At 36.0% G+C, this 115,343-nt stretch carries 114 protein-coding genes, 6 pseudogenes and 1 other annotated feature (1 of these 121 only partly in view); of the genes and pseudogenes, 82 read left to right on the forward strand and 38 right to left on the reverse strand.

Going from position 1 to position 115,343, the window contains the following annotated elements:
- Window positions 1-404 precede the first annotated feature (404 nt).
- The 3 genes from BWGOE10_RS05200 to BWGOE10_RS05210 all read left to right on the forward strand — a co-directional run bounded on the left by BWGOE10_RS05200 (window position 405) and on the right by BWGOE10_RS05210 (window position 2,656).
- On the forward strand, window positions 405-701 hold the full coding sequence (locus tag BWGOE10_RS05200; RefSeq protein ID WP_070141191.1) for a protoporphyrinogen oxidase: 297 nt from the start codon (window positions 405-407) through the stop codon (window positions 699-701).
- Between the two features lie 73 nt (window positions 702-774).
- Window positions 775-1,251, forward strand: coding sequence for a PH domain-containing protein (locus BWGOE10_RS05205; RefSeq protein ID WP_070141192.1), 477 nt, complete (start codon window positions 775-777; stop codon window positions 1,249-1,251).
- Entirely contained in the window at window positions 1,244-2,656 is a 1,413-nt protein-coding gene (locus BWGOE10_RS05210) for a PH domain-containing protein (protein ID WP_070141193.1), read from the forward strand. Before BWGOE10_RS05205 ends, BWGOE10_RS05210 begins: the two co-directional genes overlap by 8 nt.
- 105 nt (window positions 2,657-2,761) lie before the next feature.
- Here BWGOE10_RS05210 and hmoB read toward each other — a convergent pair whose 3' ends face one another.
- Window positions 2,762-3,259: a heme-degrading monooxygenase HmoB gene (gene hmoB / locus BWGOE10_RS05215; RefSeq protein ID WP_070141194.1), complete on the reverse strand. Its 498-nt coding sequence runs from the start codon at window positions 3,257-3,259 to the stop codon at window positions 2,762-2,764.
- Window positions 3,260-3,386: 127 nt separating this feature from the next.
- Between hmoB and BWGOE10_RS05220 the strand changes: the two genes are divergently transcribed.
- The 4 genes from BWGOE10_RS05220 to hemY all read left to right on the forward strand — a co-directional run bounded on the left by BWGOE10_RS05220 (window position 3,387) and on the right by hemY (window position 9,131).
- Window positions 3,387-5,504 carry a transglycosylase domain-containing protein gene (locus BWGOE10_RS05220; RefSeq protein ID WP_070141195.1) on the forward strand — a complete coding sequence of 706 codons (2,118 nt, stop codon included), beginning with the start codon at window positions 3,387-3,389 and terminating at the stop codon, window positions 5,502-5,504.
- A gap of 189 nt (window positions 5,505-5,693) precedes the next feature.
- Window positions 5,694-6,740: a uroporphyrinogen decarboxylase gene (hemE, locus tag BWGOE10_RS05225; protein ID WP_070141196.1), complete on the forward strand. Its 1,047-nt coding sequence runs from the start codon at window positions 5,694-5,696 to the stop codon at window positions 6,738-6,740.
- A 14-nt stretch (window positions 6,741-6,754) separates the two neighbouring features.
- Window positions 6,755-7,690: a ferrochelatase gene (gene hemH, locus BWGOE10_RS05230; RefSeq protein ID WP_070141197.1), complete on the forward strand. Its 936-nt coding sequence runs from the start codon at window positions 6,755-6,757 to the stop codon at window positions 7,688-7,690.
- A 19-nt stretch (window positions 7,691-7,709) separates the two neighbouring features.
- Entirely contained in the window at window positions 7,710-9,131 is a 1,422-nt protein-coding gene (gene hemY / locus BWGOE10_RS05235; RefSeq protein ID WP_070141198.1) for a protoporphyrinogen oxidase, read from the forward strand.
- Between the two features lie 64 nt (window positions 9,132-9,195).
- Here the strand turns inward: hemY and BWGOE10_RS05240 are convergent, their stop codons facing one another.
- The gene (locus BWGOE10_RS05240; RefSeq protein WP_070141199.1) at window positions 9,196-10,545 is read right to left on the reverse strand and encodes a DUF4026 domain-containing protein; all 1,350 of its coding nucleotides are present in this window, start codon (window positions 10,543-10,545) and stop codon (window positions 9,196-9,198) included.
- A gap of 244 nt (window positions 10,546-10,789) precedes the next feature.
- Here BWGOE10_RS05240 and BWGOE10_RS05245 point away from each other — a divergent pair, with 244 nt between their 5' ends.
- On the forward strand, window positions 10,790-13,156 hold the full coding sequence (locus tag BWGOE10_RS05245; protein WP_070141200.1) for a DUF6359 domain-containing protein: 2,367 nt from the start codon (window positions 10,790-10,792) through the stop codon (window positions 13,154-13,156).
- Between the two features lie 112 nt (window positions 13,157-13,268).
- Window positions 13,269-13,568, forward strand: a complete 300-nt coding sequence (locus BWGOE10_RS05250; protein WP_070141201.1) for a hypothetical protein — start codon at window positions 13,269-13,271, stop codon at window positions 13,566-13,568.
- A 48-nt stretch (window positions 13,569-13,616) separates the two neighbouring features.
- Here the strand turns inward: BWGOE10_RS05250 and BWGOE10_RS05255 are convergent, their stop codons facing one another.
- Window positions 13,617-14,462: a hypothetical protein gene (locus BWGOE10_RS05255; RefSeq protein WP_070141202.1), complete on the reverse strand. Its 846-nt coding sequence runs from the start codon at window positions 14,460-14,462 to the stop codon at window positions 13,617-13,619.
- Between the two features lie 231 nt (window positions 14,463-14,693).
- Between BWGOE10_RS05255 and BWGOE10_RS05260 the strand changes: the two genes are divergently transcribed.
- From BWGOE10_RS05260 to BWGOE10_RS05275, 4 genes are all read left to right on the forward strand, one after another.
- Window positions 14,694-15,095 (forward strand): BlaI/MecI/CopY family transcriptional regulator, encoded by a 402-nt coding sequence (locus BWGOE10_RS05260; RefSeq protein WP_000184503.1) that lies wholly within the window; start codon window positions 14,694-14,696, stop codon window positions 15,093-15,095.
- Between the two features lie 2 nt (window positions 15,096-15,097).
- Complete coding sequence (locus BWGOE10_RS05265; protein ID WP_070141203.1) at window positions 15,098-17,035, forward strand: M56 family metallopeptidase; 1,938 nt, start codon at window positions 15,098-15,100, stop codon at window positions 17,033-17,035.
- Window positions 17,036-17,309: 274 nt separating this feature from the next.
- The gene (locus BWGOE10_RS05270; RefSeq protein ID WP_070141204.1) at window positions 17,310-17,882 is read left to right on the forward strand and encodes a TetR/AcrR family transcriptional regulator; all 573 of its coding nucleotides are present in this window, start codon (window positions 17,310-17,312) and stop codon (window positions 17,880-17,882) included.
- 215 nt (window positions 17,883-18,097) lie between these two features.
- Window positions 18,098-21,196: a YhgE/Pip domain-containing protein gene (locus tag BWGOE10_RS05275; protein WP_070141205.1), complete on the forward strand. Its 3,099-nt coding sequence runs from the start codon at window positions 18,098-18,100 to the stop codon at window positions 21,194-21,196.
- Window positions 21,197-21,222: 26 nt separating this feature from the next.
- Here the strand turns inward: BWGOE10_RS05275 and BWGOE10_RS05280 are convergent, their stop codons facing one another.
- Window positions 21,223-21,654 carry a PH domain-containing protein gene (locus tag BWGOE10_RS05280; RefSeq protein WP_070141206.1) on the reverse strand — a complete coding sequence of 144 codons (432 nt, stop codon included), beginning with the start codon at window positions 21,652-21,654 and terminating at the stop codon, window positions 21,223-21,225.
- Window positions 21,655-21,759: 105 nt separating this feature from the next.
- Here BWGOE10_RS05280 and BWGOE10_RS05285 point away from each other — a divergent pair, with 105 nt between their 5' ends.
- Both BWGOE10_RS05285 and BWGOE10_RS05290 read left to right on the forward strand, forming a co-directional pair.
- The gene (locus BWGOE10_RS05285; protein WP_070141428.1) at window positions 21,760-21,975 is read left to right on the forward strand and encodes a hypothetical protein; all 216 of its coding nucleotides are present in this window, start codon (window positions 21,760-21,762) and stop codon (window positions 21,973-21,975) included.
- Between the two features lie 36 nt (window positions 21,976-22,011).
- Entirely contained in the window at window positions 22,012-22,317 is a 306-nt protein-coding gene (locus tag BWGOE10_RS05290; RefSeq protein ID WP_070141207.1) for a DUF2087 domain-containing protein, read from the forward strand.
- A 38-nt stretch (window positions 22,318-22,355) separates the two neighbouring features.
- Here BWGOE10_RS05290 and BWGOE10_RS05295 read toward each other — a convergent pair whose 3' ends face one another.
- Window positions 22,356-22,697: a PH domain-containing protein gene (locus tag BWGOE10_RS05295; RefSeq protein ID WP_070141208.1), complete on the reverse strand. Its 342-nt coding sequence runs from the start codon at window positions 22,695-22,697 to the stop codon at window positions 22,356-22,358.
- A gap of 149 nt (window positions 22,698-22,846) precedes the next feature.
- On the opposite strand from BWGOE10_RS05295, the gene BWGOE10_RS05300 reads away from it, so the two are divergent.
- Window positions 22,847-23,356 (forward strand): GNAT family N-acetyltransferase, encoded by a 510-nt coding sequence (locus BWGOE10_RS05300; protein WP_070141209.1) that lies wholly within the window; start codon window positions 22,847-22,849, stop codon window positions 23,354-23,356.
- Window positions 23,357-23,483: 127 nt separating this feature from the next.
- Here BWGOE10_RS05300 and BWGOE10_RS05305 read toward each other — a convergent pair whose 3' ends face one another.
- The gene (locus BWGOE10_RS05305) at window positions 23,484-24,008 is read right to left on the reverse strand and encodes a DinB family protein (protein WP_070141210.1); all 525 of its coding nucleotides are present in this window, start codon (window positions 24,006-24,008) and stop codon (window positions 23,484-23,486) included.
- A 92-nt stretch (window positions 24,009-24,100) separates the two neighbouring features.
- Window positions 24,101-25,042 carry a helix-turn-helix transcriptional regulator gene (locus tag BWGOE10_RS05310; RefSeq protein ID WP_070141211.1) on the reverse strand — a complete coding sequence of 314 codons (942 nt, stop codon included), beginning with the start codon at window positions 25,040-25,042 and terminating at the stop codon, window positions 24,101-24,103.
- Window positions 25,043-25,236: 194 nt separating this feature from the next.
- Between BWGOE10_RS05310 and BWGOE10_RS05315 the strand changes: the two genes are divergently transcribed.
- Window positions 25,237-26,250 (forward strand): LacI family DNA-binding transcriptional regulator, encoded by a 1,014-nt coding sequence (locus BWGOE10_RS05315; RefSeq protein ID WP_002087115.1) that lies wholly within the window; start codon window positions 25,237-25,239, stop codon window positions 26,248-26,250.
- A gap of 39 nt (window positions 26,251-26,289) precedes the next feature.
- Here BWGOE10_RS05315 and yhfH read toward each other — a convergent pair whose 3' ends face one another.
- Window positions 26,290-26,418, reverse strand: coding sequence for a protein YhfH (gene yhfH / locus BWGOE10_RS05320; protein WP_000567010.1), 129 nt, complete (start codon window positions 26,416-26,418; stop codon window positions 26,290-26,292).
- Between the two features lie 203 nt (window positions 26,419-26,621).
- Here yhfH and BWGOE10_RS05325 point away from each other — a divergent pair, with 203 nt between their 5' ends.
- The 11 genes from BWGOE10_RS05325 to BWGOE10_RS05375 all read left to right on the forward strand — a co-directional run bounded on the left by BWGOE10_RS05325 (window position 26,622) and on the right by BWGOE10_RS05375 (window position 37,311).
- Window positions 26,622-27,356, forward strand: a complete 735-nt coding sequence (locus BWGOE10_RS05325; RefSeq protein WP_070141212.1) for an MBL fold metallo-hydrolase — start codon at window positions 26,622-26,624, stop codon at window positions 27,354-27,356.
- A 9-nt stretch (window positions 27,357-27,365) separates the two neighbouring features.
- On the forward strand, window positions 27,366-28,355 hold the full coding sequence (locus BWGOE10_RS05330; protein WP_070141213.1) for a lipoate--protein ligase: 990 nt from the start codon (window positions 27,366-27,368) through the stop codon (window positions 28,353-28,355).
- A gap of 177 nt (window positions 28,356-28,532) precedes the next feature.
- Window positions 28,533-28,958: a hypothetical protein gene (locus tag BWGOE10_RS05335; protein WP_070141214.1), complete on the forward strand. Its 426-nt coding sequence runs from the start codon at window positions 28,533-28,535 to the stop codon at window positions 28,956-28,958.
- A 164-nt stretch (window positions 28,959-29,122) separates the two neighbouring features.
- On the forward strand, window positions 29,123-30,655 hold the full coding sequence (locus BWGOE10_RS05340) for a fatty acid--CoA ligase family protein (RefSeq protein ID WP_070141215.1): 1,533 nt from the start codon (window positions 29,123-29,125) through the stop codon (window positions 30,653-30,655).
- A 111-nt stretch (window positions 30,656-30,766) separates the two neighbouring features.
- Entirely contained in the window at window positions 30,767-31,018 is a 252-nt protein-coding gene (locus BWGOE10_RS05345) for a hypothetical protein (protein ID WP_070141216.1), read from the forward strand.
- An 83-nt stretch (window positions 31,019-31,101) separates the two neighbouring features.
- Window positions 31,102-32,133, forward strand: coding sequence for an S-layer homology domain-containing protein (locus tag BWGOE10_RS05350; protein WP_171903100.1), 1,032 nt, complete (start codon window positions 31,102-31,104; stop codon window positions 32,131-32,133).
- Window positions 32,134-32,366: 233 nt separating this feature from the next.
- On the forward strand, window positions 32,367-33,422 hold the full coding sequence (locus BWGOE10_RS05355; protein ID WP_070141218.1) for a sulfate ABC transporter substrate-binding protein: 1,056 nt from the start codon (window positions 32,367-32,369) through the stop codon (window positions 33,420-33,422).
- A gap of 34 nt (window positions 33,423-33,456) precedes the next feature.
- Window positions 33,457-34,287 carry a sulfate ABC transporter permease subunit CysT gene (gene cysT, locus BWGOE10_RS05360; RefSeq protein WP_070141219.1) on the forward strand — a complete coding sequence of 277 codons (831 nt, stop codon included), beginning with the start codon at window positions 33,457-33,459 and terminating at the stop codon, window positions 34,285-34,287.
- Between the two features lie 11 nt (window positions 34,288-34,298).
- Window positions 34,299-35,156, forward strand: coding sequence for a sulfate ABC transporter permease subunit CysW (cysW, locus tag BWGOE10_RS05365; RefSeq protein WP_070141220.1), 858 nt, complete (start codon window positions 34,299-34,301; stop codon window positions 35,154-35,156).
- A 12-nt stretch (window positions 35,157-35,168) separates the two neighbouring features.
- Window positions 35,169-36,242 carry a sulfate/molybdate ABC transporter ATP-binding protein gene (locus BWGOE10_RS05370; RefSeq protein WP_070141221.1) on the forward strand — a complete coding sequence of 358 codons (1,074 nt, stop codon included), beginning with the start codon at window positions 35,169-35,171 and terminating at the stop codon, window positions 36,240-36,242.
- Window positions 36,243-36,366: 124 nt separating this feature from the next.
- Complete coding sequence (locus BWGOE10_RS05375) at window positions 36,367-37,311, forward strand: Rpn family recombination-promoting nuclease/putative transposase (RefSeq protein WP_070141222.1); 945 nt, start codon at window positions 36,367-36,369, stop codon at window positions 37,309-37,311.
- A gap of 47 nt (window positions 37,312-37,358) precedes the next feature.
- On the opposite strand, the pseudogene BWGOE10_RS33255 reads toward BWGOE10_RS05375, so the two are convergent.
- A pseudogene (locus tag BWGOE10_RS33255) lies at window positions 37,359-37,609 on the reverse strand (TetR/AcrR family transcriptional regulator); the annotation flags it as partial.
- A 194-nt stretch (window positions 37,610-37,803) separates the two neighbouring features.
- Between BWGOE10_RS33255 and BWGOE10_RS05380 the strand changes: the two are divergent.
- Complete coding sequence (locus BWGOE10_RS05380; RefSeq protein ID WP_070141223.1) at window positions 37,804-38,910, forward strand: metallophosphoesterase; 1,107 nt, start codon at window positions 37,804-37,806, stop codon at window positions 38,908-38,910.
- A gap of 133 nt (window positions 38,911-39,043) precedes the next feature.
- Window positions 39,044-40,021: an HD domain-containing protein gene (locus BWGOE10_RS05385; protein WP_070141224.1), complete on the forward strand. Its 978-nt coding sequence runs from the start codon at window positions 39,044-39,046 to the stop codon at window positions 40,019-40,021.
- Between the two features lie 138 nt (window positions 40,022-40,159).
- Here BWGOE10_RS05385 and BWGOE10_RS05390 read toward each other — a convergent pair whose 3' ends face one another.
- Genes BWGOE10_RS05390 through BWGOE10_RS05400 form a run of 3 tightly spaced genes read right to left on the reverse strand, consistent with a single transcriptional unit; the run spans window position 40,160 to window position 42,927 of the window.
- Window positions 40,160-41,620: an ABC transporter ATP-binding protein gene (locus BWGOE10_RS05390; protein WP_070141225.1), complete on the reverse strand. Its 1,461-nt coding sequence runs from the start codon at window positions 41,618-41,620 to the stop codon at window positions 40,160-40,162.
- Window positions 41,621-41,631: 11 nt separating this feature from the next.
- Window positions 41,632-42,303 (reverse strand): energy-coupling factor transporter transmembrane component T, encoded by a 672-nt coding sequence (locus BWGOE10_RS05395; protein WP_081338081.1) that lies wholly within the window; start codon window positions 42,301-42,303, stop codon window positions 41,632-41,634.
- A 15-nt stretch (window positions 42,304-42,318) separates the two neighbouring features.
- A complete protein-coding gene (locus BWGOE10_RS05400) occupies window positions 42,319-42,927 on the reverse strand; it encodes an MptD family putative ECF transporter S component (RefSeq protein ID WP_070141226.1) in 609 nt (202 codons plus the stop codon).
- A gap of 106 nt (window positions 42,928-43,033) precedes the next feature.
- On the opposite strand from BWGOE10_RS05400, the gene BWGOE10_RS05405 reads away from it, so the two are divergent.
- On the forward strand, window positions 43,034-43,969 hold the full coding sequence (locus BWGOE10_RS05405) for a helix-turn-helix domain-containing protein (protein ID WP_236735953.1): 936 nt from the start codon (window positions 43,034-43,036) through the stop codon (window positions 43,967-43,969).
- Window positions 43,970-44,044: 75 nt separating this feature from the next.
- On the opposite strand, the gene BWGOE10_RS05410 is transcribed toward BWGOE10_RS05405, so the two are convergent.
- Window positions 44,045-45,169 carry an anti-sigma factor gene (locus BWGOE10_RS05410; RefSeq protein ID WP_070141227.1) on the reverse strand — a complete coding sequence of 375 codons (1,125 nt, stop codon included), beginning with the start codon at window positions 45,167-45,169 and terminating at the stop codon, window positions 44,045-44,047.
- Window positions 45,170-45,174: 5 nt separating this feature from the next.
- Window positions 45,175-45,660, reverse strand: a complete 486-nt coding sequence (locus BWGOE10_RS05415) for an RNA polymerase sigma factor (RefSeq protein ID WP_070141228.1) — start codon at window positions 45,658-45,660, stop codon at window positions 45,175-45,177.
- Between the two features lie 137 nt (window positions 45,661-45,797).
- Between BWGOE10_RS05415 and BWGOE10_RS05420 the strand changes: the two genes are divergently transcribed.
- Window positions 45,798-46,700, forward strand: a complete 903-nt coding sequence (locus BWGOE10_RS05420) for an AraC family transcriptional regulator (RefSeq protein WP_070141229.1) — start codon at window positions 45,798-45,800, stop codon at window positions 46,698-46,700.
- Between the two features lie 328 nt (window positions 46,701-47,028).
- Here BWGOE10_RS05420 and BWGOE10_RS05425 read toward each other — a convergent pair whose 3' ends face one another.
- Together BWGOE10_RS05425 and BWGOE10_RS05430 are read right to left on the reverse strand one after the other, a co-directional pair.
- Window positions 47,029-48,771: a sensor histidine kinase gene (locus tag BWGOE10_RS05425; RefSeq protein WP_070141230.1), complete on the reverse strand. Its 1,743-nt coding sequence runs from the start codon at window positions 48,769-48,771 to the stop codon at window positions 47,029-47,031.
- Window positions 48,772-48,780: 9 nt separating this feature from the next.
- Window positions 48,781-49,482, reverse strand: a complete 702-nt coding sequence (locus BWGOE10_RS05430) for a response regulator transcription factor (protein ID WP_070141231.1) — start codon at window positions 49,480-49,482, stop codon at window positions 48,781-48,783.
- Between the two features lie 140 nt (window positions 49,483-49,622).
- Here BWGOE10_RS05430 and BWGOE10_RS05435 point away from each other — a divergent pair, with 140 nt between their 5' ends.
- From BWGOE10_RS05435 to aceA, 11 genes and pseudogenes are all read left to right on the forward strand, one after another.
- On the forward strand, window positions 49,623-50,471 hold the full coding sequence (locus tag BWGOE10_RS05435; protein ID WP_070141232.1) for a CPBP family intramembrane glutamic endopeptidase: 849 nt from the start codon (window positions 49,623-49,625) through the stop codon (window positions 50,469-50,471).
- A gap of 1 nt (window position 50,472) precedes the next feature.
- Window positions 50,473-50,829, forward strand: coding sequence for a hypothetical protein (locus tag BWGOE10_RS05440; RefSeq protein ID WP_070141233.1), 357 nt, complete (start codon window positions 50,473-50,475; stop codon window positions 50,827-50,829).
- A 31-nt stretch (window positions 50,830-50,860) separates the two neighbouring features.
- Window positions 50,861-51,160, forward strand: a complete 300-nt coding sequence (locus BWGOE10_RS05445; RefSeq protein ID WP_002201425.1) for a DUF2101 family protein — start codon at window positions 50,861-50,863, stop codon at window positions 51,158-51,160.
- A gap of 15 nt (window positions 51,161-51,175) precedes the next feature.
- Window positions 51,176-51,364 (forward strand): hypothetical protein, encoded by a 189-nt coding sequence (locus BWGOE10_RS05450; RefSeq protein WP_070141234.1) that lies wholly within the window; start codon window positions 51,176-51,178, stop codon window positions 51,362-51,364.
- Window positions 51,365-51,497: 133 nt separating this feature from the next.
- Window positions 51,498-52,763, forward strand: a complete 1,266-nt coding sequence (locus tag BWGOE10_RS05455) for a M48 family metallopeptidase (RefSeq protein ID WP_070141235.1) — start codon at window positions 51,498-51,500, stop codon at window positions 52,761-52,763.
- A gap of 96 nt (window positions 52,764-52,859) precedes the next feature.
- Window positions 52,860-53,756: a DMT family transporter gene (locus tag BWGOE10_RS05460; RefSeq protein WP_070141236.1), complete on the forward strand. Its 897-nt coding sequence runs from the start codon at window positions 52,860-52,862 to the stop codon at window positions 53,754-53,756.
- An 82-nt stretch (window positions 53,757-53,838) separates the two neighbouring features.
- Window positions 53,839-54,510, forward strand: a pseudogene (locus BWGOE10_RS05465) (S-layer homology domain-containing protein).
- 387 nt (window positions 54,511-54,897) lie between these two features.
- Window positions 54,898-55,548, forward strand: a complete 651-nt coding sequence (locus tag BWGOE10_RS05470) for an S-layer homology domain-containing protein (RefSeq protein WP_070141237.1) — start codon at window positions 54,898-54,900, stop codon at window positions 55,546-55,548.
- Window positions 55,549-55,872: 324 nt separating this feature from the next.
- Window positions 55,873-56,538 (forward strand): S-layer homology domain-containing protein, encoded by a 666-nt coding sequence (locus BWGOE10_RS05475; protein ID WP_070141238.1) that lies wholly within the window; start codon window positions 55,873-55,875, stop codon window positions 56,536-56,538.
- 187 nt (window positions 56,539-56,725) lie between these two features.
- Window positions 56,726-58,315 carry a malate synthase A gene (gene aceB, locus BWGOE10_RS05480; RefSeq protein WP_070141239.1) on the forward strand — a complete coding sequence of 530 codons (1,590 nt, stop codon included), beginning with the start codon at window positions 56,726-56,728 and terminating at the stop codon, window positions 58,313-58,315.
- A 25-nt stretch (window positions 58,316-58,340) separates the two neighbouring features.
- Window positions 58,341-59,618 carry an isocitrate lyase gene (gene aceA / locus BWGOE10_RS05485; RefSeq protein WP_002149914.1) on the forward strand — a complete coding sequence of 426 codons (1,278 nt, stop codon included), beginning with the start codon at window positions 58,341-58,343 and terminating at the stop codon, window positions 59,616-59,618.
- Between the two features lie 136 nt (window positions 59,619-59,754).
- On the opposite strand, the gene BWGOE10_RS05490 is transcribed toward aceA, so the two are convergent.
- Entirely contained in the window at window positions 59,755-60,249 is a 495-nt protein-coding gene (locus BWGOE10_RS05490; protein WP_070141240.1) for a DUF6584 family protein, read from the reverse strand.
- Window positions 60,250-60,525: 276 nt separating this feature from the next.
- Here BWGOE10_RS05490 and cspA point away from each other — a divergent pair, with 276 nt between their 5' ends.
- The 3 genes from cspA (at window position 60,526) to BWGOE10_RS05500 (ending at window position 62,427) form a co-directional block, all read left to right on the forward strand.
- The gene (cspA, locus tag BWGOE10_RS05495; protein WP_000218989.1) at window positions 60,526-60,729 is read left to right on the forward strand and encodes an RNA chaperone/antiterminator CspA; all 204 of its coding nucleotides are present in this window, start codon (window positions 60,526-60,528) and stop codon (window positions 60,727-60,729) included.
- A gap of 202 nt (window positions 60,730-60,931) precedes the next feature.
- Window positions 60,932-61,108 (forward strand): hypothetical protein, encoded by a 177-nt coding sequence (locus BWGOE10_RS33260; RefSeq protein ID WP_236735954.1) that lies wholly within the window; start codon window positions 60,932-60,934, stop codon window positions 61,106-61,108.
- Between the two features lie 545 nt (window positions 61,109-61,653).
- The gene (locus BWGOE10_RS05500; RefSeq protein WP_070141241.1) at window positions 61,654-62,427 is read left to right on the forward strand and encodes an FkbM family methyltransferase; all 774 of its coding nucleotides are present in this window, start codon (window positions 61,654-61,656) and stop codon (window positions 62,425-62,427) included.
- 23 nt (window positions 62,428-62,450) lie between these two features.
- On the opposite strand, the pseudogene BWGOE10_RS05505 reads toward BWGOE10_RS05500, so the two are convergent.
- Window positions 62,451-62,609: pseudogene (locus BWGOE10_RS05505) on the reverse strand (helix-turn-helix domain-containing protein); the annotation flags it as partial.
- 210 nt (window positions 62,610-62,819) lie between these two features.
- Between BWGOE10_RS05505 and BWGOE10_RS05510 the strand changes: the two are divergent.
- From BWGOE10_RS05510 to BWGOE10_RS05550, 9 genes and pseudogenes are all read left to right on the forward strand, one after another.
- Window positions 62,820-63,400, forward strand: a pseudogene (locus BWGOE10_RS05510) (competence protein ComK).
- A 240-nt stretch (window positions 63,401-63,640) separates the two neighbouring features.
- On the forward strand, window positions 63,641-64,237 hold the full coding sequence (locus BWGOE10_RS05515; protein WP_070141243.1) for a DUF4306 domain-containing protein: 597 nt from the start codon (window positions 63,641-63,643) through the stop codon (window positions 64,235-64,237).
- Window positions 64,238-64,556: 319 nt separating this feature from the next.
- Window positions 64,557-65,150, forward strand: a complete 594-nt coding sequence (locus BWGOE10_RS05520) for a TVP38/TMEM64 family protein (protein WP_070141244.1) — start codon at window positions 64,557-64,559, stop codon at window positions 65,148-65,150.
- 56 nt (window positions 65,151-65,206) lie between these two features.
- Window positions 65,207-65,770, forward strand: a complete 564-nt coding sequence (lepB, locus tag BWGOE10_RS05525) for a signal peptidase I (RefSeq protein ID WP_070141245.1) — start codon at window positions 65,207-65,209, stop codon at window positions 65,768-65,770.
- Window positions 65,771-65,886: 116 nt separating this feature from the next.
- On the forward strand, window positions 65,887-69,402 hold the full coding sequence (addB, locus tag BWGOE10_RS05530; protein ID WP_070141246.1) for a helicase-exonuclease AddAB subunit AddB: 3,516 nt from the start codon (window positions 65,887-65,889) through the stop codon (window positions 69,400-69,402).
- Entirely contained in the window at window positions 69,399-73,124 is a 3,726-nt protein-coding gene (gene addA / locus BWGOE10_RS05535; RefSeq protein WP_070141247.1) for a helicase-exonuclease AddAB subunit AddA, read from the forward strand. Before addB ends, addA begins: the two co-directional genes overlap by 4 nt.
- A gap of 23 nt (window positions 73,125-73,147) precedes the next feature.
- The gene (locus BWGOE10_RS05540) at window positions 73,148-73,426 is read left to right on the forward strand and encodes an RNA polymerase alpha subunit C-terminal domain-containing protein (RefSeq protein ID WP_070141248.1); all 279 of its coding nucleotides are present in this window, start codon (window positions 73,148-73,150) and stop codon (window positions 73,424-73,426) included.
- Window positions 73,427-73,642: 216 nt separating this feature from the next.
- Window positions 73,643-74,351: pseudogene (locus tag BWGOE10_RS05545) on the forward strand (DNA alkylation repair protein).
- Window positions 74,352-74,620: 269 nt separating this feature from the next.
- Complete coding sequence (locus tag BWGOE10_RS05550; protein ID WP_002116956.1) at window positions 74,621-75,106, forward strand: hypothetical protein; 486 nt, start codon at window positions 74,621-74,623, stop codon at window positions 75,104-75,106.
- An 85-nt stretch (window positions 75,107-75,191) separates the two neighbouring features.
- Here the strand turns inward: BWGOE10_RS05550 and gerPF are convergent, their stop codons facing one another.
- The 7 genes from gerPF to BWGOE10_RS05585 all read right to left on the reverse strand — a co-directional run bounded on the left by gerPF (window position 75,192) and on the right by BWGOE10_RS05585 (window position 77,449).
- On the reverse strand, window positions 75,192-75,407 hold the full coding sequence (gerPF, locus tag BWGOE10_RS05555; protein WP_001141570.1) for a spore germination protein GerPF: 216 nt from the start codon (window positions 75,405-75,407) through the stop codon (window positions 75,192-75,194).
- Between the two features lie 42 nt (window positions 75,408-75,449).
- Window positions 75,450-75,836, reverse strand: a complete 387-nt coding sequence (locus BWGOE10_RS05560) for a spore germination protein GerPE (RefSeq protein WP_070141249.1) — start codon at window positions 75,834-75,836, stop codon at window positions 75,450-75,452.
- 14 nt (window positions 75,837-75,850) lie between these two features.
- A complete protein-coding gene (gene gerPD / locus BWGOE10_RS05565; protein ID WP_001052805.1) occupies window positions 75,851-76,045 on the reverse strand; it encodes a spore germination protein GerPD in 195 nt (64 codons plus the stop codon).
- A 6-nt stretch (window positions 76,046-76,051) separates the two neighbouring features.
- Window positions 76,052-76,666 (reverse strand): spore germination protein GerPC, encoded by a 615-nt coding sequence (locus tag BWGOE10_RS05570; protein WP_002158914.1) that lies wholly within the window; start codon window positions 76,664-76,666, stop codon window positions 76,052-76,054.
- A 64-nt stretch (window positions 76,667-76,730) separates the two neighbouring features.
- Window positions 76,731-76,937 carry a spore germination protein GerPB gene (gene gerPB / locus BWGOE10_RS05575; RefSeq protein WP_002158913.1) on the reverse strand — a complete coding sequence of 69 codons (207 nt, stop codon included), beginning with the start codon at window positions 76,935-76,937 and terminating at the stop codon, window positions 76,731-76,733.
- Between the two features lie 14 nt (window positions 76,938-76,951).
- A complete protein-coding gene (gerPA, locus tag BWGOE10_RS05580; protein ID WP_002158912.1) occupies window positions 76,952-77,173 on the reverse strand; it encodes a spore germination protein GerPA in 222 nt (73 codons plus the stop codon).
- A 96-nt stretch (window positions 77,174-77,269) separates the two neighbouring features.
- Window positions 77,270-77,449 carry an aspartyl-phosphate phosphatase Spo0E family protein gene (locus BWGOE10_RS05585; protein WP_002087032.1) on the reverse strand — a complete coding sequence of 60 codons (180 nt, stop codon included), beginning with the start codon at window positions 77,447-77,449 and terminating at the stop codon, window positions 77,270-77,272.
- Between the two features lie 243 nt (window positions 77,450-77,692).
- Between BWGOE10_RS05585 and BWGOE10_RS05590 the strand changes: the two genes are divergently transcribed.
- Window positions 77,693-78,595 (forward strand): fumarylacetoacetate hydrolase family protein, encoded by a 903-nt coding sequence (locus BWGOE10_RS05590; RefSeq protein WP_070141250.1) that lies wholly within the window; start codon window positions 77,693-77,695, stop codon window positions 78,593-78,595.
- Between the two features lie 34 nt (window positions 78,596-78,629).
- Here the strand turns inward: BWGOE10_RS05590 and BWGOE10_RS05595 are convergent, their stop codons facing one another.
- Complete coding sequence (locus tag BWGOE10_RS05595) at window positions 78,630-78,914, reverse strand: hypothetical protein (protein WP_070141251.1); 285 nt, start codon at window positions 78,912-78,914, stop codon at window positions 78,630-78,632.
- Between the two features lie 105 nt (window positions 78,915-79,019).
- Window positions 79,020-80,210: an ornithine aminotransferase gene (gene rocD, locus BWGOE10_RS05600; protein WP_002149886.1), complete on the reverse strand. Its 1,191-nt coding sequence runs from the start codon at window positions 80,208-80,210 to the stop codon at window positions 79,020-79,022.
- Between the two features lie 149 nt (window positions 80,211-80,359).
- Between rocD and BWGOE10_RS05605 the strand changes: the two genes are divergently transcribed.
- Window positions 80,360-80,722, forward strand: coding sequence for a YisL family protein (locus BWGOE10_RS05605; RefSeq protein ID WP_061656766.1), 363 nt, complete (start codon window positions 80,360-80,362; stop codon window positions 80,720-80,722).
- Between the two features lie 58 nt (window positions 80,723-80,780).
- Here the strand turns inward: BWGOE10_RS05605 and BWGOE10_RS05610 are convergent, their stop codons facing one another.
- Window positions 80,781-81,335: a DUF2777 domain-containing protein gene (locus BWGOE10_RS05610; protein WP_070141252.1), complete on the reverse strand. Its 555-nt coding sequence runs from the start codon at window positions 81,333-81,335 to the stop codon at window positions 80,781-80,783.
- 242 nt (window positions 81,336-81,577) lie between these two features.
- On the opposite strand from BWGOE10_RS05610, the gene asnB reads away from it, so the two are divergent.
- From asnB to BWGOE10_RS05630, 4 genes are all read left to right on the forward strand, one after another.
- Complete coding sequence (asnB, locus tag BWGOE10_RS05615; protein ID WP_070141253.1) at window positions 81,578-83,425, forward strand: asparagine synthase (glutamine-hydrolyzing); 1,848 nt, start codon at window positions 81,578-81,580, stop codon at window positions 83,423-83,425.
- Between the two features lie 191 nt (window positions 83,426-83,616).
- Window positions 83,617-84,576, forward strand: coding sequence for a ferrochelatase (gene hemH, locus BWGOE10_RS05620; RefSeq protein WP_070141254.1), 960 nt, complete (start codon window positions 83,617-83,619; stop codon window positions 84,574-84,576).
- A 57-nt stretch (window positions 84,577-84,633) separates the two neighbouring features.
- Window positions 84,634-86,103 carry a catalase KatB gene (katB, locus tag BWGOE10_RS05625; protein WP_070141255.1) on the forward strand — a complete coding sequence of 490 codons (1,470 nt, stop codon included), beginning with the start codon at window positions 84,634-84,636 and terminating at the stop codon, window positions 86,101-86,103.
- 116 nt (window positions 86,104-86,219) lie between these two features.
- Window positions 86,220-86,525 (forward strand): hypothetical protein, encoded by a 306-nt coding sequence (locus BWGOE10_RS05630; protein WP_070141256.1) that lies wholly within the window; start codon window positions 86,220-86,222, stop codon window positions 86,523-86,525.
- Between the two features lie 206 nt (window positions 86,526-86,731).
- Here BWGOE10_RS05630 and BWGOE10_RS05635 read toward each other — a convergent pair whose 3' ends face one another.
- Window positions 86,732-87,964, reverse strand: coding sequence for an ammonium transporter (locus BWGOE10_RS05635; protein WP_070141257.1), 1,233 nt, complete (start codon window positions 87,962-87,964; stop codon window positions 86,732-86,734).
- 157 nt (window positions 87,965-88,121) lie between these two features.
- Here BWGOE10_RS05635 and BWGOE10_RS05640 point away from each other — a divergent pair, with 157 nt between their 5' ends.
- The gene (locus tag BWGOE10_RS05640) at window positions 88,122-89,477 is read left to right on the forward strand and encodes an alpha-amylase family glycosyl hydrolase (RefSeq protein ID WP_070141258.1); all 1,356 of its coding nucleotides are present in this window, start codon (window positions 88,122-88,124) and stop codon (window positions 89,475-89,477) included.
- A gap of 49 nt (window positions 89,478-89,526) precedes the next feature.
- A complete protein-coding gene (locus BWGOE10_RS05645) occupies window positions 89,527-89,754 on the forward strand; it encodes a hypothetical protein (protein WP_070141431.1) in 228 nt (75 codons plus the stop codon).
- Window positions 89,755-89,823: 69 nt separating this feature from the next.
- On the opposite strand, the gene BWGOE10_RS05650 is transcribed toward BWGOE10_RS05645, so the two are convergent.
- Window positions 89,824-90,315, reverse strand: coding sequence for a YajQ family cyclic di-GMP-binding protein (locus BWGOE10_RS05650; protein ID WP_070141259.1), 492 nt, complete (start codon window positions 90,313-90,315; stop codon window positions 89,824-89,826).
- 284 nt (window positions 90,316-90,599) lie between these two features.
- Here BWGOE10_RS05650 and BWGOE10_RS05655 point away from each other — a divergent pair, with 284 nt between their 5' ends.
- From BWGOE10_RS05655 to BWGOE10_RS05695, 7 genes and pseudogenes are all read left to right on the forward strand, one after another.
- Window positions 90,600-91,454, forward strand: a complete 855-nt coding sequence (locus BWGOE10_RS05655) for a S1 RNA-binding domain-containing protein (protein WP_002011240.1) — start codon at window positions 90,600-90,602, stop codon at window positions 91,452-91,454.
- Window positions 91,455-92,359: 905 nt separating this feature from the next.
- Window positions 92,360-94,206, forward strand: a pseudogene (locus tag BWGOE10_RS33265) (RHS repeat domain-containing protein).
- A gap of 640 nt (window positions 94,207-94,846) precedes the next feature.
- Window positions 94,847-95,089: a hypothetical protein gene (locus BWGOE10_RS05675; RefSeq protein ID WP_070141263.1), complete on the forward strand. Its 243-nt coding sequence runs from the start codon at window positions 94,847-94,849 to the stop codon at window positions 95,087-95,089.
- A 170-nt stretch (window positions 95,090-95,259) separates the two neighbouring features.
- The gene (locus tag BWGOE10_RS05680) at window positions 95,260-95,703 is read left to right on the forward strand and encodes a hypothetical protein (RefSeq protein WP_070141264.1); all 444 of its coding nucleotides are present in this window, start codon (window positions 95,260-95,262) and stop codon (window positions 95,701-95,703) included.
- Between the two features lie 140 nt (window positions 95,704-95,843).
- A complete protein-coding gene (locus tag BWGOE10_RS05685) occupies window positions 95,844-96,329 on the forward strand; it encodes a hypothetical protein (RefSeq protein WP_070141265.1) in 486 nt (161 codons plus the stop codon).
- 86 nt (window positions 96,330-96,415) lie between these two features.
- Window positions 96,416-97,108, forward strand: a complete 693-nt coding sequence (locus BWGOE10_RS05690) for a hypothetical protein (RefSeq protein WP_070141266.1) — start codon at window positions 96,416-96,418, stop codon at window positions 97,106-97,108.
- Window positions 97,109-97,148: 40 nt separating this feature from the next.
- Entirely contained in the window at window positions 97,149-97,412 is a 264-nt protein-coding gene (locus BWGOE10_RS05695; protein WP_070141267.1) for a hypothetical protein, read from the forward strand.
- A gap of 41 nt (window positions 97,413-97,453) precedes the next feature.
- On the opposite strand, the gene prsA is transcribed toward BWGOE10_RS05695, so the two are convergent.
- Both prsA and BWGOE10_RS05705 read right to left on the reverse strand, forming a co-directional pair.
- Entirely contained in the window at window positions 97,454-98,311 is an 858-nt protein-coding gene (gene prsA, locus BWGOE10_RS05700) for a peptidylprolyl isomerase PrsA (RefSeq protein WP_070141268.1), read from the reverse strand.
- A gap of 130 nt (window positions 98,312-98,441) precedes the next feature.
- Complete coding sequence (locus BWGOE10_RS05705; RefSeq protein WP_001120851.1) at window positions 98,442-98,573, reverse strand: DUF3941 domain-containing protein; 132 nt, start codon at window positions 98,571-98,573, stop codon at window positions 98,442-98,444.
- 100 nt (window positions 98,574-98,673) lie between these two features.
- On the opposite strand from BWGOE10_RS05705, the gene BWGOE10_RS05710 reads away from it, so the two are divergent.
- Entirely contained in the window at window positions 98,674-99,531 is an 858-nt protein-coding gene (locus BWGOE10_RS05710; protein ID WP_070141269.1) for a YitT family protein, read from the forward strand.
- A 26-nt stretch (window positions 99,532-99,557) separates the two neighbouring features.
- Here the strand turns inward: BWGOE10_RS05710 and BWGOE10_RS05715 are convergent, their stop codons facing one another.
- From BWGOE10_RS05715 to BWGOE10_RS05725, 3 genes are all read right to left on the reverse strand, one after another.
- Window positions 99,558-99,755, reverse strand: coding sequence for a DUF3813 domain-containing protein (locus BWGOE10_RS05715; RefSeq protein WP_070141270.1), 198 nt, complete (start codon window positions 99,753-99,755; stop codon window positions 99,558-99,560).
- Window positions 99,756-99,896: a hypothetical protein gene (locus BWGOE10_RS05720; RefSeq protein ID WP_000516816.1), complete on the reverse strand. Its 141-nt coding sequence runs from the start codon at window positions 99,894-99,896 to the stop codon at window positions 99,756-99,758.
- Window positions 99,897-100,000: 104 nt separating this feature from the next.
- Window positions 100,001-100,810, reverse strand: coding sequence for a Cof-type HAD-IIB family hydrolase (locus tag BWGOE10_RS05725; RefSeq protein WP_070141271.1), 810 nt, complete (start codon window positions 100,808-100,810; stop codon window positions 100,001-100,003).
- A 491-nt stretch (window positions 100,811-101,301) separates the two neighbouring features.
- On the opposite strand from BWGOE10_RS05725, the gene BWGOE10_RS05730 reads away from it, so the two are divergent.
- Both BWGOE10_RS05730 and clpB read left to right on the forward strand, forming a co-directional pair.
- Window positions 101,302-101,481 (forward strand): YjzC family protein, encoded by a 180-nt coding sequence (locus tag BWGOE10_RS05730; protein WP_002117000.1) that lies wholly within the window; start codon window positions 101,302-101,304, stop codon window positions 101,479-101,481.
- 173 nt (window positions 101,482-101,654) lie between these two features.
- Complete coding sequence (gene clpB, locus BWGOE10_RS05735; RefSeq protein ID WP_070141272.1) at window positions 101,655-104,255, forward strand: ATP-dependent chaperone ClpB; 2,601 nt, start codon at window positions 101,655-101,657, stop codon at window positions 104,253-104,255.
- A 39-nt stretch (window positions 104,256-104,294) separates the two neighbouring features.
- On the opposite strand, the gene BWGOE10_RS05740 is transcribed toward clpB, so the two are convergent.
- Window positions 104,295-104,477, reverse strand: coding sequence for a YjzD family protein (locus tag BWGOE10_RS05740; RefSeq protein ID WP_001211113.1), 183 nt, complete (start codon window positions 104,475-104,477; stop codon window positions 104,295-104,297).
- Between the two features lie 156 nt (window positions 104,478-104,633).
- Here BWGOE10_RS05740 and BWGOE10_RS05745 point away from each other — a divergent pair, with 156 nt between their 5' ends.
- The 7 genes from BWGOE10_RS05745 to BWGOE10_RS05775 all read left to right on the forward strand — a co-directional run bounded on the left by BWGOE10_RS05745 (window position 104,634) and on the right by BWGOE10_RS05775 (window position 110,950).
- Window positions 104,634-105,368, forward strand: coding sequence for an alpha/beta hydrolase (locus tag BWGOE10_RS05745; RefSeq protein WP_070141273.1), 735 nt, complete (start codon window positions 104,634-104,636; stop codon window positions 105,366-105,368).
- A gap of 29 nt (window positions 105,369-105,397) precedes the next feature.
- Window positions 105,398-106,270, forward strand: coding sequence for an NAD-dependent epimerase/dehydratase family protein (locus tag BWGOE10_RS05750; protein ID WP_070141274.1), 873 nt, complete (start codon window positions 105,398-105,400; stop codon window positions 106,268-106,270).
- Window positions 106,271-106,334: 64 nt separating this feature from the next.
- Window positions 106,335-106,511: a ComZ family protein gene (locus BWGOE10_RS05755; protein WP_002011319.1), complete on the forward strand. Its 177-nt coding sequence runs from the start codon at window positions 106,335-106,337 to the stop codon at window positions 106,509-106,511.
- Between the two features lie 445 nt (window positions 106,512-106,956).
- The gene (gene fabH, locus BWGOE10_RS05760) at window positions 106,957-107,889 is read left to right on the forward strand and encodes a beta-ketoacyl-ACP synthase III (protein WP_001100550.1); all 933 of its coding nucleotides are present in this window, start codon (window positions 106,957-106,959) and stop codon (window positions 107,887-107,889) included.
- Window positions 107,890-107,920: 31 nt separating this feature from the next.
- Window positions 107,921-109,159, forward strand: a complete 1,239-nt coding sequence (gene fabF / locus BWGOE10_RS05765) for a beta-ketoacyl-ACP synthase II (protein ID WP_002011323.1) — start codon at window positions 107,921-107,923, stop codon at window positions 109,157-109,159.
- 112 nt (window positions 109,160-109,271) lie between these two features.
- Window positions 109,272-110,063 (forward strand): DUF2268 domain-containing protein, encoded by a 792-nt coding sequence (locus BWGOE10_RS05770; protein WP_070141275.1) that lies wholly within the window; start codon window positions 109,272-109,274, stop codon window positions 110,061-110,063.
- 140 nt (window positions 110,064-110,203) lie between these two features.
- Entirely contained in the window at window positions 110,204-110,950 is a 747-nt protein-coding gene (locus BWGOE10_RS05775; protein WP_070141276.1) for a YjbA family protein, read from the forward strand.
- A gap of 263 nt (window positions 110,951-111,213) precedes the next feature.
- Here the strand turns inward: BWGOE10_RS05775 and trpS are convergent, their stop codons facing one another.
- Together trpS and BWGOE10_RS05785 are read right to left on the reverse strand one after the other, a co-directional pair.
- Entirely contained in the window at window positions 111,214-112,203 is a 990-nt protein-coding gene (gene trpS / locus BWGOE10_RS05780; protein ID WP_070141277.1) for a tryptophan--tRNA ligase, read from the reverse strand.
- A gap of 74 nt (window positions 112,204-112,277) precedes the next feature.
- Window positions 112,278-112,495, reverse strand: a binding site (T-box leader).
- 105 nt (window positions 112,496-112,600) lie between these two features.
- A complete protein-coding gene (locus tag BWGOE10_RS05785) occupies window positions 112,601-112,981 on the reverse strand; it encodes a DUF3899 domain-containing protein (RefSeq protein ID WP_070141278.1) in 381 nt (126 codons plus the stop codon).
- A 319-nt stretch (window positions 112,982-113,300) separates the two neighbouring features.
- On the opposite strand from BWGOE10_RS05785, the gene BWGOE10_RS05790 reads away from it, so the two are divergent.
- Together BWGOE10_RS05790 and opp3b are read left to right on the forward strand one after the other, a co-directional pair.
- A complete protein-coding gene (locus BWGOE10_RS05790; protein ID WP_070141279.1) occupies window positions 113,301-114,935 on the forward strand; it encodes a peptide ABC transporter substrate-binding protein in 1,635 nt (544 codons plus the stop codon).
- A gap of 127 nt (window positions 114,936-115,062) precedes the next feature.
- On the forward strand, window positions 115,063-115,343 hold the start of the coding sequence (gene opp3b / locus BWGOE10_RS05795) for an oligopeptide ABC transporter permease (protein WP_000534165.1). The gene runs 649 nt beyond the window's last position; the window shows 281 of its 930 coding nt (coding positions 1-281); it begins with the start codon at window positions 115,063-115,065; its stop codon lies off the right edge, out of view.

Here is a 115,343-nt window from a genome sequence, read left to right on the forward strand (position 1 = left end):
ATGATAGCCCTCCTTTTTATGAAGAAAATATGTATACATCTTTATTTGTGTAATTCTATAACATGTTAGCATAAAGGGTTATTTTATTTTCTTAAACCACCTTCTATACGATCTATCTCTTTTCCTTTTTAAAAATGAATTATAGTAGGTATTCCAGTGATTTTAAATTTATCCCACCCTCGCGAATTTCATGTAGAATGGCATAAAAAAAGCATCTAGCAAAAGTACTAGATGCAAATAAAAAACACAAGGGAAGATAAATGTCTTCCCTTTTCCCGTAAGTAATTATATCAAAAAAATTATAAAAAACTAGCTTTATTTTTAATATAATGAATGTGTGAAGCTATGAAAGCAAAAGATCACACTATTTTCGTAGTGTTTTATTAAGAAAAGGAGTTGTGTCCATGATTAATTTCAAACCAGAAAATTTAAACCAACTACTAAAAGTGACGCTCATAAGTGCGAATAAATTTTATGACGCGATTAAAGATTATGAATTTACGGGAGAAGCCGTAGTATTCCGTATAGATTTTGAGTATGTAGATGTTGCGCTTATGGTTACGGATATGTTAGGAAGATCTGCTTCTAAATTTAACATTTTGCCATACGCTCGCCCTAATACGAATGAAATAGATTACATTCAGTTTCAAGTGTATTCCATTAATGAGGGGAATTTTAAAGAAGTACTTGATACGATGTGAAAACTATAATTTTATAAAACTGTATATAACAACTAATATATAATTAATAAATTCATATAATTGGAGTGATGGGATGCAGCCGTTAGAAAGGGAAATTCATTCTAATATGCTTAAAGTGTGGAGAATTCACGCTGTAATTGGAGCGGCAGTTATACTAGCAGTCGTAATTGTCTATTTCTTTTTTATGATCAATTTTAACTGGTGGGGCTGGTTGTTTGGATTGTTAGTAACAGGCGCTATTACATTTATCCCACTTGATTATTTTGTATTTCCAAATTTACGTCAGCGTTATTATAGTTACAGATTAAATGAAGAAGAGATTGAAATTCAAAAGGGAATGTTCGTTGTAAAGCGCGTACTTATTCCGATGATCCGCGTACAGCACGTAACGATTGAACAAGGGCCGATTATGAGAAAGTATAATTTAGCAGAATTACATATTTCAACAGCGGCAACTTCCCATAGTATTCCTGGTTTAACGAAAGAAGAAGCAGAACAATTGAAAAGACAAATTGGAGAACTTGCGAAAGTGAGTGATGAGGATGTATAAGAGGCAACATCCAATCACGATTTTATTAGGTATTAGAATTGTGGGTTTATTGCCTTTTATCCTCCTTGTAATATTTCGCTCTGATGAGAACGAGCCTTGGTATTTATTTTATTTTGTTTTGTTGTTTCTTTTATTCGTTATGGCTATTTTTTCAGCTGTAAAATGGTATTTCAAAGTGTACTGGGTTGAAAATAATATTTTACATATAAAACACGGTGTCTTTGTGAAAAAGGAAAGCTATTTAAATAAAGACCGTGTGCAAAACATTAGTACATCTTCTAATGTCATTTACCAACTGCTCGGACTTACGAAATTAAATATTGAAGTAGCGGGCGGCGGTAGTGAGCCGGAAGTGATGTTAGCTGGCATTAAAGAAGATGAGGCGAAGAAACTCATTACTTTATTGAATAAAAAAGAAAGTGTTGTAACTGAAGAGATACTTGAAGAGGAAAACGAGGCTGTTTACCAATTAACAGCGAAAGAAATTTTATTCGCATCTATTACATCTGGTAGATTCGGATTAGTATTTTCTGGACTACTTCTTATTTACTCGGAGTTTAATGAATTTCTTCCAAAATGGCTCATAAATAAAGTGGAAGCGTATGTGATGGATAACGGTGTATATGAATTAATCGTTATGGCCGCGATTTTAATGGCCATTTCGTGGGTTATTTCTACAATTGGATATGCGTTAAAATATGCGAACTTTAAAATAGAGCGAAACGGAAATGAAGTTCGCATCGTTCAAGGGTTATTTGATAAGAAAGAGTTTGTCTTAAAGCTTCACCGTATTCAAGCAATTACTGTGAAAGAAGGAATTCTCCGCCAGCCTTTCGGTTATTGTTCTGTCGAAGTAGAAGTCATTCAAAGTATAGAAGCGGCAGGGAATGAAGTGATGTTACATCCTTTTATGAAGAAAAAAGATGTACAGCAGTTACTTACATATTTGCAATTACCATATGAAATGGAAGAGAAAATGGTCCATTTACCGAAAACGGCATTGCGCCGTTACATCATAATGGGCTGGATTACAAGTGCTGTGTTCGCTGTGCCAATCGTTGGTGGGAGTATATATTTTAAACAACATATTGCATTGTTCACTCTTATACCGTTATTTATCGTATTTACAATATTCGCATACGCTCGTTATACAAGCGGCGGTTATATGATGAGAGAAAATCAATTAACGATGGTGTACCGTCGTCTTGCGAAATATACAGGAATTATGCGAAGAAGGCATGTTCAAGTAGTCGGATATAATCAGTCGTATTTTCAAAAGAAAGACGGGTTATGTACAGCTTCCGTATCGGTAGCGGGACATGGTTATGAAGTAAAACATATGCGAAAAGAAGATGCACTTCGCATATATAATTGGTACAAACAAAAAGGAAACACCAGCGTGTAGTGGTGTTTCCTTTTTGTTTGTTGTCATTTGTCGATAAGTCGATATATTCGAAAAATCGCTGATATAATTTCACGACCCACGTACCTAGAACCCAGTACCCAAAGCCTAAACTAAAACATCAAAAGTAGTCACGAAAGACGGACGAGAGAAAATGCTTTTTTGCTGTTCTGCATGTGGATGCGCCGGAGCTTGTCCCTCTGCTTGTGCAGGACGTTTTTTATGAGCGTTTTCGAATGAACGTGATTCTGTCCAGTCTTTAAAGTTTTGTTCTGTTTCCCACATCGTTAAGATGACATATGTATCGTTACTTAATGGGCGAAGAACACGGATTGCTTGGAAGCCAGGCTCATTTTCGATTAGGCCAGCGCGGTTTTTAAAACGGTTTTCAAATACAGGGCGACCTTCGTCTGTTACAGAAATGTTGTTACAAACGATGTAGCCAGGTTGTCCTTTGAATTCTCCAACAGCGTCTAACACGTCATATTGAAGTGTGGATTCTACAGATTCTTCAGTATTTTCTTTATAAAACATATCTTTTTCGTTATTTTTTGCAGTGAAATGTGCTTGTTCTAGAGGTGTTTCGTATGAAATAATAGCCTTCATTTTAATGCTCCCTTTATAGTTTGTCTCTATTATATCAACTCTTGTGAAAAACTTCGAAGATTATATACATAAAGATAGTCCTTTTTCAAATAATAAATGTACCATCATTTGGAAAGAAGGCCGATGTATGAAGAAAGCAAAGTGGACTTTATTAGGCGGGATAGCAACGTTTGTAGTAGCGATTGTACTCTATAAACTTATTGTATTAACTGGTGGCTATATGATGGATGAAAAGCAGCTTGTTTTCCACTCTTCATCACGTATCGTTGACCAGAAAGGAAAAGAAATTACGAAGTTATATGTAGAAAATAGAGAGCTCGTGCCGATCGAAGAAATCCCAAAGTATGTGCAGCAAGCATTTATTGCTGTGGAAGATTCTCGTTTTTATGAGCATCAAGGAATTGATTATCCATCTATATTTCGGGCGCTTTATAAAGACGCGTTAGCTGGAGAGAAGGTAGAAGGCGGTAGTACGATTACGCAGCAACTAGCTAAAAATGTCTTTTTAACTCGCGAAAAAACATTTACGCGTAAATTGAAAGAGGTCGCAATTTCTCTTCAATTAGAGCAAAAATATACGAAGCAGCAACTTCTTGAAATGTATATGAACCATATTTATTTCGGTCACGGGGCATATGGTATTCAAGCGGCAGCAAAGCTGTATTTTAATAAAAATGTAGAAGATTTAACAATAGAAGAAGGCGCTATGCTTGCTGGTCTTCCGAAAGCGCCAAATGGCTATTCTCCGTTTTTATATCCAGAAAAGAGTAAAGAGCGCCGTGATCTCGTACTGTCGCTTATGCATAAGCAAGGATATATGAGTGCAGAAGATAGTGTTCGTTATCAAGGGAAGACAATCGCTCTTTATAAAAATATAGATGAACGTGAACTTGCATATATGCCATATATCGATATGGTTGTTGATGAAGCGGCACGAATATATGGTTTGTCTCATCAAGAAGTACTGCGCGGAGGATATACATTTGTCGTACCGATGGATGAAAAAGTTCAAAAGGTAGCATATAACCAGTTTCAAGATGCGAGAAATTTCCCTGGTAAAGAAAACGGGGCCCAAGGTGCATTTTTATTAATGGATAATCAGACTGGCGGAATTAAAGCAGCGATTGGCGGAAGAGAGTATGTTCCGAGAGGGCTTAATCGGGTTTTTGCAAAAAGGCAGCCTGGTTCTGTTTTAAAGCCGCTTATCGTATATGGACCAGCACTCGAGACGAAGAAATATAATCCATATTCTTTATTAACGAATGAAAAAAGTTCGTTTGAAGGCTATGAACCTCGAAATTATAATCATGAGTATGCGAAAGAGATGACGATGTACGATGCGGTATTAGAATCAGCAAACGTGCCAGCTGTATCTTTATTAAATGAATTAGGAGTAGATGAGGGAAAGCAATATTTAGAGAAAGGGAATGTTCATATTGCGGACTCAGGTTTAAGCACAGCACTTGGCGGGCTAAAAAATGGTGTTTCTCCATTTGATCTTGTTAAAATGTACCGCTCTTTTTTAGCAAACGGGAATATTATCGAACCGCACGTTATCGATAAAGTGTTAAATAGGCACGGGGCAGTCATTGGAGAATCATCAAAAGCTGAAACGAAAGTCTTTTCAAAGCAAACGGCATGGTATATGACAAAGATGCTTGAAGGAGTTGTGAAAGAAGGTACGGCGAAAGCTGGTGTATATAATGGAGCTTTAGCTGGAAAAACAGGCACGACTTCACTGCCGAATGATGACCATGGTGCGCGTGATATGTGGTTTGTTGGATATACACCGAATTTAGTAGGGGCAGTTTGGATTGGCTATGACCGCACTGATAAAGAGCATCAATTACAAGATGGAAATGCATCTGCAACGATGCTATTTAAAAAGATTTTAACGAAAGCAAATATACAAGATAAAGCGAGTTTTCATAGGCCAAAAGGTGTTGAAACAATTGGACTGCCAATTCGTTTAGATAAGATTAAAAACGTGGAAGCAAAACTAGCTTTTAGTCCTTTCGGTTTATTTGCAATGAAACTAAGCTGGACGCCGCTTCCTGATGAGAGAATTATGTATCGAATTTATAAAGTTGAAAAAGGAATTCATACTCACGTTGGAACGGTAAAAGGAACAGGGAAATATGAGGAAAAGTTTATTAATATATTCTCAAAACCGAGTTTTTACGTTGTACCATATAACACACAAACGAACCGTGAAGGAGAAAAGTCAAAAGTAGCTAAACCGTAGTTTTTCTCTGTGTTATAATAAGAATGTTGTGAAAATAGTAAGCGGTTTTACGAATGTTTGTGTCAATTTAATGAACAACGTACATAATATTATGCATTTTGTTTTTACAAGCTGTATAGTAAAAAAAGATAAATATCGGAATAGAACGTATTTAAAGTAAAAGTATCGGTAAGGAAGGGAGCAAGGGTCTTGGTAAGAAATATAAATGAGACATTTTTAAAAGCATGTAGGGGGGAACGCACGGAGTATGTACCAGCATGGTATATGCGTCAAGCAGGTCGTTCACAGCCGGAATATAGAAAGATAAAAGAGAACTATTCTTTATTTGAAATTACACATAATCCAGAGTTGTGCGCTTACGTTACAAAGTTGCCAGTTGATCAATATAACGTAGACGCAGCAATTCTTTATAAAGATATTATGTCACCACTACCTGCAATTGGTGTTGATGTTGAAATTAAATCTGGTATTGGCCCAGTTATCGATAAGCCAATCCGTTCTTTACAAGACGTAGAAAAACTAGGGGAAATCAATCCAGAAGATGACGTACCTTACATATTAGATACAATTCGTTTATTAACGACAGAAATGTTAGATGTACCGTTAATCGGTTTTTCGGGAGCTCCATTTACGTTAGCGAGCTATATGATTGAAGGCGGTCCTTCTCGTAACTATCATAATACGAAGGCGTTCATGTATGCAGAGCCGAAAGCTTGGTTCGCTTTAATGGATAAGCTTGCAGATATGGTTATTACATATTTAAAAGCGCAAATTAACGCAGGAGTAAAAGCTGTTCAAATTTTCGATTCTTGGGTTGGAACAGTAAATGTAGCGGATTACCGCATATTTATTAAACCAGCGATGGAGCGTATTTTTGCAGAAGTTCGCACGATGGGTGTTCCAATGATTATGCACGGCGTTGGGGCTGGACACTTAGTGAATGAATGGCACGACTTGCCTCTTGATGTAGTAGGTTTAGATTGGCGCTTACCGATCGAAGAAGCACGCGCGCGCGGTGTTCATAAGGCGGTACAAGGAAATATGGACCCTTCATTCTTACTAGCACCTTGGCCTGTAATTGAAGAACATGTAAAAGGTATTTTAGACCAAGGGATGAAGCAGCCAGGTTACGTATTTAACTTAGGTCACGGCGTATTCCCAGAAGTAAATCCAGATACATTAAAACGTTTAACTACATTTATTCATGAATACTCTAAAGAGCAGTTAGCGAAGTAAAGGAGATTGGCTGTATGAAAAAGAAAATTGGTTTGCTTGTAATGGCATACGGAACGCCATATAAAGAAGAAGATATTGAACGTTACTATACACATATTCGCAGAGGAAGAAAGCCAAGTCCTGAAATGCTAGAAGATTTAACAGAGCGTTACCGTGCAATTGGTGGTATTTCTCCTTTAGCTACTATTACATTAGAGCAAGCTAAAAAGTTAGAGACGCGTTTAAATGAAATGCAAGATGAAGTAGAGTACCACATGTATCTTGGCTTAAAACATATTGAACCGTTCATTGAAGATGCGGTACAAGCTATGCATAAAGATGGAATAGAAGATGCAATTGCACTCGTTCTTGCTCCTCACTATTCTACTTTTAGTGTGAAGTCGTATGTAGGACGAGCGCAAGAAGAAGCAGAAAAACTTGGAAACTTAACAATTCACGGCATTGATAGCTGGTATAAAGAACCGAAATTTATTCAGTATTGGGTCGATGCAGTGAAAGGTATATATAACGGTATGTCAGAAGCAGAACGTGAAAAAGCAGTGTTAATCGTATCTGCACATAGCTTACCAGAAAAAATCATCGCACTCGGCGATCCATACCCGGATCAGTTAAACGAAACAGCTGACTATATTGCACGTGGTGCTGAAGTAGCAAATTATGCAGTGGGCTGGCAAAGTGCCGGAAATACACCAGATCCTTGGATCGGTCCAGATGTACAAGATTTAACGAGAGAACTAAATGAAAAGTACGGCTACAATTCATTCGTATATGCACCAGTTGGATTTGTTGCGGAACATTTAGAAGTTTTATATGACAATGACTTTGAGTGTAAAGTTGTAACTGATGAAATTGGCGCGAAATATTATCGTCCAGAGATGCCAAACGCATCATCTGCATTTATCGACTGTTTAGCAGATGTTGTATTAAAGAAAAAAGAATCTGTAATGTAAGTAGAAAGGGGGAGCTTACTTGAGGGGAAAAGTTGTGATCATCGGCGGTGGCATCACAGGATTAACAACAATGTATAACTTACAAAAAGAAATTCTTGAAAAAAACTTGCCGATAGATGCATTGCTTATAGAAGCGTCTGGTAAACTTGGCGGGAAAATTCAAACCGTTCGAAAAGATGGATTTACAATTGAACGTGGCCCTGATTCTTTCTTAGCGAGAAAAGAGAGCGCAACTAGATTAGCGAAAGAATTAGGACTTGGCGACGAACTTGTAAATAATGCGGCCGGTCAATCGTTCGTTCTCGTAAACAATCGGTTACACAAAATGCCGAGCGGATCGATGATGGGAATTCCAACTCAAATTACGCCGTTTCTATTTTCCGGATTGTTCTCCCCAATTGGTAAACTAAGAGCTGGCTTTGATCTGTTAATGCCTAGATCAAAGCCAGTATCTGACCAATCACTCGGGCAGTTTTTCAGACATCGCCTCGGAAATGAAGTGGTTGAAAACTTAATTGAGCCATTATTATCTGGTATTTATGCAGGGGATATTGATGAAATGAGTTTAATGTCAACATTCCCGCAAATTTATCAAATTGAACAGGAGCACCGTAGTATTTCACTCGGTATGCGTACGCTCGCTCCAAAGCAAGAGAAGGCTGAAATGAAAAAGGGAATCTTTAAAACTGTGAAAACCGGTTTAGAATCTATAGTAGAATCTCTTGAAGTGAAGATTCCTAATGATATGGTAATGAAGGGAACTCGTATTGAAAAGGTTGCAAAACTTGGTGATAGTTATACGATTACTCTTAGTAACGGAAAAGAAATGGAAGCAGATGCGATTGTAGTCGCAGCTCCGCATAAAGTATTGCCGTCTATGTTTGCGCAGTACAAGCAGTTTCGTTTCTTCCGTAACATGCCGTCTACATCAGTTGCAAACGTGGCACTTGCTTTCCCGAAGTCTGCAATTCAGCGTGATATTGATGGTACCGGATTTGTCGTATCAAGAAATAGTGATTACACGATTACAGCGTGTACGTGGACACATAAAAAATGGCCACATACAACGCCAGAAGGAAAAACGCTTCTTCGCTGTTACGTCGGACGCCCAGGTGATGAAGCGATTGTCGAACAAACGGACGAAGAAATTGTGCAGCTCGTATTAGAGGATTTACAAAAGACGATGGATATTACAGCGAATCCAGAGTTTACAATTGTAAGCCGCTGGAAAGAAGCGATGCCTCAATATACAGTAGGCCATAAAGAGCGAATGAAAAAGCTCACAACATTTATGGAGAAAGAATTACCAGGTGTGTACCTAGCTGGAAGTTCTTACGCTGGTTCTGGTCTTCCTGCGTGTATTAATCAAGGCGAATTAGCGGCAAAGCATGTATTATCTCATTTAGAGAAAGTAATGGAGACTGAATTAGTAGCACAGTAAAATATTTCAAACGAAAAGCCTTCAATTATATTGAAGGCGTTTTGTTTATTGGATAAAATACCTGTTAGCCAATAAACATATATAAGTTATTTGGTTTTATAGCTGCATCTCCAGCATATATAATCCACTCTGTTAAGTTTTCAAAATCTAAATGATAAGAATTACCTTCGTTCATGTCTACTATAAAATACGGTTCATTAATGAGTATTCCTTGAATCATATCTTCCGTAATGTCTTGCATTTCAAACCACATATGTTCACTTTTTCCCTCCTCGTAGGAGACACCAAACTTAGCGAGAAAACGATAATCTTCATTTGATTGTTCAATGTGAAAAATATTACTAAAATACCCGAAAGTATTTTTCGCATTGTAAGCCATACGATCCGTTTCACTATTTGTTTTATAGAACATGAGCCCTGTAGCTTCCTCGTGTTCTTTGAAAAAGCTTTCTATATATTCTCCTGTAGTATTAAATTTAAACAAGAGAACAGATGGAGATTGATGGTATTCATCTCGGTCATCCATCCCGCCTAAGAATTCGTTTTGTGCATCGATTGGCTGTAGCTTCACTTCCTCACCCTCAATTGAAGATAATTGATCCATACTCGTTTTATGTCCAATATAAGATAAACCTTTTTCCCATGGAACGGCTACTGTATGTATGGAACCTTGCTGACTATGTGCGATAACGATAGGCTCATTCATTGGAACTTGGCCATTTTCAACGGCATTATTAGCAAATGTTTGAAAAAGATCGCCAATGCCGTAGTAGGAAGAAATGCGATTTGGAATAATTAATTCTATCTCTGTCACACCAGCCCTTAAAAGGCCGTGTGTATGAAACCAATATTGTGTAGGCTCGCGTTCTTTATCGTCTTCATAAACAGAATGAATAACGTATAAGTCAGGAATGTCAGGCAATAATTCATTCTCAACGTGATATTCAATATAGTTTCTAGATATGACCTTCATAGCCGCACTAGAATCGATTACAAATAACAAGTCTGGTGCGAGGTGCCATAAAAACTGCAACTGCTGGAAAAAGCAGCTGAGTACATCACCTGCAAATAGTGTACGTGTGAAAATTTCAGTGCCGAAAGCCGCATCTTCAAAAGTACGATCTACGATTGTGGCATCTTGTCTATTGTACATTTTATATTCTTCTGGATCATCCGTTTCATCAATATGCAGTTCATAAGGTATGACCAATTCATCCATATGTAACTCAACAATAAGGCTTGTCTCATCACTATAAACAATTTTCAACTCATCAACTTTAGTAGAGATAGTTTCTAGCCGCTGTTTTAACTGATCAATTGTAATTCTAGTTGGTATAACAGCAATCATATCTGAAAAATGACGTTCTAATGTTCCATTCATAGCTGCGCGGTATGTTTCTGTTTGCACTTCCATCCAATCAACTCCCATTCAAATGAATCTATTTTACATGCCAATGAAATTTCGGTATTTTCTGTTTTTTCTCTCTCTAATATTATAAATCGCATTCATAGAAGGTGTAAAATTATTATTTTGTATTATATTTTGAAAGCTTGTAAATTAAATAAATTTTTTGTAAAACTTGTCGAAACATAGTTCTATATAGCGAATCATTTGATATGATAGAAATGCTGAGAAAATATGAAATAGGGAGAGGAAAATGGCTGTGAAGAAATTGTTAAGTGTCTTTTTATCATTATTGCTATTGCTTTCATTTACTGGAACTTTAGCGCAAGCAGAAGAAACTACTTCTATGTCAGTAGAAAAAGCAATTCAAGTATTCAAGCAGCAAGGGAAAACGAAGGGGATAGTGGAAGGATATATCGTTGGATATACGCAAAGTCCTTCTAAATACACGAAGGATCCGGCTAAGTTTGACGACACAAATGTGGCAATTGCCGATTCGCCAAACGAAACGAATCCGGACAAGATAATGCCTGTTCAATTGCCAAAAGGCGATGTGAGATCGACAGTAAATGTGAAAGATCACCCTGAAAATATCGGGAAGAAAGTTAGGTTGACTGGGACTCTTGAATTATATTTTAGTAGTCCAGGTTTAAAATCAGTAACAGCTCATAAGTTTCAAGGGGAAGAACAAAACCGCGTTAGCGATGTAGTGGCATCACCAAATGGCGGGGAAGTTGCAAAAGGAACAGCGATAACATTAACAACGAATACAGAAGGAGCAACAATCTACTATACGTTAGATGGCTCTAATCCTACAAATAAAAGCGTTCGTTATAACGGACAAATTGTAGTGAATGAAAATAGTGTAGTGAAAGCAATCGCAGAAAAAGAAGGGCTTACTTCTTCAGCAGTTTCGACATTTTCATTTATTATCGTAAAAAATGAACCAGTTCGTATTCATGATATTCAAGGGAAATCACATATTTCTCCTTACACTGGGAAGAAAGTAAACAATGTGGAAGGCGTTGTAACAGCGCTTGATAAAAATGGTTTTTATATAGAAGATAATCAACCGGATAATGCCCCAGCTACGTCAGAAGGTATTTACGTATACAAAAAAGATGCGAATGTAGCGGTAGGAGATCTTATTCAAGTTGATGGAGAAGTAGAAGAATATGTTGGACCTGGATATGCAGAACGATTTGAAACAGATTTAACGACGACGGAAATTAAGGCGAGTCGCATTGCTGTAATCGCAAAAGATCAACCTTTACCAGCACCGATTGTACTAGGGGAAAACGGTGTGAAAATCCCTGATCAAATTATTGATAATGACGCATTCGGCTTATTTGATCCAAATGAAGATGCAATCGATTTTTATGAAAGTGTAGAAGGTATGCGCGTTACGATGCCAACGCCAAAAATTATCGCTCCTCAGAAAAATGGTAACTTATATGTAACAGTAAAAAATGGTGGAGATAAAGTAGTAACAAAGTATGGTACACCTCTTTTAGATGAAAATCAATTAAATCCAGAGCGTCTTTCTGTAAAAGTACCTCGTGATTATGTTGCAAAGGTAGGAGATGCTTTCACTGGAGATATAACAGGGGTAGTAGGATATGATTACGGTTCGTACCGCATTTCACCAGTAACTGAATTACCATCTGTAGTAGACGGTGGATTTAAGCAAGTAGGGGCAAATATTCAGCCGCGTCTTGATAAGTTAACAGTTGCTACATATAACATTGAAAACTTCTCGGCGAATAAAAAAGAAACGACGGATGAAAAAGTAAAAGCGTTAGCGTATTCTATTAAATACAATTTGAAAATGCCAGATATTATCGGTGTAGAGGAAATGCAAGATAATAATGGATCAATTAATGATGGTACAACGGATGCTTCTTTAAGTGCAAAACGTATCATTGATGCAGTTCTAGAAATCCGTGGACCGAAGTATGAGTATGTAGAAATTGCGCCAAGCAACAATCAAGACGGGGGAGCACCAGGAGCGAATATTCGCGTCGGTTTCTTCTATAACCCATCGCGTGTGAAATTAGCAGTAGTACCGAAGTTACTTGATAAAAATGTTGTTCGTATTGGAGACGAAAATCCTTTATTTGAAAGTACACGTAAACCGTTAGCAGCAGAATTTACGTTCCAAGGACAAAACGTTGTTGTCGTTGCAAATCACTTAAACTCAAAACTAGGAGATGCAACGCCATTTGGAAAAGTGCAGCCGCTCGTATTAAAGAGTGAAGAAAAACGAGTTCAATTAGCACAAGAAGTGAATCATTTCGTACAAGGTATTCAGAAAAAGAATACGAATGCGCCAGTTGTTGTGTTAGGTGATATGAATGATTTCGAATTCTCTAAACCACTGGAGGCACTAGAGGGAACGATATTAAAAGATATGTTAAACACAGTGCCGAAAGAGAACCGCTACACGTACATTCATGAAGGTAACGCACAAGTGATAGATCATATTTTAGTAACAAATAACATTGCACCGCACACAATTGTAGACCCTGTACATTTAAACTCAAACATTATGAAAGAGCACGGACGTGTAAGTGACCACGATCCAGTACTTGCTCAAATTGATTTGAAGAAAGCTTCTTAAATAGTCGAGAAAGAACGCTTAGAAATATACTAAGCGTTCTTTTACATTATTAGGAATTTTAATGATAAAATAGATTGAATATTCATTCTTAAATACAGGGAGGTGTAGACATATGGTAGCCCAAATAAATGGGAAATTAATGAATCAACTAGCGATTTTTTTTAGTACGATCGTCATGCTTCAGTTTGTAGCTGATATAACAGGGCTTACACAGAATCTAGATAGTATGTATTACTTAATGAATACAGCAACTTCCTATATAACGTTTAGTTTGGCAGTTATTTTTACTTTAATAGGCGCAAGAAGAGAATTAAGTAAATATGCAATTATTTCATTATGTTTAGTAGTAGGTATTAAAGCAATTTATTTTGCAGCGGTTGTTATTTTATGGGGATTGGCTGGTACGCCGTAAATGAATAAAAAAACCTAATTTCCAAGAAGACATGAGGAAATTAGGTTTTTATGCTTGAAACGCTTTTCTACATCGATCTCTTCTTTGTAGTCTTCTTTTGTACCTTTTTCTATCACGCTGTACGCCTTTTATATACATACATAGGCTAACGAAGAAGAAGAAGGCACATTGCATCGTTAATATGTACGGTGACATGCCATGTAACGGTTGCTTTGGGTCATATAAATGAAAAGGTGCTCCGCCTATTGTAGGGAATATTGTATTTAGCAGGACGTAAGGAATGGAGGCAACTGCAAATGGAAATAGAATTGCCATATAGTCCTTTTGTGACCACGCAGATGCAGCAAGTCCTAAAAGAGCCATTAAACCTGCAAATAAAAAATTAATTCCGATATATACAGTAATGTAAGTGAGAGGAGAATCGTAATATAAGTTTGCGAACATCCCATTATCATTTATGACGCCTGAACCAGCCGTCGGTTCTCCATCTGGAATAGTTAATTTACAAAATAATAACGATAAAATGAATGGAAACGTATAAAGAAGTCCTCCGCAAAAAAATGTAACGATATATTTCGTTACTGAATAAGGGAATAACGAAATTTCTTTACTTACAAACGGTTTAAAGCCATCTGACTTATCCGAGTTGTAACTTGTACTAAAGGGGAGACTCGCAATAACTGGCATTAATAATAAATAAACATCCATTTCATTGTCGCGAAATCCAATCCATTTAAAAGCTGTTGTTACAAACGCATCCGTTCCGTCTCCAACATAACGAATTACATAATAATAATGATAAATAGAAATAAGAGCTAATCCACTAAACATAATAATTAAAGAAACACGATTACAAAAAGCTTGCTTTATATTTAAACGAAGCGCACGCATCATGACTGAAAAAGCCTCCACTATTTTGATGAACTTGTCTATTTTCTATATTACTATTAATTGTAAAGATTTTCTTGTTTTTTTATTTGATTATTAGAAAAAGAGGAATTTTGTTGTTGTGAAGTAAGGTTTACATGTAATTGGTTTTTTTCTAAAATATGGTTGATAAATAAGTATTACATTTGTAATCTTTAAAGTAGATTACAAATGTAATACTTAGGAGTGAAACATACGATGACAAATCAATTACCTAAAATATCTGAAGCGGAACTAGAAATTATGAAAGTACTTTGGTCGAATTCTCCACAAACAGCGAATGAAATTATAGAGGAACTAGAAGATGCAATGGACTGGAAACCGAAAACAATCCGTACATTAATTAACCGGCTAGTACAAAAGGAAGCCGTTTCTTATCATCAAGATAAAGGGCGTATGTACGCGTATTATCCGTTAGTATCACAAGATAATTATTTACAAGTTGAAACAAAATCTTTACTAAAGCGTTTTTGCGGTGCGGCGTTTAAGCCTTTACTTGTCAATTTCTTAAAAGAAGAAAAATTGTCTTCAGAAGATATTAATGAGCTAAAACGCATTTTAGACGAGAAGACAGAGGAGAATAAGAGGAAGGATAGATAAAAATGATAGACATGCTTATAAATATATACCTTCCTCATTTTTTTGATTGGCTTATAGAAACGTCACTTATGGCCAGTATATTGGTTGGATTTATTTTATGTATAAAAGTTCTATTTAGAAATAAGTTGACGCCCCGGTGGCAATATATGCTGTGGATCGTATTAATGATAAGACTTCTTTTACCATGGTCACCAGATAGCTCTTATAGTATTTATTCATTACTTTCCTATAGTTCTAGTGTATCGGAAGTTATTCCAAAAAATATGCCGTCTACTGAGAGTATAGTGAACATAGAAACCAATCATACAGTGGAATTGGAATCAAATTCTGAAACTGTGACAAAAAATGGTGAACCTGAAGTAAACGCGAGTGCGGAACAACATACTACATTTTCTTTATACAAACTTGCTCTATATGTTTGGCTAGCTGGGGTAATCGTATTAGCAGTCATAACGTTTATTACAAATAGACGTTTATATTCTTACATAAAGAAACAAGCGGATATTACGGATGAACAGGTCGTTACAGTGTTTAATCGCTGTAAGCAGTCTATGAAAATGAAGAAGGCAGTTTCATTACGTCTAGCAGGAAAGATTGCGAGCCCAACTGTTTTCAGTTTCTTTCGTCCGAAAGTATTACTATCAAAAAAACATATGAAAGTATTAAATGAGCAACAATTACAATATGTCTTTTACCATGAGTTAGCTCATATTAAGAGAAACGACGTAGCTGTAAATTGGATTATGTACAGTTTGCTCCTATTAAATTGGTTCAATCCGATTCTTTGGTACGCCTATTTCTGTATGCGAGAAGATCAAGAATTAGCCTGTGATGCATATGCGCTTACTTTTATAGATAAAGAGGAGCAAATTGCATACGGTCATACAATTATTACTCTTTTAGAACATTATTCCTATCAAGCACCAAGCCTAGCAAATTTAAGTAGAAATAAACGAACACTGAAAAGGAGAATCGTTATGATTAAAAAGTTTCAAAAGAAATCGTATCGTCTTTCTTTACTTGGAATCATTGCTATAGCAGCTATAGCAGGCGGATTTTTATTAAATGCAAGGATAACTGAGGGAGATGAAAGACAGAAAGAAAAGGTTGTAGAAAAAAAGCAATCTAAAGCGGCTTTTGAAAAAGCGATAGAAACAGTATTAGGTACACCGGAGAATGCAAGTAGAGAATGGGGGATGTCAATAAAGTCATATAAAAGGAATACAGATTTTTTGTATTTGGCAGAAAAGAATTTTACAAAAGAAGAATTTGAGCAGTATGTTCAATTATTTAAGGAAGCGCAAGAAATTCATAAAAAAGCAATGGTTAAGAAAAATGTGCCTGAGAATTATGATGGAGATACAAAGGAATATAAACCTGAACGCTTGAAGAAAGCTGATCAAGAAAGACTAGCTACTATTGAGAAGAAATTAAAACCGCTTGGAGATAAGCTGGAGAAGTCTTTAACATATACTATAGAAGAAGCGAAAGATCATGTACCATTTCAAATTAAGCAGCCGACTTATATAACTGAAGGTTATGAGTTAAAGAGAGAATGGGCTGATTCATATTTTGGAAGAGATGTAGAATTAGTTATTAAATCAGAATATACAAAAGGGAAATATGGTTTTACAATTTATCAGTCAAGAATGTATGTAGGTGGTAATAAGGATCCACTACACTACATGATGCCTGGAGAAGAGGATCTAGAAAGTTATAGTTTAGATGGGAAAGGAATGGTATATAATAAATCTTCTCATGGAGAGGGTAAGTTAAGAGGCCTCAAAATGTTTGTACCAGCACAAGGTAAGAATAGTGAGTATCAAATTGTCATAGTGAATGATATTTTTACAAGAGATACAAAGATATACGAAGAGATAATCGATGATGAGCTAACTAAGAAAGAGATGGAGAAAATATTACTTTCTATGTCAAAATAAAAGACAGTGTTCTTAAACTTTTGGTTTTAAGAACACTGTCTATTTAATTAGATTTCTAGTGTGATTTAGCCAGCAATTATTATGAATATATTCTAGCTTTCCATACAAGTATAATTTTTGATACACTATGGACAGTATGATATAACTTGACTGGAATTTTTTTATACTGGGAATAACTAAAAAAGAGAACTTGTATAGAATGTAAGCGTGTGGTAATATCAAATATGTACTGATTGACTATATTATCCAATTGGTCATTTTTGGAGGTGACGATGTGGCTATAGATCGAAAACGTTCTATTATTGAAGCTGCAACAAAGTCTTTTTCAGCATTCGGTTATAAAGCAACGACGATGGATCAAGTTGCGAAGTTAGCAAATGTAGGAAAAGGAACAATTTATACTTTTTTCAAAAATAAAGAAGAACTATTTGGCGAAATTATTTCTAATTTAATTACAGAAATGAAGCAAGTTGCAGAAAATGCAATTCGTTCAGATGTTTCATTTTTTGAAAATGTACATAAGGCATTATATAGCATCTTAGAATTTAGAAAAGAACATCAGCTCATGATTAAACTAATTCAAGAAGAGCGTGATATGGGAACGAAAGAAGTACAAGAAGTGATGCAACAAGTAGATGTGGAAATCGTTTCTGTCATTCAAGCTTATTTAGAGATTGCGATTGAAAAAGGTGAAATTAGCAAGTGTGATCCAGAAATTACAGCATTTATTATGCTTCGCCTATACGTGTCTCTTATTTTTGATTGGGAAAAAAATCATGAACCGTTAGAAAAAGAGAAAATATCGGAATTATTCGAACTTTATTTATTAAAAGGATTGTCAAACTAAGATAATCCTTTTATTTTTATAAAAAGTGACCAATTGAACAAAGTGGTCATATATTTATTTTAGGAGGGATAATAGAAATATTCACTTCATATTAAGGAAAAGTTGCATAGTATAAATTCGGGGATAAGGCATATGTATGAATAAGTATAGCCTTTTTATTTGGATAAAAATGACCAAAAAATGATTTTGGTCATTTTTAAAAAGGGGGATAAATTATGAGATGGCATAAGTTGCTTAGTAAAGAATTTGCAGAGATTATAAAAAGTAAAAAAATATTAATCCCAATCATTGCGGTTTTATTTGTACCGATTTTATATGCGGGTATGTTTTTATGGGCTTTTTGGGATCCGTATGAACAGCTAGATGACTTGCCAGTTGCGGTAGTCAATTTAGATAAAGGTGCAGAACTTGATGGGAAACCAATTGAGGTCGGGAAAGGGCTCGTTGATAACTTAAAAGATAATAAAAGTTTTAAATGGGAATTTGTAAGTGAAAAAGAAGCGAAAGAGGGAATGGAAGGTAGAAAGTATTACATGTTAGTACGTATTCCAGATGACTTCTCAAGTAACGCTACAACGTTATTAAAAGACGATCCGAAACCATTAAACTTAGAATACATTCCAAATGAAAGTTTAAACTTCTTATCTTCACAAATTGGCGGAACAGCAATTGAAAAAATTAAAGGTGAAGTATCAAGCACGTTAACGAAAACATATGCAGAGAAAATGTTTGATTCCATTAAAGACGTCTCAAAAGGATTAGCAGATGGAGCGGACGGAGCAAATAAGTTACATGACGGAGCTAGTGAGTTGCATGATGGATCAAGTAAAGTGACGGAGGGGCTCCAGACACTTCAAGGGAAATCTGGGGAGATACAGGCTGGTGTAGGGAAACTATTTGATGGATCTGGTCAGGTAACAGATGGATTGCATACGTTGCAAGGAAAGTCTGGAGAAATGACAACAGGTATTAATAAATTGTTAGATGGATCTGGTCAGGTAACAAGTGGATTGTATACGTTACAAGGGAAGTCTGGAGAGATGACAATTGGTATTAATAAATTGCTAGATGGATCTGGAAAGGTAACAGATGGCTCAAGTAAAGTAACGAATGGTTTAAATATGTTAAACAGTAAAACAGGAGAAATGAAGATTGGAATTACTGAGTTGTTAAATGGAACAGGACCGCTTTACGGTGGTTCTAGTCAAGTTAATAGTGGTTTAAATGTGTTAGTTAATAAATCGGGTGAGTTACAAAAAGGGATAGGAAATCTTTCTAATGGCTCAGGTCAATTGTATGGTGGTTTAAAAGAATTAGAGGATAAATCTATTGAATTAAATAATGGTTTGAAAGGTGTTTCTACAGGTTCTAACAAGTTGCAAAAAGGTACAGGCGAACTTTCAAGTGGTCTAGAGAAACTAGATGGGGAAAAAGGTCGACTAGAAGAAGGGGCACAAAAAATTCAGCAAGGGTTGCAAGATTTAAATAATCAAGTACAAAGTGTTGTAACCGATCAATCAAATGTACAGAAGTCGTCAAATACAGTACAACAAGTAAATACAGAAATAAATAAAGCAGCGGAAAGCGTTGGACAACTAAAAGAAGGTTCTCTATCTAATGTAGAGATTGCAAATCAAACAACAAAAGATGTCGCAGCTTTGAAGGAACAAATTGCAAGTCTACCACAAGAATATCAAGATAAGTTAGAACCATTTATAGAAAATGTTAAGAAAGACACAGAGACAGTTCAAAAGAAATCAACAGAATTTGTCAGTGCAACAAGTACAGTGAATAAAAATGTATCACAGTTAAAAAATGTAATGAATGAAGAGGGGGCACCAATAAAGGTATCAACTCCAGAAAATCTAAAGGGTCTAGTGGCTGGTATCGAAAAATTAGCAAAAGAGCAAAAAGAATTTGTAACTAATTTCCAAGGGTTCGGTAAAGGGTTAGGGGAAGCGAAACTTGGAGCAAATAATGTAGCAGAAGGAAGTAAAGAATTTAATGCTGGTGTTAGTAAATTGGCTGAAAATGGGCCGAAGCTTGTAAGTGGCGTTAATGAATTGAAAGATGGTGCAGGTAAGCTAAATGGTGGTTTAGGTGAATTATCTACAGGATCCAATCAATTAATTACAGGTGTAAATCAATTAGCTGATGGCTCTGGAAAAGTGACAAGTGGTTTAGGAAAACTAAATGGTGGCTTAGGTGAATTATCTAGTGGTGCTAATCAAATGGCTGGAGGAATAAATCAGTTAGCAGGTGGATCTAGCCAGGTCACAGAAGGCTCAGGTCAAGTAACAACAGGCTTAGGCACATTATCAGGAGGAACAGGCCAATTAGTCGATGGAGTAAACAAGCTAGCAAATGGCTCAAGTCAAGTAACAACAGGCTTAGGTACATTATCAGGAGGAACAGGCCAATTAGTTGAAGGAGTAAACAAGCTAACAAATGGCTCAGATCAAGTAACAACAGGCTTAGGAACATTATCGAGTGGTTCAACCCAGCTAATCGACGGAGTAAATAAACTAACAGACGGCTCTGGAAAAGTGACAGACGGGCTCGTAAAGGTAAATGATGGATCAGGTACACTGGCTGAGAAACTTGGTGAAGGTGCAGAAAAAACAGGAGAAGTAAAAGGTACGGATAAAACGTATGATATGTTTGCAAGCCCAGTAAAAGTGAAGACGGAGAAAATGGCGGAAGTTCCAAACTATGGAACAGGATTCACACCATATTTCTTATCACTCGGTTTATTCGTTGGGGCATTACTATTATCTATCGTATACCCATTACGCGATACAGTTGGCGTTCCGAAATCAGGATTCAGCTGGTTTATTAGTAAGTTTGGTGTTTTACTATCAGTCGGTATTATTCAAGCAATAGTAGCAGATGTCATATTACTGTTCTGGTTAGGTGTAGAAGTACAAAGTATTCCATACTTCATACTCTTTAGTATTGTTACGAGTTTAGCGTTTATTTCATTAATTCAATGTTTAGTAACAGCATTCGGTGATGCAGGACGTTTCATCGCCATCATTACATTAATTATTCAGCTTACAACAAGTGCTGGAACATTCCCGCTAGAATTGATTCCGAAGTATTTACAACCATTTAATGCTTGGTTACCGATGACATACTCTGTATCAGGATTGAAAGCAGTCGTATCAAGCGGAGACTTTAACTTCATGTGGCAAAACATTGGAATACTCATGATCTTTATCGTTGTATTATCACTTGGAACAATCGCTTCATTAACTTGGATGCATAAACGACAATTTAAAAATATTGCTGAAAATCAATCGGTTGAAGCGTAGAAAAAAGCACCTTTTCGGTGCTTTTTTTATTGTAATGCAGGGCATCTTTTCTGTAGTTCGGATATGAATCTTTCAGGATCTTTCGGTGAGATTTTTACACTTCCTAAAGCTCCTGACGTATAAAAGATTTCATAACAATCTTTTGAAGAGAGAATACGGTATCCAATTAAAATGTTATCTGTTTTCGAGATATTCGTTATATGGCCGTACGGAATTTTACTTCGAAATGGGCCACCTTTCACGAATAAGTAATCTTCATAGAATGTATATGTAATAGAAAAGGAGCACCATAATAGGAAGCCAGAAGATATAAAGAAAATAGATAGTAGAATGTATGCATCTGTTGTAGTAGCTTCATCATCAAATATGAGAGGAAGTATTGTTACAGCGCCAGTGGTGAAAATAGCGAAACTGATGATAGACAAGAAGAATGTATCCATTTTAGAGTGAAATGTCATTTGTATCCCTCCTTCTCCTTGATTTTACCATATTTCATGTGTAGGCTAAATAAAAGGACAGGAATTGCAACCATTTGAACAGAAGTATATTACATGGGAGTTGATATGATGAAAGGAAATCTTACTTATTATTTTATTGTAAATCCGCTAATAATCTTTCTTGTTTACGCCCTTTCACCTATCTTGTTTCATAAAGAGGAATATACAAGTATGAAAGATACATTTGGAATACTTTTATTCTACTATGTGCTAATTAGTGGCTATTACTTTATGGATGTTGTAAGTGAAAGAATAAAGAAAAATGGTAAGGACAAACAATAAAGTTTTATTACATCAAAATTGATGGAGGATAACAAAATGACTGAAAGCGAAATGAAATTCAGGGATACGACCATTCGTAACTTTTTAGATAAAGAGGATCGTTTAAAATCGATTCCAGGTCAAAAGAAGAAAAAACTAGTATTGTTAGAGCATTTAGTTAGCAAGTTAAACGCTGAAAATCAATATACAGAAAAAGAAATTAATACATTCATAAAACAATATCATGATGATTTTTGTACGATTAGACGAGAATTCATAGTGCATGGATTTATGGATCGAGAGGATAATATGTACCGTATAAATGGGAGAGAAGTATGGACGAAGTGGGAGGAATTAAAATAATGAATCAGCGGGGTATCCCCACTGATTAGTATCTCGCGCTAGTCTTGCATTTTTCTTTGTAGTAAGTCTATGAACTCTTCAATATTTGAACTTGTAATGTATCCCAACGTTATATATTCATCTTCATAATAAAATATTATTTTTTTGTCAAAGATTCTTCTCTTCGTTTCTATAGATAGAATTTTTTTATACTCAAATTCGGCAATTAATGTATTTTTATGTTGGCCCAAAAAGAGAAGTCTTCTGTTAGTAGCAAATAACATACCTGGATACGGGACTTTATGCATATTAATATAGTCAGTAAGTGAACATTTTAAAGTAGAGACAATAACTTCGTCTTTATATAATAGTTGTTTTGCAGCTGTTAAAATTGGATTCATTGTATACATTCCCTTTATATAGATGTAAGGATATTGTATCAAAAGTGAAAAGATTCTCAATATGTAATGTTGCATATTGAGCGTTTTAGATGTTCTTAGTTTGATAGATTCAGTATTAGTCTTTTAAGAAAAAGGTAAGAGGTGATTCGGTGATACGATTAGCAATAGAGGTTGATGCGGAATCAATTATGGATATTAGAAAAGAAATTATATTATCGGAAACTACTACAAAGTTTTTTATAGTATCTCCAAATAAAGTACCAAATGATATTGATTTAGAAAGAGACAAGATACGGAAGAGTAAGGAAAAAGGTAATCTTTACATAGTTTATGAAGTAGATAATAAGGTGGTCGGCTTTTTACTTTTCAATCGCTATGAACTAGAACGCTTACGACATGCAGGTACAATGGGAATGGGGATTAGAGAGGCTTACTGTAATCAAGGCATTGGTATGAAGCTAATTGAATTTCTTATTAGCTGGGCTAAAGGGCAGAAAGGTTTAGAGAAAATTTGCTTAGGTGTAGTTTCTATTAATGATAGGGCAATTAAAGTGTACAAACGTATTGGCTTTGTAGAAGAAGGAAGACAAAGAAAGCAAATTAAATATGAAGATGGATCATATGGAGACGATGTATTGATGGGTTTTTATATTGAATAAAAAGAGGGATGTTCTGTTAGTAGTAAGCAACATGCGTGGATACGGGATTTTCTGAGTAATCGCATAGTTAGTGAATATTTTAGTGAAGAGACTGCCAATATTGGCAGTCTCTTTGTAGTGGAAATGTTTACACTGAGCAAACCTTAAGTTCCAGCCGATCTTTCTGACGAAGATGATGAGCGAAATGCATAGAAATAAGCTGGAACCATTCTACTGCATTTAAGTACCCAAGTCCAGGATGCTCCACTTTACAATCATTTGGAATAGAAGCAAGTATTGGTTCAATGTTTTTTACAGCTGTAATTAATTTTAGAAAACGCTCCTGTATCTCTTCTTTGCTTGATGGATTTTCAGGTGTGTATCCAGGTCGATTCGGTATTTTTATTTGTATAGGAGGGAAAGCACCCATTGTATATACTTTTTCACCCATATCCGTTTTTTTGTTAGCTACAGAGGGCACTTCAGTTCTACATTTCGCGATTGCATCTAACTGCATATATGTAGCAGCTAGCAGATGGTTATACATTTGACCGAGCGACCATTCTTCTTCAGAAGGTTTTTGTCTAAATTGTTCAATCGTATATTTGTCTAATTCCTTCACATAATACGTTGCTAAACTTTCAAATTTCTCTAACATAACGGTACTGTTCATATTATTAGCTCCTTTTTATGAAAATGTATTTGTTAATATCTACTATAAGGGAGGGCTACTGACAACATTATGTCAGTAGGGAAATGGAAAAATTAAAGTTTTAACATTTTTTTCGCTTCATCACGGATTTTCTCAGAAAGAATTGTTGGCTCTAGTACTTGCACTTGGCTCCCCCAGCTTAATACCCATTGAAATACTTCATCTATACTTCTTGATTTCAAAAAGACATGAAAACCATTATCTTTATGCTCGTATGAATCTATAAAAAAGTATCGTGATTCAACAATTTTATGTGCAATATGTGCTGGGAATAATAAATGGATCGTAACAGTTCGATTGTTTTCAGGTTGATAGTCTTGTAAAGAAAAGTCCTTCGGTTTTGTAAAAAATTCTTGTTCTTGCAGTAATGTATCCATACGGTCTAAGCGAAAATTACGTATTTGTTTTCGTAGTAAACAGTGAGCAACGATGTACCAAATTCCTGAAATGTTGACTAAACCGTAAGGATGAACGGTACGTTTTGTTTTTGTAGTTTCTCTCGGTTTACGATACGAAAAAGAGATAGATTGCTCTCTTTGAATAGCTTCTTGTAACAAGAAAAGTTGGCTCTCTAGTTTTTCTTGCTCGGCTTGCTGGTTTGAAAATATAGGAGAAAGGAAACGGAAAGTTCCTCGCAATTCCTCAATTTTCTTTTGTTGATCAGTAGGGAGGACTATCTCAAGTTTCTCTTTTGCTGATTGCGCATGTACAGAAAAAGAAGAGGTGAAAGCTTTCTCAATATAATCACCGCCCAATAAAAGAGTAACGGCCTCTTCTGGCGTAAGCTGAATGGGTGGTAAGAAATAACCATCCATTAATGAATAGCCGTGACCAGGCATTGAAAAAATGGGAACGCCGGATTCGCTGAGTGCGTCCATATCTCGATAAATAGTGCGTATACTTGTTTCAAATTTTTCAGCTAAGCTTTGTGCTGTAACGGTTTGTTTTCTTTGTAATTCAATTAATATAGCTAATAAACGATCCGTCCGATTCATGAAATATCATCCTTTATTTTATAAATATTCTTATTGTGAAATTCTAAAAGTAGTGTGTAATTTCCTGCAGTTAACAGACTTTTCCCTATGTATAATATTAATATAGTAAAATCATAAGAACCTGTATTGCAGTTTCCAATAATATACTATATAATCAGGATAAGAAAACGTTTTCATGCAAAGGGGGAAATTTCGTGTCGACTATCGAGGACGTGGCGAAATTAGCGGGGTTATCAAGGACAACGGTTTCTAGGGTGATTAATAATCATCCATATGTTTCAGATGAGAAGAAAAAAAGGGTTCAATTAGCAATGAAGCATTTAGGCTTCGTTCCTAATTCTGCGGCGAGAAGGCTTCGTAAACAAAAAACAGAAACAATTGCGGTGCTTGTTCCAAGGATTACAAATCCTTTTTTTAGTAGATTTATTGAAGCAATCGAGATTGCTGCTTCTGAACATAAATATAAACTGATTATTTGTCAAACAAGATATTTACCGGAAAAAGAGATGGAGTATTTACAATTATTATCTACGAAACAAGTAGATGGGATTATTCTATGTTCACTAGAAAATCCATGGGAGAATGTGGAGCCATACTTGCAACACGGTCCAATCGTGTTATGTAATGAATATATTGAGGAAGCAAATGTTCCAACAGTGAAGTTCGATCATGCGCAAGGTGCATACATAGCTGCCAATCATGTATTAGAACAGGGATATCGTAATCTTATTTTTTGCCGTGGTAACGAAACCAAAGTTGTTAGCCAACAGCGAAAAATGGGCTTTTTACGCGCTATTACTGAAAAGAGTAGAGAAGTGGAAGCGATCGATTTTCTTGAAAACGCTTTCTCTTGGGATGATGGAAAACGAATATTCAATGAAGTATTAAAGGACAAAAAAAATCCTACCGCGATTTTGGCAGGAGGCGACGAGGTTGCAGCTGGAATTATTTCAGAGGCGAAACGCCATGGTTGGAGTATTCCAGAAGATCTCGCTGTGATCGGTTTTGATAATCAAATTTTAGCGCAGATTACAGAGCCAGGTATTACGACAATTGAACAGCCAATCGACGAGATGGCCCGAAAAGTTGTCGACTTAATGATGGATAAAATCCATACGAAAAATTATCGACAAAAAGAATTGTATGAGTTTGAACTGGAGCTCTTGGTGAAAGGTTCAACGATGAAGGATACGATGTTATTAGCCTAGTAGACTATGTCTGCTAGGTTTTTTTATGTTCACAAACTACTATTCTTCGTGAACGCAATCGTCACATTTGTTATGGTATGCTTCGTGTTGCTCATCAATTTCTTTCCCGCAGTGTGCACAAGTTTTCGTCGGTAAATTTCTGAAAAACTCCATTGGTTGATCGATCATGTCAATCCCTCCATTTCCATTTCTTACTATCATTGTATTAGTACAAAAAATAAAAGTCAATAACTGTTTTATAACAAAATTGAAAATTAATGAAAAAGTTTAGGAAATGGATTATAGTTAACAATGTAGGATGTAGGTAAAAAACTTTCTCAAGTACGGAGAAAAACTGCATTGTTACTCGGTTTTAGAAAGGATGGATACATATGAAAATGACTGTTGTCGGCTTTTGGGGCGGCTTTCCAGAAGCGGGAGAAGCAACGTCGGGGTATTTGTTTGAACACGATGGTTTTCGTTTACTTGTAGACTGTGGTAGTGGTGTACTAGCACAGCTTCAAAAATATATAACACCATCTGATATAGATGCAGTTGTATTGTCGCACTATCATCACGATCATGTTGCAGACATTGGGGTGTTGCAATATGCGAGATTAATTACGAGTGCGACAAAGGGACAACTACCGGAGTTACCGATATACGGTCATACGTTTGATGAGAATGGATTCCATTCTTTAACGCATGAACCACACACGAAAGGAATCGCATACAATCCAGAAGAAACACTTCAAGTTGGACCGTTTTCGATTTCATTTTTAAAAACTGTTCATCCTGTTACATGCTTTGCGATGCGTATTACAGCCGGCGATGAAGTAATTGTATACAGTGCAGATTCAAGTTATATTCCTGAATTTATTCCATTCACGAAAGATGCTGATCTTTTCATTTGTGAGTGTAATATGTATGCACATCAAGAAGCGGCAAAAGCAGGGCATATGAATAGTACAGAAGTAGCAAGTATTGCGAAAACTGCGAATGTAAAAGAACTTTTATTAACGCACTTACCGCATACAGGCAATCCATCTGATTTAGTAACAGAAGTAAAACAAATTTTCAGTGGCCACATTACGCTAGCGCATAGTGGTTACATCTGGAATTCATGAGGTGATATGATGTTATTTATTGATAATAAAGGGATTACAGATCCTACGATAAACTTAGCCATTGAAGAATATTGTGTGAAGAATTTAGATATTAACGAAACATATTTACTGTTCTACATTAATGAACCTTCGATTATTATTGGTAAAAACCAAAACACAGTAGAAGAAATTAATGCAGATTATGTAAAAGAACAAGGTATTCACGTTGTTCGTCGTCTATCAGGCGGAGGCGCAGTATATCATGATTTAGGAAACTTAAACTTCAGCTTTATTACGAAAGATGATGGAGACAGTTTCAGCAACTTTAAAAAATTCACAGAACCTGTAACGAAAGCGCTTGGTAAATTAGGCGTAAATGCAGAACTAAGTGGTCGTAACGACATTTTAGCTGAAGGAAGAAAAATTTCAGGTAACGCGCAGTTCTCAACGAAAGGCCGTATGTTCAGTCACGGTACGTTACTATTTGACTCTGAAATCGATCACGTTGTATCAGCACTAAAAGTGAAAATGGATAAGATTCAATCAAAAGGAATTAAATCAATCCGTAGCCGCGTTGCGAATATTACAGAGTTCTTAAACGAAAAAATGACGACAGAAGAGTTTAGACAACTTCTTCTAGAAACAATTTTCGAAGGAGAAACAGAAATTCCAACGTACGAATTAACAGAAGAGGATTGGAAAGAAATCCATAAACTTTCTGAAGAGCGCTACCGCAATTGGGACTGGAACTACGGAAAATCTCCGAAGTTCAACTTACAACATTCACACCGCTTCCCAGTTGGACAAGTTGACGTTCGTCTAGAAGTGAAAAAAGGAACAGTAACAGAATGTAAAGTTTACGGTGACTTCTTCGGTTCACTAGATGTTCATGACATTGAAGAACGTCTAACAGGCGTACAGTTTGATAAAGATGCATTCGCTGTAGCTTTAGAAGGCGTAGATATTGCACGCTACTTCGGTAATATTACAACAGAAGATTTCTTACATTTATTCTTCTAAAAATGAGGGAGGCTGTCATAAAGGGCAGCCTCTTTCTTTTTGTGTGGATTGTCAGTTTTGGTTTCGAGTTGCGGCTGATATAATTTCACTTATCACAAAAAGCTTCCACAAAACTTATACTTTCAGGAAACCTGCCCCTTATAAAGGAATATACATAATAAAAGGAGGCGGATCGAAATGAAAAGAGTAATGTACGTTGTATTATTGCTTAGCTTCGTCTTCGGAATGACAGCATGCAACGATGAAACTCCTTCAAATGAGATAAATTTGTCTATTGGAAAACCAGCGCAGGATAATGTCATATATTTTACACATACAGATAGCGAACGAAAGATAAATGACATACAGACCATTTTTCAAAATAAGAAGTGGGTTAGAAACGAAACGTTTAGTGTGGTTGGTAAAACTCCAGATGTCGTCTTTGAAATAAATGAAAACAATAAAGGATTACCGTCATTATATGTTACAGTGTACTTTCATGAAAATGGAGCGGACGCGATCAACTTGTATGGAGAGTATACGAGTTTAAATAAAGAGGAACTTGATAAACTTAGAGAAAAGATGAGTGCATATTATCTTAAAATGATTTCTGTCTTAGTTTAATAATTTGCTGGCAAGTGGAATCACCTTATTTTTTCAAAGTTATTCAATAGGAAGTACTCCGTGTATATGCAGTTAATAGAATATTACTTGCCACTTTAATTTTCTTTTAATATAATTAATTTAGAATTTTTAAATATTCTAAATTTTATAAAGGTGGGATTTGTGTGAATCTCGTTCAATCTTTGGCTGAAACGGCAAAAAAGAAGGGGGATAAACCGGCGTACATATTTATGGATCAGTCGGTCTCGTATGACCAATTAAACAAAGTAGTCACTAGGTTTTCTAGCAATTTAGCAAAAATGGGCATTGGAAAAGGGGACAATGTCGCATTAGCTGTAGGCAATTCACCACATTTTTTAGTAGGTTTATACGGAACAATGAAAGCCGGAGCAACTGTCATTCCGATTAATCCAATTTATACAGCAGACGAAATACATTATATTTTACAAAATGGAGATGTAAAAACAATCATCGTACTCGACGTCCTTCTACCTGTTATACAATCTCTTACAACAAGACTTCCTTCACTTGAAAATATCATCATATGCGAAACCTCATCAGATTTTAATCATATAGAAACCGAAAAAATGAAAACGTTTACTAGTTTTGTAGGAACTGGAGATGCAACTTACGAAGGTCCGGAACTAGATGAAGAAGATGTAGCGGTTATCCTCTACACTTCAGGCACAACTGGAAAACCAAAAGGTGCAATGTTAACACATAAAAATTTATATAGTAACGCTAGCGATGTTGCATCATATTTACAATATACTGCCGATGATCGCGTCGTTGCGGCGTTGCCGATGTTCCATGTGTTCTGTTTAACAGTCGCAGTAAATGCGCCGATTGTTAATGGTGCGACAATTTTAATGTTACCGAAGTTTAGTCCGAAAGAAGTATTCCGTATTTGTCGTACATATGAACCAACGATTTTTGCTGGTGTACCAACGATGTATAATTACTTATATTTATTTGAAGAAGCAAGCGCAGAAGATGTGAAGACACTTCGTCTTTGTATTTCAGGTGGTGCGTCAATGCCTGTTGCTCTTCTGCAAAACTTTGAAAAACGTTTTGGTGTAATCGTTTCAGAAGGATACGGTTTATCAGAAGCATCACCAGTTACTTGTTTTAACCCGTTAGACCGTCCTCGTAAACCAGGATCAATCGGTACAAATATTTGGCACGTAGAAAATAAAATTGTGAATGAACTTGGTGAAGAAGTACCTGTTGGTGCAGTTGGGGAGTTAATTGTTCGCGGACCTAACGTTATGAAGGGTTACTACAATGCGCCAGAAGATACTGCGGCGACACTAAAAGATGGCTGGCTGTATACAGGTGACTTAGCGAAAATGGATGAAGAAGGTTACTTCTATATCGTTGATCGTAAAAAAGATATCGTCCTAGTTGGCGGTTATAACGTATATCCTCGTGAAGTAGAGGAAGTATTATATACTCATGATTCGGTAGCAGAAGTTGTCGTAATCGGTGTTCCTGACGAAAACTTAGGAGAAGCAGTGCGAGCTTACGTCGTTCTGAAACAAACGAGCGTAACAGAAGAAGAGCTTATGCATTACTGCACGTTACATTTAGCGAAATATAAAGTGCCAATGAGCATTGAGTTTTTAACAGAATTGCCGAAGAATACAACTGGTAAGTTGTTAAGAAGAGCTTTGAGAGAGAAGGCATTGCAAGTATAAAAATGGGGCAACCATCTTTAACAAGGTGGTTGCCTTTGTATTTTTTAGCATTGGCTAAGCTATGATGCCATATATTTAAACCGTAATATGACCAAAAGGGAGGAGATATACGTGGAGCAGAAGGAATTACGTTTGCGGAGAGTTCAATATCTTATTTGTGACATTATGGATGAAATGAACGCTGAAAATGAGAAGAAAAACTTAGAAATCTTGCAGCAAGTCATTGATCATCTTTCAGGTGCGATAGGTGATTTAGTCGATCCATCAAGCACGTATTCTATCGATTATTTAGAAAGGAAAGTTCATACGGCCCATTACTTACTTTTTAAAAACGAGCGAAAAGCGTACTTATGTAGGAAATAATATTATTATTTTTATTTGACATTGATAATCATTATCAATATGATGGTTATGTTGGGTATATTCATATAAAAGGAGATGTCATGTTGATAATGATTAAGAAAAAATATGTTAATGCGTTCGTTATAGCAGCAACTTTAGCAGTTCCATTTAGTGGTATTATGGCACCGATTGCGAAAGCAGAAGCGGCAGTAGAAATAAAAGCAGCTAGCAAACTAGCAGATGGCACATATGACGTTATTTTCAAGACTTATAAAGATCAAACAAATGATACATCAGTTGCTTCTACATATTTAAAAAATGCTAAAGTAACCATTCAAGGTGATAAGAAAATCGTTACGTTAACAGTTCAAGATAGTAGCTATTTCCAGTATCTTAGAGTAGAAGATACAAATAAAGTAGGGACATTCCATGATGTAAAAGTGATTTCTGAAGATAAAGCAAATAACGGTACGAAAGTAGTTCAATTTGAAATCGATGAGTTCTCGAAAAAATATAATATGCAAATGCATATATTAATTCCAGCAATTAAATATGACCATAAATATCAAGTACAGTTTGAAATCGATGCGAGTGCGATTGAAAAGAAATCTAAATTCTCCGATGTACCGACTTGGGCACAAGAGTCAGTTCAATATTTAGTAGATAAAGAAGCAGTACACGGTAAACCAGATGGTACATTTGCTCCAGCTGAAAATATCGATCGTGGTTCAGCGGCAAAAATATTAGCTACTGTTTTAGGATTAGAAATTAATAAAGATGCGAAGCCATCATTCCGTGATGCACAAAATCATTGGGCTACACCGTACATCGCAGCAGTTGAAAAAGCAGGTATTGTAAAAGGTGATGACAAGGGTAACTTTAATCCGAGTGGACTAATTAACCGTGCATCAATGGCTTCTATGCTTGTGACTGCATATAAATTAGAAAGAAATGAAAATATAAAGCTACCAAAAGAATTTGCTGATTTAAATGACCATTGGGGCGCGAAGTATGCGAACATTTTAATTCAAGAAAGCATTTCAGCTGGAACAGATAATGGATGGGCTCCAGATAAATCGGTAAGCCGAGCAGAAGCAGCTCAATTTATTGCGAAGGCGGATAAGTTAAAGAAATAAATCGAAACTAAAATCAGTGGGATTCCATTCCCACTGATTTTTAGCATGCATGGAGTTTCTTATATAATAAATTTAAATTCCGAGTTGACACATGTGAATTGCGGAATTAAAATGAAAAGAAATCAAACAGAATACAATAGAAGCTCATCAGAGAAACTGAAGGCGCACAACGTTCACTTTTGTGAATAGATTGTGTGCCTTTTTCTATTGTACAAACTAAGGGGGCTTTATATATGAAACAGTGGAGTAAGACAGCATTAATGAAAAGTACAGGTGTTTTATTATCAGCATTTGTTCTTTTGTCGGGATGTGGCTCGGCAACATCCACTAACAGCTCTGAAGGAAGTGCAGATAAGAAGCCAATTGAACTTTTAAATGTTTCATATGATCCAACGCGTGAGTTATATCAAGATTTTAATAAGGACTTTGCGAAGTATTGGAAAGAGAAACATGGCCAAACAGTAACTGTAAAACAATCACACGGCGGATCTGGAAGTCAGGCGCGCTCCGTTATTGACGGTTTAGAAGCGGATGTTGTAACACTAGCACTCGCTTATGATATTGACGCGATTAGTAAGAAAAAACAGTTGGCAGAAGATTGGCAGAAGCGACTTGCGGATAATTCAACTCCTTACACATCGACCATTGTATTTCTCGTTCGAAAAGGCAATCCGAAAGGGATTAAAGATTGGGATGATTTAACGAAAAAAGGTGTGTCCGTCATTACACCGAATCCGAAAACATCTGGAGGAGCACGCTGGAATTATTTAGGGGCGTGGGGATATGCGCTGAAGAAGTATAACAATAGTGAAGATAAAGCGAAAGAGTTTGTCGGTCAAATTTATAAAAACGTAGAAGTACTTGATTCTGGTGCACGCGGGGCAACGACAACTTTCGTTGAAAAAGGAATTGGTGATGTGTTAATTGCGTGGGAAAATGAAGCGTTATTATCCCAAAAAGAACTTGGAAAAGATAAATTCGAAATTGTAACACCTTCAATTAGTATACTAGCAGAACCACCAGTAGCTGTTGTAGATAAAGTAGTTGATAAAAAAGGAACGAAAAAAGTAGCAGAAGGGTACCTTGAATATTTGTATTCAGAAAAAGGGCAAGAAATTGCAGCGAAAAACTTTTATCGCCCTCGTAATGAAAAAATAGCAGAAAAGTACGCATCACAATTTCCGAAAGTTCAATTATTTACAGTTGATGAACTATTTGGCGGATGGAAAAAAGCGCAAGAAAAACATTTTAATGATGGAGGCGTATTCGATAAAATTTATCAAAAATAATGCGCGCTGCTAAAGGGTGATGAGGTGAAGGAATATGAGGAAGAAAAAACGTGTGTTACCGGGATTTGGATTATCTCTTGGATTTACAATGCTCTATATGAGTTTATTCGTACTTATACCACTTTCTATCGTATTTATTCAAACTTCGCAGCTAGGCTGGAAGAAGTTTGCTGGGGTTATAACGAGTGAGCGCGTTTTGCATTCATATCAAGTGAGTTTCACAACTTCACTTGCTGCAGCAGTTGTAAATGCCATTTTCGGTTTATTAATTGCTTGGGTACTCGTTCGATACACATTTCCAGGGAAACGGTTGTTAGATGGATTAATTGATTTACCGTTCGCTCTGCCGACAGCTGTAGCTGGTATTACGCTTACAACGCTATATGCGGAAAATGGCTGGGTTGGAAAAATATTTAGTGTGTTTCATATAAAAGTAGCTTTTACCCAGCTAGGAATTATTATTGCACTGACGTTTATTGGCTTACCATTTGTCGTCCGAATGGTGCAACCAGTACTGCAAAGTATTGATAAAGAAGTAGAAGAAGCAGCTTCTAGTTTAGGAGCGTCACGCTTTCAAATATTTGTGAAAATCATTTTACCAGAAATATTCCCAGCTCTGCTTGCTGGTTTTTCACTCGCATTTGCGCGGGCGTTAGGGGAATATGGATCTGTCGTTTTTATAGCTGGAAATATGCCGATGAAAACAGAAATTGCACCACTTATGATTATGACGAAACTAGAACAATATGATTATGCAGGGGCAACAGCAGTAGCGGCTGTGATGCTTATCATTTCTCTCCTTTTCCTTCTTCTTATTAACATGATTCAAACTTGGAGTAGAAGGCATGAACTAAGAAATGAATAGGAGGAGAGAAAATGGAACCAACATTATTAGAAAAGAAAATAGTAAAAAGCGTGTCAGCTAAAAAAGAATCTAAACTTGTACCAATTCTATTAATTACGATAACAATGTTATTTTTATCTCTCTTTCTATTACTCCCGCTCGTGACAATTTTTATGAAAGCTTTTGAACGGGGAATTGATGTATATATTGCCGCTGTAACAGATCCAGAAGCATTTTCAGCAATCAGGTTAACGCTTCTCGTTGCATTAATCGTTGTGCCGCTTAATACGATATTCGGAATAGCAGCGGCTTGGCTTATTACAAAGTTTCACTTTAAAGGAAAGCAACTATTATTATCACTTATTGAATTGCCGTTTGCAGTATCACCAGTTATCGCGGGGTTAGTGTTCGTTTTACTTTTTACACCGAGAGCTGCTTTTGGTGGGTGGCTATTGGAACATGGTGTAAAACTCATTTTCTCTGTCCCAGGTATTATCATTGCAACGATATTCGTAACGTTCCCGTTCGTTGCACGTGAATTAATCCCGGTTATGCAGGCGCAAGGGAAAAGTGAAGAAGAGGCAGCTCTGTCACTTGGTGCAAGCGGATGGAAAATGTTTTGGCATGTTACGCTTCCGAATATAAAATGGGGTCTTTTATACGGAATGATCCTATGTAACGCCCGCGCCATTGGTGAGTTCGGCGCCGTTTCCGTTGTGTCTGGTCACGTGCGCGGCGTTACAAATACGATGCCGCTTCATATTGAAATTTTGTACAATGAATATCAATTTTCAGCAGCGTTTGCGGTGGCGACTTTAATGTCATTACTTGCAGTTCTTACGCTCGTTATAAAAAACTGGATTGAATGGAGAATGGAAAAAAGGCAATAAGGAGGGATTGCGGTGAGCATTCAAATTCAAAATGTATCAAAACAATATGGCACATTTCAAGCGCTGACAGACATTCATTTGGATATTCCAAAAGGTGAACTGGTCGCTTTATTAGGTCCATCAGGTTCTGGAAAAACGACGTTATTACGAATTATTGCAGGACTAGAAGAAGCGGATGGAGGTTCGATTTCTTTTGATGGAGAAGATTTAACAGATATTCATGTGAAAAATCGGCAAGTCGGTTTCGTCTTCCAGCATTATGCACTTTTTAAACATATGAACGTGTTTGAAAATGTCGCTTTCGGTTTAAAAGTAAGAAAGAAAAGCTTAAGACCTTCAGCAGAGGCAATAGAAGAAAAAGTAACAGAACTATTGAAACTTGTAAAAATGGATGGCTTTGCAAAACGATACCCAGCGCAATTATCTGGCGGACAACGACAACGTATTGCACTAGCCCGGGCACTTGCAGTCGAACCGAAAATTTTATTACTTGATGAACCGTTCGGTGCACTTGATGCAAAAGTACGAAAAGAATTACGGAGATGGCTCCGGAAATTACATGACGAATTTCAAATTACGAGTGTATTCGTAACACATGATCAGGAGGAGGCGTTAGACGTTGCAGACCGCATCGTTGTAATGAATGAAGGGCGTATTGAACAAATGGGAACGCCGGAAGAAGTGTATGAAAATCCAGCAAGCCCATTCGTATATGACTTTTTAGGAAACGTAAATTTATTTCATGGCCGCGTTCATAAAGGTAAGCTAAATGTAGGGTCGGTGGAACTAGAAGCACCAGAGCATAAGCACGTTTCAAATGTAGACGGAGTGGGATATGTAAGACCACATCATCTTTCAATTGCCCGTACGAAACAAAGTATAGACGCCATTCCGGCGAAAGTAACATACTCACATGCAGTTGGACCTGTCGTATATGTGGAATTAAGACGCGACGGAACAGAGGAATATTTAGAAGCAGAAATTAGTAAAGAACAGTTTAGACAGCTGAACATTCAAACGGGTGAGTTTGTATACGTACATCCGAAAGAAGTGAAGGTGTTTATTCCGGAGGATTTTGTTATTTAATAGTGAGAAGCCGCACCTATATGGGTATTTGTAGGTGCGGCTTTTCTTTGTTTGCGTGAATGTTATATTTGTATGTACAATGTAGAAGAGAACTTGTCATAGATATAATAAGGAGAGGAATGCCATGTCCAAACAATTAGTAAATTTGCGGATTGATTTTGCCTTTAAACAGTTATTTGGTACGAGTGGTAACGAAGATATTCTTATTACTTTCTTAAATGCTATGTTACAAGAGTCGTTAGAATCACCTATTACATCGTTACAGCTAAAAGATCCACATTTGCACAGAGAATATGAGGATGACAAATTGTCGATTTTAGACGTATCAGCCACATTAAATACTGGTACGAAAGTGAACGTAGAAATTCAGTTTAATAATACTCATAATATGATTAAAAGAAGTTTGTATTATTGGGGAAAGTTATATACTTCGCAATTAAAAAAAGGGATGCCATACAGCTCACTTCGTAAAACGATTACCATTAACTTATTAAATTATATTATATTTCAGGAGGATGAAGAATTTCATACGACAGGAAATCTATGGAACAAGGAGCAGAATCAGTTACTTAGTGATGATATAGAAGTCCATGTTGTTGAGATACCTAAATTGATGGAGCAGTGGCGACAAGAAAAAGTTAATCCGTGGGAAAATCCATTTGCTCGTTGGTTGTTATTATTACCGGCCAATGAAGATGAACATTTAACTCAACAATTGGAGGATATTGCGATGAATCAAGATCCAATTCTACAAAAAGCAATAGATAAATGGGAACAAATGAGCCAAGACTCTTCTTTCCGAGAAGCGTATGAAGCAAGGGAAAAAGCTTTAATGGATGAAGCTGCGAAGTTCGCTTATGCAGAGGAAGAAGGGATGAGACAAGGGTTTGAAAAGGGAATGAAAGAAGGAATAGAAAAAGGAATAGAAAAAGGAATAGAAAACGGAATACAACAAGGGAAAATACAAATGATTAAAGAAATGCACGGGCTTGGCTTGCCATTTGAAACAATTGCTAAGGTGAGTAAATTAAGAGAAGTAGAAGTGAAACGTATATTACAGGTAACATAAATAACAAAGGAAGATTTGAATTTCAAATCTTCCTTTGTTATTTTTTTTATATTCCTCCTCATCAACTCCCCAACCTGCGTCGCAACAAACGCAACATCACTATCAATTTCTTCTAACACGTAAGATTCCAAAATCCCCATTACAGCGGTCCCTAAAAATTTTAAAGCGATGTGTTTATCAATGTTTTTATTGATAGACGTATTTGTATGTGATTTTTTTCAATTTCACCCAAGATGAAAGTTAATAACTTTTTCTGAAATGATAATGTACTGTTATTTTTAAACAATGCCGCGAAAAATGTTGTTACAAAGAAAATGTGTGATTAAATGCAAGAGGATCACAAGGAGTAGGTTTTTACGAAGAAAATCTGTAAAAGTAACTTTGTTTTGTAGTAAATACAAGAGCTTTATTATCGTTCGTTTGAAGTGCTTAATATTTACGTTAAACGTGCATAACAAGATATAATAGAAGAAATCAATAAGGGGGCTAGCTGTGAAGAATCTTCGTTATTTCAATATATTTACTATGTTAATTGTATACACACTACTTATGTTTTACATTGGCTGGAACGGATGGGTTTGGCTTCATGCAGTATTTGGCTGGGAGTCTTGGGGATATTACGCTTTTGTAGTCGGATTTATTTCATATGCGTATATTCTCGTGCAAGTGTTTAAGTTCCTTCCATTCCTACGAACGATTGGTTCGATTTGGTTTGCGGTAATACAATATGCGCTTATGCTGTTGCCGCTTGCTGATATTACAGTTTTCCTTCTACAGTTTTCAATGGAGACAGAAACAGCAATTATTTGGACAGGGACGGCCGTGTTAGTTACATTTATCTTTATCTTTGCGTATGGAGTATTTAATGCATATAGCCCGGTAGTAAGAAAGTACGAAGTGCACATATCGAAAAAGGTAGAAGGTCGTAAAAGTTTACGTATTGCGATGGCTTCTGATATGCATTTTGGTAAACTGTCTGGTGTTGCTCATTTAAAAAGACTTGTCCGTCACGTAAATGAAATGGAGCCTGATATTATTCTGTTACCAGGTGATATTATAGATGACCATCCAGGAGTATTCATTCAAAAAAACATGGGGCCTATTATGAAACAAATGAAAGCTCCATTAGGCGTATACGGTGTGTTAGGAAACCACGAATATTACGGCAGAGCGGTTCCGGAATTTTTGCAGGAGATGGATAAAATCGATATTCGTATTCTTTTAGATGAAGTGATCACAATTGAAGATAACTTTTATCTCATTGGAAGAAGAGATAAAACAGAGCGTGATCGTCAAAGCTTTGAAAGTTTAATGAGTACTGTGGATTTATCGCTTCCTGTTATTGCGATGGATCACCAGCCATTTGAATTAAAGCAGGCAGCGGATGCCGGCGTAGATTTACTATTATCCGGCCACACGCACCGCGGACAAATGGCGCCGAATCATATTGTGACGAGAAGAATGTACGAACTAGACTGGGGATACGTACAAAAAGGTGCATTCCACGCCATTGTTTCTTCTGGATTCGGATTTTGGGGACCACCGCTAAGACTTGGAAGTAGGTCAGAGATTGTGCAGGTAGAGGTTACATTTGAATAGGATTATGAAATAGAGAGCTGATGGTTCTCTATTTTTTTCAATAAAAACAAATAACAATAAATATCTCTGTTGGTGCTAATTTCATAAAAGAGGTACGATTATAAGACTCGGCTGAGATAAAGGGGGATTATAAGTGGTTATAACAGATGTAATATACGGAGAATGTGAAGTGGATCCAGTGTTAGAAGAGTTGATTTTAAGTAAGTCTGTGCAAAGACTGAAAGGAATTCATCAAGCAGGAGCAAGTTACTTAATGAACGAGAAATGGAATGTAACGCGCTTTGATCATTCAGTTGGTGTTATGTTGTTAATAAAAAAACTTGGTGGTTCAGTAGAAGAACAAATTGCTGGTTTACTGCATGACGTATCGCATACTGCTTTTTCTCATGTGATTGATTACGTTTTTGATAATATAAATGAAAGTTATCATGAAGAAATATTTAGCTCTGTTGTGAAAAACTCAGAAATTCCAGCTATCCTTGCGAAGTATGGTTATAACTATGAAGATATTTTATTAGATGATTCGAAGTGGACATTACTTGAAAGATCCGCGCCAGAATTATGTGCAGACCGAGTGGATTATACATTACGGGATATGTATACGTATGGATATGTTTCTTTAGAAGAGGTTCACAGATTTTTAGAGGATGTCATCGAAGTAGATGGAAAAATGGTCCTTCAAAATATCGAAATGGCTGAATGGTTTACAGAAACGTATTACAAAGAAGTAATCGATTTCTTTATGAAACCAATTAATATTTACGGAAATGATATGTTAGCTAAAACGCTAAAGTTAGCTCTACATAAAAAGGTTATTCATACAGATGACTTTCTTCTTGAAGATGAGGAATTAATTTCGAAATTGCAGCTATGTAAAGATCCAGAAGTACGTGCTTTATTAAGCAAAGTTCATCCAAATGTAAAAGTAAAAGAAGATAGAAATGATTATGATTTATATCAGAAAAATAAAGTACGCCTTATTGATCCGCCGTTACTTCGTGAAGGGAAAGTCGTTCACTCGTCTGTTGTGTCAGAAAGAATAAAACAGATGAGTAATATCGCTTATGAAAAAGCGGTGAGAGGGATGTATGTGAAAGTGATTTTGGATTGAATAGAAAAGGTTACCCTGAAATAGTGATGTAGCTATTTTGAGGGTAACCTTTTTTGTACTGTACTCTATTATCGGTTAATTCTATCCCGCATTAACGGGCAGTAAGACCCCCACTGATTAAAGTTTCACTTTATTAAACTACTCAATCTCATACATAAAATCTACAAGTTCTCGATAAGAGAATTTATTGGCCTGAACATCAGTTGTAATCTTTCCGTCTCTTAATTTTATAATACGCTGGCAAGCACCAGCTACGAGCTCGTAATCATGGGTAATGACAAGTACGTGACAAGAACGTTTGGCGAGTTGATGAATTACTTCAATAACACGTTGTAAGTTCATACCGTCTAAGCCTGAAGTTGGTTCATCTAGTATGAAAATAGAAGCGTCATTCATTAAACCTATCGCGAGAACGAGCCGTTGTTTTTCTCCACCTGAAAGGGTGGCCGGATGATTTTCTTTCAAATGCCATAGATGGAGATCTTTTAGAACATTTTCAGCCATTTCTTCCTGGTTAGGGTGGTTGAGTAATACTTCATTCCAAACGCTATCGGTGAATAGTTGATACACTGTATCTTGCATAACGAACCAAATTTTTTGCATTCGTTTATTTGCTTTTATCCGTACGTTATCAATGTGGATGTTGCCAGCACTCTCTTTTTTTAATCCTGTTAATGTGCGAGCAAACGTCGTTTTACCAGCACCATTTTTTCCGATTAACACAGTTACTTCATTTGCGTGAAGAGTAATGTTTAAATTTTGCAGTATCCAATTTTTTGCTCGCTTATGTTGGACGTGTAAGTCTTCAATATGCATTTTTTCTAATTTTGAAGAAGAAGTACGGTTGTTCATTTTTCCTTTTTCAATAAAAGGAGAACGTAATCCTAATGCTTGTATTTCCTCGCAAGAGAGAGCGAGTAATTCTTTTGGCGTGTAGATTTTTTTGATTTCGCCATTTTCCATATAAATAATACGATCTACAAGATCCATTAAGTAATAAAGGCGATGTTCTACAATGACAATTGTTTTATTCTTTTTTCGTAAGGAAATCAATTCTTCTTTTAGAAGGTTCGTTGCTTGTAAATCTAAATTCGCAGAAGGTTCATCCATTACAAATAGGGATGGGTCAATCAGCTGTGATGCGGCAATTGCTACTTTTTGTTTTTGCCCGCTAGAAAGGCTCATAACGGGCTTGTATTGTATAGACTCTAAGTTCATTTGTTGTAACACATCTTGTAATCGCTGCTGAATTATAGTTCTTTCAATTCCATGATTTTCAAGTTCGAAAGCAAGTTCATCTTGAACGATAGAGGTGAAAAATTGTGATTTAGGATCTTGAAAGACGCTACCAATTTTTTTACTAAGTTCCCATATCGGGGCATCCTTCGTATGGATACTATCAATGATGATGTCACCTTGTAAGTTTCCTTCATAAAAGCTTGGTATTAAACCATTTAATATTCGTCCAAGAGTTGTTTTTCCAGATCCAGAAGGTCCGGTAATGAGGACGCATTCACCTTCATGAATCGTTACATTTATATTTTTTAAAAGGGGTTTTCCAGGTTGATATTCAAATTGAACATTTTTGAGTGTAATCATAGCTATTCTCCTTATGAAATCCAAAGCGTGCCAAACATACATAAACCGAGAAAGAGAGCGATACTATCTTTCGGACGGAAGGCAATCGCGTAGTGACTTGTTTTTTTGCAAGGTGCATCAATTCCACGAGTCGTTGCTGAAGCACTCAAATCATCAGCGAGTCGAATCGTTCTCATCAATAAAGGAATGATCGCATATTCAAACATTTGATTTAAACGAAGCCAATTTTTCGGGCTTTTTAATGAAATACCACGAATGCGCACATTCTCTCCGATGATTTTGGATTCAGCACGTAAAATAGGAAAGAACCGCAGTGCAACGGTAAGTGTTAATAAAATACTTTCGGGAATTTTTAATTTCTGTAAACTTGCTAGTAGCTGCCCTGATGGGACTTTCGATAATCCAGATGCGATAATTAACGTAGGTAAAGTTTTTAAGGCAATGAGTAGCATTAATAAAAACGCATTTAAAATGGAAGCATTCATATAAGTTGAAATGAAATAGTGTGCAAAGAATAAACAACCGTATATAACGAACCATTTGAATCCTAAACGATATTGGTTTTGACAAATGAGTAAAAGAATAGCAAACGCTGCGAGCATAAGTGAACCGGTGCTTGTAGCGGAAATTGCTACAAATCCACAGATGATTAATAGAGTAAATTGTAAACGAGCATCAAACATAAAAACCTCTCCTAATTATTCCTTCATATATAAATAGCCAGCTTTAACAAAGTGTTTTTGTAATAGTTTTGTTGCAAAGTAACAGCCAGACAAGGATAGAATGAATCCGCAGATAAGGCCGATCGTCATCCATATAGGTGAATAAGCAAAATAAATTAATTCGTCGATCGCTTCTTTTGAGTAACGCATCTTTTCTAACTGACTACTACCGAGTAAATAAATTGTTATATATGAACCAATGCTGAAGAAAGCGCCGTAAATTCCGTATGCGATTGCTTGACGATGACGATTTCTATATTGCGAACCGTCGCCTTTAAGTAACGTAAGTTCAGCGATGAAAGCAGTTAGAATGCAATAAGGTAGAATAATAGGTGTTCCCATTAAGGCAAAGAAAATCCCTGTTAATGTCCCCATTAATAAAAGTGTTCCTCTTTTACTCACGCGCAAGGCCATTAACATATAGACGATGCCGCCAAAGAACATACCGATAGCGGGAGTAAGTGGTGGTGCAAATGCCATGAGTGGACTCGCAATTACGATGATGATAGACTGTACGATAAATAAGAGAACTGTATATAATCCAATTGTAATTAAATCTTTTGCTGCAAATTTTTTTATATTCATTTCGATTCATCTCCTAATGATTGATAAATTGAATGATAAACATTATCATTGGTTCTAACTACTCCAATCTCGAAAAAATAGCCCGAAATCGTAATTTGAGGCGGAGGTGAAAAAATTGAAAAACATATTAAACGCCTTTTTTACAGAAATAAAAAGAATGAACGATGCAACTTATTACGAAAGCTGGCTAGGGGCGACTTATCATTTTGTAAATGGTAAAGTCAGACGGTTGTATATTGAAGAAGGGGTCGAAATTCAGATTTTTGATAACTGTACATTTCAACGCCCCGAAATGCCTATATTGAAAAAAATATTAGAGATTACAGTTATCGTGGATGGACAAATTACACAAAAAAGGAATGCGTTATTTTCCGAACAATATGACTCGAGTAGACTGTTATTCTTTAATGAAATTGAAGAACAATTACAATATAATCAGCGCACAGGAATGAGCGTTTTTCTCGATTTAGACTGGTTGGAACGTTATCTTATTCAAGAAAATCAGCTTGATAGCTGGAAGGAAATTGAACAGTTTTTTCTTCATTCTCAAAAAATTATTTTTCAAAAAGAGAGTGAAACCATTCATCGTTCTATTGCGCGTTATTTACAAAACGAATTTAAAGAAAATGCGATGAACCATTTATTAATTAAAGCGAAAGTTTTAGAGTTTTTAGCACATAGTCTTCAAAAAATTTGGCCAGAAGTTGTAGACCAACGAATTGAGGGGATTCTTGATGTAATTCATCAGCAATTTCACCTACCGATTCAAGTACAGCACTTGGCCGAAATGGCGAATATTAGTGAATCAAGTATGCAAAGTTATTTTAAAGCGTCGTTTGGGATGCCGGTTTATCAATATATCCAGCGTAAACGTGTAGAGTACGCAGCGGAATTACTGATTCATACGAATGAATCCATTACTGAAATTTCGATGCAGGTTGGATACGATAACCCGAGTAAATTCGCAAACATATTCAAGAGAATATACGGAGAAACGCCTTTGCATTATCGGAAGAAATATATGGAAAAGAATACCCCTTAATGAGTTTATCTCATTAAGGGGTATTCTTTTCTAGGTATCCCAACTATCGTTTCGGTAGTATCGATAATATTCTCATTAATGATCAAACCAATTCCAAACCTCAATATCTCCAAGAGTCGCATAACGTACGTGAGGGGAGTTTTGTAATTTTAATAACTCTTTTGACGGTCCAGTAATGACAATGCCGTATACTTTTACGCCGTTATCTTTTACATATTTATAACGCTTATCTAAGTTCAACTGTTCCTTAGGAATCAAGGCCACTTTACTTACAGTTTTTTCATGTGTAGAAAGAATACGCATCATTTCAATTACTTTATCCTCTTGCGTTTTCAAATTTTTTGTTTCATCATCAAGGAATCCTATATGTTCTGGAAATCCTATAAAGTCGCTCCCAGATAGGATGAAATCTTCTTCATCTATTCTTTCTTGTCCTGTATCTAAAGCGTACCATAAAGGAGTTGGCGGTATTTCTTGTGCCCCAAATACGCTATATAGAAGTGGCTCTAATTCTTGTAAAGTGTAGGCTTTATCAAAAGATATTGCTACTTCTGCAACGGTTCCATCATGTACTTTTGTAAGTGTATCCCAAACTTTTTTAGTTGCTTCTTTTAAATGATCGCCTTGTTTTATTTTTGGATGAACAAAGAAGATGTTTGGTTGATAGTGCATATTCACCCAAGATTTATTTGTGATATTTAAAGAAGATAAGAAGCTGCTCGTTTCTATTGTACCGATTGGTATTTCTTTTTTACCGATCGTTTTCACTAAATCAAATTGGCTGTTTGTTCGAAAGAAAGCTTCTACACTTGTTCCGCCCCCCATAACGCGGCTATTTGGGATAGTTGCTTCAAGTGCAAGAGAGGGAACATCTCTTATTTCTTTTAGTCTTTTATCGTTATTAGCTTGAAAATAAAAGGCAGACAATACTCCGCCGATCATATATATAACGATACAAATTACTAGTATAAAACCAAGCGTTTGTAAACGATGTTTCCACTTAATCCTCCAAAAAGGAACTTTAAGATTTTTTGGTGGTAACTTTTTCTTAACAGGTTCTGTTTTTGTTAATAATTCATCCACATGCACTTCACATTCTTCACAAGTTTCAATATGACTTTCTAACTGTTCTTGTTCATCATGTGTGAGCGTTCCTTTTTCATATTTCTCCCACAGTTTTTTAAATTCTGTACAACCCATCTGTATCACTCCTTTATGCTTTTCATTTCTTTTCGTCCGCGATGTAATTCAATTTTCACTTTCGCTAAGGAGAGCCCCGTCATTTCTGCTATTTCCTTATAAGAGAATCCGTAGTAATCTCGTAGTAGTAACACATTTCGTCTTTGGAGCGGAAGAGAAGATAAATTTTCTAACCAACTAGCAATCTCATGTTTTACAAAATATGCATGTTCTGTACTTGGCACGTTTGGTAAATGGAATTCTTCGATTTTAGTTGTTTTATACTTTTTTTCCTTTCGATACCAATCGATAAAGGCGTTGTAGGCAATTGTAAATAACCACGGTCTAATCTCTTCTCCTTTATAATAGTCAATATGGACGAGCATGCGGTAAAACGTTTCTTGCATGAGATCTTCAGCACAGTGAGAATCTCCGGTTAGGGAGAGAAGATAGCGAAATAAATCATGCATATGCTCTGAATAAATGTCTTCTAATGATTGTTTGCGTTTCACTACATTTCCCTCCCTTCATACATAACAACGAAATACATATAAAAAAGTTACATTTGTTTTTAGAATTATAGTAAAAAACGTCAAGAATTGGATAGAATTATCTTTTATCATAATACATATAAGGCGGGTGAACAGAGATGGAAAGCTATGAAACACAAGTTCAAAGGTCAATTGATTATATTGAAGAAGATGTAATGGAAAAACAGACGCTGCGTAATTTAGCGCGTATTGCAGGTTTTTCTGAATCGCATTTTCATCGTGTATTTCAGGCGTTAGTAGGTGATACAGTAATGGAGTATGTTCGAAAGAGGAGGTTAGCCCGGGCAGCTTATCAACTTTCTCATACGGATGAAAAAGTTATTGATGTCGCATTTGAGCATGGCTTTCAATCTCACGAAACGTTCACGAGAGCCTTTAAAAAATTATTTCAAATGACACCAAGTGAATATCGAAAACAAGAAATTGAAACACCAATGTATTATAGAGTGAATGTAAAACAAAGAAAATTAAATCCGTATTTAGGAGGCATACAAATGGAATATCGTATTGTAAATAAACCAGAATTTTTAGTGGCGGGTTATGAACTGAAGACGACAAGTAAAGAAGGGAAAAACCATCAAGACATTCCAGCATTTTGGCAAGAATATTTACAAAAAGATCTTGGGACAACGATTCCGAATCGTAAAGATACGAGTCAATGGGTAGAGCTAGGATTATGTACTGATTTTAATTTAGAAACAGGGGACTTCACTTATATAATTGGAATGGAAGTTACAGACTTTGAAAATGTACCAAATGCAGTTGCAAAGCGTACATTCCCAGCAGCGACATATGCAGTATTTACAACGCCGAAAGTTCCTCATGAAGAAATGGTATCGTCTATTCATCAAACGTGGAATGCAGTATTCTCAGAATGGTTCCCGCACTCAGGATATGAACATTGCGGAGTTACAGAATTTGAGCTATACGATGAGCGTTCCCATGCAGATAAGAGTGAGTTTGCTCAAATTGAACTTTGGATACCGGTGAAGAAGAAATAATAGAAAGAAAGACCGTCCAAAAGGTATTATTGGACGGTCTTCTCTTATTAATAGGTTGCTACTATTGTCGTATTTTGTAGTTAAGTCGATACCCTTTATCGAAACGTCGATATAATTTCATTTACTAGCACGCTGCTCCGAAAAGAAAAAGGTACTTTTATCCCGCTATTTGTGGGCAGTAAAACTCCCACCTTAAAATTCGGCTGGAGCAAAGGAGTTAGGCGGGAGATCAACTGCCCGTAAACGCCCGATTGGTGAAAGCTAATAATCAATGGGGATGAACAAACCCCCCACTGATTAAAGTTTCACTTTATAAAGCACTCTTTTCCTACGAACTAAACGGAAACACAAGTATAATCGTCGTTCCTTTTCCAAGTTCACTATCAATGGAAATCGTTCCGTTATGGGCATGAACGAGCTGTTTTGTAATGGCGAGGCCAAGTCCAGTTCCGATGTTGCTTTCTTCTGTATTCGTTCCTCTGTAATATCGCTCGAATAGAAGTTCTTTCGTTTTATCATCCATTCCTTTTCCATCATCTGAAATAGATAGTGTAAATGAATTTGCATTTTGCGAAAGTTTTACGATTACGTTTGTCGTTTCATTATTATGTTTTACAGCGTTTGCGAGTAGGTTTTCGATAATACGTTGGAACCATTTTTCTTCAATAAAATATTGGATTTTGCTTGAACTTGGCACGAATTCAATGTTTTGATTTTGTAGTGTCGGGTTATTAATGAATTGTAATAATACTTTTTGGACGAACTGATTAATTTCAACATTTACGTGTTGCGCAGGAAGAGTATCATTTTTTAATTGATACGTTAAGCTTAAGTCGTCAATTAATGTAGTCATATATTGAGATTTTTCTTTCATTACATGGCCAAATTGTTGAATGTCTTGATCAGTCCAATTATATTGCTTCGATTCTAGTAATAATGCATAGCCGTATATAGAACTAAGCGGTGTTTTTAAATCATGTGTTAGACCGGTAATCCACTCTTCACGTGTTTGTTGCAGTACTTTTCTCATTGCATCGTTCTTTTTCAAAGTAATAGAAAGGTGCTCTAGTGAGTTTGTAACATCTTTAAATATGCGGAACGACCATTTTTCTTTACCGGAGCGCCGAAACCGAACAGGTTTGCCTTTTTTACTAACAGGTTCTTCATATTTTCCTCCGGCTATGTTTTTAAGCCAGCGCATCGTGTGTAATAAAGGCTTTCCAAACTTATTTCCATACCAAATTGAAAGAATGACTAAATAAATAAACACAATAAGGAGGATTAAGCTGCATCCGATTAGAAGTTTCTTGGTAAATATATCATCTAATTCATCATCTGGATAATAATGAGCGTTTGGGGCGGATACAACGACGAGATGACCGCTATTTGAATCGTAAAAACTAGATGTATTTTCTTTATAATTCCACGGTTCTTTTTCATTAAGAGCCGTTTTTATAGCCGAAAATGTTTTTTTCTTCCCAGTTGGATAGGAAAAAACTTCTTCGCCATTGTTATTAAATATTTGCAGTGTTGCTTTTTCTTTAGAAATTAATTGTTTTTCTTGTTCAGTTAATGCAAATTCATTTAATGATAAAGAAGGATGTCCTTGTTGTATCGTTTTTAGTAATGCATTACTTTTTAGTTTGGCACCATAAATAACGATCACTGGTTTCTTTTCTAATTTAATTTCCCAGTAGTTAAATTTATAAATATTGTTGTTGCTATTCTGTAAATACGTAAGTAAGGATGTCTTTGTGTAAGAGGTAGGAACATCGTTAGGCGTATTAAAGTTGTAAAGGACCTTTCCATCTTCATCTACAATTTGAAGCCAATCACTCTTTTCTGTTATTAAATCTTTTACCTCAGATTTTAAAGTAATGTTATTGTCTTCAGAAGAAATATATTCGGAGATTGTAAAGGTATCATAATCAGAAATATTAGGTTCATATAAAGTACTATTAAGAAGGAAAATTAAATAAGAAAAAGAAGCAACTACTGCGATAAGTAACGTAACTAAGACAAAAACGTGTTGTAAAATAAACTGGATTATAAGTCTCTTATTAAAATTCATATCTTTAACCTACTTTGTAATGAACTTATAGCCAAGTCCACGAACTGTTTTTATGTATTCTGGTTTACTTGGATCTTGTTCAATTTTTTCACGTAGTTTTCGAATGTGAACCATAACAGTATTATCATCTCCATTATAGGCAGGTGCTCCCCAAACTTTTTCATATATTTCTTCTTTCGAAAATACGTAGTTCGGATTCTCACAAAAGAAGAGTAGTAGTTGAAAGAGCTGAGCGGAACATTCGACAACATTTCCATCTACTGTTAGTTCCGCAGAATGTTGATCAATTTCAAATCGACCAAATGAAATAGAGTATATTTTTTGTTCTTGTATGCTTTGTTTCATATGTCTTCGAAGTTGAGCTTTCATACGAGCGACTACTTCGAGTGGATTAAATGGCTTCGTAATATAATCATCGGCACCGTATGAAAATCCGGAAATTTTATCTACATCAGATGTTTTTGCTGTTAGGAAGAAGATAGGGCAATCCGTTTTTTGGCGAATGATTGGACAAATATCGAAGCCGGATTGTCCAGGAAGCATCACATCTAAAATAATTAAATCGTAATTGTTTTGCTCGATGAGAGATAAGGCTATTTCCGCAGATGTTGCAGTTGTAATATGAGAAAAACCTTCTTTTTCAAGAATGGTAGTTAGTAATTGTAAAATTGCTGTTTCATCATCAACGAGTAATATATTTGCTTGATACATAAGAATCCCCCTTAATTTCCTCGAATATCATATCATCTTTTTGTAACATATGGAATTTTTAAGGAAAATTTAAGGTTTTCTTTCACAAAAAATTAAGAATCAAATGATATGATAAAAGTAACATAGGGGAGGAGATGAGTGTGAATCCGTTTCAAATGATGCGAGCTAGATATTTTTTAATTGTATTTGCACTATTAATTTTAGTAGCGAGAAGTAGTGAAAAATTGCTAGAAAGTACATTTCATATACAAAATTCTTCTTTTATAAATATACTTATATTTTATATCCTTCCGATTGCATGGATTTTTTATGAGTATAGAAAGCACCGTGTTTCATTTTCATTATTTGTTAATAAAAATGAAACATTTAACTTGGTGCAAGTTTTATACATTACGATTATGTTGTGCATGTTCAGTTACGGGTATCTGATTTTGTACATGTACAGCTTTGCATGGATTACACCAGATTTTATTATGAATGCTTTACACGAACCGATTGTAGATAGTGCCGGGGGATATATATATCAATTTATTATGGTTGTATTTATCGCACCTATTATTGGGGAATTTGTTTTTCGTGGATTTTTATTTCAGCGCTTTGCTGCAAAATGGGGAACGAGTATAGCGATGATTGCAGTGGCACTTTTATTTGCGATATTACATGTCGATTTTCTCGGTGCCGCCGTATTTAGTATCGTATTATCAATCGTATATATTCGTACGAAAAGCTTACTCATGCCAATTGCGATACATATGTTAAACAATACATTTGTACTCTGTGCATCTTTCCTAGTAAGTAGAGAAAAGATCATGAGTTTTGCAGATTTCTCAAACTATACGACGTTCTTTCCAGGACTTATTATTTTTATAACAGGATTAAATTTAGTACTCATTTTTTTATTTGTTAACCGCAAATACTGGAGTAAAGAAGTGCCAGTTATATATGCAGAGCAGGCAAAGAGTTTTGCAGATGTAGTGGGAGATAAATGAGATGAAGAAAACGATTGAAAAAATATTGAAAGACATTATAGAGGCTACATCCATTACAGATATGTGTGATAAAAGCTTTTGTCATTGGCTTCAACCTGTAGTAGATACAATTGTGTTTCCGGAGTATTACTTGTTTTCTAGTACTCATTTAAAAGAAAATATTATTTCTCTTCTTATTGTATTAGGGGTTTTACTAATATTTGGTCTAATTGTAGAAGAAATGATGAAGCGCATCTTCAGAAGAAATGGAGAGAAGTATGTTTGGGTTCATAAAGTATTCGTGAAAGTAATGGGGGCTTTCCTTTTGTTTTATGGTATGAAAACAATCATTTACTTTATAGCTTTGAAACATCATTAATTCGAAATTTGAAAGGGATGTATAAAATTATATGAATGAAACGATATCATCAAATAAGTTTTTTTATTTGATTTTACTTAGCATAGTGCTAATAACGACAGTAAATGTTATTCTCCGCTGGGAGGAAGCTTACTTTTTCATGTATTTAGCGCTCCATTTATTAGGGGTTTTATGTATAAGTGGTGGCATGGTTACTGAAAAAAAGAGTGACGAAAGTGTTAACTATATGTGTGTGATCGGTCTTGTTTTACTTTTAGCTGTACAAGGTATTATGAAATATAGTTCTTTTTCTGTACAAGATTTCAGTTTGTTAATAGATGTACTGCCTTAAGGGGGATAAGTATCTATGTTATCGAAGAAACAAATAGGGTATATACTTGTTTTAGTAGGTTTTTTTACGATTATTATAACGACGCTATTTTTTCAAGACTATGAATATATAAGATATGTAAAAGGCGCTGGTCTAATGTGTTGGTTTGTAAGTGCTTTTCTTATTCCGGATTATGAACCGAGGAAAGTGTCTGAAAATAGGTGAAACTCTTCTTATGTAGAAGAGTTTTTTTATGTAAATAGAAAGCTCTCGAGTAATTCTCGTAATTAGCTTGTTCTAATTTTGAAAGTACGAACTTACAATAATAATAGACAGGCAGCATAGAGGAGGGAATAGCGTGAGGAAAGTTATTGGGTGGTCGCTTTTTTTGTACGTTGGGTTTGCGTTACTTATATATTGGTATTTATTTGGATGGAATCATGAACTCATTCCGGACATGTATAAAGGAACGAGTGCAGATCCAGAGACTTTTATGAATGCGAGGGAGCTTACGCTAAGCCAAGATTATTCGCGCGTGAAAAATTTACTGTTCTTTTTAGCGACGCCTCTTGAATGGATTATTTTATTATTTGTACTCGTGCTCGGTATTTCAAAAAAGTTTGAGAAATGGTCGAAGGAAACGACCAAAATAAATGTCTTACAAGTTGCGATTTATTTCTTTTATTTATCACTACTAACAACAGTTCTTGCATTACCGATGCAATGGATCGGGCGTAAAGTGTCCGTTGACTACGGCATTTCCACGCAAAGTACACAAAGCTGGATAAAAGATCACGTTATCGATTTTTGGGTGAATTATGCGACTATGTTACTCATTGTTACTGTTCTTTTATGGCTCATCCGTAAATTTCCAAAGAAATGGTGGCTAGCAGGATGGGCGCTCTCTGTTCCGTTTACGATTTTTTTAACGTTTGTGCAACCTGTTGTAATTGATCCACTTTATAATGATTTTTCAACGCTGAAAAATAAGGAATTAGAAACGAAAATTTTAGCGATCGCAGATAAAGCTGATATTCCATCTGAACATGTATATGAAGTAAATATGTCGGAAAAAACGAATGCGTTAAATGCATATGTAACAGGAATTGGAAAAAACCTTCGTATTGTAATGTGGGATACAACACTTCAGCAATTAAAAGATAAAGAGATTTTATTTATTATGGCCCATGAAATGGGACATTACGTAATGAAACATATATATTGGGGCGTTGCGAGTTATATTTTCATATCGTTTATAGGTATGTATTTAATTAGTCGTATTTTAAATATGTGTATTCGAAAATGGGGAGATACGCTGCAAATTTCCAAAATGGCATGTTTTTCAATTTTACCTTTATTTTTCTTAATTTCCTCTGTATTATCGTTTGCGTCACAACCAGCAACAAACTACGTTTCTCGTATAGAAGAACGAGCGGCAGATCAATACGCTCTAGACATGACGAAAGATGGGGAATCAGGTGTGAAAACATTTCAATATTTATCAAAAACGAGCTTAAGCCAAGTTAATCCGCCTGCGTTAGTGAAGTTTTTCTTATATACACATCCACCAATTTTCGAAAGAATTCATACGTTTGAACAATATGAAAAAGAGAAGAAGCAGTAGTGTACTGCTTCTTTTTATTATGGAGTATTCGAGTTTTGGAAAATTATAGTGTATAATATATGGAATATTCAGTGAAATATTTAGGAGGTTAATATTTTGTTTCATTCAAAATCAATGCCGGCTATAAAAATGATTCTTTCGATGTCTATTTTCGGATCGATTGGATTTTTTTCTGTCCAAACGGGTTTACCGTCTTTTGAATTAGTATTTGTTCGTTGTATTTGTGCGACTTTATTTTTAGCATTATGTTGGTTAGTAACAGGACAATATAAAAATGAGAAATGGAACAAAAAAGAAACCATACAAATATTAGCTTGTGGTGTATTTCTCGTTTTTAACTGGGTATTTTTATTTAAAGCGTTTGAACTCATGTCGATTACAATTGCGATTTCAGTTTATCATCTCGCTCCAATTATCGTATTAATGATCGGTAGTATCGTATTTAAAGAGAGACTTACAGTATTTGCTGTTATGTCCATTGTTATTTGTTTTATCGGCACAGTGTTAGTAGCTGGAGTGGACGGTAGTATGTCGCTTGAGAAATTAATGTCATCTGGAATGGTATGGGCACTTCTTGCGGCTTTATTTTATGCTTTTACCACGTTACTAGGAAAGGGGATTCAGCATACGAGTGCATATGCGATGACCTTTTTACAAACGTTTTTAGGCATATTTTTATTGCTACCATTCGTAGATTTCGGACAGTTTCAAGGATTAACAGAGATGAATTGGATGATGATTACTGCGACAGGACTTATACATACTGGGTTTGTATATTACTTATTTTTTGACAGTTTAAGAGATTTACCGACGAGACTTATTTCTGTATTAGTGTTTTTAGATCCTGCTGTTGCAATTTTGTTAGATACGGTCTTTACCGGTTTTAGACCGACTAGTATGCAAATTGTAGGGATTGTCCTAATATTTGTAGGAATGGCGTTTACTTTTCGGAAGCCGCGAGATGAAAGAATGCAAGTATGCTCAGAAGCATGATTTATTCCAATAATTAAATGATATTGTAAAGATTTTGAGTATTCAATATAAACGAAAAAGAGGTGAATAAAGAAAAAGGTGGATGATTAAAATGAAGAAGTTATTAAAAGTAGCTACATCATTAACGTTAATGGGGGGAATATTTGTAAGTGCAAATGGTGCTTCTGCAAATACTGGCGTGAATCAAAAATCTGGTCCTAATATTATTATAGATTTTGATGATTTATCAAAGGATCACTGGGCATATTATGAAATTGTTGAACTAGTGTATCAACGAATTATGTATGGCTACGGAAATGGGAAATTTGGTGTAGAAGATAATGTAACACGCGAACAAGCAGCAGCAGTACTGTATCGCGCACTAAATTTGAAACGAAATGTACATATTGAAAATCCATATGGAGATATTGACGGGAAATCAACAATGTTTCCTTATGAAATTTTACAATTAACAAAGCTCGGTATTTTTAAAGGAGACGAAAATCAGAACTTCCGTCCAAAAGATACGTTAACTCGTGCGGAACTAGCGCAAATTTTGGTAAAAGCATATAATCTGAAAGCAAAACAACCTCATACATTTACAGACGTATCAGAAGATTATTGGGCAAGAGATGCGATTAGTGGGCCATAATCTAATAACGTTGTAGTAGGAACAGGCGATGGGAAATTTGAACCTGAAATGCTTGTAACACACAGGCAATTTGCGAAATTCTTAAAAAAGGCAATCGATAATTCACCAGGAAAAATGGAATAAATAAGAGTGTAAAAAAAGTACAAGTAGATTATATTTGTGCTTTTTTTTGTCTATAAAGTGAAATTTTTATAAGTGAAGGACTTGATTAGTAGATAGTAGAATATTGTATATATAACATTTTTGCAAAAGCTTTTGTCTATCCTTTTGAAAATTAAACAGAGAAACTAGAGCGCAAAGATGAGAATATTTCTTCAAATGATTTGTATGCAATTCAGAATACCAATTGGAATTGAGAGCGAATTGGCTCACCTAGTAATCTTCAAAATAATAGATGTTAAAAATGCAATATATTACATACGGCTTGCAAATACAGCATATGTAATATGAAAAAGAATTTAGTCTATTATGTTCCACTTTTAATAAAGTGGAAATGAAGGAGAGAGGACAATGAAGAAAAAAATGTTACGTATAATGGCCGCAGCGACTATTATGGGTGGATTATTGGTAAGTGCAAATGTTCCTAACATAAAAGCAGAAGAATATCCTGAAATGATTGTATTTGACGATGTCCCAGTAAACCATTGGGCATATGACTATATTCTAGATGCGGTATATCATAAAGTTATGCTAGGCTATGGAAATGGAAAGTTTGGTGTAGGTGATAACGTAACACGTGAACAAGTGGCGGTAGTACTATATCGCGCACTTAATATAAAACATGAAGGATCGTTAAAAAATCCGTATAATGATATTTCTGAAAGATCAACAATGTTTCCAAATGAAATTTTAGCATTAACAGAACGCGGTATTTTTAAAGGTGATGAGAAGGGGAACTTTAGACCTAGGGAAACAATTACACGTGCAGAAGTAGCGCAAGTTCTTACACAGGCATTTTCATTTGAAGTGAAGCAACAGCATACATTTGCAGATGTACCGAATAATTACTGGGCAAAAAATGCAATTAGTGCTCTGCAATCAAATAATGTCATAGTAGGAACAGGGAATGGAAAGTTTGAACCGAATAAATTTGTAACACGTGAGCAATATGCAACATTTTTATATAAAGCTATTATTAACTTTTATTTAAAAAATGAATAACGTAAAATTATATTGATATAGTATATTTTTTAGAAAAAAGCGCGAAGATAACGCGCTTTTTTCTTGTTTTAAATGGTTTATTTGTATATTTATTATGCTGTTCACAGTTTGGTGAATAGTATCGTATGGAAAAAATAGGTTAATTTTAGTTACTTTTTATATTAAAAAAATATGATTTAGTAACTTCATTGTTCACTAAGTATAAAGATAAGTATATAAAATACAGTTCACAAATTAGACAAACATTATATAGATAAGTGTATTGTTACTTTTCCGTGAATTCTTTATATTAGAAAAAAATATGTTTTTTAGGGAGAGAACAAAGTGAAGAAAAAGATTTTAAAAATAGCAACAGCTTTAACAATTATGGGTGGAGTTGCATTTAGTGCTGAAGGCGCTACAGCGAATGCTGAAGTAGCTGCTAAGCCTAAGCCACAACAAGCAAGTCAGGCTATCTTTAAAGATGTACCAGCAGGACATTGGTCTTACGAAGCAATTCAAACTTTAGCACAAGAAGAAATTATGCTTGGTTATGGAAATGGCGTGTTCGGTTTTGGACATAACATAACTCGTGAACAAGTAGCTGCTTTGATTTATCGTACTATCGATTTCAGTGAAGTATTCGAGGAAGGCGATATCCTTGAGAATCCATACAAAGATATTAATGAAAAATCAACAATGTTCTTAGAAGAAATTTTAGTATTAACAGAGGTAGGTATCTTTAACGGTGATGGAACTGGAAACTTTAGACCGAAAGATACACTAACACGTGCAGAAATGGCTCAAGTGCTTACAGTAGCATATGAGTTAGAAGTAAAAGGAACACAAGGATTTAAAGATGTACCGAAAGGACATTGGGCATACAATGCGATTAATGCAGTAGGTTCAAATGGTATTTCTGTAGGAGATGGAACTGGAAACTTTGCTCCAAACATGAAAGTAACACGTGAACAATATGCGCAGTTCTTATTTAAGACAATTTTTGAATAAATAATAAAAAAGAGTCAGTGTTATATAACACTGACTCTTTTTGTTGTTGAAAGCATAATGGATAAACACAGTTTTGTAAAAAAACCATTAAATTTTCAAAAAAAACTTCCTTTTCTGAAGATTTGTTATATAATATAAAACATAAAATCAAATCTGTTATAAGACAGTTTAAGAAGGGGATGCTAATATGTCGACGCAAACTTCACGGGTTACACTGGCCGGAGAAATGTTACCAGCGTATAACGAAATATTGACACCTGAGGCGCTTAGTTTTTTAAAGGAACTGCATGAAAATTTCAATGAACGCCGCACGGAACTTTTACAAAAGCGTGTAGAGAAACAAAAAAGAATTGATGCAGGGGAGTTTCCAAAGTTTTTAGAAGAAACAAAGCATATACGTGAAGGGGATTGGACAATCGCCCAGCTACCGAAAGATTTAGAGGATCGCCGCGTGGAGATTACTGGACCGGTAGATAGAAAGATGGTCATTAACGCTTTAAATTCAGGAGCACATCTTTTTATGGCAGACTTTGAAGATTCGAATGCGCCAACTTGGAAAAATGCTGTAGAAGGTCAAATTAACTTACGAGATGCTACTGAGGGAACGATCTCACATAAAAATGAAAACGGAAAAGAATATCGTTTAAATAATAAAACAGCTGTATTAATTGTGCGTCCGAGAGGGTGGCATTTAGAAGAAAAGCATATGCAAGTTGACGGCAAGAACATGTCTGGCAGTTTAGTAGATTTTGGCTTGTACTTTTTCCATAATGCGAAGGTGCTTTTAGCAAAAGGAAGTGGCCCGTACTTTTACTTACCAAAAATGGAAAGTTACTTAGAGGCAAGATTATGGAATGACGTTTTCGTATTCGCTCAAAAGTATATCGGTATTCCGAATGGAACGATTAAAGCGACTGTGTTAATAGAAACGATTCACGCTTCATTTGAAATGGATGAAATTTTGTATGAACTAAGAGATCATTCTGCTGGTTTAAACTGCGGACGATGGGATTATATATTTAGTTTCTTAAAGAGTTTCCGTAATCATAATAAATTTTTACTTCCGGATAGAGCGCAAGTCACGATGACAGCGCCGTTTATGCGCGCGTATTCTTTGAAAGTTATTCAAACGTGTCATCGTCGTAACGCGCCAGCAATCGGAGGAATGGCAGCGCAAATCCCAATTAAAAATGATCCAGAAGCAAATGAGGCGGCTTTTGAGAAAGTGCGTGCTGATAAGGAGCGCGAAGCTTTAGATGGACATGATGGGACTTGGGTTGCCCACCCGGGACTTGTACCGGTTGCAATGGAAGTATTTAATCACATAATGAAAACGCCAAATCAAATTTTTAGAAAGCGTGAAGAAATACGTGTAACAGAAAAGGATTTATTAGAAGTACCGATGGGAACGATTACAGAAGGTGGTCTTCGCACGAATATTAACGTCGGTATTCAATATATTGCATCTTGGTTAAGCGGGAGAGGGGCAGCTCCAATTTATAACTTAATGGAAGATGCGGCAACAGCGGAAATATCAAGAGCACAAATATGGCAGTGGATTCGTCATGAGGGTGGAAAGCTAAGTGATGGCCGTGATATCACTTTTAAATTGATGGAAGAATTGAAAGAAGAAGAACTAGCAAAAATAGAAAGAGAGATTGGTAAGGAAGCATTTAAGAAGGGGAGATTTGAAGAAGCTACAAAACTGTTTACAAACCTTGTTCGTAATAACGAGTTCATGCCGTTTTTAACATTACCGGGTTATGAAATTTTATAAAAAACAAGAAAAGGGGATGGAACATATGAAAAACGAAAGAATTGATAAATTGCAGGAAAGCTGGGAGTTAGATACGCGCTGGAAAGGGATAACACGTCCATATACAGCTGAAGATGTAATTCGTCTGCGCGGATCGATTGATATTGAACATACGTTAGCGCGCTGCGGTGCAGAGAAGCTTTGGAAATCACTTCATACAGAAGATTATATTAATGCACTTGGGGCATTAACAGGAAACCAAGCGATGCAACAAGTGAAGGCTGGATTAAAAGCAATTTATTTAAGCGGTTGGCAAGTAGCGGCAGATGCGAACCTTTCCGGACATATGTATCCTGATCAAAGCTTATACCCAGCGAACAGTGTACCGGCTGTTGTAAAACGAATTAACCAAACACTTCAACGTGCTGATCAAATTCAGCATATGGAAGGTAGCGGTGATACAGATTATTTCGTCCCAATTGTGGCGGATGCTGAAGCTGGATTTGGTGGACAATTAAACGTATTTGAACTAATGAAAGGAATGATTGAAGCGGGTGCATCTGGCGTGCATTTTGAAGACCAATTATCTTCAGAGAAAAAATGCGGGCATTTAGGCGGAAAAGTATTATTACCGACGCAAACAGCGGTGCGTAATTTAATTTCGGCACGTCTTGCTGCGGATGTAATGGGCGTACCAACAATTATCGTCGCAAGAACAGATGCAGATGCTGCAGATTTAATTACGAGTGATATCGATCCAGTTGATCAAGAGTTTATTACAGGTGAAAGAACGCCAGAAGGGTTTTATCGTACGAAAGCAGGTCTTGATCAAGCAATTGCACGTGGTTTAGCGTATGCACCGTATGCCGATCTCGTTTGGTGTGAAACGTCGGAGCCAAATTTAGAAGATGCAAAACGCTTTGCGGACGCAATTCATAAGAAATACCCAGGGAAGCTACTTGCTTACAACTGTTCCCCTTCATTTAACTGGAAACAAAAATTAGATGAAAAAACGATTGCAAGCTTCCAAAAAGAAATTGCATCGTACGGTTATAAATTCCAGTTTGTAACGCTTGCTGGATTCCATTCATTAAATTACGGCATGTTTGAATTAGCGCGTGGTTATAAAGAGCGCGGCATGGCAGCGTACTCTGAATTACAACAAGCAGAGTTCGCAGCAGAAAAAGATGGTTACTCTGCAACGCGCCATCAACGCGAAGTAGGAACAGGATATTTTGATGAAGTAGCACAAGTCATTACAGGCGGTACTTCATCAACGACTGCTCTAAAAGGATCGACAGAAGAAGAACAGTTTACGAAATAAAGATAGAAGTAGGTGTCCCAAAAAATATTTTTGAGACACCTTTCTTATTTATTATTACGTCGCTGACATTGTTAAACTTTGTCGGAAAGTTGATGTAATTTTATTTGTCGTCGTATTGTGGGACGTTCACTTCTATTTAAAATATCCAACCCAATATAGTGAATATACCAATAATAGCAGTAAAAAGAAGGAATGCGAATAATGCTAGACAGCCCCATGTAAATAGTTTGTCTTTCCATGTTTCTTCATAATCGTCAATTAGTTCTTCTACCACTTTTTTCTGCAATGGCTGTAAAGGATATTCGGTGTATAGTCCTGTAATAATGTCATGATCTCCTTTGAATTTTAAAGCACGTACAATATGATAAGAGTCGTTTCCCATCGATTTTTCAAATTGTAGACATGCCGCGTGCATAACATCTGTTTTTTCTTTTTCAAGATACCAATACCGTCCAGCCATTTCTGGGTATTGTAATGTAAAGTAAATATCACCGAGTTTTTTTCTAAGTGCTAATTCATTCGGATAAGTAGCGATTAATCCGTGTAATCTATCTCTTGCTTTTCCAAGGTTGTTATTTTTAATATCTTTTTCAATTTTATTTAATGTTTTTTTAGGGATTATTCCTGTCATATACTCCTCCGTATTAAAATAGGTGTGATTATATTTTATAAGAAATAATAAAATTTAGAAATTTTATTTTCAAAAAGGATTGTACATTCTATTTTAAGTATGCTATGATAATACCAGTTGAATAATTAAATTAAGCAATCCATATATTATCAAGTGCCGAAAACGAACGGGGAAAAGTATGTGAGAACTAGTTTATGTTTCGAATTTGATAATGTGTGGATTCTTTTTTTATACATGAAGACTAAATAAAATGTATTTTCGTAGGAGGAAATAATTATGACAGTTACAGGACAAGTAAAATGGTTTAACAACGAAAAAGGCTTCGGTTTCATCGAAGTTCCAGGCGAAAACGATGTATTCGTACATTTCTCTGCAATCGAAACTGAAGGTTTCAAATCTTTAGAAGAAGGCCAAAAAGTTAGCTTCGAAATCGAAGAAGGTAACCGTGGACCTCAAGCTAAAAACGTAATCAAACTATAATTTTATAGTTTATTATAGAAAAAAGGATGGCTTATGCCATCCTTTTTTTTGTTGTTGAGATATACGAGCCATTCATAAAAATTGTGAACAAAAAAGAAAAGCGCACATGCGGTAAAGATAGGTTGAAAATGCATACTGCATCATTTCGTATCATAATATTTAACTGAGTAAGCGTGTATAATTTTAAAAAAGGGGTGAGGAGTTGACGAATATTGCGCTTTCGATTCTAATTCCTTCTGTTCCAGAACGCATGACGCATTTAAAGCGAATGATTGATACACTATATGAACAAGCTTACAATAAACCTGTAGAAATACTTGTAATGCTCGAAAATAAAAAGAGATCTACTGGAGAAAAGCGGAATATTCTTATCGAATAAGCGAAAGGTGAATACGTTGCTTTTGTAGATGATGATGATGATCGGGTGGATCCAAATTATGTTGATACACTATGTGCTACTATTGCTTCAAATTCTACAGCTGATTGTATCGTGTTTGATGTTTTAGTAAATTACAATAACCTTTTCTCTAAAAATACTAAATTCGGAAAATAATTAGAACATACAGAAGATGAAAATTGTTATTACAGAAAACCGAATCATGTAATGTGCTATGCAAAACGAATTGCCGTACAGCACAAATTTTTAAATATAAGTTATGGGGAAGATGATGAATGAGGTGCTCGGGTATCACAAGATATTGTGAATCAAGTCAGAATTCCCGCTACATTATATCATTATGATTATGTACCAAAGCCAGCAAGTTGGTATACGTGAAGTCGGTCTATATAAGCCCTCTTTAGAAATTTATCATACGTAAATTTATTTGAATGCAAGGCATAGCGATTTATTAAATATTTATAAAATAATGATGTGGAAAATACAAGTCGGTTTATATAGATGAGAGTGATTAAAGGAGTGATATGATGTTTGTAAAGCCCATTCAAGTTACAAAGAAAGATGTGCACTTCAATGTAATTTCTAATCCGCACACAACATGGATTTGGAATGAAATGAACCACGGGAAATGGGAAGAAGAAACATTTAAGATTTTTGATAGGTTTTTAAGCCCCGCACACTCCTATCTTGATATAGGAGCTTGGATCGGCCCAACTGTATTATATGGAGCGCATAGAGCCAAACATGTTTATGGAATCGAACCAGATCCTGTTGCTTTTAAAGAACTTCTAACAAATCTTTCATTAAATCATTCTATCTTTTCAAAAATTACTCCTCTTAATGTAGCTATAGCTGAAGAGTCTGGTGATATTAACTTATACATGAGACATTCATTTGGAGACTCTACTTCTAGTCTGGTTCCAACTATTTCAAATCACTCTTGCAAAGTGCAAGCTCTTACAATATACGATTTAATAACTCAGAATAACATACAAGATATAAACTTTATTAAAATGGATATTGAGGGCGGGGAGTATTCGCTCATTCCTCAATTGCAGGAATTTTTAACATTGAACAAACCAACTTTATATTTATCATTACACCCAAGATTTTTACATGAACATCTTCATTTTGTATCAACTGAAGATAGCAGCTCTCCTGTTCATCAAACTGAAAAATTACTTGATAGTCTACAGAATTACAAATATATATATGATATTTTTGGTAATCGTGTCGATCGTGATCATATCCATACCATTACCAATACTGGAGAATTTGTATTTACGGATGAAAGTTGGTAAGTATAAATGATAAGCTCATGGTGCTAGTTGAAATAAACAAATTTATCCTTCTTCATTTTCAGTCCAGCTTTTACCTTCATAACAAACTCTTTCAGCGATTTTAATCCGATTGTTAATTCTTGCTCCTTATTAAATGCTGTAGCACCGGTTGTATAGCTAACGACTTTATTACACTGTCCTACAAATGATAAAATTTTTCGCATGTAGAATCCTCTTTTTATATAAGTTAATTCTTCATTATATTTATATGTGTATTAATTGATTTATAATGTGTTTAATAATTTATAAACATTTGTAAAGAATCGTAGAATGTAAACCATTTCCTTTTTTCAGGTGCTACAATTATTTATGCAGCTGCTACTATAAATAGAAAATGAAGAAGGAGATAGACTATGGAAAGTAAAGTAGAACGTTATGTCGAAAACTATGTTGTAAGCAAAAATACAATGGCCTTACTTCCTGTTGTTCTAGGAGAAAAGAAAGTTGTTACGCGAATTGTTGAAATGGAAGATTCTTTTTTCGTATTTCAAAAGCCCTTGATATTATAGAGAGAAGTTGCCGGAAACACGGTTCTAGTTTCTTTGGAAGAAAAGAAGGAACGAAGGAGTTAACTCGTATTACACATAAAGCTCCTATCGCAATTAGCCCGACAGATCAACTTTATTTTTTCCCTACGTATTCTTATTCTCGAAAAGAGTGTGCGTGGTTGTCTCATTTTCATATTGAAGGTAATAAAGAATTAAAAGATGGAAATCTTATTATTAGATTTATAAATGGTTTCGCTGTGAAACTAGAAATGTCAAAAAGTAGCTTTGAAAATCAGCAAAATCGTACAGCGAAATTGCGGACAGAATATGAAGACCGTAAGAAAAAACAAGGGAATCCTTGCTTTAAAGAGATTGATAAAAGAGATGAATCAACATTAAGGCCGGCTTATGAGAAAGTGTATTTTGTTAAGGAAGAAGATGTGTGAGAGGAAAAGGATGGGGAGACTCATCCTTTTTTTGATTTCATTATATATACCGTTACGCTGTAAGATTCATAAATAAAACAAAAATTTGCGGGTTTTTTGTTCTTTAATAGCTTAAGTGAGTGTAAAATTACAATATAAGAGTAATTTTACTACATATACTTATCGCGATGTTAATGTACATCATTTTACATTTGCGGCATACAGGATATTTCTTACCTTATTGTATAAAAAGGAGATGATATGTTGAAAAGGACTATGTTATTTTGGGCGCAATATATTCTTGTTTTGCCTATACTATTTCTTACCTTTATGTTTACTGGTTTCGTGGGTAGTCAGTTAATGATAGGTGCTGATAAACAACATTTTATTTTTACGCCTCAAAATGCAACAGAATATAGTCAAATTAGTGAAATTGATAAATTGCTATTTGCTTTTTCAATTCAACCAGTTGTCACCATAGTATTTCTTCTATCGATCGCGTACGTACTGACACTTATTGTCTTTCAAATTATTGAATGTAAGAAGAAAAGAAAGATATTACATAGTTTGCAATACATGGTTCTTATACCGATTTTTCTTTACTTGTGGTTAGGAATAATGCAATTTTCCGCAGTTAGTTTAACTTGGATAGATAATTGGAAAGATTACCTTGTATTCACTCCTGGTACGATAACGAATGAGCAAGATATATATACGATTGATAAGTTTTTATACAAATTTCGAATGTTACCTATTCCTAGTACAGTATTAATACTATCTTTCTTATATTTATTAATACTTATCGTGATTGATAGTATACGCTTACTAAAAAAGCTTCTTGTAAGAACTAGTCATTAGAAAAAGAGGATTGTTTGAAGGTATAACAATTATTTGTCACTACTCATTTCTACCTGTATGGAAATACGGATTGATACTTCTGTAGTTCCTTCTTTTTCATAATATGTAACCGTTAAGTTATAACCTGTGCGTGGTGTCTAAATTATTCTCATGTTCTGTCGAATATTGAAAGATTATCATAGTTTAATAATGGAGGAATTCTAACGAAAGATATGGAAACTTAATAGGTACATCTCCATATGGTGTATCTACCATTTCCTCTTTCGTATAAGCAATGATACAGTAGAGGTAGTAATTATATAAAGGGGTAAAGTGTAGAATGGATTTTCAAACGATCAAAGAGTATTTTTCACCAGAAAATATGGATCATATTGTTGAAAGTTATCGTGCATTCGGACCGCTTCTCGGTATTGGTTTACCGATGATAGAGGCGCTTATTCCGGCATTGCCACTCATTGTGTTTGTGTTGGCGAATGCTGTTGCATTTGGTTTTTGGTTCGGTTTTCTTTATTCATGGCTTGGGTCAGTTATTGGTGCAATGCTTGTATTTTTCATTATTCGCAGCTTTGGACGAAGTCGTTTCTTTTCTTTTGTAAATAAGCATGAGAGAGTGCGGAAAGCGATGGGATGGATTGAAAGAAAAGGATTCGCGCCAATCTTTGTTATATTTTGTTTTCCGTTCACACCGTCTGCGCTTATAAACGTTGTAGCTGGTTTATCTCGCATTAGCGTAAAACAGTTTGGACTAGCATTAGCATTCGGAAAGCTTGTGATGATCTTTATTTTAACTTATATCGGTCATGATTTAATGTCGTTTATTCATAAACCGGTGAAATCGGTTGTTGTTGGTGTTGTTATTTTTATTTTATGGTATGTCGGTAAAAAAATTGAAGTAAAGTTAGAACTACATTAGGAATAGTCTTCTTTGTAAAGCAAAGCTTCATTATTAAAGGGCGAGGGGAGAAGCGAATGAAGAAAACTTTGAAAAAAGAAGGGCTAGAGTGGATAAGAACAATTTTAATTGGTGTACTATTAGCTGTATTTTTTCGAACGTTTTTCTTTTCAACGTACGTTGTAGAGGGGAAGTCAATGATGCCGACATTGCAAGATGGCAATATGCTCGTTGTGAATAAGGTGAGTTATCAAGTGGGGGACTTGAACAGGTTTGATGTCGTTGTATTTCATGCAAATAAAAAAGAGGACTATGTAAAGCGAATTATCGGTTTACCTGGGGATCATATCGAATATAAGCATGATAAGCTATATATAAATGGTCAATTTATTGATGAGCCTTATTTAGAGAAGTATAAGAAAGAGATAAATGGAAGGCAACTAACAGGCGATTTTAAATTAGAAGAGTTAACGAAAGAAAAGATTGTGCCACCCGGGTTTATTTTTGTAGTAGGTGATAACCGCCTCGGGAGTTGGGATAGTAGGCACTTTGGATTTGTAAAAGCTGATACAGTTGTAGGAAAAGTTGATTTACGATATTGGCCAATTCAAGAGGTGCAAACGAATTTTTCAAAAGGTTGATATAATAGGGAGAAGTATAGGAAAAGACAAACAAATCGGTTTGTCTTTTTTCGTGTCCTATAATACAATTATGGTAGCAAACTAACGTTCGTTATGTAAGTGAAAGGTGGGGTTACATGTCACTTCGATTTGTGATTGGTAGAGCTGGAAGTGGAAAAAGTACACTTTGTTTACGCGAAGTGCAAGAAGAGTTAAAGCAGCGTCCAAGAGGGAAAACAATATTATATCTTGTGCCAGAACAGATGACATTCCAAACGCAGCAGGCGTTAATTGGTAGCGAGGATGTAAGAGGTTCTATTCGGGCACAGGTTTTTAGTTTTTCGCGATTAGCGTGGAAGGTGCTGCAAGAGGTTGGCGGAGCGAGCCGTCTTCATATTGATGAAGCCGGTGTACATATGTTACTTCGTAAAATTGTAGAATCTCGTAAAGATGGACTATCTGTGTTTCAAAAAGCAGCGGAGCAAAATGGCTTCTTTGAACACCTTGGTAGTATGATTGCGGAGTTTAAACGTTATAATGTGACGCCGTCTAACGTATATGAAATGTGGCAACAATTAGACGCGCATAGCAGTAGTGCAGAGCAAAAGCTACTAGCCAATAAAGTGTATGATTTACAGTTATTATATGATGATTTTGAACGTGCTTTAATCGGAAAATATTTAGATTCAGAAGACTACTTACAATTATTAATTGAGAAGCTTTCAGACTCTGAGTATGTAAAAGGCGCGGAAATTTATATAGATGGATTCCATTCATTTTCTCCTCAAGAGCTAGAAATTGTTAGAGGGTTAATGAAATTAGGAACTAGAGTAACAATAACATTAACGATAGATGAAAAAACGTTAGCGCAGCCAGTGAATGAATTGGATTTATTTTACGAAACGACGTTAACGTATGAAAGAATAAAACAAGTAGCGCGTGAAGAGAAAATAGAAATTGAAAAAACGGTTCCGCTTATGGAACAGCCGCGTTTTCATTCGCAAGCATTAGCGCATTTAGAAAATCATTACGAAGCACGTCCAAATGAAAAATTTCACGGTGAAGCGAGTGTGACAATCAGTACAGCAGCTAATTTACGAGCTGAAGTAGAAGGTGTTGCTCGTGAAATTCGAAGACTTGTGGCGGCTGAAGACTATCGTTACCGAGATATCGCAGTACTTCTTCGTAACGGAGAAAGTTATTATGATGTAATGCGAACGTTATTTACGGATTATAATATCCTGCATTTCATCGATGAAAAACGCCCGATGTCACATCATCCGCTAGTAGAATGTATTCGTTCGGCTTTAGAGATTATTAGCGGGAATTGGCGTTATGATGCAGTGTTCCGCTGTGTGAAAACAGAACTTTTATATCCACTAGACGTAAGAAAAGAAGCGATGCGCGAAGAGATGGATGAGTTCGAAAACTACTGTTTAGCGTACGGTGTACAAGGGAAGAGATGGACTTCTGAAGATCCGTGGATGTATCGTCGTTATCGTTCTCTTGATGATGCGAGCGAAATGATAACAGACAGTGAACGTGAAATGGAAGAGAAAATCAATCGACTTCGCGACGTTGTAAGAACACCAGTTATTCGCATGCAAAAAAGACTGAAGCGTGCTGGAACAGTTATGCAAATGTGCGAAGCGGTTTACTTATTTTTAGAAGAACTTGACGTTCCGAAGAAGTTAGAAGCATTACGTATTCGTGCAGAAGAAAGTGGAGATTTCTTATTTGCGACAGACCATGAGCAAGTATGGGAAGAAGTGATGAGCCTTCTTGATACGTTCGTTGAGATGCTTGGCGAAGAAAAAATGTCCCTGTCTATGTTTACTGATGTAATGACGACAGGTCTTGAAGCACTTCAATTTGCGAACATTCCGCCGTCACTAGATCAAGTGTTAGTTGCTAATATTGATCATTCTAGATTATCAGATATTAAAGCGACGTTCATTATTGGAGTAAATGAAGGAGTGATTCCAGCAGCGCCCATGGATGAAGGGATGCTTTCTGATGAGGAAAGAAATGTTCTCACCGCTGCAGGTATCGAATTAGCACCAACGACGAGACAGACTTTATTAGAAGAACAGTTCGTTATGTATCAAATGGTGACGAGAGCATCTGAGAAGTTATACATTTCCTGTCCGCTTGCGGATGAAGAAGGAAAGACGTTACTTGCTTCTAGTTTTATTAAGAAAATAAAAAGAATGTTCCCTGATGTGAAAGAATCATTTATTACGAATGACGTAAATGACTTATCACGTTCGGAACAAATCTCATACGTAGCAACGCCAGAAGTAACTTTGTCTTACGTAATGCAGCAACTGCAGACGTGGAAGCGATACGGATTTGAAGGCAATTTAGACTTTTGGTGGGACGTATATAACTTCTACGTTACTTCAGATGAATGGAAGCAAAAAAGTAGCCGTGTGTTATCAAGTTTATTCTACCGAAATCGTGCACAGAAACTAAGTACAGATGTAAGTAGGGATTTATATGGAGATACAATTAAGGGAAGCGTTTCTCGTATGGAACTATTTAATCGCTGTGCGTACGCTCATTTTGCTCAGCACGGTTTATCGCTAAGAGAGCGTGATATTTTCAAACTTGATGCGCCAGATATCGGTGAGCTATTCCATGCAGCGCTGAAGAGAATTGCAGACAAGCTATTACGTGAAAATCGTACTTGGGCGGATTTATCAATAAAAGAGTGTGAACATCTTTCTACTTTAGTAATAGAAGAAATTGCACCGTTATTACAAAGACAAATTTTATTAAGTTCGAACCGTCATTTCTATTTAAAACAAAAACTACAACAAATCATTTTCCGTACATCACTTATTCTTCGTGAACATGCGAAGTCGAGTGGCTTTGTACCAGTTGATTTAGAAGTACCGTTCGGTATGGGCGGGACTGGATCGCTTCCGCCAATGGAATTTGCGTTGCCAAATGGTGTGAAGATGGAAGTAGTTGGCCGTATTGACCGTGTTGATAAGGCGGAAGATGAGAGTGGTACGTTCCTTCGTATTATTGACTATAAATCAAGTTCGAAAGCGTTAGATTTAACAGAAGTGTATTACGGACTCGCACTTCAAATGTTAACGTATTTAGATGTTGTTACTGCAAATGCACATACGTGGATGAAAAAGGGCAGTACTGCATCACCGGCGGGTGTATTGTATTTCCATATTCATAACCCGATTGTTGAGATGAAAGGCGATGCATCTGAAGAAGAAATTGAAAAAGAAATTTTAAAGAAATTTAAAATGAAAGGGCTCGTACTAGGAGATGCTGACGTTGTTCGTTTAATGGATAATAAACTTTCAACAGGAAGCTCTGATATTATTTCTGCTGGTTTGAAAAAAGATGGTAGTTTTAGTGCGCGTTCTAGCATTGCAAGTGAACAAGAGTTTAACGTACTTCAAAAATATGTACACCACTCGTTTGAAAATATCGGAAAAGATATTACAGAAGGTGTTATCGATATTGCTCCTTACAAAAAGGGGAATAAAGCGGCATGTACGTTCTGTAACTTCAAATCTGTTTGTCAATTTGATGAATCACTTGAAGATAACCAATTCCGTATGTTAAAAGATATGAAAGATAGCGAAGCAATGGAGAAAATTAGAGGGGAGGTTGGCGGAGAATGATAGAAAATTGGCCTCAGAAACCAGAAGGTAGTCAATGGACAGATGACCAGTGGAAAGCGGTTGTAGCGAACGGACGTGATATTTTAGTCGCAGCAGCAGCTGGATCAGGGAAAACAGCAGTATTAGTTGAACGTATTATTAAAAAGATTATAAGTGAGGAAAATCCAGTCGATGTCGACCGCCTGCTCGTTGTAACATTTACGAATGCAGCGGCGCAAGAAATGAAAAATCGAATTGGGGAAGCATTAGAAAAAGTATTAATTGATGGGCCAGGTTCACAGCATATAAGAAAACAGCTTAGCTTATTAAATAAAGCTTCCATCTCTACAATTCATTCATTTTGTTTACAAGTTATTAGAGGATATTATTACATGCTTGATGTCGATCCTCGTTTTCGTATTGCGAACCAAACAGAAAATGAGTTATTAAAAGAAGAAGTGCTAGATGACATATTAGAAGAAGAGTATGGAATCGAAGATAATAGTATTTTCTTTGAATTAGTTGATCGTTATACGAGTGACCGTAGTGACGATGACTTACAACGAATGATTTTAGCGCTTCATACAGAATCAAGAGCGCATCCAAACCCGGAGAAGTGGCTTGATAAATTAGTAGAAGCATACGACGTTGAAGGAAAGACGATTGAAGATTTAGTGTACGCTTCTTACTTATTAGAAGATGTGAAGTTTCAGCTTGAAACAGCGGAAGAGCATATCCGTAAAGCGACTGGACTCGCAATGCTTCCTGATGGTCCAGCACCCCGCGTTGAAACTTTACAAGCAGATTTAGCTTTACTTGGAACGTTATCATCAGCAGCTCGTGGGTCGTGGATAAGCGTTTATGAAGCGATGCAAAATGTATCGTGGCAAACATTAAAGCGTATTAAGAAAAGTGATTATAACGAAGATGTTGTAAAACAAGTAGATTCTCTTCGTAATAAAGCGAAAGATGAAGTAAAGAAATTACAAGAAGAGTTATTTAGCCGCAGACCCGAAAGTTTCTTACGAGATTTTCAAGATATGCATCCTGTATTAGAAAAACTCGTGAAGCTTGTAAAAGTATTTACAGAGCGTTTCCAAGCGATTAAACGAGATAAAGGAATGGTTGATTTCACAGATTTAGAGCATTTCTGTTTGCAAATTTTAAGTGAGCAAAGTGAAGACGGTGAAATGAAGCCGTCAGCGGTAGCACTTCAATATCGTAATAAATTTGCTGAAGTACTAGTCGATGAATATCAAGATACGAATTTCGTACAGGAATCAATTATTAAATTCGTAACGAAAGATTCTGAGAGTGAAGGTAACTTGTTCATGGTAGGTGACGTGAAACAGTCAATTTATCGTTTCCGACTAGCAGAACCAGGACTATTTTTAGGGAAGTATAAACGCTTCACACAAGAAGGATTAGACGGCGGAATGAAGATTGACTTAGCGAAAAACTTCCGTAGTCGTCATGAAGTACTAGCAGGTACGAACTTCATCTTCAAACAAATTATGGGCGAAGAAGTTGGGGAAATCGATTACGACGCTGACGCTGAATTAAAGCTAGGTGCTACCTATCCAGAAGGTGAAGATGTAGCGGCAGAGCTATTATGTATTCAGCAAACTGAAGAAGAAGTGCAAGACGGAGAAGAAGGTGCAGAAGTAGAAAAAGCACAGCTTGAAGCTCGTCTTATGGCGCAGCGTATTAAAGCAATGGTCGATTCAGGTTATGAAGTGTATGACCGAAAAACTGATAGTATGCGCCCAGTACAATACCGTGATTTCGTTATTTTACTTCGCTCAATGCCGTGGGCGCCGCAAATTATGGAAGAGTTAAAACTACAAGGAATTCCGGTATATGCTGACCTTGCGACTGGTTACTTTGAAGCGACAGAAGTAAATATTATGATGAACGTATTCCGCGTTATTGATAATCCGATGCAAGATATTCCGCTTGCAGCTGTACTTCGTTCGCCGATTGTTGGACTAAATGACGAAGAACTTGCGACGCTTCGTGCTCACGGAAAAAAAGGCTCGTTTTATGAAGTGATGAGTTCATTCTTAAAAGGAGCACCACTTGAAGAAGAACAAGAACTGCATGAAAAACTAGAGTGGTTTTATAACTTACTTCAAGGGTGGCGTGAATTTGCACGCCAACAATCACTTTCCGATTTAATTTGGAAAGTGTACGGTGAGACAGGCTATTACGACTTTGTCGGCGGCTTACCAGCTGGAAAACAAAGACAGGCAAACTTACGCGTACTATATGACCGCGCAAGACAATATGAAGCAACATCGTTTAGAGGACTATTCCGCTTTTTACGTTTTATTGAACGTATTTTAGAACGCGGTGATGATATGGGAACGGCGAGAGCTCTCGGTGAACAAGAAGATGTTGTGCGTATTATGACGATTCATAAAAGTAAAGGGCTAGAGTTCCCAGTCGTGTTTGTAGCTGGACTCGGTCGTCGTTTTAATACACAAGATTTGATGAAACGTTTCTTACTTCATAAAGATTTCGGTTTCGGTTCACAATTTATCGATCCTCGTAAACGAATTAAATATACGACATTATCGCAACTAGCGATTAAACGTAAAATGAAAATGGAATTAATTGCGGAAGAAATGCGCGTATTATACGTAGCTTTAACGCGTGCGAAAGAGAAGTTAATTTTAATTGGAACAGTTAAGGATGCAAATAAAGAAATGGAAAAATGGCTTGATGCACGGGAACATGGGGAATGGTTATTGCCAGATTATATACGCGCTGGAGCGTCATGCTATTTAGACTGGATTGCACCTTCATTATATAGACACCGTGATAGTGAAATGCTTCTGGAATTAGGACAAGGAAATATTCCAGGTGAAATTTATGAATATAGTGCGAGCTGGAAAGTAGAAGTTGTTGAAGGAAAAGATCTACTTGCACCAGAACCAGTTCAAGAAGAGAAACAAGAGTTATTAGAAGCGCTTCGCGATAAAAAAGCTGTTCCGTTAGAAAGTGAACGGAAAGAAGAAGTGTACGATAGATTAATGTGGGAATACGGGTATGAGGACGCGACATCTCACCGTGCGAAACAATCTGTTACAGAAATAAAGAGAAATTATCAATCTGAAGAAGGTAGCGATAACGCCTTTATTAAAAAACTTCGTGCACCAATTAAAACACGTCCGCGCTTTATGGAGAAAAAAGGACTAACGTACGCAGAGCGAGGGACAGCAGTCCATGCAGTTATGCAACATGTAGATTTGAAGAAACCAATTACAATTGAAGTTCTTCAAGAACAAATTGCAAGAATGGTAAATAAGGAATTATTAACATTCGAACAGGCTGAAGAAATAGCAATCGAAAAAGTGATCTCATTCTTTGAAAGTGACTTAGGTAAAAGGGTATTAGCAGCAAAAAGTGTTGAACGTGAAGTACCATTTACGATGATACTTTCAGCAGAAGAGGCATATCAAGATTGGCAAGGTAAGAGTGAAGAAACAATACTTGTCCAAGGGGTTATCGACTGCATGATCGAAGAGGAAGACGGAATTACTTTAATCGACTTTAAAACAGATACGATTGAAGGAAAGTTCCCAGGCGGATTTGAACAAGCGAGACCAATTTTAGAAGACCGATACAAAGTACAGCTTTCACTATATGCAAAAGCACTCGAGAAAAGCTTAAAACATCCTGTGAAAGAGAAGTGTTTATACTTCTTTGATGGGAATCATGTTGTAAAGGTTGAGGAATAGAGAACAGAAAGGGGCTATAAAGAATGGCGACGTTAAGAACTTGTGATCAAGGACACGAGTATTATAAAAGTAGCGATTGTCCAACTTGCCCAACCTGTGAGAAAGAGAGAAAGCCAAAAGAAGGCTTTCTTTCTCTTCTTTCAGCACCAGCAAGGCGAGCGTTAGAGCACCACGGAATAACGACTGTAGAAGAACTTTCAAAGTATAGTGAAAAAGAAATTTTGAAATTGCACGGTATGGGACCGGCATCTTTACCTAAATTGAGAGCGGCTTTAGAGGAAAAGGGATTATCATTTAAATAAAGAAAAACGAATCATTAGTGGGGAGTAGCATCTTCACTAATGATTCGTTTATATAATCGGTATGAATTAGCTGGATAGAGCGTATAACGAACTCTCATTTTGAAAATCTTAAATCGATGGACGAAACGATTTAAAAGATGGATTTATGAAGTGTAGAGAACTTGATAAAGAATATAAGTGAATTGATTATAATATTAAGGAAGGAAGTGCAACACTATGGATTTCGAAACAGTTATGCAAGAGCTTGAAGCCCTCGGTAAGGAACGAACTAAAAAAATATTACATATCCAATGGTGCAAAGGAGCCACTTTTTGGTGTAGCTACAGGTGCTATGAAACCAATCGCAAAGAAAATAAAAATAAATCAAAGTTTAGCTGACGAGCTTTATGCCACAGGTAACTACGATGCGATGTACTTTGCAGGCATTATCGCAGACCCAAAAACTATGAATGAATCGGATTTTGATCGTTGGATGGACGGAGCGTACTTTTATATGCTGTCCGATTATGTGGTGGCAGTAACTTTATCTGAATCAGATTTTGCACAAGACGTTGCTGATAAATGGATTGCAAGCGGTGACGAGCTGAGAATGTCAGCGGGCTGGAGTTGCTACTGTTGGCTTTTAGGAAATCGAAAAGACAATGAATTTTCCGAAAGCAAGATTTCCAATATGCTTGAAATTGTGAAAAATACGATTCACGATGCGCCAGAACGAACGAAATCTGCTATGAATAATTTTTTAAACACCGTGGGAATTTCATATGTGCCGCTACATGAAAAGGTAGTTGAAACCGCGAAGGAAGTAGGTATAGTAGAACTAAAACGGGACAAGAAGAAAAGTAGTTTTCTAAATGCTTACGAAAGTATTCATAAAGAACTTGATAGGGGAAGACTGGGATTCAAACGTAAATATGTAAGGTGCTAAAAATTAGGATTCTGAAATTCTGTAAAATATTCAACTTTTGTATAAATACATCTATTCCTTTATTCTAGAAAAGGACGCTATTTTTTGAATAAAACTTAGATTTTCAAATGACTTTATTGCTATAAATTTAACCCCGTCCTAAATTTAGAACGGGGTTGTGCTTGTTTGAGCTTTTAAAATATAATAAATTTATTTTCATTTTATAAAGAGAGTAAATATCATAAGAGGTATATATCTGTGTGGAAATAAACAATTGAAGGGGAATGTGCATGGATCCCATTAAAGAGAAATTAGATTTATTACGTAATGAAATAAAAGATATGGGTGGTATAATCGATTTAGATTGGTGCGATAGATTGTTATACCCTTATTATAAACACTTTAATGATAGTAAATTGAGATATCGATCAGGTTCATTGTTAGCATTTTGGGGAATTCTCCTAGAGTGGGAAGATGAAAGTGGGTTTCCATTTTATACAGGCACTCAGGAGTATGATTGTCATCATTTTGATATGTATTTAAAGGGATTTCTAAAGTACGCTCCTAAGATTGAGAGGCAATTTCCGAATATTTATCTTGTTATTGTTGGATCACTGATGGAGTTGGATGAAAGAGAAAGATGGGAAAGTGAATTTCCTAACATATGTAAGGAGTTATTCGATGCTGTTAGGGAGGAACTGTTCCATACTGATGTTACACAGATAAATGATGAGACATATCAAAATGCATATAAAGAAGGAAGAATGCTATATTAGAAGAATATAAGCTTGAATTAAAATTATCTTTAATAGAAGAAACAGCCCTAGCTCTACACAATATAGAGATAAGGCTGTTTCTTTTTTACGCTGTTCCAATTTGATCTTGGTCTGCAACGTCCGAATCGAATGTATTCGTTGCACTCACTCCGCTAAAAGTATTGACGACAAATCCAACATTGGAAGCTCCAGACCCGTTATAAGCTTTCGTATTTTCTTTTGGAGACACGTTGTAAAAATCTCCTAAGTTGAAAGAGCCATTACTGTTTTGAACGACGAGATTTCCTACAACCGAAGGCATACCATCCACCTACTTTGCTAAGCTTTTTAATTACTATATGAATTATTTAGAGGAAGGTTCATCAGTAATAAATTGGCGAATTTGTAGCGTGCGAGAATTATTAAAAACATAGTCAACATTGCCGATTTGGAAGCACGCGGAATTTAGAAGTGTTCGCAAGTGAACATCATTTACTTCAATAAAAGGGCACTCATTTACAATATTCATTCTTACATCTGTTGTTCGCTTTGGAATTGTAATGTGTTCATCTGTAAAGATTTCAAACGCATCAAAACGACCTTCACCTTTTATATAACAAGGGATTTCTCGATGAACGATAAGCGCTCTATTTTTTAATTCTATTTGATTAGCATCCCCGACCTGGAAGACGGCTGCAACACCCATAGAAATGATAGAAACATTTTGTACAATTGAAGTATGACGGAGCATAATTTTTCCTCTCCTCAACCTGGAGTCGGAGGAACATCTGTTACTAATGGTACAAATGGCCCCTCTGTAACGGATTCGAATGGCGTATCAAGAATTGAAGAAAGGATGAGAAGGTTAGCATCTCCAATTAAAAATAATGCGGAAGAAGAAACCCCGTTCATTTTAATCTGTCCTACTTTTAACTCACGGTTCACAACATTTAAATTCATACATACTTACTCCTTTCGGAAATTGCCCGGTATGTGTTGAATAAAGGAAAGGAAGGCTTTGTCAATATCTTGTTTCATCGCTTGAATAATGACGTCTCGTAAATAATCGGGATCTGTGGAAATACCCTCATACGATTGAACTTGTGACAAATAATACGGAAGTCTATGTTCCATCTGTTTTTTTATGTCATCCACCATCATTTGTCGATACATCTCATCAAGCGGCGTTCTCTCTTCTTGTTCAAAATGGAGAATTCGACTATATGCTTCTTCATCTAAATAGCGATGCATTTCTTGAAGGATACCTTGATAAAAGTCTGGATTTATTTCTGTTTCAGGATTTACTTTTAGTGTTTCTGTATCTACTTGAAAATCTTCAATTTGTTGCTCTTTTGTTGAAAATGGATTCAAGCCAATATTTAAAGTGCCGTTTAAATTCTCTACTTTTAATTGATCAAATTTATATTCCACTTTTCCTATAGAAGAGGAGGGACGACTTTTTAACTCATTAAGCTCTTCTTGTAGTAGGCGAACTTGCTCTTCAAGATTTAGAATAGTTTGCTGCTGTATTTGGAGAGCTTGCTGAAGTTGGTGTAGGTAAGTGTATATATCTTGATTCATTTTGTGAAACCTCCTTTTCAATAGGGAGGGTATATTAATGCTATATATTTATGATAAGGATGGTCTAAGAAGAACTAGTTGAAGGTTTAATAGAAATAATTTGTCCTTTCGCATGTAAAGGGCGAAGAGGTTCTGTAAATCCGCCAGAATTTGAGAATTTAGAAAGAGCCTTAATACTACCTGCAGTTCCAATTTGAAAAACGGAAGAGGTCGTAATGCTATCGATTCTAATGCTGTTAATGATGATACTTTGGTTCACATAAAAATTCAATGCAATCGCCTCCTTTAGCTCGAACCGATTATTGCTTGATCAATTACATCTGAATCATTGACAGTCGTTGAGCTTTGATAATTGTAGACAGAGACGTTATCCCCAACGTTAAATGAACCGGCTCCGGCAAAAGCGCGTGAATAACTAATAGGCCTAATCGCAAATACATCTCCAATATGAAAAATACCACTTGATCCAATATTAACGATACGAATATGTCCGACCATAGCTGGCATACAAAACACCTTTCATTTTTAAAATTTTCTTTTCTACTATTGTATGGGCGTTTTCAATAAAATGTGTCCTTTTTTGAAATAAAAGAAACACATACGTTATTGCGTATGTGTTTCGAACATTTGAGTGTGTGTGCAATCTGTATGTATAGGCCAAACAACATTTAAGAGCCTGTCCAGTTCTTGGCTACAATCCACTGTTTTTTGAGAAGTCATTCCGTAGCGTTCAGCAAAATAGATCATTTTTTCGCGTTTTTTTTCGATAGCTTGCTCAAACATTGAAATCGGCTCCATCTCTCAATAAATTTTATGTATATATGTAGTACATATTATACAAAAATTCCATAAAAAAGAAACACCTTCGCCAAAAAAAGTATAATTTCTACATTTTATGTCAAATGAAGGGTGAGGAACGAATGTAAGAAGGGAGGAATATTGTAAAAATTAGCGTGCGTGAGAAGGTTTTTTTCTTAAGGATGCGAATACAATTATAGGGTATGAGTTTTAGGATGGAGAGTGGGAATGTTGCGTTTTGTAACGGCGAAGAAAGAAGAGAAGGTATTTGTTGGTATTGTTGATGAAGAGGAAGAAAAAGTATTACATTTAAGAGAAGCGCAAAGACAAAAAGGAGAAAAGGTTACTATCCCAATTACCATGTTAGAGTGTATTGAAAGAGGAAGCGAATGTCTTGAGAAAGTGTGCGATATTGTAAATTGGGCGAAGGAAAATGCGGGATCGGCGTATTATCCGTTAGCAGAGGTGAAAATATTAGCACCGATTCCAAGGCCGAGAAAAAATATTCTTTGTGTTGGAAAGAACTATCGTGAGCATGCGGTAGAAATGGGCGGAGTAGAGTCTATCCCTGAAAATATAATGATTTTTACAAAGGCGCCAACAACAGTGATTGGAATTGATGAGCAAATTAATGGTCACCCTCACGCAACGAATGAACTTGATTACGAAGGTGAACTAGCAATCGTTATCGGTAAGCGAGGGAAACAAATAAAAATAGAAAAAGCTCTTGACCATGTTTTTGGATATACAGTTATAAATGATGTAACTGCTCGGGATATTCAAAGAAAACATAAACAATTTTTCCTAGGGAAAAGTTTCGATACATTTTGTCCAATGGGACCGTATTTAATTCATAAATCGATGGTTAGAACGCCGAATGAATTACACATTGAAACAGTGGTAAATGGAGAAGTAAGGCAAACTTCAAATACGAGAGAAATGATTTTTTCAGTAGAAGAAATTATTTCAACTATAAGTAAAGGCATGACATTAGAACCAGGAGATATCATTGCAACAGGGACACCGGCTGGTGTTGGTAAAGGTTTTACACCACCGAAGTTTTTGCATGCTGGTGATGAAGTTGTTGTTACAGTAGAGGGAATTGGTACGCTTAGAAATATTGTGAAATGAAAAAAGAGCTATCTTTTCATAAGATAGCTCTTTCCTACGGGCGTGGATTAACGGAGTAATCTATAATGGCGAAAATATACAATCCGATTAATGCTAAAGTGCAAATTCCAATTAGCATAACTGCAAGTGCGCTTCTCTCGCGGCCAAAACCGATAATTGTAAGGAAAACAGCAGTCCAAAATGATGTTTTAAGTAGTGTGAATGTATTAGGAGTTGAAAAATGACTGAGTAAAGTTGTAGATAATATGAAGCCGATGAATGACATAGAAATAAAAATTGTAGCTAAATAGTTAATGTGTTTACCGTATTTCAAAAGCATACAGTTACCCCCTTTTTAACGAAAACAGAATATTCAATTTTATTTTACGGTAAAATACTAAAAAAAGAAAGAGGTTGTCCTATATTTAGGACAACCTCACTATGATTAAGATAGTACAGCTTTAATTTTTTGGAATGCCCACTCTAAATCTTCTTCAGAGATTACTAGAGGTGGTGCAATACGAATTACGTTTTCGTGTGTTTCTTTACATAATAGCCCAGCTGCTTTTAGTTGTTCACAGTAAGGACGAGCTGCCTCGTTTAATTCGATACCGATGAATAAACCTTTACCGCGAATGTCAGTAATCATTGGGTTATCAATTTCTTTTAATTGCCCAACTAGTTTTTCTCCTAATTGAAGAGAACGCTCTGTTAATTTTTCTTCTTCTAATACTTCAAGAGCTGCGATAGAAACAGCACATGCAAGTGGGTTACCACCGAATGTAGAACCGTGAGAACCTGGCTCGAATACGCCTAAAATATCGCTGTTTGCTGCAACACAAGAGATTGGGAATACGCCGCCGCCAAGTGCTTTACCAAGTATGTACATGTCAGGAGTTACATTGTCCCAGTCGCAAGCAAATACTTTACCAGTACGGCCTAAGCCTGTTTGGATTTCATCTGCTACGAATAAAACGTTTTCTTTTTTACATACTTCAAAAGCTTCTTGTAAGAAACCAGCTGGTGGAATATTAATTCCTGCTTCACCTTGGATTGGCTCTAAAATGAATGCAGCTGTATTTGGTGTAATCGCAGCTTTTAACGCTTCTAAATCACCGTAAGGAATTACAATAATGCCAGGAAGCATTGGACCGAAGCCGCGCTTGTACTCTTCGTTTGATGACATAGAAACAGCACCCATTGTACGTCCGTGGAAGTTATCTTCACAAACGATGATTTCTGCACGGTTTGCCTCTACCTTTTTCACATCATAAGCCCAGCGACGAGCTGTTTTAATTGCAGTTTCAACAGCCTCTGCGCCTGTATTCATAGGAAGTACCATATTTTTATTTGTTAGTTTCGCAACTTTTTCGTACCAAGGACCTAATTGATCACTATGGAAAGCACGAGAAGTTAACGTAACTCGATTAGCTTGGTCAATTAAAGCGTTAATGATTTTTGGATGACGATGACCTTGGTTTACTGCAGAATATGCACTTAATAAGTCCATATAGCGGTTTCCTTCAGGATCTTCTACCCAAACGCCTTCTGCTTTAGAAATAACGATTGGAAGTGGATGGTAGTTATTTGCCCCGTATGTGTCTGTAAGTTCGATAATATCCTTAGTTTGAATCATGATTGTTCCCCCTTTTGTTATTACAAGAAGTTTGTAAATACTCTAAATATTATAGCATTTAAATGTAAAAAAGCGAAACATTTCCTGAAAATAAATGAACATGTTATCATATAGAGTGAAAAAGTGTGAAAAGAGGAGGCAGGGATACGATGGTACATATGCATATTACAGCATGGGCGTTAGGATTAATTTTATTCTTCGTTGCGTATTCACTTTATTCAGCAGGAAGAAAAGGTAAAGGTGTACATATGGGGCTTCGCCTTATGTACATTATCATTATTGTGACAGGCGTTTGGTTATACCTAGATCAAACTATAGTCGATAAGAGCTATCACATGTGGTACGGTCTAAAAATGCTAGCTGGTATATTAGTAATCGCTGGAATGGAAATGGTTCTTGTGAAAATGAGCAAGAACAAAGCAACAGGGGCATTTTGGGGACTATTTATTGTTGCACTAGTAGCGGTATTTTACCTTGGACTGAAATTACCGATTGGTTGGCAAGTATTCTAATAAAAAATAAAACCACCTTATGATCTCAAATATTTGGGAGATAAGGTGGTTTTTATTTTTATGTCGCATCGATATGCAACTCTTCTCCGTTTACTTTCGTAAATCGTAAAATGTTTTTATTAGAGGAAGAGTGGCGTACGAAATGATGCTGCAATGTACAAATCATTTCTTCGTTATCAAACAAAAGAATATTTACTCCTTCGCATGCTTCATCTTTCGATAAGAATGATAAATAATTATGACAATACATGCAATCGTATAAAGAGTAATTAAGCGATTGTAATGATTCGGTTAATAATGTAAAGACAGGGTCAGGTAACTCCTCAAGCCATTCATTATAGCTAAGAAGTAATTTTTTTCGAATTCGTATCATTTCCCCGTTTTGGAGAGAATGTTGTTCATTTGCAATTTGCAATATGTCTTGTTCATAAAAACGAGCTGGTAGCCAATTGTTGTTATATAAAATTTCAAAACCATCTTCGGCAATATCTTCTAATAGAAAAGCCTCATCATTTTCATCATCAAAGAATATCCATTCGTTGTTTATATATTCCACATTACCGATTGAATGAGCACGCGGTTGGTTATACAAAATATGTTTGCGTTGTACCATAGTTCATTTCTCCTTTTATAGAAGTAGTTATTCTTGTTATGGACAGTTCATACGTTCTTTATAACTAGACACACCTAAAGATAGATGGGCATACAATAAAACACGCTTCACACAGTGAAACTGCTATTCCATATATGGATAGTTAGTTATCGTCAAGTTTGTTGTTTTTATGTATCCGCACTCATAGGGTGGGGATTACTGCACGTTCAGAAACAGATATTAGATTAGGAAGGATGATTCTTATGTGCGGGATTACAGGATGGGTGGATTATAAGCGCTCATTAGAAGGGGAAAGGGACATCGTGACGAAGATGGCGGAAACGCTAGCGAAACGCGGTCCAGATGATAATAAAGTTTGGATTAAAGGGAACGTCGCATTTGGGCATAAACGGTTAATCGTTGTAGATCCTGAAGGTGGTAAACAACCCATGACTTGTTTGAAAGATGAAACTAGTTATGCGATTTGTTATAACGGAGAGCTCTACAATACAGAAGATATCCGGAAAGAGTTATTAAGAAGAGGTTATACATTTAAAGGGCATTCCGATACAGAAGTACTATTGGCCTCTTATATTGAATGGAAAGAAGAATGTGTCGATCATTTAAACGGTATATATGCGTTTGCAGTATGGGATGAGAAAAATGAACGAGTCTTTATTGCCAGAGATCGATTAGGTGTGAAGCCACTATTTTATAAATATGATAGCGGACGATTATTATTTGGTTCAGAGTTAAAAGCGATACTAGCGCATCCAGATGTGAAGGCGGAAGTAACGTTAGAAGGTCTGTCAGAAATATTCGGCCTCGGACCATCTAGAACGCCTGGTCACGGTATATATGCTGGTATTCAAGAACTGCGCCCGGGTCATGCGATGACGTTCTCAAAAGATGGTTTATGCATATGGAGATATTGGAATGTGGAAAGTAAAAAACATGAAGATTCATTTGAAGAAACAGTGGAGAAAACTCGTTTTTTATTACAAGATGCCATTACGAGACAATTAGTTTCTGACGTACCACTATGCACTTTTTTATCAGGCGGTGTAGATTCAAGTGCTATCACAGCAATTGCTGCGAAAGAGTATGAAAGATCAGGGAAAGGTCAATTGCACACGTATTCTGTTGACTATGAAGATAACGAAAAATACTTTAAAGCGAATGCGTTTCAGCCGAATTCAGATGCACCATTTATTAATTTAATGACAGAGACATTTCAAACAATTCATCATCGCTGCGTCATTTCTAATGAACAACTAGCGCAGTATTTAACAGAAGCAGTACTCGTTCGCGATTTGCCTGGTATGGCAGATATTGATTCTTCATTATTATGGTTTTGCCGTGAAATAAAACAAGATTTTGTCGTCGGTTTATCTGGAGAATGTGCAGATGAAATATTCGGTGGTTATCCGTGGTTTTATAGAGAAGATGATTTACAATCAAGTGCATTTCCGTGGATGCGTTCTACAGAAGCGCGTGAACAACTTCTGAAAAAAGAATGGAGAAATAAATTAAATTTACAACAATATGTGCAACAACGCTATGAAGAATCTATTCAAGAAGTTCCTATTTTAGAGGGAGAAAGCCCATTAGAAGCGAAGAGACGACAATTATTTTATTTAAACATGGTATGGTTTATGACAACATTATTAGACAGAAAAGACCGTATGAGTATGGGGGCAAGCTTAGAAGTGCGCGTTCCATTTGCGGACCACCGACTTGTCGAATATGCGTGGAATATTCCTTGGGAAATGAAAATGTATAAAAACCGCGAAAAAGGTCTATTGCGTAAAGCGTTAGAAGGTTTACTTCCAAATGATATATTGTATAGAAAGAAAAGTCCGTATCCGAAAACGCATAATCCGTACTATACGAAAGCAGTAACAGTATGGCTACAAGATTTATTAACGGATAAAGGCTCAATTTTGCATGAATTGTTCGATAAGGATCAATTGAGCGGGTTGATTGAGTCTGGTGGAAGTGCATTCCAAACGCCGTGGTTTGGTCAATTAATGACAGGGCCTCAACTTTTAGCTCACTTAGCACAAATTCATGTTTGGTTTAAAGAGTATGGGGTAAATATTAAAGAATAGGGAAAAGGGCGGCTTGCAAATTGTTGTGAGCTGCTTTTTTATTAAATGAATTGTCATATAAAATTAAAAATCACCTTATAAATAATATTTATTTAGAATTATTATTTTGACATACTTATTATTACTTGTTATAATTGGAAACAAATGTTCTTGAAAAAGATTCTCATTTACAAAATTGAGGTGTTATATAGATGACGAAGAAGAAAATAGGTTTGCTTGTAATGGCGTATGGAACGCCAGAGTTATTAGAGGATGTAGAGGCGTATTATACACATATCCGTCATGGGCGTAAGCCGTCTGAAGAAGCGCTTCAAGATTTAATCGGGCGCTATAAAGCGATTGGCGGAATTTCACCACTTGCAAAAATAACGAAAGAGCAGGCACATAAATTAACAGATTCATTGAATAAAATGTATACAGAGTATGAATTTGTTTGTTACTTAGGTTTAAAACATATTACTCCGTTTATTGAAGATGCAGTAGAAGAGATGAAGAAAGATGGAATTGAGCAGGCGATTAGTATCGTATTAGCACCGCACTATTCTACATTTAGCATTCAAGCGTATAATGACCGTGCAATTCGCCTATCAAAAGAAATAGGTGGGCCTGTTATTGAACCGATTGAGCAATGGTACGATGAACCGAAGTTTATTTCTTATTGGGCAAATCAAATTGAAGAAACGTTTGCTAACATTGTAGATAAAGAGAAGGCAATTGTTATTTTCTCTGCACATAGTTTACCGGAGAAAATTATTGCTGATGGAGACCCTTACGTAGAGCAATTACAGCAGACAGCGGATTTAATTGCGACAGAAGCCGGTATAAAGCATTATACAACGGGTTGGCAAAGCGCTGGAAATACACCAGATCCATGGATTGGGCCAGATGTGCAAGATTTAACGAGGGATTTATATGAAGAACATGGTTATGAGTCTTTCGTATATTGTCCAGTTGGCTTTGTGGCAGAGCATTTAGAAGTTTTATATGACAACGATTATGAATGTAAAGTTGTAACTGATGAATTAAATGCCGCATATTTTAGACCGAATATGCCTAATTCACAATCTGTATTTATTGATTGCTTAGCTGAAATTGTTTCCAAAAAAATGAAGGAAATAGTTGACAATGATTTAGTTTTGAATAATAATTAGTTTATAATAATTTTAAATAAATAATAATTACTATGAGAGAAAGAGGAGGATCCCCCCATGACGAATCCAAATAATCGCTTAACAACAAACCAAGGTGCTCCAGTTGGAGATAACCAAAACTCTCGTACAGCTGGTCGCCGTGGACCGGTATTGTTAGAAGACTATCATTTAGTAGAAAAACTTGCTCACTTTGATCGTGAACGTATTCCTGAGCGTGTTGTGCATGCACGTGGTGCAGGTGCTCACGGTGTATTCGTAACGAAAAACAGCATGAAGCAATATACGAAAGCAGCGTTTTTACAAAATGAAGGAACTGAAACACCTGTATTCGTTCGTTTTTCAACGGTTATTCATGGTCAAGGTTCTCCAGAGACAGCTCGTGATCCGCGCGGGTTCGCTGTTAAATTTTATACAGAAGAAGGAAACTATGATATCGTAGGTAACCATTTACCAGTTTTCTTCATTCGTGATGCAATTAAATTCCCTGACATGGTGCATTCTTTAAAACCAGCACCTGATACAAATGTTCAAACACCAGATCGTTACTGGGATTTCATGACGTTAACTCCAGAATCTACACATATGATGACGTGGGTATTTTCTGATTACGGTACACCAGCAAGTTATCGTGAAATGGAAGGTTTCGGCGTCCATTCATTTAAATGGATTAATGCAGAGGGCAAAATCGTTTATATTAAATACCACTGGAAGCCACAGCAGGACGTACGTAACTTAAGTGCGAAAGAAGTGCAAGAAGTACAAGGAAAAGACTTCAACCATGCGACTCGTGACTTATTCGATGCAATTGAAAAAGGGAACCATCCAAAGTGGGATTTACACGTACAAGTCATGCAGTTAGATGAAACGGATTCTTTAGACTTTGATCCACTAGATCCAACGAAAGTATGGCCAGAAGATCGCTTCCCATTAATTGAAGTAGGGACAATGACGTTAAACCGTAACCCGAAAAACTTCTTCGCAGAAGTAGAGCAAGTGGCATTTTCTCCAAGTGCAACTGTAAATGGTATTGAACCATCTGAAGATAAATTATTACAAGGTCGTTTATTCTCTTATCCAGATACACAGCGTTATCGTCTTGGTGCAAATTACTTACAAATTCCTGTAAACTGCCCATATGCAGCTGTTCATAACCAACAACGTGATGGTGCGATGCAAGTGGATCAAAACCCATCTACAATAAACTACGAACCGAGCCGTCATACTGAAAATCCAGTTGAAGATCCAACTTACCGTGATTCAACTATGAAAGTAGAAGGCTATGTATCTCGTGAAAAAATTGAGAAACCAAATGACTTCAAACAAGCAGGTGAGCGTTACCGTTCATTCTCTAAAGCAGAGCAAGACAACTTAATTGCGAATTTAGCAAATGATTTAAAAGACGTAAATGAACGTACGAAATTATTAGCTGTTTGTAACTTCTTCCGTGCAGATCAAGAGTACGGAATGCGTTTAGCTAGGGCGTTAAATGTTGATATTACGCAGTATGTAGGGAATGCTCCGAAATAAATAGTAAAAGACGACCGGGTTTCGGTCGTCTTTTACTATGTAAAATAAGTTTTACATAAGGTGTAAAAGATGTTATACTTTTGTCAAATAAGTTTTACATAAAAGAGGTGTATTGAATGGATGTTGCTATTTTTATTATTGCTTTAAGTGTATTTTTATTTGTGGTGTTTGCTATTATAAAGATGTTTATAACGATTGGGAAACAAGGTGATGAGCGCGCTACTTTTATAAAAAATAAAGCGATGGCTGAGACGTTTCAAATTGCGATGGGGTTAATGGTACTTGAGATGATACCTTTTATTTATCATCGGTTTAATGAAACCGTAGGAACACCGTTTAATCCGGTTCGCTTTTTAGCTGTAATGGCGATTGCGTTTCTTGTTATATTAAGCTTGAACAAAAGTAAGTACGGTGATTCGTAAGTTGCATGAGGGTATTCTTCACTTCTGTCATGTCGGAATTTGTTGATAAATCGATATATCGTGTCGAACCGTTGATATATTGAAAGAAACGATCGATATATTTGAAAAATCGTTGATATATTCACAAAAATACTGGGTGGGGTATGCGACCTGGTACGATAAAAAAGAGATGGTATCTACTATTAATAGATTCCATCTCTTTTTATTTAATTTACTCGCTCAGTATACTCGTAAGCTTTCTCCCCATGCATCGAAATATCAAGCCCCATTTGTTCTTCGTGCTCATCGACGCGAACAGGGAGGAAGAAGTTAATCGCTTTAATAATGGCGTACGTCATTATGATCGTGAATGCATATGTTGCCCCGATTGCTACAAGTTGTTTGAAAAGAAGTGCAGCATTCCCGTAAAATAATCCGTTAGCCCCATCACCGTTTACAGTAGTAGTTGCAAATAGTCCAGTTGCAATACCGCCCCAAGTTCCTCCGATGCCGTGGCATCCAAATGCATCGAGTGTATCGTCGTATCCGAATTTCGTTTTTAAGAAGAAGACAGCGCCGAAACATAATATACCGCCAATTGCTCCGATAAGAAGAGCGGAGAAAGGTGTAACGAATCCGCAAGCTGGCGTAATTGCGACTAAACCAGAAACAACTCCGCAAGCAGCACCCATTGCAGTCGGCTTCGATTGGAAGAACCATTCAGAAAGCATCCAAGTTAGAGCTGAGGCAGCGGCGGCTATATTTGTATTAATAAATGCAGTTAAAGCTACGTCATTTAAAGATAATGCACTACCGACGTTAAAACCGAACCAGCCGAACCAGAGTAAGCCTGCGCCTAACATTGTAAATGGTAAATGATGAGGAGAGGTACCGCTTATGTTTTTTCGTTTTCCTAGGAAAATAGCTAATACAAGACCGGCAACGCCAGATGTGATATGAACGACATTACCGCCAGCGAAGTCTAACGCGCCGAGTTCTCTCAGCCATCCGCCAACGCCCCATACCCAATGAGCCACAGGATTGTAAACGATTGTTGTCCAAAGAAGGATGAAAATAAGAAAGGCAGAAAATCGCATTCTTTCGGCGAATGCACCTGAAATTAAAGCGGGAGTTAAAATGGCGAACATGAGTTGGAACATCATAAATAAATTGTGAGGAATAGTAGATGAGTAGTCTGGATTTGGTGCGTAGGTAACTCCGTTTAGACCGAACCAATCGAGATTGCCGATAAGTCCGTGCCAATCTGGTCCGAATGATAAAGAATAACCGATAACAATCCATTGAATCGAAACGATAGCCATTGCGCTATAACTGTGCATTGTCGTGCTGAGTACGTTTTTACTACGAACCATACCCCCGTAAAAAAGTGCCAATCCTGGTGTCATCAACATGACCATTACTGTCGTTACAAAAATAAAAACTGTATCTCCCGTATTCATTCTCTCTCCTCCTATGATGTTAGAAAAAATAACATCGACTTGTTATGTTTCATATCATATTCGAAATAAAAAGAAAAATCAACTAAAAATTCAGAAAACTTTTTAGGTAATGTCAGAAAACCTAACATGGTGTATTTTGGAGGAATAAAATCAACGTATGCGATTTGCTCTGGAAATTGGTATAATATTCTTACAATTAGAAGTTTGGGGGATGCGTGTGAAAAAAATATGGACTAAGGAACTATTCATTTGTTTTTGTTTAGCTGTTATTTTGTTTGTACCAGTACATGCTTTTGCGGAAGAAAAAAGGGAATGGCGAGATGAAGTTATATATTCCATTATGATTGATCGCTTCAATAACGGAGAACCGAAAAATGACAAACAGTTAGACGTTGGTAATTTAGAAGGGTATCAGGGCGGAGATATAAGAGGGATTATAAAAAGATTGGACTACATAAAAGAAATGGGATTTACTACTATTATGCTTTCGCCGCTTTTTGAAAGTGAAAAGTATGATGGATTAGGCGTTCGAAATTTTCAAAAAGTAAATGAACATTTCGGAACAGAAAATGATGTGAAAGAACTTGTAAATGAGGCTCACAAAAAAGGAATGAAAGTTGTCTTTCAATTTCCGTATGAAGAAAATGAACAACAATTAATAGACTCAATGAAATGGTGGATAAAAGAAGTCGATTTAGACGGAAGTTATGTGATACATAGTGAAAAAAAGCCGCGTGCTTTTTGGGATGAAGTGCAAATAGATTTGCAGAAGGTAAAGAAAGATTTTCGCATTATGACAAAGGAAGATAATGAGTACTATAAAAAAATAGTAGAGTCATTTTCAAAAGCAGATATGTCTGTGAAACCTTTATATGATGTGAGCGGAAAAGAAGAGGAATTCGCTACGTTTTTAGATAATCAAGAAACAAAGCGATTTGCGCGTATTGCAAAAGAAAATATGTATTACCCGCCGTCTCGTTTAAAATTAGCGCTCACTTACTTATATACATCTCCGGGGATACCGAATTTTTATTACGGAACTGAAATCGCATTAGATGGGGGAGCTGCTCCAGATAATAGACGATTAATGGATTTCAAATCTGATGAAAAGTTTATCCAGCACATAACGAAGCTAGGTGAACTTAGACAAACGAGACCATCTTTACGACGTGGTACGTTTGAACTTCTATATGATAAAGATGGAATGAGTATATTAAAACGAAAGTATAAAGATGAAGTAACACTAGTAGCGATTAATAATACGAAAGAAACACAAAAAGTTTCCTTACCTGTAAGTGCAATTGGTGAAAAACAAGAGTTAAGAGGATTGTTAGAAGACGAAATTATAAGAGAAGAAAACGGAAAATTTTATCTTGTTTTAAAGCGCGAAGAGTCGAATGTGTATAAAGTTAGCGAAGAAACAGGTGTGAATTGGTTGTTTATCTCCTTAATAGTCGGTGTGAACGTATTATTTATTGCTTTTTTAATTGCGGTTAAAAAGAGGAGGAAATGAGGGGGCTCTCTTTTGTGCTCAATTGATAGTTTATGATGAGGTGAGATGTTTGAGGAGAAAGAAGTGGTTCGCTCTATGTTTATGTATTCTTATCGTATTCGTAAGTTTGCATTTTGGGGACAACGGTGACGATGGGGAATTTGTTCGGTGGGGCGATAGTGTTCATTCTGTTGATACAAAGATTCTAAAGAAAAACAATATCAAATACAAAATTGAAAATGATAAAGTATATATTCCAGAAAAATCATTTGATAAAGCAATAATGTGTTGCTCTTAAAAATGTGTACAACTTAAAATGTTATAACCCTTAATAAGTAAAAAACTCCTCTAATGAGAGGAGTTTTTTTTAGCGATAGTTAATGAACTGTACGTCGATTGGTAAGTCAACACTGCGAACGGCTGCGATTACTGCTTGTAAGTCATCACGGCTTTTCGCTGTTACGCGTACTTGGTCATCTTGCACTTGTGTTTTCACTTTTAATTTCATTTCTTTAATGATGTTGTTGATTTTTTTCGCGTTATCTTTATCGATACCTTGTTGCAGAGTTGCACGTTGGCGAACAGTGTTACCAGATGCAGCTTCAACTTTTCCGTAGTCCAAGTTTTTAATTGGAACGTTACGTTTTACAAGTTTAGAAATTAGAACGTCTTTTACTTGGTCTAATTTGAACTCGTCATCAGAAGTTAAAACAAGTACTTCTTTTTCTAATTTAATATCACTTTTACTACCTTTAAAGTCATATCGGTTTAGGATTTCCTTTAATGCGATGTTAATTGCGTTTGTTACTTCAGGTAATTCTACTTTCGAAACGATGTCAAAAGAACTCTCTTTTGCCATAGTTAGCACCTCCAAATAAATTTCTATCTTTTCATGCACCTAAATAGGCTATGTAATATACATATTAAAGTATAGCGGAAAATACATCGATTAGATAGAGTGTTGCAACTTAAGTGTTTTGACGGATCATCCGTAGGGTAATATAGTCCTATAGATAAAGTCTTTATTTAATTATAGTGAATTTTGGGCAGTTGGACAAATAAAGGAAAAATCGTGTTATAATTAACTTTTGTTTGGAATGATAAAAAAGATAACTTTATATATATAGAAGGGAATTAAAAAATATGTATTTGCAATTAGGATCGATTGAACAGGTAACTGTTTTACGCGAAACGGAAATCGGATATATGGTTGGAAACGAAGAGGAAGAAATCTTCCTACATAAAAACGAATTAGCTGGAGAAATTGCAGAAGGCGATACGATTGATGTATTCTTATACCTTGATCACCAAAATCGTATTTCAGCAACAATGAAGGAACCAATTATTACAACACATGATTGGAATTGGGTAAAGGTTGTAGAAGTTATTCCTAGTTTAGGTGTGTTTGTTGATATTGGTGTATCAAAAGATATACTAATTCCACTTGATGAGTTTCCAATTTATATGCCAGTATGGCCTCAAGAAGGCGACGAATTATATTGTACGTTAAAATTAACGAATCGTGATCGTTTAATTGCTCTTCCGGCAAGAGACAGTGATATGCAAGAAATTATCGTAGATGCAACGCCATCTATGCGCAATAAAAACGTAAATGGACGTGTGTATCGCTCACTTCAAGTTGGTTCATTCATACTAACTGATGAGCATTTCCGTGCTTTCTTACACCATACAGAAAGAAAAGAACAAGTCCGCATCGGTGAGCGCGTAACAGGCCGTATTATTGACGTGAAAGATGACGGTACAATCAACATTTCACTTCTTCCTCGTAAAGAAGAAGGAATGGAAGATGATGCAGCAGTACTTTATGCATATATGGAAGAACGAGGCGGAGCGATGCCGTTTTGGGATAAGAGCAACCCAGAAGACATTAAAGAACGTTTCAATATGAGTAAGGCTGCATTTAAGCGTGCACTTGGTAAACTGATGAAAGAAGAAAAGATTTACCAAGAAGAAGGCTGGACGTACTTTAAGAAATAAAGTGAATGAAAAAGATCTATTTTTCTCTAGTTTGTTAGGAGGAAAATAGGTCTTTTTTTTATTTCGTTTTTTTGTAAAAAAAGATAAATTAATTGAAAATTCTATATTTTCTCGATATTATTCGAAGTGTTGGGGATTATTTTAAAAAAGGAGAAGTTTCTTCTAGTTTCAATCCTATTACAAATAGTAGTGTAGAGAATGTAACGGAACAAGGATGTATTCCTGGATGGATTCGAGGAGACGGAACAAGTTGTGATCCAAAAGATGTTTCTCATCAGGAAAGTTTTACAGGACATTCGTCTATTGTATTAGAGCGTAGCCAATATGGCGGTTCAAATGTAGGATATGGCAATCATGTAAATTTAAATCAGAAAAAAGCAGAACCAATCACACTAACAGGAATGTCTAAATCTGAAAATGTAGAAAATGACGCGCCAGATAAACTATCACGAGATTATTCAATTTGGGCAGATGTTTACTATCAAGATGGTAGCGGAGAGAATTATCAAGCGAAATTCCCAAGTGGGACAAATGATTGGAACCGTAGTGCGGTTGTCATTCCAGCTAAGAAACCAATTAAGCAGATTCAAGTATATCTGTTATTTAGAAACAATAATAAAGGAAAAGTATGGTTTGATGATGTTCGTTTACTAGAAGGAAATGCGCTCATTAAAAACGAGTATGACAACGATGGAAATGTCATCGCAGCGTATGATGAAGAGGGGCAAAAAAATACCTTCGCATACGATGCATCAGGAAATAAAAAGAGCGAGACAGATGAAAAAGGAAATACAAAATTATATGATTACAACAAAGATAATCTATTAACAAAGGTTACATTAAAAAATGGTACCTCTGTAAATTATCTTTATGATCATAATGGAAATACAACAGAGAAATCTTTCATGTTTGGTGGGAAAACGCAAACACACAAATATGAATATGATGTAGATAATAAAAATACAGTGTATGTCGATGCGTTAAATCGTCGTATTGAACACACATATGATGAAAATGCAAACAAGATTAAAACAAAAATGCCAAATGGCTCGATTTTAGAATCTGTATATGATTCAGCAGACCGCGTCATTGGTGAAAAGCGAAATGGAAAAGATTCATTTACATTCGAACGTGATGAGAATGGACAAGTTACGAAAGTCAAAGACCATGTCAACGGTGTAGAACGTACGAAAACATACGATAAGGCAGACCGTGTCACAAGTGCAACGGATAGCCGAGGCGGAAAAATTGACTGGGCATATCACGACAAAGCAAACAGTAAGACAGAAAAATTAAAAGAACAAACAGTAACGCAAGGTGGATACACAAATAAAGTATCATATGACTACAACACGTTAGATCAAAACATACGTGTGACAGATGGGGTTCTCAAACGTATCGATTTGATTATGATGATCAAGGAAATGTTCGTACGTATACAGCCGGAAATGGTTCAGGTTCTACCTTCAACTATGATCACACGAACAAAATTAAAGATTTAGTAGTAGGTACGTCAAACAGTATTCTTCTTTCTGAACGCTATGAATATGACCAAGCGGGTAACCGTACGAAGATAAAGCATGAAGGTGCGGGCGGAAAAGTAACAGAAACAAACTTTGTATATGACCCGATTAACCAACTATTAAATGAAGTATTACAAAACGGGACAAGTAAATCATACACATATGATGGATTTGGAAACCGTACAAGTGTGAAAGTTGTAGAGAACGGAAAAGAAACAAAATCTATAGCGGCAACGTTTAATGAAGGAAATCAGCTTGTAAAATTCGGAAACGAATCGTTAACGTATGATGCGAATGGCAATCGTACATCTGACGGGAAGTACAAGTATACATGGAATGAAAGGGACCAGATTGTTGCGATTACGAAACAAGGTGAAAGCAATGCATTTGCAACATATAAGTATGACGATGATAATCGCCGTATTGAAAAGAATGTAGGTGGAACCGTAACACGCTACTTCTATGATGGAGATAGTATCAATCCATTGTATGAAACAGATGGAAGTGGAAAAGTCCTTCGTCAATATGTATATTCTACAAGTGGTACACGTCTAGCAATGAAATCGCAAGGACAAACAGTATACTACCACTATAACCCTCGTGGTGATGTAGTTGCGATGACAGATCAAAATAGAGAAGTTGTAGCAACTTATGAATATGATGCATGGGGTAATGTATTAAAGAGTGATACAAAAGGTATCGCCGCAGAGAATCCATTTGGATATGCGGGATACATGTATGATAAAGAAATTGGGATGTATTATCTGATGGCGCGTTATTATAATCCAGAGCATGGTGTGTTCTTATCAGTGGATCCTGATCCGGGTGATAGTGATGATCCTGTGACGCAGAATGGGTATACGTATGCAGATAATAACCCTGTAATGAAAATCGATCCTGATGGACACAAAGCGTGGAAGAAAAAAGGGAAACAGATTTGGTATGCAACGAAGGCTGGCGCGAAAGCTTGGGCTGATAGTTATCTGAGTATTGGAAAAGGGTTGGCTTTGGGCGCAGGGTATTATTATGGGTATGCTACAGGTAAACAGGATTATAAAAATAAAAATAAGCCGGTCTATAACAAAGCATATGTGAATAAAGCTGCTAGAAAAGCAGGTTTAAAAGTAGGTCTCAAAGCATTTGGGGGCTTTGGATTAATAGAAGATGCTTATGTTTTTGGTTCGGCATCATACAAAGGGTATAAAAAAGTATATAAAAACTATCGCTAAAATAATAAAAAATCCAGAAAGTGATCTTGGTGAATATGATGATGAATTTTAATAGTGTAGAGAATTTATTTTCGATACTTTTAAAGTATCCAGTACGTATAATTTTAATATGTATTGGAATAGGCTGGATTTTTAAATGTATCAAACAAGGTCACTTATTTTCAGCCGTACTTATGTTAACGATACTTACACTACTTTTTATTGTTACATTTACAGACATATTAGGGTCTGTTTTAAATGGTATTCCTCTTGCTATACAATATGGTGGTGTAGTATTTTGGATAATACTATCGTGCGTTATATTTGATTATGAATCTTCTCATCAGTGAACTACTCACCACTTACCGTTCTTAAGGATTATTTTTTCTGTGTAGGTTGGTATAGCCAGTGGGATTTTATAAAAGAAAAGTAGCTCTTAGAATTAAGTGTAAAAAATAAAAAATAAAAAATAAAAAATAAAAAATACAGCGAAATCAGCGGCTAAAGAAGTACTATTCGTTGGTACTAAAGCTGTTGGGACAATAGGAATGGTTCCGGTTATGGTGATCTTTGTAGATGGATATTATAAGGGGTATACAAATGGTTATAAGAATTATAAACCTAAAAAAACTCTAAGAAAGGCAAGAGATAGGAGCGGTATATGTCTAGTAGTGAAATTATTTATGGTGTTTTTGCTTTTGGTTGGATTATATACGCTGTAATTATTACTTGGAGGGCAAAAGAATATAAGAGATTGAGTGTAGTGTTAATAGTATTCGTTTATATGATTTTGATAGCTTTTACTTCTTATTTTGATTTTTTTAGTTGGAAGGTTAAATGTTTAGTTGTATTTTCTTTATGTGTGCTTTTTATCATAGCTGGCTTTTTTGAAAAAGAAAAGTAAAGAAAAGCTGATTCAGTGTATCTCAAAAATTAAACAGGTAGTTTAATTTTGAGATACACTTTTTTGATACAAAGTAATCCGTTATATGAAACAGATGGAGAAGGAAATGTGATCGCAAGTTACGAATATGATGCTATTACTCTAAGGTATTGTTCGCAGAAGGATAAACAATGGAAGAAGGTCATATGGTGGAAAGAAGAAAAGAACTTGAGATGGTATTTTTAGGGGGCGAAAAAAAGATAACCATTGCATCATTTGGATCTTTGTATCCAAATGATGATGAGTTGTATTTACGTGATTTACAACTGAATTTCTTAGCTGTATCCTCAAATAATGTCCATTATGAGTATAAAGGGCCAATGTTTTTGATGAGTGAAATAATTGGATTTGGTAAAAAACTAGAAGCATTACTACGAAAAGAAATTAAGGAAGCTGTATTGAGTGCCGATGAAGAGGAAATGGAGCTTAAAGTGAAGCTCAAAAGAAATCGATTTTTCCTATACTTTACTTTTTCTAAAAATGATTTAAAGAGTGAAAAATGGGAGTATGAAGTATCATTTGAAGCGGATGTGAAAAGTATAGAAGAGGTATGTTATAACATCAAAAAGTTATAGGATTAACTATTCTATAGTTTTTAGAAGGTAGGATAGTTTTAGCATTAAAACTAAAAATGGTGAAAAATTAGGGGGAGCCAACCAAATAATCGAAATGAACCTTCATTCTTTAGGAAATATGAAGTAATGAGGCTGATAATATGCATATTTGGACGCTGACGAATTGGGAAGGATATTATAATTTAGAAGAGGAGAGTCACCGTACTGGATTACGATTGAAATTTGATACAGATGTTGATCCTGAAGTAAGAAGAGCCATTAAGGAATTTTGTAAATGGTTGCGCCGAGAATACTTTTTCCCAATTAGAGTACCTATTTATGTGAAAACTTTATATAAAATAAAGGCAATGGATGGAGAGTTAGTCTATGGTACTTTCTTTGGGCCATTTGATCGAAATGAAGAGCCGTATATTCGTATTTCGACAGGGGATTATTATGATACGGTGCAGAAAAATGGAAAAGATAACGCTTTAGGATGCTATCTGGTTACTATTGCGCATGAGCTAACGCATTATTTCCAATGGATTAATGATATAAAACTAACGAGAATTGGATATGAGAGGCAGGCTACTGCTTATTCAGGATATATTATTGATGAGTATAAAGAAACTAGAGAGCATCCGTAAAGTAGAAACTGTATAGCTAACCGGAAGTATGAGGATTCCACATTTGTAATGAGTGTTTAGTAACCCTTTGAAAAGGAGATATGCATATGAAATTTTATAACGCTGGATACCTCATAATTTCCTACGATAGGGAACTTATCTATAAAGAATGCAATATTGAGGGACTATCACAAACGATTTTAACGATATGTAATGGGATTCGGCCTACATTTCCGGATTATTGGTTTTTCCCTTGGTGTAATTCAAATAAAAATGATCCTATTGCTGAGATGATAAATGGAAGGTTGAAGATTAGTAAAGAGGAACATGAAAGTGGACAATCTTTTTTAGATACACTAATGGAAGAAGAAAAGTTCTCGTGGCCGAATACTTTTAAAAATTTAGAAGATGCGAGATTCTTTAAGCGAAATTATTTAAAAGGGATAGAAAATTTAGAGATTATTAGTTTGCATCTTTCAGAAGAGTATCGGACGGATTTTTTAATGAATGAGCGAGAAGAAAATGACTTTAAAGTTTCTATATATGACTTTCTCGAAAGTTCATTACCTGTTGATGTTGAAAACGATGAAATATTAGGATTTGATATATGTGGCTTTAGTAACAATGATTTTTATTCTTTTATTCATAACAATTTACAAGAGGATTTTGGTAAGAAATTAAATGAATTATCACTTGTTGATAAGTATGAAGATGCAAAGCAGATTATCCATTTAATTGATGATGGGGAAATTGAGGCAGAAGAGGTATTGTGGTATCCCTGGTTAATTTTGAAATGTTAAAGAAAGAGGTATGAGCATCGGATTAAAAGGAGGCATGATAGTGCAAGATAATGTACTGGAACAATTAATAAAGAGCCTTTCCGTATTATCCTCCGAAAAAGAACGTGAAATAGCGGCAGTTGATTTAAGTGATATATATGAGAGTAGTCAAAGGTTTGAAAAGTTGCTTGAGAGTATGGTGAACTTTCAGCAAAATAAAGACGGCTTAATAGATATATTAATTGAAGTAGAGATAGAACTAGATCACATCAATTGGCATTATAAAAGTCTGAAGAAAAAGTTGGAAATATTGATGAAAGATTAAAAAGCACGACCTTATTTGAAAAAATAAGATCGTGCTTTATTTTAGTTCCCTTTCCCAAAAAGATGAGAAAATGTATCTTTCAAATCACTATCATTTATTTTAATATCCGCCTTTTTTAATTCATCTTGTAATAATTTTTGACCGAAGGAAGGGTCGGCAATACGTTCTTCTTCTAAGTCTTTGCGAATAGAGCCTTTCACTTCATCGTAAGGTTTTAAATCTTTTTTATCAGTTAGTTTAATAATGTGATAGCCGTTTGGTGATTTTACGGGATTGCTAATTTGGCCGGGCTTTAATTTGTAGGCAGCTTTTTCAAATTCAGGTGTCATTTTGCCTGCCCCGAAGTATCCGAGGTCTCCGCCATTATCTTTTGATGCTAAATCTTGAGATTCTTGTTTTGCTAATTCTTCAAATGAAGTGCCGGTATCTAATTTCTTCTTTATTTCTTTCGCTTCATTTTCGTTACTTACTAAAATGTGACTAACTTTAATTTCTGGTTTATAGTGGTCTTTCACATCTTTTTCTGTAACGCTTTGTTTAATCGCTTCATTCAACGAAAGTTTGAATCTAATTTGGTTTTTGAAATCTTCTTCATCTTTTAAACGATTATTTTCTAGTGCTGCTTTGAATTGTTCTCCATATTGATCTTTTGCTTTTTCTACTTCTTTATCTACTGCATCATCAGATACTTTATATTTTTTAGTAATAACATCTTGTGCTACCATTTCGTATAGCGTGTCTTTGCCGTATCGATCTTTCAATTGTTTTTCGAAATCGCTCTTCGTAATGGTTGAGTTTGTTGTTGTAGCGATTGTGGCCGAGTCATTTTTTTGTCCGCAAGCAGATAGCATTAATATACTTATTAGTGCAGTGATAATGAATATACTTTTTCCTCTCATGCTAACACCTCATCTGAATATGTTATCGCTATTGTAGAATATAGAAGTGAACATGAAGTGAATTTTTAATGTTTTTTCCCTGTAAAATGTAAAAAAAGTACATCAACATTAACGTTGATGTACGATGTAATCAAAGGTGATCGGTTTTCTTAGAATATGCACGTTTTCCTTGCTGAATATTTTTTTGCTCTTGTTCATTTTTTTGAGTGCGCTTTGCATTATTGTCGCGTGCTTTTTTGTCGTTATCGCTAGTATGTGGCATATGTATCAACTCCATTTCTAAACGTTGTATGTTTATCATTTCCTTTTTCGTAAAGACTATGTATAGCGGTGCATTCATGAATACTAAAGGTGGATTAGAAATGGATTTGAAGCTGAATTATACTGAACTTATTAAGAAGTTAGTCGTTGTAATTATTGCGGGTTTATTAAATGCGATTGGGATGAATTTATTTTTAACACCAGCGAAAGTGTATGCGAGTGGTTTTGCTGGATTGTCTCAATTATTATCACAAATATTAGGTGACTTTTTATCTATTCATATATCTACGGGTGTATTGTTTAGTTTATTTAATATCCCCGTCGTTATTTTAGCGTGGAAAAAGGTTGGAAAGGCTTTTACGTTTTTTAGTTTTCTCTGTGTTATATTTATGACTTTGTTTTTAGAAATTATCCCAGTTAGAGCGGTTTCGAATGATATCATATTGAATGCGATTTTTGGTGGTATTATTTCAGCGATTGGGGTAGGAATTGCTTTAAAGTGGGGGGCTTCTACAGGTGGCCTAGATATTATTGCCATGATTTTATCAAAGATAAAAGATAAGCCTGTCGGTACATATTTTTTCTTCTTTAATGCAATTATCATTATCGCCGCTGGCTATGTGTATGGATGGGAAAAAGCATTATATACTTTGGTTACTTTGTATGTGTCAACGAGAATTATTGATGCGATTCATACCCGTCATGTGAAGATTACGGCATTAATTGTTACAAAGAATGGGACAGATGTGCGAAAAGCGATTCACTCTCGCTTAGTGAGAGGAATTACAACTATACCAGCAACAGGTGCTTATACAAATGAAAATAAAGAGATGTTAATGATTGTTATTACTCGTTACGAGTTGTACGAATTAGAGAGGGTTATTAAACAAGTGGACCCAGGTGCATTTACAAATATACTGCAAACGGTCGGGGTGTTTGGATTGTTTAGAAAAGATTAAAGAGGACCAAAGCTGGTCCTCTTTTTTTAATGCAAATTCGTAATGTTTTGTAACTGCTCCTGCATTTCACGTAGCTGAACTTTTTCAGCAGTTGAAGAGTTTGCATAAGCAGAGTGCAAAGCATTTTTTGCTGTATATACGAGATCTTGTTGCTCAACGCCGCTTGAACAAGATACAGCATTTGCAACAGCGTCTCTAGCTTGTTGGAATAGTAAGTTCCCCATTTAAACCCCTCCAAATGAAGAGTTACTTCTCGCTTTTTCTGCCTCAGCTAATGTACCTCTGTACGGGAATCTTGCATCATGCTTCATAACAGCATCGGCTCCTTGCTGGATAAAACGTTTTGATTTGTTCTTTTTACCCATTCGAAAAACCCCCTTATTTAGCTGAAAACAATTGACGCGCTGACTTTTGCGTCTAATAATAGTATGAGCGTTTGGCGAGAAACTATAAGCAGGGAATTTTTAGATTACAATCCAAGAACCTCTTCTAAATATAGAGCGATACCATCTTCTTCATTCGTTAATGTCGTATGATTTGCAAGTGATTTTAATTCCGGAATCGCATTACCCATTGCGATTCCATGACCAGCAAATTCGATCATTTCAAAGTCGTTATCCTCATCACCAAAAGCGATAATTCGCTCTTTAGGAATATTATAATGGCCTGAAATTTTTTGTAATCCGACAGCTTTATTTAATCCGCTTTTTACAATTTCAATAATTGGCCAAGGCGCACCCCATTTTCTGTGGTCAATGACTTCAGCATGCATATCTGTTAAATGTTGGCGAATTGCAGCAGAATGCTCGTCATGTGCATCGATTAATAAGCAAGTTGGATGGTCGTTTAAAATATTTAATAAATCTCCTGTGAAAATCTTTGGAGAACCGAATTCAAAAATATGTTTTTTATCTTCATCAATTTCACGGACATACACATCATCCATGACTTCAGCATAGACATTTTTCACGCCGAACTCAAAGCAAGCTCGGACGATTTCTTGTGCTGTTGAAAGTTCAAGAGGAGAGTGATGTGTTCCCCAACTTGAATCAAGAGGGTGATGCACGTAAGCCCCATTAAAGTTTACGATTGGTGTGTTAAGGCTAAGTTCTTTATAATAATCGTAACTAGCGCGGAATGGACGCCCTGTTGAAATAACGACAATATGTCCTTGTTCTTTTGCTTTTGCAATTGTGTTTTTCGTTCTTGGAGAAATTATTTTGTTGTCTGTTAATAAAGTTCCGTCTAAGTCTAATGCGATTAAATGTTGTTTATTCATAATTTCACCTCTTATAATAATTTTTTTGTTTCTATCTGTATTTCCGTTTTTAATATGCAGAAATAAGAGGTTAGACTGGGTGAAACTACTGTAGATGAAAGTTTCACTATATATCCATCTTACGTCGCGAAGCGCTGTGGTGTCTACTATTTCTCATTGGAAATCAGGGAAAAGTCAATATCTTTTTAGAAAGTTCAAACAATGTTTCTTTCATTATGTACAAATTGTGAAAAGGGTTACATTGTTTGGATGATGCGACTTATAATGAACATGTAATCTTCTCGTATATGTTTGACTCTCCTTTGGAACTGGCCTAAACTTAGGTTGGTTTCTTTTTTTTCAACAAATATACCAATAATTCCTGCTTAAGCTTGTGTAATTATATATATGTACATGGATAAACGGTAGTACTGTTTCCTAAACATGACAGAAAAGCTTTCTTTTAAAATGGATATACTAATGAGGCAAGACGTCATGGAAGGAGAATGGAAATGGGACAAAATCGCAGGTTTCGTTCAGGGCAAAAGGCGCCAAATGATGGCATTTACGTAGAAATTGGTGAAACGGGAAGTATGGTGAAAGATCCACAAATGGTGAAATTAACTGCCGGGGAAAGGTTTCCAGAGAACGCAAATCATAACCGTCAGTGGACATATAAAAGAAAACCGTAACAGAAGCCGCAATCGTTATTGCGGCTTTTTTTGATTAGGAAAATGAATGTTACTTTTTTCTTTTTCCAATAATAAGTTGGAACTACATAAGCAAAATTATTGTATAAAAAAGTCAGTTGGCGTATAATCAAATCAAAGGTCAAAGAAAGTCAAAGATTTGGAGGGCTGTAAAGATGGACTTAAATCAAATGACAACGAAAACACAGGAAGCGATTATGAGTGCTCAATCTTTAGCGGTATCTCATCATCATCAAGAAGTAGATACTGTTCATCTATTGCTTACGTTATTAGAGCAGCAAGACGGATTAACAGTACGTATTTTTCAAAAAATGAATGTCGATATAGAAGCGTTAAAGCAAGGTGTAGAAAGTTTAATTAAGAAAAATCCTTCTGTAACTGGAAGCGGGGCAGAGGCAGGGAAATTATATGTAACAGGTGCTTTGCAACAACTGCTTGTAAGAGCAGGAAAAGAAGCGGAGAAATTGCAAGATGACTACATTTCAGTCGAACATGTACTGCTTGCTTTTTCTGAAGAAAAAGGAAATATAAATCAATTATTCACAAAATTTCATATTACGAAAGATAATTTATTACAGTCTTTAATGACAGTTCGGGGGAATCAAAGAGTGACTAGTCAAAATCCAGAAGCAACTTATGAAGCGTTAGAAAAATATGGCCGTGATTTAGTGGCTGAAGTAAGAGCTGGGAAAATTGATCCTGTAATTGGCCGAGATAGTGAAATTCGCCGTGTGATCCGCATTCTTTCACGCAAAACGAAGAATAACCCTGTTTTAATCGGAGAACCAGGTGTTGGTAAAACAGCAATTGTTGAAGGATTAGCGCAGCGTATTGTAAAAAAAGATGTCCCAGAAGGATTAAAAGATAGAACAATTTTCGCTTTAGATATGAGCGCACTCGTAGCCGGAGCAAAATTCCGCGGTGAGTTTGAAGAGCGTCTGCAAGCTGTATTAAATGAAATTAAAAAGAGCGAAGGCCGCATTTTATTATTCATTGATGAACTTCATACAATTGTCGGCGCTGGTAAAACAGAAGGAGCCATGGATGCAGGAAATATGTTAAAACCGATGCTAGCGCGTGGTGAACTGCATTGTATCGGGGCAACGACATTAGATGAATACCGTAAATATATTGAGAAAGATCCAGCGTTAGAAAGACGTTTCCAACAAGTATTAGCAGAAGAGCCAACTGTTGAGGATACAATTTCCATTTTACGTGGATTAAAAGAGCGTTTTGAAATTTATCACGGTGTAAATATTCATGACCGCGCGATTGTAGCGGCATCTGTTTTATCGGATCGATATATTTCAGATCGTTTCTTGCCCGATAAAGCAATTGATCTTGTTGATGAAGCTTGTGCAACAATTCGAACAGAAATTGATTCTATGCCAACAGAATTAGATGAAGTAACGCGCCGCATTATGCAGCTGGAAATTGAAGAAGCTGCTCTTGGGAAAGAAAAGGACTTAGGTAGCCAAGAGCGCCTAAAAACATTGCAACGTGAATTATCGGATTTAAAAGAAGTTGCAAGTAGTATGAGAGCGAAATGGGAGAAAGAAAAAGAAGACATTCATAAAGTGCGTGACTTACGTGAACATTTAGAGCGCTTGCGCCGTGAGTTAGAAGAAGCAGAAGGAAATTACGATTTAAATAAAGCAGCTGAGCTTCGCCACGGGAAAATTCCAGCTATCGAAAAAGAGTTAAAAGAAGCGGAAGAGATGGGTGCACATAATAAACAAGAGAATCGTTTATTACGCGAGGAAGTAAGTGAAGAAGAAATTGCAGACATTGTTTCAAGATGGACTGGTATTCCTGTCGCAAAACTCGTTGAAGGTGAACGTGAGAAATTATTACGTCTTGAACAAATTTTATCAGAGCGTGTTATCGGTCAAGAGGAAGCGGTAAGCCTTGTATCAGACGCAGTTCTTCGTGCTCGCGCTGGCATTAAAGATCCGAATCGTCCAATTGGTTCATTCATTTTCTTAGGCCCTACAGGTGTTGGTAAAACTGAGCTTGCAAAAACGTTAGCACAAACGTTATTTGACAGTGAAGAGCAAATGATTCGTATCGATATGTCTGAGTATATGGAGAAACACGCAGTGTCACGCTTAATTGGTGCGCCTCCTGGATATGTTGGATATGAAGAAGGCGGACAATTAACAGAAGCAGTAAGACGTAAACCGTATTCTGTTATTTTGTTAGATGAAATCGAAAAAGCACATCCAGAAGTATTCAACATTTTATTACAAATGTTAGACGATGGACGCATTACAGATTCACAAGGACGTACAGTAGACTTTAAAAACACAGTTATTATTATGACTTCAAATATTGGATCGGCTCACTTATTAGAAGGGCTAGAAGAAGATGGTTCTATTAAAGAAGAGTCAAGAGAACTTGTAATGGGACAATTAAGAGGACATTTCCGACCAGAATTCTTAAACCGTGTCGATGAAATTATTTTATTTAAACCTCTTACAAGGAATGAAATTAAAGGTATTGTTGATAAGATTGTACAAGAATTACAAGGGCGTTTAGCCGATCGCCACATATCATTAGAATTGACGGAATCTGCAAAAGAATTTGTTGTAGAAGCTGGATTCGATCCGATGTACGGAGCTCGTCCGTTAAAACGATACGTACAGCGTCAAGTTGAAACGAGATTAGCGAGAGAATTAATTGCAGGAACGATTACTGATAATAGTCACGTAGTTGTTGATGTAGCAAATAATGAGTTAGTCGTTCATGTGCAATAAAAATAAAAAAAGAGTTCGGATAAAATCCGGACTCTTTTTTTAGTGTTGTTCTACTGGCTCGTTTGGAATCGTAGCTGAAATCGCTAGTACTAATACAGCAAGAACAACTGAGAAAATAGACGCTTGGTTAAAATCGTATGTACCGCCAGTCATAGAACCGATTACATAGCTCATCATATGTACAAGCGCGAACGACCAAATTAATGCCCAAATGAAACGCATATTTTACACCTCTATTCGTTCAATCTGTCCTTATTGTAACACAATTGAAAAAAGAATATAGAAAAATATTTGTAGATTTTCCAACGCAAATTTGCATTCTGTTCATACATTATAAAAGAGTACTTTTATACGTTTAGAAAATAAGGCGGGAGAAAAATGAGTATTACGGAACGTTTTTTTTACTTAGAAAAAGAACCATGTGTAATTTATTTACCGGAAAAGCCAAATGGATTTTCTGTTATGCTCCTAGGAGATTATAACTATTTTATTGAGAATGGTACAAGTTTATGGACACAGCATGCAGGGAGAGCTTATTTTTTACAGGGCCTTATTGAAAAAGGCTATACGGTCTTTTCATCTAACTTATACGGAAGGCATTGGGGGAACGATCGAGCTGTTCGTCTTGCAAAACGTTTGTATGATGTCGTTCTAAGAAAAGAGACATTGAATACGAAAATGCACATTATGGCAGATGGTATGGGAGCACTTGTAGCACTTGAGATGATGAACAAGTACCCTGAATGTATACGTTCGGTCGTTATGTTAAATCCGTGTTTAGATTTACCAGAATATGTGGAGTTTGAGAAAGAGCATAAGTTTTTTTACAAAAGATTAGTGAAGGAATTAAGTTTGGCGTATGATTCCAAAGAAGAAGAATTAGAATCAAAAATAAATAAGAAATCATTTGCGCTTCTTCCGGCTTGTGTACCTGTTAAAATTTTCGTATCAACACAAGAAAAAAGAGGAAGAAAACAATTGTTACGTAAATACGAGAAAATGAGGCAATTAAATCAATGCGATACTTCTGTTTTATTCCATCTGCAAGATGTGAAATATAAAATGGTTAGACAAACGACTGATTTCTTTAAAAAATATGAAGAAGAATTGTGAAGCTCCCATATACATAAATGAGGAGCTATTTGTTTCAAGGGGAAAGGGTTGGTGGTATGAAACGCGTGCTGATTATAGGTGCACTTACGTTTGTAGGTTATCACCTTGTAAATAAAATGATTGCAGAAGAAATAGAAGTGTATGGTCTTGATTTTGATGAATTTGATAGTATGACAAAAATTAATGAAGAGAAATTATTGTTGATTGGGCGAAATGCGTTATTTACGTACTATTCTATAAGGGATGAAGACGGATGGCGATCGGTAGAGGAAGAAAGTTTCGATACAGTTTATTTTTGTTTGTATGAGCCGAATCAGCAAAGTGGATTTCGGAATGAAAGGGTCATATTACAATATTTAAAACGAATCGTAAGGATGTGTGAAAAAAATAAAGTAAAGTTAAATCTAATTTCTTCTATTGAAATAGGAAGCACTGAAGAATCCGAAAACAAACGTCTATTTTCGAAAGTGGAAGAAGGGTTGAAAAAAGGAGAATTACAATATAGTGCATATCGAGTTCCTACATTATATGGGCCGTGGCAACCGTCGTTTATGATGTATCATCAGCTCATTTTATCAGAACTTGATGAAAAAGAGTGCCGTTGTATAAATGGAGAAAAAGGAAGCGATTTACTTTACGTTGAAGATGTATGTGAATATTTATGGGAAAATGGAATGAATGTAAAGCGCCTTGGTGTATATAACTTACTTAGTGGAAAAGAAGAGTTATGGGAAAAAGGTATGACCTTGCTACATGCAGATGATAAAGTAAATAAAAAAAATGTGGAAGTAAGAGATGAAGCTGTAGAGGTTATTTCTATTCAAAAAAATACACCAGTAGAATTCGGTTTAAATAAACAATTGGCACATATGAAAAAATATAAAGAGTTATACGAAGGGTAGCGCACGTGTTAAACTATTGTATGGATAATTGATTGAAAAGCTTTAATGGAGAGGAAGAGATTACATGAACGAAAAAAGTATGCAATTTTTACAAATCGCAATGAAACATTTACCAGAAGCTAAGGCAATTTTAGATTCTAATGGAATTGCACTTGATATGGAGAAAGCACAGCCGGTGTTAGAGCTATTGATGAAAGTAATGGGCGAAGCATATGAGCTTGGGAAAGCGGATAAAGAATAAAACCAAACAAAACAAAACCAAACACTTCTTTTTTGATGGGAGAGAGGCTCGAACCGTGGATAGAAGCGGTTGGGGCCTTTTTTGTTTCGAGTGGAGTAAAACCAGAGGGATGAGGTAGTTAAGGGAGAAGGTTGTGAGGAGAATGCTCTAATTTTGAAGGGAAAGCAGATAAAGAATAAAAACCTTCTTTTTTAGAGGGAAGAGAGGCTCGAGCCGTGGATAGAGGCGGTTGGGGCCTTTTTTTGTTTCGAGCGGAGTAAGGGTAAGGTTGTGGAATAATTTGTATTTTGAAAGGGCAGGAATTTTTCTGTTTCTTTTAATGAAAAATAAAGTTGGTAATACGCTGTCTTATTTTTTAGCTGAAATATATTCTAGACAAAAGTACATTTATGTTTTAAAATTAGTACCAAGTCATAATAATTGATATAAAACGGAGGGCTGCAATGTGAACGTGGGCATTTTAGGGATCGGAAGATATGTGCCAGAAAAAGTAGTCACAAATCATGATTTAGAGAAAATCGTAGATACATCTGATGAATGGATTCGTACGAGAACGGGAATTGCAGAAAGACGCATTGCCGATGATACAATAGATACTTCATATATGGCGGTAGAGGCTTCTAAAAAAGCACTTGAAGATGCCGGGATTAGCGGAGAGGATATCGATCTTATTTTAGTGGCAACAGTAACGCCAGATCGCGCATTCCCAGCAGTAGCTTGTGTAATCCAAGAAGCGATTGGTGCAAAACATGCAGCCGCAATGGATTTAAGTGCAGCGTGTGCTGGCTTTATGTATGGAATGATTACAGCGCAGCAATTTATTCAAACGGGAACTTATAAAAATGTATTAGTAGTTGGTAGTGACAAACTATCTAAAATTGTAGACTGGAATGACCGAAATACAGCAGTACTATTTGGGGACGGAGCAGGTGCTATCGTAATGGGAGCTGTTTCGGAAGGAAAAGGTGTACTTTCCTTTGAATTAGGAGCGGACGGAAGTGGCGGTAAGCATCTTTATCAAGACGAGTATGTTATGATGAACGGCAGAGAAGTCTTTAAATTTGCTGTTCGCCAACTTGGTGATTCCTGTCTTCGCGTGTTAGAAAAAGCGGGACTTACGAAAGAGGATGTGGACTTCTTAGTACCACATCAAGCGAATATTCGTATTATGGAATCTGCAAGAGAAAGATTAAATTTACCGAAAGAAAAAATGAGTATGACAATTGAAAAGTTCGGTAATACATCGGCTTCTTCAATTCCAATTGCAATGGTAGAGGAATTGCAAAATGGACGTATTCAAGATGGTGATTTAATTATACTAGTCGGTTTTGGCGGCGGGTTAACATGGGGAGCAGTAGCTCTTCGTTGGGGTAAATAAGGACTGAGAGAAAAAAAGGAGTGTATTTTGTATGGAAAAAAAGAGGGTCGTAATTACAGGGCTAGGAGCTGTTACACCGATCGGAACAGATGTTGAAACAGCTTGGGAAAACATTAAAAACGGTGTATCCGGAATCGGACGACTTACAAGAATAGATTCAGAACAAATTCCTGCAAAAGTAGCAGCAGAAATTAACGACTTTGAAGTCGAAAAATATATAGATAAAAAAGAAGCGCGCCGTATGGACCGCTTTACGCAATATGCAGTAGCAGCAGCGAAAATGGCAGTTGCAGATGCGAAGCTTGAAATTACAGAAGAAAATGCACCACGCATTGGTGTATGGGTTGGTTCTGGTATTGGTGGTATGGAAACATACGAAGAACAATTTAAGATTTTTACTGAAAAAGGTCCGCGCCGCGTGAGCCCATTCTTCGTACCAATGATGATTCCAGATATGGCAGCAGGTCAAGTGTCAATCGCTACAGGAGCGAAAGGAATTAATACTTGCTCTGTAACAGCTTGTGCATCTGGAGCAAACTCAATTGGTGATGCGTTTAAAGTAATCCAGCGCGGTGATGCTGATGCGATGATAACGGGCGGAGCAGAAGCGCCATTAACAAGTATGGCATTCGCTGGATTTAGTTCAGCGAAAGCATTAACATTCAATGAAGATCCAGCAACAGCTTGCCGCCCATTTGATAAAAACCGTAGTGGTTTCGTAATGGGTGAAGGATCAGGAATTCTTATTCTTGAAGAATTAGAGCACGCATTAGCACGTGGTGCTCACATTTATGCGGAAATTGCTGGTTATGGTGCAACTGGTGATGCGTTCCATATTACAATGCCAGCTCCTGGCGGTGAAGGCGGAGTTCGTGCGATGCGTCAAGCTTTAGCTGATGCAGGTCTAGAGCCAGAAGATATTGATTACATTAATGCACATGGTACAAGTACAGATGCAAATGAAAAGTATGAAACGATGGCAATTAAAGAAACTTTCGGTGAGCATGCATATAAAGTAGCGATTAGCTCAACGAAATCAATGACAGGTCATTTATTAGGAGCAGCTGGTGCTGTTGAAGCGATCTTCTCTATTAAATCAATTACAGACGGAGTAATTCCTCCGACGATTAACTATGAAACACCAGATCCAGAATGTGATTTAGATTACGTACCAAATACAGCGAGACATCAAGAAGTGCGAGCTGTATTAAGTAATTCATTAGGATTCGGTGGTCATAACGCAGTATTAGTATTTAAAGCATATAAGTAATATGTACAATAAGGTGTCTTTTCGTAGTACTACGAAAAGACACCTTATTTATTTTTTATCACCTTTACGTTCCATTCTTTTTTGCATATACATAAGAAAAGGGGGGATGAAGGTGGGGGTTGTTGAAACGGCAGAATGGTTACATCTGTATTATGGACGTCCAGAGAAGCTTTGTGAGAAATTTACAAAGTATATTCCATTGCCAAAAGAGAGGCTGTATCGTTTTTTAATCTCTAAAGGTATGTATCGCCCAGTAATGCGGGGAGAGCGGGAAATTAAAGAATTAGAGAAAAAAGAAATTTGGAAAGAGCTTAGCATGGAGTATGAAAAATTGAAAAGTTGGCTAAAAGGTCCAGATGTCCCTATCTTTATTTTATTATCAGATTCATATAATCGAACGGTACAAGAGGAATATAACGGGAAAGCTGGTTTATCTATGCGTCACGTTATTTTCTTATTCGTATGTGGACGTAATTCAGTAGAGGAACTAAAGGCGTTATTAACGCATGAATATCACCATATATGTAGATTACATCAAATTGAGACGAAGGAAACAGAGTATACATTACTTGATACGATGATTATGGAAGGGTTAGCTGAGCAAGCTGTGTATGAAAGGTATACAGAAAAAAGGTGTGCACCGTGGACTACTTACATTTCAAAAGAAGATGCTATTTATTATTGGAGAAATTCAATACAAGAACGAATAGACGTAAAGAGAGGTACGAGGGAGCATGATGTTTTATTAAATGGACTGCACTCGTATCCGAAAATGCTTGGCTATGCACTTGGATTCCATATTGTAAAAGATTGTGTAGCTTTTGAAGGGGAAAATACGCTGTCTTTATTATCTATAGATGCGAAGGAAATATTGAATAAAGCAAATACATTTCATGTTTCATAAAAAACAGGGGAGCTATCTCCTGTTTTTTTATATTATAGAAGAAAAAATAATAATTAGAATATATTTCCTCAAGTGGAATAAAGTTAAGCAAAAATGAACATAATGATTGGTACAAACAGTAGTGAAGTGAGGGGTAGTGAATGTTATATCTACATGATGTATGGGTAAATTGGTTTGAAGGTGAAGAGAATGGGTATAACGTTTGTCATTTTTACGAATGGCGGAAAGATGATACGATTGAGCTATTAGATCAAGTGCCATTATTAAAAGTAGATTCCACATTATATCATTACATCGAGAACGAATTATTAGAGCTTCCGCAAAAATTATTGGAAGACGTACATCATAAGGCTTATATTCGTAAAAATCACGAACGTTTGCAACAAGAATATTGTTTTGTAGTTACAGATGGAAAAGGAATTATTGCAATTGATTCAATCGGCTATAATGTGCCAATTAGAAAAAGTAGGCTTATACCTCGTCAAGAACAGATGGTATATGAGATGGTAGAAAATGTGCAAGCAGAAAAGTATGAGTTCCAAGTGGAAGAGATTGAAAAAGAACATCATATTTTATCACCGTCGCCTTTCATTATGAACGGTCTGACTCGTAAAGAAAGACAGTTAAAACAATTATTATTTATGGCGTTAGATCAATTACATACAACGAAAAATCCAGCTGAAATTCGCTATTGGTTCACAGAGTGGGATCCATCAGCGTATGGAATGGTCCAACATATGGAGTTTGAAGATGTTTGGGCTAAACTTTATGATGAAGCGAAAACTGGATGGTCTGAGAAGCACGAGCAATTATGTGAGCGCCTTGTAAAAGGACAGCCGTTTTTTGAAAAGTTATGGGAAATGGAAAATGAGCAGAAGGTAAATTAAAAAAACCGCCAATTGGCGGTTTTTTTTATGGAGGTGGCAAGAATGTTCGGTGGCTTCGCGCCTTCCTGCGAGGCAAAAAACGCCTCTGCGTCAGGAGCTCCATCCCCCTCACATTCTGAACGAGCCGCTTCCGCTTTATAATAATCCAGCTCCGGCTCCTAGCCCTTCGCGTCTAAGAACCTTCCCCACGAGAAGGTAAAAAGCACCTTCTGTGGGAAAGAACCTTAGCCGTCAGGGCTAAGCAGTCGCCTCCGCTTTATATGTTACCTACGTTTTCTGCTTAGTCCCATTGCGTTTTCTACTTTGCGTAGTTGTTTGAATGCAACGCGGTTTGCTTTTTCGGCACCTTTGTCTAGAATTTCGTCTAGTTCTGGTGAGTTGATTAGTTCGTTATATTTGTCTTGGATTGGACGAATTGCTTCTACAACTACTTGTGCTAGGTCACCTTTGAAGTCACCGTATCCTTTTCCTTCGTACATTGCTTCTATTTCTTCAACTGTTTTTCCTGAGAATGAAGAGTAAATTGTTAATAAGTTAGAGATTCCAGGTTTGTTTTCTTTATCAAATTTAACGATACCTTCAGAGTCAGTTACGGCACTTTTAATTTTCTTTTCGATTGTTTTTGGCTCATCAAGCATACTGATCATTGATTTTGGATTCGGATCAGATTTACTCATTTTTCTCGTAGGTTCTGTTAATGACATAACGCGAGCTCCTACTTTTGGAATGCGAATTTCAGGCATTGTGAAGATTTCGCGGTAACGCTTGTTGAAACGCTCTGCTAGGTCGCGTGTTAGTTCGATATGTTGTTTTTGATCGTCGCCAACTGGTACGATTTCTGTGTTGTAAAGTAAAATATCAGCAGCCATTAATGGTGGATATGTAAGTAATCCAGCTGGAACTGAATCTCTTCCTGAAGCTTTGTCTTTATATTGTGTCATACGTTCTAATTCTCCAACGTAAGCAACGGATTGCATAATCCATCCTAGTTGAGCGTGTGCTGGTACTTCTGATTGTACAAATAAAGTAGCTTTTTCAGGATCGATTCCGCATGCAACGTATAGCGCAGCAAGACTGCGGATGTTTTTTCGAAGCCCTACAGGGTCTTGAGGTACTGTAATCGCATGTTGGTTTACAATACAGAAATAACAGTCGTGTTCGTTTTGAAGCTCTGTAAATTGCTTCATAGCTCCTAAATAGTTTCCAAGTGTAATTGTTCCGCTTGGCTGAATACCAGAAAAGATAACTGACATAAGTAATTCCTCCTAAAATTGAATGTGCGATGGGGAAGAGAAGGCATACAAAAAAGCCCATTCATCCCAAATTACATAGGGACGAATGGACCGCGGTACCACCCTAATTATTTCACAGCTGTGAAATCTCTCAAGATCCATAATAACGTCTGGATATAACGCCAAAGCCTACTACTTTCGGTTCGGTTTGGTGCTCAAAAGCCCATTCCATATTGTACAATTACTTGTTCACACCAGCCACAAGCTCTCTGAAATTGCCCCAATATGTACTCTTCTTTATCATCGCATACATATAAATTTATTTATTGTTAACTGAGTCCTTTTAATATGAAAGAACTAAAGTTTTATAACAAAATGTTTTGCTGATTATTATATCATATGGAATAGTGTTTGCAAACTACATCAAAATAGTAAAGCTAATGAGGATCGAGAACAACCCAAGTACGATACCGGTAATACAAATCGGATACGTCCATTTGAATGAATATGTTTTATAAATACGTTCTTTCTTATCGATAGGTTCCTCTGCTTCTTCAATTAAAGAGTCAATTTTTTTATTCGTACCAAATACTCTTTGGAATGCGTAAATTGTTACGTTAAAAAATCCGTTTTGAAATATGAATAAAAAACCACCTATAAGAATAAAAATCAATGCAATATAGAATGAGATGTTGACAAAATTCAACAAAAACTGAGATGAAACGAGGAATGCGCCAGCACTAGCAGCGATTATCGCTACAAAAAATAGTATACAAGTATGAAAAAAAACTTTATTCAAAATATTCCCCTCCGTCAAAATATTACTAGAATTATTATACTATAAAAGTTATAATAAGTAATATAAATAATTTTTTGAAAATTATACACAATTGAGGTTCTAATTTCAAGATGATGGTAGCAATGTTAACGTATCCCTTTACGAAAAATTAAAAATATAAACATTTTATTAAAAATTTTAACAAAAAAACAAAAAACTATATTCACAATCGTCATATTATATGTATAATGAAAATTGTAGAAACTTGGAGATTATTCTTTCAATTCTGTTTTTCTACAAGTGAGGGTACAGGAAGTGCAATTAGGGGAGGCAACACAACATGAAGAAAAAGATACCGCTATTGCTTGCATCGACGTTGACAGTAAGTGTGCTAGGAGCCTGTAGTTATCAAAAAGATGATAATAAGGCAAGCGCGAAAGGATCCAGTACTTCAAATAAGCAAGTATTGAATCTAACAGAAACTGCTGAGATACCAACAATGGATACGACGTTATCAACGGATGCAGCATCTTCTAACATCATGAATAACACAATGGAAGGATTGTATCGTCTGGGGAAAGACGATAAACTTGTTCCAGGAGTCGCTAAATCTTATGAGAAATCAGAAGATGGTAAAAAGTATGTATTTAAATTACGTGAAGATGCGAAATGGTCGAATGGTGAACCTGTAACAGCGAAAGACTTCGTTTATTCTTGGAGAAGAGCTGTTGATTCAAATACGGGTGCCAAATTTGCTTACATACTATTTGATGTAAAAAATGCAGAGAAAATTAATAAAAAAGAATTACCAGTTGAGGAACTTGGTGTAAAAGCAATTGATGATCACACACTTGAAGTGGAATTAGATAACCCTGTTCCTTATTTTGTAAGTTTAACAGTCTATCCAACATTTTATCCTTTGAATGAGAAGTTTGTAAAAGAACAAGGAACAAAATTTGGATTAGAATCCAATACGACACTTTATAATGGCCCATTCGTTTTAAATGAATGGAAACATGAACAAAGTTTCCACCTTAAGAAAAATCCAACGTATTGGGAAAATAAAGAAGTGAAGCTTGAGGAGATAAACTTCAATATTGTTAAGGATCGTTCAACTGCTATAAATTTATATGAAACGAAAGCGATTGATCGTGTAGTATTAACATCAGAATTTGTAGATAAATACAAATCAGATGCTGATTTTAAAACAATTAAGAGACCATCTACACAATTCATTCGTTTAAATGAAAAAAATAAATTTTTAGCAAATAAAAATATCCGAAAAGCAATTGCGATGTCCTTTGAACGTGAAAATATCGGAAAAGTTATCTTAAACGATGGTTCAGAAGGAATGTATGGTTTTGTTCCGAAAGGTTTGGCAAAAGGACCTAACGGAAAAGACTTCCGTGAAGAGAACGGAAAGCTTATAAAAGAGGATGTTAAAGAAGCTCAAAAATATTGGGAAGCTGGTAAAAAAGAACTTGGTGTAGACAAAGTAGAGTTAGAGTTATTAAACTTTGATACTGATGATGCCAAAAAAATCGGAGAGTATTTAAAGGGACAATTCGAAAAGAACTTACCAGGTTTAACAGTTTCAACAAAAATGCAGCCATTTGCACAAAAATTAAAACTTGAAGCAAGTGGAGATTATGCGATGTCATATGCGGGATGGAGTCCAGATTATATGGATCCAATGTCATTCCTTGAAATGTATACAACAGGTAATTCACAAAATAAAGTGAATTACGCAAATCCAGCTTATGATGAACTAATTAAGAAAGCCAAAACAGAAGTAGATGTACAAGCTCGTTGGGATGCTCTATTAAAAGCAGAACAACAACTGCTTGAAGATGCAGCGATTGCTCCAGTATATCAACCTGGAAAGGCATATTTACAACGTAGTTCAATTACAGGCCTATTAGAACATAAATATGGCGGAGAATTTAGCTATAAGTGGGTTGAACTCAAAAACTAAAAATGGTTTCCATCATGAATAAGGGTATATGCCTATGATGGGCATGTGCTCTTATTTTAAAAAAATAAAAGTAAGAATATTTCAAACTATCTTATTGCTTTTGAGAAAAACGGGGAGGTGCTTGACTATGGGACGTTATGTATTAAAACGTTTCGTGTACATGGCTTTGACATTATTTTTAATTACTACACTGACTTTCTTTTTGATGAAATTACTACCGGGTTCTCCGCTTAAAAACCAGGAGAAGCTATCACCGGCACAAAAAGAAATCATTCTTGAAAAATATGGATTAAATGATCCAGTACCAGTTCAATATGCACGTTACTTAGGTAACTTAGCAAAAGGTGATTTAGGGGTATCATTCCAATATGATAACCGCCCAGTAACAGATATGATTGTGGATCGTAT

The sequence above is a fragment of the Bacillus mycoides genome (assembly GCF_001757995.1).
Taxonomy (GTDB): Bacteria; Bacillota; Bacilli; order Bacillales; family Bacillaceae_G; genus Bacillus_A; species Bacillus_A mycoides_B.

Excerpts from the sequence above, each read along its gene's own strand:
- BWGOE10_RS05610 (WP_070141252.1), bottom strand. The coding sequence starts at position 81,335 with ATGGTACAACGCAAACATATTTTGTATAACCAACCGCGTGCTCATTCA.
- gerPD (WP_001052805.1), bottom strand. The coding sequence starts at position 76,045 with ATGAATTTAAATGTTGTGAACCGTGAGTTAAAAGTAGGACAGATTAAA.
- BWGOE10_RS05250 (WP_070141201.1), top strand. The coding sequence starts at position 13,269 with ATGGTAGCCCAAATAAATGGGAAATTAATGAATCAACTAGCGATTTTT.
- addB (WP_070141246.1), top strand. The coding sequence starts at position 65,887 with ATGTCACTTCGATTTGTGATTGGTAGAGCTGGAAGTGGAAAAAGTACA.
- BWGOE10_RS05715 (WP_070141270.1), bottom strand. The coding sequence starts at position 99,755 with ATGGGGAACTTACTATTCCAACAAGCTAGAGACGCTGTTGCAAATGCT.
- BWGOE10_RS05590 (WP_070141250.1), top strand. The coding sequence starts at position 77,693 with ATGTTGCGTTTTGTAACGGCGAAGAAAGAAGAGAAGGTATTTGTTGGT.
- BWGOE10_RS05635 (WP_070141257.1), bottom strand. The coding sequence starts at position 87,964 with ATGAATACGGGAGATACAGTTTTTATTTTTGTAACGACAGTAATGGTC.
- BWGOE10_RS05675 (WP_070141263.1), top strand. The coding sequence starts at position 94,847 with ATGTCTAGTAGTGAAATTATTTATGGTGTTTTTGCTTTTGGTTGGATT.
- prsA (WP_070141268.1), bottom strand. The coding sequence starts at position 98,311 with ATGAGAGGAAAAAGTATATTCATTATCACTGCACTAATAAGTATATTA.
- BWGOE10_RS05210 (WP_070141193.1), top strand. The coding sequence starts at position 1,244 with ATGTATAAGAGGCAACATCCAATCACGATTTTATTAGGTATTAGAATT.
- BWGOE10_RS05430 (WP_070141231.1), bottom strand. The coding sequence starts at position 49,482 with ATGTATCAAGCAAATATATTACTCGTTGATGATGAAACAGCAATTTTA.
- clpB (WP_070141272.1), top strand. The coding sequence starts at position 101,655 with ATGGACTTAAATCAAATGACAACGAAAACACAGGAAGCGATTATGAGT.
- fabF (WP_002011323.1), top strand. The coding sequence starts at position 107,921 with ATGGAAAAAAAGAGGGTCGTAATTACAGGGCTAGGAGCTGTTACACCG.
- BWGOE10_RS05410 (WP_070141227.1), bottom strand. The coding sequence starts at position 45,169 with ATGGGTTGTACAGAATTTAAAAAACTGTGGGAGAAATATGAAAAAGGA.
- hemH (WP_070141197.1), top strand. The coding sequence starts at position 6,755 with ATGAAAAAGAAAATTGGTTTGCTTGTAATGGCATACGGAACGCCATAT.
- BWGOE10_RS05740 (WP_001211113.1), bottom strand. The coding sequence starts at position 104,477 with ATGCGTTTCATTTGGGCATTAATTTGGTCGTTCGCGCTTGTACATATG.
- BWGOE10_RS05680 (WP_070141264.1), top strand. The coding sequence starts at position 95,260 with ATGGAAGAAGGTCATATGGTGGAAAGAAGAAAAGAACTTGAGATGGTA.
- BWGOE10_RS05280 (WP_070141206.1), bottom strand. The coding sequence starts at position 21,654 with ATGACATTTCACTCTAAAATGGATACATTCTTCTTGTCTATCATCAGT.
- BWGOE10_RS05400 (WP_070141226.1), bottom strand. The coding sequence starts at position 42,927 with ATGAATATAAAAAAATTTGCAGCAAAAGATTTAATTACAATTGGATTA.
- gerPF (WP_001141570.1), bottom strand. The coding sequence starts at position 75,407 with ATGCCTTCGGTTGTAGGAAATCTCGTCGTTCAAAACAGTAATGGCTCT.
- BWGOE10_RS05220 (WP_070141195.1), top strand. The coding sequence starts at position 3,387 with ATGAAGAAAGCAAAGTGGACTTTATTAGGCGGGATAGCAACGTTTGTA.
- BWGOE10_RS05605 (WP_061656766.1), top strand. The coding sequence starts at position 80,360 with ATGGTACATATGCATATTACAGCATGGGCGTTAGGATTAATTTTATTC.
- BWGOE10_RS05560 (WP_070141249.1), bottom strand. The coding sequence starts at position 75,836 with ATGCTCCGTCATACTTCAATTGTACAAAATGTTTCTATCATTTCTATG.
- BWGOE10_RS05265 (WP_070141203.1), top strand. The coding sequence starts at position 15,098 with ATGATAGACATGCTTATAAATATATACCTTCCTCATTTTTTTGATTGG.
- aceB (WP_070141239.1), top strand. The coding sequence starts at position 56,726 with ATGTCGACGCAAACTTCACGGGTTACACTGGCCGGAGAAATGTTACCA.
- BWGOE10_RS05685 (WP_070141265.1), top strand. The coding sequence starts at position 95,844 with ATGCATATTTGGACGCTGACGAATTGGGAAGGATATTATAATTTAGAA.
- aceA (WP_002149914.1), top strand. The coding sequence starts at position 58,341 with ATGAAAAACGAAAGAATTGATAAATTGCAGGAAAGCTGGGAGTTAGAT.
- gerPA (WP_002158912.1), bottom strand. The coding sequence starts at position 77,173 with ATGCCAGCTATGGTCGGACATATTCGTATCGTTAATATTGGATCAAGT.
- BWGOE10_RS05205 (WP_070141192.1), top strand. The coding sequence starts at position 775 with ATGCAGCCGTTAGAAAGGGAAATTCATTCTAATATGCTTAAAGTGTGG.
- BWGOE10_RS05585 (WP_002087032.1), bottom strand. The coding sequence starts at position 77,449 with ATGTTTGAGCAAGCTATCGAAAAAAAACGCGAAAAAATGATCTATTTT.
- BWGOE10_RS05420 (WP_070141229.1), top strand. The coding sequence starts at position 45,798 with ATGGAAAGCTATGAAACACAAGTTCAAAGGTCAATTGATTATATTGAA.
- BWGOE10_RS05290 (WP_070141207.1), top strand. The coding sequence starts at position 22,012 with ATGACTGAAAGCGAAATGAAATTCAGGGATACGACCATTCGTAACTTT.
- BWGOE10_RS05720 (WP_000516816.1), bottom strand. The coding sequence starts at position 99,896 with ATGGGTAAAAAGAACAAATCAAAACGTTTTATCCAGCAAGGAGCCGAT.
- BWGOE10_RS05710 (WP_070141269.1), top strand. The coding sequence starts at position 98,674 with ATGGATTTGAAGCTGAATTATACTGAACTTATTAAGAAGTTAGTCGTT.
- BWGOE10_RS05515 (WP_070141243.1), top strand. The coding sequence starts at position 63,641 with ATGTTGAAAAGGACTATGTTATTTTGGGCGCAATATATTCTTGTTTTG.
- hmoB (WP_070141194.1), bottom strand. The coding sequence starts at position 3,259 with ATGAAGGCTATTATTTCATACGAAACACCTCTAGAACAAGCACATTTC.
- cysW (WP_070141220.1), top strand. The coding sequence starts at position 34,299 with ATGGAACCAACATTATTAGAAAAGAAAATAGTAAAAAGCGTGTCAGCT.
- BWGOE10_RS05630 (WP_070141256.1), top strand. The coding sequence starts at position 86,220 with ATGGATGTTGCTATTTTTATTATTGCTTTAAGTGTATTTTTATTTGTG.
- BWGOE10_RS05755 (WP_002011319.1), top strand. The coding sequence starts at position 106,335 with ATGAACGAAAAAAGTATGCAATTTTTACAAATCGCAATGAAACATTTA.
- BWGOE10_RS05375 (WP_070141222.1), top strand. The coding sequence starts at position 36,367 with ATGTCCAAACAATTAGTAAATTTGCGGATTGATTTTGCCTTTAAACAG.
- BWGOE10_RS05310 (WP_070141211.1), bottom strand. The coding sequence starts at position 25,042 with ATGAATCGGACGGATCGTTTATTAGCTATATTAATTGAATTACAAAGA.
- BWGOE10_RS05450 (WP_070141234.1), top strand. The coding sequence starts at position 51,176 with ATGTTATCGAAGAAACAAATAGGGTATATACTTGTTTTAGTAGGTTTT.
- BWGOE10_RS05335 (WP_070141214.1), top strand. The coding sequence starts at position 28,533 with ATGAAAAGAGTAATGTACGTTGTATTATTGCTTAGCTTCGTCTTCGGA.
- BWGOE10_RS05255 (WP_070141202.1), bottom strand. The coding sequence starts at position 14,462 with ATGATGCGTGCGCTTCGTTTAAATATAAAGCAAGCTTTTTGTAATCGT.
- BWGOE10_RS05355 (WP_070141218.1), top strand. The coding sequence starts at position 32,367 with ATGAAACAGTGGAGTAAGACAGCATTAATGAAAAGTACAGGTGTTTTA.
- BWGOE10_RS05240 (WP_070141199.1), bottom strand. The coding sequence starts at position 10,545 with ATGGAAGTGCAAACAGAAACATACCGCGCAGCTATGAATGGAACATTA.
- BWGOE10_RS05705 (WP_001120851.1), bottom strand. The coding sequence starts at position 98,573 with ATGCCACATACTAGCGATAACGACAAAAAAGCACGCGACAATAATGCA.
- BWGOE10_RS05650 (WP_070141259.1), bottom strand. The coding sequence starts at position 90,315 with ATGGCAAAAGAGAGTTCTTTTGACATCGTTTCGAAAGTAGAATTACCT.
- BWGOE10_RS05275 (WP_070141205.1), top strand. The coding sequence starts at position 18,098 with ATGAGATGGCATAAGTTGCTTAGTAAAGAATTTGCAGAGATTATAAAA.
- BWGOE10_RS05500 (WP_070141241.1), top strand. The coding sequence starts at position 61,654 with ATGTTTGTAAAGCCCATTCAAGTTACAAAGAAAGATGTGCACTTCAAT.
- BWGOE10_RS05395 (WP_081338081.1), bottom strand. The coding sequence starts at position 42,303 with ATGTTTGATGCTCGTTTACAATTTACTCTATTAATCATCTGTGGATTT.
- BWGOE10_RS05790 (WP_070141279.1), top strand. The coding sequence starts at position 113,301 with ATGAAGAAAAAGATACCGCTATTGCTTGCATCGACGTTGACAGTAAGT.
- addA (WP_070141247.1), top strand. The coding sequence starts at position 69,399 with ATGATAGAAAATTGGCCTCAGAAACCAGAAGGTAGTCAATGGACAGAT.
- hemH (WP_070141254.1), top strand. The coding sequence starts at position 83,617 with ATGACGAAGAAGAAAATAGGTTTGCTTGTAATGGCGTATGGAACGCCA.
- BWGOE10_RS05775 (WP_070141276.1), top strand. The coding sequence starts at position 110,204 with ATGTTATATCTACATGATGTATGGGTAAATTGGTTTGAAGGTGAAGAG.
- BWGOE10_RS05745 (WP_070141273.1), top strand. The coding sequence starts at position 104,634 with ATGAGTATTACGGAACGTTTTTTTTACTTAGAAAAAGAACCATGTGTA.
- BWGOE10_RS05260 (WP_000184503.1), top strand. The coding sequence starts at position 14,694 with ATGACAAATCAATTACCTAAAATATCTGAAGCGGAACTAGAAATTATG.
- trpS (WP_070141277.1), bottom strand. The coding sequence starts at position 112,203 with ATGTCAGTTATCTTTTCTGGTATTCAGCCAAGCGGAACAATTACACTT.
- BWGOE10_RS05295 (WP_070141208.1), bottom strand. The coding sequence starts at position 22,697 with ATGAATCCAATTTTAACAGCTGCAAAACAACTATTATATAAAGACGAA.
- BWGOE10_RS05305 (WP_070141210.1), bottom strand. The coding sequence starts at position 24,008 with ATGAACAGTACCGTTATGTTAGAGAAATTTGAAAGTTTAGCAACGTAT.
- BWGOE10_RS05690 (WP_070141266.1), top strand. The coding sequence starts at position 96,416 with ATGAAATTTTATAACGCTGGATACCTCATAATTTCCTACGATAGGGAA.
- BWGOE10_RS05470 (WP_070141237.1), top strand. The coding sequence starts at position 54,898 with ATGAAGAAAAAAATGTTACGTATAATGGCCGCAGCGACTATTATGGGT.
- BWGOE10_RS05540 (WP_070141248.1), top strand. The coding sequence starts at position 73,148 with ATGGCGACGTTAAGAACTTGTGATCAAGGACACGAGTATTATAAAAGT.
- BWGOE10_RS05520 (WP_070141244.1), top strand. The coding sequence starts at position 64,557 with ATGGATTTTCAAACGATCAAAGAGTATTTTTCACCAGAAAATATGGAT.
- cspA (WP_000218989.1), top strand. The coding sequence starts at position 60,526 with ATGACAGTTACAGGACAAGTAAAATGGTTTAACAACGAAAAAGGCTTC.
- rocD (WP_002149886.1), bottom strand. The coding sequence starts at position 80,210 with ATGATTCAAACTAAGGATATTATCGAACTTACAGACACATACGGGGCA.
- BWGOE10_RS05655 (WP_002011240.1), top strand. The coding sequence starts at position 90,600 with ATGTATTTGCAATTAGGATCGATTGAACAGGTAACTGTTTTACGCGAA.
- BWGOE10_RS05440 (WP_070141233.1), top strand. The coding sequence starts at position 50,473 with ATGAAGAAAACGATTGAAAAAATATTGAAAGACATTATAGAGGCTACA.
- BWGOE10_RS05595 (WP_070141251.1), bottom strand. The coding sequence starts at position 78,914 with ATGCTTTTGAAATACGGTAAACACATTAACTATTTAGCTACAATTTTT.
- asnB (WP_070141253.1), top strand. The coding sequence starts at position 81,578 with ATGTGCGGGATTACAGGATGGGTGGATTATAAGCGCTCATTAGAAGGG.
- BWGOE10_RS05550 (WP_002116956.1), top strand. The coding sequence starts at position 74,621 with ATGGATCCCATTAAAGAGAAATTAGATTTATTACGTAATGAAATAAAA.
- katB (WP_070141255.1), top strand. The coding sequence starts at position 84,634 with ATGACGAATCCAAATAATCGCTTAACAACAAACCAAGGTGCTCCAGTT.
- BWGOE10_RS05285 (WP_070141428.1), top strand. The coding sequence starts at position 21,760 with ATGATGAAAGGAAATCTTACTTATTATTTTATTGTAAATCCGCTAATA.
- BWGOE10_RS05325 (WP_070141212.1), top strand. The coding sequence starts at position 26,622 with ATGAAAATGACTGTTGTCGGCTTTTGGGGCGGCTTTCCAGAAGCGGGA.
- BWGOE10_RS05730 (WP_002117000.1), top strand. The coding sequence starts at position 101,302 with ATGGGACAAAATCGCAGGTTTCGTTCAGGGCAAAAGGCGCCAAATGAT.
- lepB (WP_070141245.1), top strand. The coding sequence starts at position 65,207 with ATGAAGAAAACTTTGAAAAAAGAAGGGCTAGAGTGGATAAGAACAATT.
- BWGOE10_RS05245 (WP_070141200.1), top strand. The coding sequence starts at position 10,790 with ATGGCTGTGAAGAAATTGTTAAGTGTCTTTTTATCATTATTGCTATTG.
- cysT (WP_070141219.1), top strand. The coding sequence starts at position 33,457 with ATGAGGAAGAAAAAACGTGTGTTACCGGGATTTGGATTATCTCTTGGA.
- BWGOE10_RS05725 (WP_070141271.1), bottom strand. The coding sequence starts at position 100,810 with ATGAATAAACAACATTTAATCGCATTAGACTTAGACGGAACTTTATTA.
- BWGOE10_RS05425 (WP_070141230.1), bottom strand. The coding sequence starts at position 48,771 with ATGAATTTTAATAAGAGACTTATAATCCAGTTTATTTTACAACACGTT.
- BWGOE10_RS05330 (WP_070141213.1), top strand. The coding sequence starts at position 27,366 with ATGTTATTTATTGATAATAAAGGGATTACAGATCCTACGATAAACTTA.
- BWGOE10_RS05390 (WP_070141225.1), bottom strand. The coding sequence starts at position 41,620 with ATGATTACACTCAAAAATGTTCAATTTGAATATCAACCTGGAAAACCC.
- BWGOE10_RS05200 (WP_070141191.1), top strand. The coding sequence starts at position 405 with ATGATTAATTTCAAACCAGAAAATTTAAACCAACTACTAAAAGTGACG.
- BWGOE10_RS05570 (WP_002158914.1), bottom strand. The coding sequence starts at position 76,666 with ATGAATCAAGATATATACACTTACCTACACCAACTTCAGCAAGCTCTC.
- yhfH (WP_000567010.1), bottom strand. The coding sequence starts at position 26,418 with ATGATCGATCAACCAATGGAGTTTTTCAGAAATTTACCGACGAAAACT.
- BWGOE10_RS05640 (WP_070141258.1), top strand. The coding sequence starts at position 88,122 with ATGCGATTTGCTCTGGAAATTGGTATAATATTCTTACAATTAGAAGTT.
- BWGOE10_RS05490 (WP_070141240.1), bottom strand. The coding sequence starts at position 60,249 with ATGACAGGAATAATCCCTAAAAAAACATTAAATAAAATTGAAAAAGAT.
- BWGOE10_RS05445 (WP_002201425.1), top strand. The coding sequence starts at position 50,861 with ATGAATGAAACGATATCATCAAATAAGTTTTTTTATTTGATTTTACTT.